Here is an 85,989-nt window from a genome sequence, read left to right on the forward strand (position 1 = left end):
GCATTTTTAATTCAAAAGAGCGCCGGCGGCGGTCTTTCCTATAAAGTAAAAAAATAGGTATACCAGAATATATCCGACATACCTATAAATTTACATAGCTACATTTCTATAACTTGTTTCACAAACTGCTCAAAGTAGTCCGCATCAAACACTTCACTTTCCAAACATTTACCTGGTGCATATTCTTTATTTCCTTACCAAAACTGCTCATATAAACTTGGTAAAATACCTTTCGTCACCGTTAACACGATCATCTCAAGAATTTCTTTCTCCGATGTCTGTGAACTTTCCAATTGCCACCATTTCACCGCTGTGAGAATATTAGATGCAATGATCTGGCTGAAATAGACTGCTTTCTTTTCACTGTTGGGATGAATATGATAGTTTTCACAAAGTTCCTCAAATAATGCATGGCTGTAAATCATATGCATTTCATCAAAAATATTAACAGGAAGCGTCTGCCGCGCCATCATTTTCAAAATCGCTTTCTTCTGTTCAAAAAAATGAAGGATTGGCGAAAAATACGAAATATAATTCTCTTTTTTTCCATTTAAAGCTATAAATCCCGGATTTATTGCCTTTTGGAACTGGACAAGCAATTCATCCGCTATCTTTTGAATGAGATCATATTTATCCTCATAATTTCTGTAAAACGTAGAGCGATTAATCTGACATTCCTGGATCAGCTGCTTGATAGTAATATCCTGAAAACGACACTGTTCCAACAGTCTGATAAATGTCATCTGGATATTTTGTCTGGTCTTTGTTACTCTTAAATCTTCGCTCATATCTCTCCTCTGCAACATTTTACCTTTAAAAGTTGCATATGCAATTTTTTCTCAACAACTGTTTCTTGTTTAATTTTTCACATTTTATTACAATTCATTATATCAAAAATTTACGTGAAAGGAAAAGATAATATGGAAAACAAGTATTATCCACATTTATTTCAAAAAGGAACTGTTGGCGGTGTTGTCCTGAAAAACCGAATTGTTCGCAACTCTATGGGAACTTATCTTGGAAATCCTGACGGAACCGTAACCGACCGTCAGATCAAAGCTTATGCCCAGGCGGCAGATGGCGGTGCCGGACTTATCTTTATGGATAACGCAGTCCCGGTTCCAATGGTATCCTGCGGCTTACGGGCAGACAAGGACGAATTCATCGCAGGTCTTACCCTTCTTGCTGAAACAGTAAAAGAACATGGGGCCGTTCCCGGCATTCAGCTGGCTCATCCGGGCCGAGATGCTGCTTTTGTCGGCAGCGCAGATGTCATTGGTGCATCTGAAATCACTTTTGAGCCATGGTATGAAATGGGCTATAAGATGCCAAGAGCCCTGACAATAGAAGAAATTCATGATCTGGTTGAACGTTTCGGTGACGCCGCAGTACGATGTAAAAAAGCTGGTTTTGAAATTATCGAAATCCACGGTGCTGCCGGATGTATTCCGACCAATTTCCTGTCTCCCCACGATAATAAACGTACTGATATGTATGGTGGCTCTCTGCACAACCGCATGCGTCTGCTCCTGGAAATCGTCAGAAACATCAAAAAGAAATGCGGTCCAAATTTCCCGGTAGGTGTCAAATTAAGTACCGAAGACTGGGAGCCAGAAGGAATACGTATTGAAGAAACCATTGAGGTAGCAAAGGCATTGGAAAAAGAAGGAGTATCTCATCTGAATATCATGGGTGGAACCCATGCAACAGCTTCCAGAGAATTCCTGCTGCCAAATGCATTTAACGCCAAACACACAAAAATGCTGAAAGATGCAGTAAACATTCCTGTTTTCATCGGTCATAATATTTTCTCTCCAGAAGATGCTGAAAAGATGCTCGCTGAAGGAAATGCCGATTTTGTCGCTTTAGGTCGTTCACAGCTGGCAGAGCCGGCATGGGCAAAAAAAGCAAAAGAAGGCAGAGCCAGCGATATTAAACCTTGTATCAACTGTCTGATCGGATGTATCGACAGGGGAATGTTGAGCCACACACCGATCCATTGTACCGTAAATCCATCCTTATACCGTTTTGAATGCAAACCTGTTGAAAAAGCAGAAACCAGGAAACAGGTTGCAGTAGTCGGAGCCGGTCCTGCAGGCTGTGAAGCCGCTCTTACTGCTTCAAAACGCGGACATCAGGTTACAATCTATGAAAAGCGATGCATCGGCGGAGCGATGATTGAAGCCAGCAAACCGGAAAACAAAGCCAATATCAAACGGTTGATCCACTATTATGAAGATCATATTATGCATGATCCGAACATTACACTGGTAAAAGAAGAAGTTGAATATGAGACTCTCGTTCATAGCGGTTATGATGCAGTTATCATTGCTGTCGGCGGAAAAACCAGAATATTAAATGTACCTGGAATTGAGAAAAACTCCGTCATTTATGCCAGTGATTATTTAAATGGCTCCACAGCAGTAACAGGAAATACTGTAGTTGTGATCGGAGGCGGCATCACCGGTGCGGAAACCGCGCTTGAATTAAATGCCGAAGGCAAAAAAGTTACTATCGTAGAAATGACGGATGCTTTTCTTGCGAATTTCAGTTCCGCTTGTCAGGCATATCTTGCAACGATCAATGAAACAGACATAAAGATCCTGACTGGCAAACGCCTGACCGCTGTCCATGAAAACAATGTCATTCTGACCGATCGATGGGGTAATGAAACAACGGTTCCGGCTGACAGTGTAGTCATCGCCGCCGGTTTTACCCGCCAGAATGAACTGAGCGATAAACTGGAAGAAAATACAGATATGCAGGTATTCAATGTTGGAGACAGCAAACGCGTTCGTCAGATCTATGACGCAATCCATGAAGGATTTATTGCTGCAAGACAGATTTAACACCATTGCACCCACTCTGTCTTCCTTGATCAAATCCAACTATAAACGACCGTCGGATGAATATTCCGGCGGTCGATAGCTTTTTCACGATTTATTCAGGTTTCCTTTTCTTTTTTAGGTTTATTATCTTTCTTTTCCGTATAGACAAAGCTGCCAGCTATACCCCCGTCAGGTACAGTCCTAACTCCCTTCCAAGAGTCTGGGCAATTCCAATGCTTTGTCCAGGCAGTGATGTTGTATACTGTACACCAAATCGCCTTCCACTGCAGTTACCTGTAGCATATAAACCGGGAATTGGTTCAAAATCACGGTTTAAGACCTGCTGATGTTCATCGATCTCCAGTCCGCTGACTGTTACCAGTATTTTTAAAGACTGGCCACCTGGTCTGTGGCTGTCTTTTATTATACCGCTTCACTTCTTTTAGGAAATCTTACTCTGTCTCCATCTGCTCTTTCCGCTTTCTTTCTTCAAATTCTTCTTTCATTTTCTGAAGAAATTCCGGGTGTTCCAGAATATCCATACAGGTTCCGGCTAAGATCTCAGAGCCGGAGCGCAGGGCTTCGTGGGCTTTTTGGTTTTTTCCGGCTTCCAAATATTCTTTGGAATGTGCTGCAGTTCCTTCTGGTACAAAGGCAGTGCGGATACAGCAGCCTGGTACTTCATACATGACATTTCCAAAATCGGTGGAACCTGTTTTTTCTCTTGGGCCTGTGATCTGGGGGGCCTGGAAGAAATGGGCATTTTCCATGATCAGGTCATTTAATGTTACACAGGGGATCTTTGCCTTAAACGGATAGCTGCGCTCAAGATCGCAGGTGGTTCCCGTCATCAGGCATGCACCTTTGATAATATCTTTAAACCGGGGAACGATCACATTTCCCAGATAATCGGTGCTGTAAGAACGCAGTGTATACTCTGCTTTTGCCCGTCCCGGAACAATATTGGATGGACCGCCTGCATCCAGAATTGTATAATGCATCCGTGAGTCTTCTAATACATGCTCACGCATAAATTCAATGGCCTGGAAAGAGAGAAGAGCTGCGTCGAAAGCACTCTTTCCCTTATGTGGGCTCATAGCTGCATGGCTTTCTACCCCGTGAAAAGTCACATAGAAGCACTCCAGTGCCATGCATCGCAGATCAACACAGGTTGAAGGCGCTGCATGCATCATCAGTGCAATATCTATATCCTTAAAACAGCCCTTTTCCTGCATAATGATCTTGCCGCCAATGGTCTCTTCTGCAGGTGTACCATATATAACGATCTTATAAGGCTGGTCTTTGCAGGTATCGCGTAGTGCCAGGGCAGCACCGATCACAGATGGCCCCTGCATATGGTGTCCGCATGCATGTCCAATATCTTTCAGGGCATCATATTCTGCCAGAAGGCCAAAAGATGGTCCTCCCTGTCCCTGCTCATAAACAGCCCGAAATGCGGTTGGAAGTCCTGCGATCCCTTTTTCTACCTGAAATCCCATTTTTTCCAGATAATCAGTCAAAAGGCCGGCTGATCTTACCTCTTCCATTCCCGGTTCTGCAAGATCATATATTTCATCTGCTATTTTGACCAGTTCCGGCAAATACTGGTCAACCGCCTGTTTTATGACTTCTTTTTTCATGTATATACTCCTGTTAAAATTCCTGTTCTATTTGTTTCTGTAATTTTCTCAGTTCCGTTACCATTCGATTTCTCTGGCGTATAAATGTGGTATGGTAAAACAGTTCCCAGTCTTTCGGACCTTTTTGAAAGTCTCCTTTTGCTGATGCGCCAAGTAAATGTAACGGACCGTATGCAAAGGAGGTATCCTGTTCATATGCAGATCCGGAAGAATGCATGAGACGGCTGATTACTCCGCCTGTTATCCTGCAGAGGCGGTTGTGATCTTCTAAGTGTATTGGTTCACCTTTCTCCTGTTCTTCTGTGTTCCATTTTTTCTCCAGATCCACGCATAACTGGATCACTGTTTTTAACTGCTTCTGTATTTCCTCAATTTCTTCCCCATACTTAGAAGAATTTTTTAACGGTTCCAGATACCCATTCCATGTATGAAAGTATTCAGAAAAATCTGCAGGAAGCATTTCTTCATTTAAAAGTCCGCATAAGAGAGAACGAACCACTGCCCCATCCCGCATCAAACCATCAAAATCGATCTTGTCAAAGGTATCTTCCGCTGTATGCCACCAGTACACACCAGGTCCAGGTGCATCTGACTGTTTTCTTTCTTTTCTTGCTTCATATCTTGGATTGATATGATAAGGGATCTCTGCTCCCCAGAAAGACTGATCCGCACCGCGGCCAATCCGTCCGATCTGAATCTCTGCCAGTGGATCTGCTTCCATTACATGTTCTTTCAGCCATTTTGTTCCTTCCAAACCGGCGGTCCGGATGGCAAGGGTATGGTCCGCGCCTTTTGAACCAAGAAGATCCAGATTTACATGGGCAATACAGTTTTCATATAATTCATCCCAGTGGTGATCACAGTACCAGGTTGAACCCATATACCGTCCATTGGAATGCCCCGGCCACCAGGCAATTTTTAAAGAATAGGCAAGCTGTTCCTTCCTATCCTGGAAATATCTGACAAGTTCCAGAGCCAGTGCATTGGCAGTACAGTTGTCAAAAGCACCTCTGTACCAGGTATCATAATGGCAGGAAAGCAGGACAAAATCCTTTTTTCTGCCTGGAATATCTGCTATGGGAAGCTGCACGCTGCGTACTCCCGTATCTACCTGGCTGTCCAGATCGGCATAGAGGATCTGTCCATTTTTCCAGGCATTTTCCAGTTTCTGGATCAGATACTCTCCTTTCGGACCAGATATTGCTACCACCGGCATCTTAAGCTGAAACAGGGACGAATCCATATCCGGAGTCCCCCAGACAGGACTGACTGTATCCTCATGGATCACATCTTCTCCGGAAGTCCAGATCTGGATCCATCCGGCAGCTCCATACTGTTCCAGCATTTTTGCATACCGCTCATCATAACCATATCCCAACACCAGCTTTCCGGAAACATTTTCTAAAAACTGCTTCTGTCTGTCCATAGAAACTGCTTCTCTGGTTCCAGGATCATACACCAGGGGAACATGAAGGGATTTTCCTGTACTTTCAGAAAAAGATCTGGGACGACTGGGAATTTCTTTTCCATCTACGGTCAAAACACTTTTTACCGGATTACTTAAATAAGCAGGAAATGTTTCTGTATGGCAGGAGACTCCGTATTTTTTTAATACGTCTGAAATATAGGCAACTGCCTGAAGTGCTTCCGGTTCTCCTGTCAGTTTATCAAAGGAACACAAATATTCCAGATGTTTTTTTAACCGTTCTTTCTCTTCCATTTTTATTTTCCCTCCTGTTACCGTTATCTGGTTCCGTTATTTCCCAACTGTTTATTAATAACCAATTCCAATGGCGCCCAGCATAAACAGGCAGCCTGCAAATGTCCAGATCAAAAACAGAGGCATCATAAATTTCAGCCACTTTGCATAAGGGATCTTGGAAACGATCAGATATCCCATTAATGCAGAGGAAGTTGGCAGAACAGAGTTGGAAAATCCATCACCTAACTGGAATGCAAGAACAGCTGTCTGTCTGGTAATTCCGATCAGATCTGCTACAGGTACCATTAACGGCATGGTAACAGCTGCCTGTCCCGTACCGGATGTGATGACGCAGTTTACCAGTGACTGTGCTAAAAACATTCCCACAGCCTTTAAGGACTGAGGCATTGTATTTACAAGACTTGCAATGGCATGAACAATGGTATCTAAGATCAGGGCATCTGAAAGTGCCATTTCCACGCCGCGGGCAATACCGACGATCAGGGCGCCTACTACAATTCCCTTCGCTCCGGCCCCAAAGGTAGAAGCGATCTTATTCGGACTGTAACGGTTGATAATGCCGCAGACAACTCCCATGGTAATAAAAATCGCTGACATTTCTTCAAAATACCAGTCCAGTTTACTTAAACCATAGATCAGGGCAGCAAAACCTACCACGATCACGCCCAGTGTAAGACCATGTGTCAGAGTCATTGCCTCATCCTTATCATCAAAAACAAATTCATTGTCATCTGGTTCCCCATAGATAATGCTCTTGGCAGGGTCTGCTTTTACACGTTTTGCATACCAGGTAATATAAACCGTATTAATGACCAGCAATACTACAAGGATAAATAATCTGTATCCCATACCGGAAAACATGGGGATTTCCGCAATATCCTGGGCAACACCAACATTAAATGGATTTAAGATACCAGCAGTAAAACCGGAAGCCGCACCCATAGCGATCATAGCTGTACCTGTTACTTTATCCAGTCCCAGTGAAGTGGCCAGAGCAATTCCGATCGGTACAAAGATCATAACTTCCGTTGACATTCCCATGGTTGCGCCAAAAATGGAAAACAGTACCAGAAAAGCCGGGATAACAAAAAATTCTCTTCCCTTAAATGCTTTTGACATTTTTTTGCATAAAACAGTCAGCACCCCTGTGGAGGTAATGATCTCAAAAGAACCTCCGATGATCAGGATAAAGGTTACTGTACTTGCTGCTTTAACGATCGCCCGGTAGATCAATGAAGGGATTGAAAAAAAGCTTACCGGGGCTGACTCTACATAGTGGAAACTGCCTGCTTCAACAAGGGTTCTTCCTGTTGCCTCATCTGCATACCGGGTATACTCTCCTGCCGGTACAACATAGGTTGCTGCTACTGCGATCAGGATCAGCACTACAAGGATAACAAATGTATGCGGAGCCTGAAACGACCTTTTTTCTTTTGTCTTTTCCATAATTCATGCCCTTTCTTGATAATTTTTATTTCTTAAACTATAATGAATAAATAAAATTAAATCAAGTTTAATATTTTTAATATTTCATTTAATATTATTTATTTTTATGCATAGTATACAAATATTTATACATTGGAGGGAAAAACTATGGATATGAAGGAACAGGTTTACATGCTTGCTATTGAAAAATATAAAGGAATAAAAGATGCAGCCCAGTCTCTGCATATTTCCCCGCCTGCACTGAGTATTTTTTTAAGTAATCTGGAAGAACGCAGCGGTGTGCATTTTTTTGACCGGATCGGGAAACAGTTTATACCTACCCAGGCAGGAAAAATTTATCTGGAACATGCAAGAAAAATGATAAACATACGAGATGATTATGAAGACGAATTAAAGAAATATATACACGGTTCCTCTGGAACGATCCGCTTCGGGATCCACCCAAGACGGACTCTTTATCTTCTATCCCAGGTCCTGCCCCGTTTCTCTGCCAGGTATCCGGATGTGGAGCTGATCCCTTATGAAGCTTCTTCGGAGCGTATGGTAGAACTTCTCTTAAATGGGGAACTGGACTTTGCCATTATCAATCTCACCTCGGATCATCCGCTTTTAGAATACCACTTATTATATGAGGACTATATGGTTGCGGTTGTAGCTGCCGATCACCCGGTCTGTAGAAAAATGGGATCCGCTTCCACCGATGATGATCCTGTATTGATCGATCTAAAAGAATTTAACGGTGAACGTTTTATTCTCCAGAAACCGGAGCAGTCTTCCAGACATTATACAGATCTGGCAATTGCCCATGATCACGCAGAACCCGGAAGCATTTTTCTTTTGGAAAATCTGGAGTCTTCTGCCCAGTTAGCAGCAGAGGGTTATGGAATTTCCTTTAATTTTTACCAGTATATGAGACGTTTCCATTATCCAAAACCAGTACGCTGTTTTCGGATCGGAGGTTCCGCTGAAAAAACCATATATTCTATTGTTACATTGAAAGGAAAACATACCATTGCCCCGATGCAGGAACTGATCGGACTCATCAAGCAGTTTGCTTAAAATCGTTAAGCAGATGGATCGGGTATAAACTACCAAAAAGGAGCCGCCAGGGGGCGACTCCTTTTGATATGCATGTGCAGCAACCATTCGGTTGTCAATAATCCGCAAAAACGGATCAACTACAGCATAATATACTTCAATATAAATAATACTGCCAGAATATAAAGCAGTGGACTGATCTTCTTCTCTTTTGCCTTACCGCATACCAGGTTGATCACTACATAGGAGATAATTCCCATAGAGATACCTTCGGAAATGCTGTACATGAAAGGCATTGCGATAATACCGATATATGCAGGAATGGACTCGGTATAATCATTAAAGTCAATCTTCAGGATAGAGGAGATCATTAAAAATCCTACTACGATCAGCGCCGGTGCAGTTGCAAAGGACGGGATCGCAAGGAAGATCGGTGATAAGAACAGAGACAGTCCAAACAGGATTGCTGCTACTGTAGCGGTCAGTCCGGTTCTTCCGCCTTCTGCTACACCAGAAGCACTTTCTACGAAAGTAGTTACTGTAGAAGTACCAAACATAGCACCTACGGTAGTACCAACAGCATCAGATAAAAGGGCACCGCGGATCCTTGGAAGCTTTCCGTCTTTGTCCAACATGTCTGCTTTGGAAGCAACACCGATCAGTGTTCCCAGTGTATCAAACAGGTCTACAAACAGGAATGCAAATACAACTGCAAAGAAATCCAGTGAGAACATGCTGCTGAAATCCATCTTCATCAGGGTTGGTGCCATACTTGGGATAGCAATACCATTGGAAAAATCTGGAAGCAGACTATAGGCTCCTGCTTCTGGATTTACCTGATAGATACCTGCTAACTGGCAGATGATACCTAAGATCCAGGTTGCAAGGATACCCCAGAGGATACCGCCTTTTACCTGTTTTACCAGTAAAACAGCTGTGATCAGGATACCGATCAGTGCTAACAGAACAGTGATGCCCTCTGTGGAGAATGTACCATTCTGAACAGATGCCTTAAAGGAATAAAGACCTACCAGCGTAGCACCGTCTACTACGATCTTTGCGTTCTGTAAACCGATAAAAGCGATGAAAAGACCGATACCAGCGGATACAGAGTGCTTTAATGTCATAGGAATGGCATTAAAGATCTTCTCACGTACATTGGTCAGTGACAGAAGGATGAAAATGATACCTTCTGCAAATACGGCTGTTAAAGCCATTTCCCATGAGTATCCCATCTGTAAAACTACGGTATAAGCAAAGTAAGCGTTTAAGCCCATACCTGGTGCAAGTACAAATGGGTAGTTTGCCATAAATGCCATACATAAAGTAGCAAACAAAGCTGACACTGCGGTGGCTGTAAAGACTGCACCGCTGTCCATACCGGTAGCGCCTAAGATACCCGGGTTAACAGCCAGGATATAGGCCATAGTCATAAAGGTGGTGATTCCTGCTAACACCTCTGTTTTGACGTCTGTGTGGTTCTCCTTCAGGTGAAACAATTTTTCCAGACTCATAAAAAATCCTCCTTCTCATGTATTGATCTCTGATAACTACCAGAGACCTGTTCTTCTTCCTGGCATTTTTTAGAAGTCCCCTGCCTCCTTTCCCCCGATTGCCAGAAATCCAAACATTTTTATACATACATTTTAGCACTTTTTTAATGTTTTGTATATACAAAATAAAATTTTAAATTGCCAAAGAGAAAATCTTATTGTATAAATCTGATTTTTTTGTCTATTAATCTACATTTTTTCCTACTGCAAAACTTTTTACAATCTCTGTAAGAATGTTGACCGTCTGTTCCATAGACTCCACACATACATATTCATATTTTCCGTGATAATTATGTCCACCTGTGCAAAGGTTTGGGCACGGAAGTCCCATGTAGGACAGTCTGGCGCCGTCTGTTCCACCGCGTACCGGGGAAATAACCGGAGTAACTCCATTTTTTCTCATAGCATTTTCTGCAATGTGGATCAGTTCCATATGTGGCTCTATCTTCTCTTTCATGTTGTAATAGGAGTCTTTTACAACAGCAGTTACTGTACCGGCCCCGTATTTTGCATTTAAAAACTCTGCTGCTTTTTCAAAAAATGCTTTCTTCTGTTCAAATTTCTCCCTGTCATGGTCACGGATGATATATGCCATCTGGGCGCCTTCCACATCACCTTCCATATGGTCTAAGTGATAAAAGCCTTCGTAACCTTCTGTATACATAGGATTTTCAAATGCTGGAAGCAATGCCTGGAATTCCATTGCGATCAACAGGGCATTTTTCATCTTTCCCTTGGCGCTTCCCGGATGGATGCCTTTTCCCTGGATGGTCACATGGCCGGAAGCTGCATTAAAGTTTTCATATTCCAGCTCCCCTAAAGCACCTCCATCTACTGTATAAGCGGCCTCTGCCCCAAAGCCTTCTACATCAAAGAAATCTGCTCCTCTTCCCACTTCCTCATCTGGTGTAAAGGCAATGCAGATCCTGCCATGTTTCTCTTCCGGATGGCTTAAAAACCAGGCTGCCATGGTCATGATCTCTGCCACACCTGCTTTATCATCTGCTCCTAACAATGTAGTGCCGTCTGTAGTGATCAGTGTTTTTCCTTTATAATTTTTCATTTCCGGGAAATCGGAAGTAAGAAGCCAGATATCTTTTTCTTTGTTTAAACAGATATCACCGCCATCATAATTTTCCACAAACTGAGGCTTTACGTCTTTACCAGAAAGAGCCGGTGATGTATCCATATGGGCAATGAAACCTAAAGAAGTAATCTTTTCCTCTGTATTTGCCGGGATCTCGCCATAAATATATCCATGCTCGTCCATGCGCACATTGGCAACACCCATTTCCTTTAACTCAGTAGTCAGAAGTTTTCCAAGTTCTAACTGCTTTGTTGTACTTGGAACCTGTTCGCCCTCTTCTTTTGACTGGGTATCGTAGGAAATATAGCGTAAAAAACGTTCTGTAACAGAATTTTCTATTATTTTCATTTCATCGTCCTCCAAAATCATATTTATTAAGATAATTTTACCACGGATCCGCTCATTATGCAAAAAGGACAGCCGGTCTTTCGATCCAGCTGTCCCAAATGAAAGCAATCTGCTTTCGTACATCTTTTGTATATCTTATCTGTTTGCCAGTTCCTCTGTGATCTCTTCCCAGGTAACACCTTTTTCTGCCATTAATACCATCATATGGTACAGGAAATCGGAGATCTCGTATTTTACTTCCTCCGGATCCGGGTTCTTGGCTGCAATAACGATCTCAGTAGCTTCTTCTCCCACTTTCTTTAAGATCTTATCAATTCCCTTATCAAAAAGATAGTTGGTATAAGAACCTTCCTTTGGATGTTTTTTGCGGTCTAAGATCACATTGAAAACGTCCTCAAATACTTTTAATGGATTGGTCTCTTTGTATTCCTTTTCTGCCAGTGTGGTGTAGAAGCAGGAACGGTTGCCTGTGTGGCAGGCTGCGCCGATCTGCTTTACAGTTGCAAGAAGTGTATCATTGTCACAGTCGATCTTTAAGGATTTTACATACTGGAAATGTCCGCTGGTTTCTCCCTTTACCCACTGCGCCTGACGGCTGCGGCTGAAATAGGTCATGCGGCCGGTAGCCAGCGTATTGTTAAATGCCTCTTCATTCATGTAAGCTAACATTAATACTTCATTGGTCTTATAATCCTGAACGATCACAGGGATCAGCCCGTCGCTGTTTAACTTAAAGTCCTTCCAGTCTACGGAAGATTCAAAGGTATCTACGGAAATTCCCGCTGCCTTTAAAGACTGTTTAATGGTCATGGAAGTATCCATGGCATCCTCTGTAAAGGTAAGAACCGCACCGCAGATATTTCCGCAGCCAAAGGCATTTTTCAGGCTTTCTGCTGTGTCCTTGGCATCATCCTTTGCCTGTAAGAAGAATAAAAATGGTGCTTCACTGTCGCTGATAGAAGCCATTTCCAGTAAAGAGGGAACGCTGCCTGCTGTATTAAGAAGCATGACGGATGCACCTGCTGCCTTATAGTCCTTTACATGATCCAGATAAGCATCTGTTGGCAGATAAGCGTAGATCTTCTCTTTTCCAAAGCGGTCAGATGCCTCTTTGATCATATCCACGTTTTCTTCTTTGCTCATGTCTAAAAATACAGCGCTGGCTCCTGCATAAAGATATTTCTTTACATCTTCCATGCGTTTTACTCTGCCGCCTGCAATGACCGGGGCATCCGCTTCCCTGCAGACCTCTTTGATCACTGCAATGGCAGCCTCATGGTCATCATCTGTTACAGACCAGTCATAGATCAGAATTTCATCCGCTCCGTTATCGCAGCAGTGTTTTGCCATCTGAGGTGCAGCCTGGGTATAGGTTCTCTTTCCGTCCCAGCTGCTGATACGGCCTTCCTGGTAGCCAAAACCTGCGATCAGTTTTTTATTATCCATGTCCATTTCCTCCTTGTCCGTTCATTTTTCAAAACGGCGGACTGCCTCTTCCAAGTCCACACGTTTTTCATAAAGAGCTTTTCCCATGATCGCTCCTGAGATCCCTGCATCATAAAGAGCCTGCAGGTCTTCCATACAGGATACGCCGCCGGATGCGATAATGTCAAGTCCTGTTTCTTCCGTCAGCTTCTTTGTTGCCGGGATATTGGGGCCTGAAAGCATGCCGTCTCTGGAAATATCTGTATAAATAATGTGCTTTACGCCATATTCTTTCATTTTCAGGCAGAGATCTGTGGCTGTAACAGTGCTTACCTGCTCCCAGCCCTGGATAGCTACCATGCCGTCCTTGGCGTCAACGCCTGCTGCAATGGCATCTGCACCGAATTTCTCCACCATATCTTTTAAGAACTCCGGCTCTTCTACTGCCTTTGTTCCTATGATCACACGCTTTACGCCTAAAGCAAGCATATTTTTAATGGCTTCCTCAGAACGGATGCCGCCGCCGATCTCTACAGGGATATTCACAGAAGAAACGATTTTTTTAATGGTCTCTTCATTTACAGAACGTCCTGCCAGTGCACCGTCTAAGTCTACCAGATGTAAAAAAGTGGCTCCTTTTTCCTGCCAGAGAGCCGCGATCTCCTCTGGATGCTCCGAATATACCGTAATATCTTTAAATGCACCCTGACGCAGGCGGACACATTTTCCATTTTTCATATCAATTGCCGGATACAGCTGCATGTTTTGTCTCCTTTTCTATTCCTGAATAAATGTTTTTACAGGCTTTTTCTACAGGCTTCCCTTGGTAGATAATACATCTGTAAGCCGTGGATCATAACCGGTTGCTCCGTCTAAAGCTTTCGCAAATGCCTTAAAAGCCGCCTCAATGATGTGGTGATTGTTGCTGCCGGACATCTGGCGCAGATGAAGGTTCATTTCCCCGCCATAAGATACTGCATAGAAAAACTCCCGCACCATTTCCGTCTCCAGATCACCTACTTTTTCCCGGTCAAGGTTTAAGTCATACACCAGATAAGGTCTTCCGCAAAGATCCAGGGCGCAGATGACTAAGGCCTCATCCATGGGAAGGATCTGGGAACCATATCGGCAGATGCCTTTTTTATCCCCTACTGCCTTGCGGATGGCCTGTCCCAGCACAATGCCTGTATCCTCAATGGTATGATGGGTATCCACTTCCAGATCCCCGTCTACTGTAAGATCCAGATCAAAAAAGCCATGGCGGGCAAAGCTGTTTAACATATGGTCAAAAAAGCCGATGCCTGTATGGATATTGGCCTTTCCGCTGCCATCCAGGTTTAAAGTCATGTTTATTTTCGTTTCATTGGTATTTCGTGTGATCTGCGCAATGCGTTCCATATTTCCTACACTCTCCTTTATGCGGACCTTTTTACTCATGTTTTTGGCGAGACCCAAGGTCAAAAATCCTCCTGCAAGCAAGCTTGCGTCGGATTTCCGACCTTTTGACCCTGGTATCATTCAAATCTGACTCTTACAGAATTTGCATGTGCAGTCAGGTGTTCTGCTTCTGCAAAGTCCTCAATGTCCTTATGAGCCTTTTCAAGGGCTTCTCTGGAATAATAGATAATGCTGGATTTCTTAATAAAATCATCTACACCTAAAGGTGAGAAGAATTTTGCTGTTCCGTTGGTAGGAAGGATGTGGTTTGGTCCTGCAAAATAGTCTCCCAAAGGTTCAGAGCTGTATTCACCAATAAAAATTGCGCCTGCATTGCGGATCTTTGTCATTACCTCAAACGGATTAGCTGTTACTAACTCCAGGTGTTCCGGTGCAATGTTGTTGGCTGTCTCCACTGCCTCATCCATAGTATCCACTACCAGGATATAGCCGTAGTTATCCAGGGATTTCTTGATGATCTCGCTTCTGGATAATACCTGAAGGAAACCATCAACTTCTTTGGAGACCTTCTCAGCCAGTTCCATACTGGTGGTAACTAAAATAGCACTGGCTAATTCATCATGCTCTGCCTGGCTTAACAGGTCAGCTGCCACATATCTTGGATTGGCTGTTTCATCTGCCACTACCAGGATCTCACTTGGTCCTGCAATGCTGTCAATGCTTACATGACCGTATACCGCTTTCTTTGCAAGGGCAACGAAGATATTTCCAGGTCCTACGATCTTGCTGACTCTTGGAATGGACTCAGTGCCGAAAGCAAGGGCTGCAATTGCCTGTGCGCCACCTACTTTATAAACTTCGGTTGCACCGGCCAGATGTGCTGCTGTTAAAGTAACAGGATTTACCTTGCCATCTTTTCCAGGAGGTGTGACCATAACGATACGTTTTACACCAGCTACCTCTGCCGGGATAATGTTCATAAGTACAGAAGAAGGATAAGCAGCTTTGCCGCCAGGTACATACACACCGGCACTCTCCAATGCTGTGATCTTCTGTCCTAAGATCGTGCCGTCCGGCTGGGAGTCAAACCAGCTGTTTCTTCTCTGTTTTTCATGGTAACGGCGGATATTTTCCATGGATTTCTTCATTACTTCCAGAAGATGTGGATCAACAGCTTCCATAGCCTCTTTGATCTCTGCCTCTGTTACACGGATGTTGTCTGCATTGATCTCTGCTTTATCAAATTTCTTTGTATAATCAAAAACAGCTGCGTCTCCTTCTGCTTTTACCCGGTCTACGATCTCCTGCACGGTTTCTGTGTATGCATCATAATTATTTGGGTCTCTTTTTAACATATCTGCCAGAATATTTTTCATAGATGCTTCATCTAATTTTACGATCCTCATTTGTCCGCCCTCTCTTTTTCCTTTAAAAGTCCCTGAAAATCTTTAATGATCTTTGTGATCCGTTCATTTTCCGTTTTCATGCTTACCTGATTGACTACCATACGTGCGGAAAGGTCACAGACCTCTTCTAAGACTACCAGTCCGTTTTCTCTTAAGGTAGAACCGGTCTCCACGATATCTACGATCACCTCAGAAAGCCCTACAATCGGTGCCAGCTCAATGGAGCCGTTTAATTTAATGATCTCTACAGTCTGGTATTTCTGGTTGTAGAAATAGTCTTTTGCAATGTGCGGATATTTGGTAGCGACACGGATCAGTTCGTGGTGTTTTAAACGCTCTCTTGCTGACTCCGGTCCGCAGACGCACATCCTGCATTTTCCCATTGCCAGGTCTAAGACCTCATACAGTCTTCTGCCTTCCTCTAAAATGGTGTCACGGCCTACAATACCGATGTCTGCCGCGCCATATTCTACATAAGTAGGAACGTCATTTGCCTTGGCTAAGAAGAAACGGATGCCCAAGTCTTCATTTACAAAGATCAGCTTTCTGGAGTTTTTGTCCTTCATCTCCTCACAGGAAATGCCGATCTGTTCAAACATATCCATTGCCTTGGATGCCAGACGGCCCTTGGCTAATGCTATGGTCAGATATCTCATGCTGCTTTATCTCCTTTTATATCCAATATGCTTTTATGCTTTCTGGATCTTTTATAAGATCTCCCTGACTCCGTATGCAGATACAGGGGTTTCGTCTACATTTCCTGTAAGCATGTCAAAGGCAGTTACTGTATTTCCTGTATCCTTCAGGCAGAGAATGGTGCGAAGACCTCTCTTCTTTGCCATTCCCTTATAATCTTCCAAGCTCTTTCCTTCTTCCATGACCATGGACTGCACCGGAGTACCCTCGGAACGGAAGAAACGGCTTAAACGTACCGCACTTTGTCTGGCTGAGGGCTCATACAGGATCACCGTATTTACTAACTGCACCGGAATGTGGATCTGCTGTCTGGATAAAGCTGCCATCAGCTGGTCTACTACAATGGCGAAACCAACTGCCGGAGTATCTTTTCCAAACTGGACTAACAGTTTATTGTAACGGCCGCCGGTAACAATGTAATCGCCGGTTCCATAGGTATATGCCTTGAAAATGATACCGGTATAATACTGGTAACGGCTTAACATTCCCAGGTCGTAAGATACATAATCAGCCATATGATATTCTTCCAGCAAAGTATGTACCCGCTCCAGCCGCTCAATGGCTGCTAATGCCTGTGGGTTATCTGTTAATGCTTTTGCCTTTTTAATCTGGTTGATACCGCCAAACAGCTCTGGAAGTTTTAAAAACGCTTCTTTTAAGCTTTCTTCCATGTCCTGGTTCTTTAAAAACTCTTCTACGCCAAAGCGGTTCTTGTTTTCAATCAGATCATTTAACTGGGCCTGTGCGTCCTCGTCCAGTCCGGACTGCTGTAACAGGCTTCTGTAAAATGCAACCTCACCTAATTCTACCTGGAACTCTTTTAAACCAGCTGCCTTTAAACAGTCAATGACCATAGCGATCATCTCAGCATCTGCATCTGGTGAGTCATCGCCGATCAGCTCTGCACCTGACTCAGCCCGCTCTTTTAAATAACCCTGATAGCTGGTATTATTTTTAAAAGTGCGCTCCAGGTAGCACAGACGCAGAGGCATATCATCATCCATAAAATATTTTGCCACACATCTTGCCACTGCTGGGGTCATATCCGGCCGGAGCACCAGCATGTTGTTGTCCCTGTCAAAGAACTTGAACATTTCCTGGGCGCCTACGCTTCCGCGGTCTTCATTAAAAATATCCGCATATTCAAAACTTGGGGTCTGGATATGCTCATAACCGTAAAGATACAATGTATGGAGGATCTTCTCCTGAACTGCCAGCTTTCTGCGGCATTCTCCGTTATAAATGTCCCTGACTCCTTCCGGAGTGTGGATCAGTTTGTTTTTCTTTGTCATAGCACATCTCCCTTATCTTTTGCCGATATAAATGGCTTTGCTTTTTGCCTTGCTATCACTTTACCATGGTAGAGTGATGATTTGCTAACGTGTTTTCATTATAAAGGCTTCATTCTTTCTTGTCAACGGCTTTCTGGATTTTTCTTAGCCAGGCTCATGGAACGGCTATTGATCGTTCTCCCTCTGACTTAGATCAATGGATAATGGTTCCAGGTAATGGACATACATATCCCTATGAGAACGTATTTTCCAGTTTTTGTTAATTTCATCGTAGGTAAAACTTTTTCTGCCACCTGCTTCCATGCGGTCCCAGAATTTTTTTACATCTGTAAAAGGCACATAATACATTTCATCTAATGCTGTATAATGAACAATGATAAATGATATCCCCCCCTGTTGTTCAAATTCTTCCATAAATTTGATCTGATGTGGGTGAATGTTCTGAAGAGGAAATGTTTTTACCGCACACTCTTTTGCGTCAAAACATACCGGTATTCCTTGAACTGCCCCAATATAGTCTACGGTACTCTTCTGGTCAAAATAAGCCAGTGTAATATGACGGCTGCTCTTATCTATTTCAATGGGAGTAATGGGTGTAGGGATCTTCTGGATCAGAGCCAGTTTTTTCTCCCTGTAACTTTCATTTGTATGATTGATCAGGTCTTCTAAGGTAGAACCCCGAAGCCCCCTTGTTTTCCATGTTCCCATTTTATGCTGTCCTTTCCGCAAAACAAATGTCTGCTGCGCAGCCGCTTGTTTTATCTTCGCTCAAATACTCACGAATCCCGCGCTATCGCGCTCCACTGTCTGCTTTCGCAGACGATTCGTTCGTTAATGGCTCGCCAAAAACAAATGTCTGCTGCGCAGCCGCTTGTTTTTGTCTTCACTCATTACATTATATCAAATACAATTCATATTTGCCATTCTTCATTTTTTGCACTATACTATAGAGAAAAAATATCACTTAAATATAATCACACAAAAGCGAGGTATTGTATGGAACCATCAAAAGTTTATTTTACTGATTTTCACACCGTTGCCTTTGGTGACGGACTTCCAACCAAGTTAAAGAAGCTGATCAAAAAAGCCGGTATCGAAAAACTGGATATGGACGGCAAATTTGTTGCTATTAAGATGCACTTCGGAGAACTGGGAAATATCAGTTATCTTCGTCCTAACTATGCAAAAGCGGTTGCAGACGTAGTAAAGGAGTTTGGCGGAAAGCCATTTCTTACTGACTGTAATACCATGTATCCAGGAAGCCGCAAAAACGCTTTAGAGCACCTGGAATGTGCCTGGGAAAATGGATTTACACCGCTGACTGTAGGATGTCCTATCCTTATTGGTGACGGTCTGAAAGGTACAGATGATGTAGATGTGCCGGTAGCAGGCGGGGAATATGTAAAAGAAGCAAAGATCGGCCGTGCGATCATGGATGCTGACGTATTTATCAGCCTGACTCATTTTAAAGGCCATGAAATGACTGGTTTTGGCGGAACTATCAAAAACATCGGTATGGGCTGCGGTTCCAGAGCCGGAAAGAAAGACCAGCACAGCAGCGGCAAACCACACATTGAGCAGGATGTCTGCAAAGGCTGCCGCAAATGCCAGAAGGAATGTGCCAACGGCGGTCTGATCTTTGATGAAACTGCCAGAAAAATGCATGTAGATCAGGAACACTGCGTAGGCTGCGGCCGCTGCCTGGGTGCCTGCAACTTCGATGCCATTGCATTTGACAACGATACTGCAAATGAACTGTTAAACTGCCGTATGGCTGAGTATACCAAAGCGGTTGTAGACGGCCGTCCAAACTTCCATATTTCCCTGGTAGTAGATGTATCCCCTAACTGCGACTGCCATGGTGAAAATGACGTTCCGATCCTTCCAAATATTGGAATGTTCGCCTCCTTCGACCCGCTGGCACTGGATCAGGCCTGCGTAGACGCCTGCCTCAAAGCCACCCCAATGCCAGGAAGCCAGCTTGCAAAGAACATGGCAAAAAAAGGTTTCGTAGACCACCACGATCACTTCTGCAACTCTACTCCAGAGTCTGAGTGGAGAAGCTGCCTGGAACATGCAGAAAAGATTGGGCTTGGTTCAAGAAAGTATGAATTGATCGTTATGTAAATACAGTTATGAAAAACCGCCCGGACTTGATCGGTCCGGGCGGTTTTTTCATATGACCTTATATAAAAACTTATACGATCTTTTATCGCTTTTTCAGATATACTTACGCATCTGCCTCACTGGAAAATCTAGCTGCCTGCTCTGCGATCAGCTCCTTATCTTCAAAGTAGTTGATCTTCATAGCGCGCTTCATCTCTGCAAGGGTCTGTGCTGCTTTCTTTTCTGCCTTGATGCTTCCCTCTTCCAGGATCTTGTATACAGCTGGAATGTCTTTTGCGATCTCTTTTCTGCGTTCTCTGATCGGGCGAAGTTCATCCTGGATCACGTTGTTTAAGAACTTCTTAACCTTAACGTCTCCAAGGCCGCCTCTCATATAATGAGCCTTTAATTCATCCAGGTTCTTGTAATCTGGCAGATATTTTTCAAAGTGCTCATCACGGCAGAATGCATCCAGATAGATAAATACTGGATTTCCTTCTACCTGTCCCGGATCCTGAACGCGCAGGTGGTTCGGGTCTGTGAACATGGACATGATCTTCTTCTTGATTTCTTCTTCGGAGTCGGACAGATAGATGCAGTTTCCTAAGGACTTGCTCATTTTTGCCTTTCCGTCGATACCTGGCAGACGCAGACATGCTTTATTGTCTGGAAGCAGGATCTCAGGCTCTACCAGATTGCCGCCGTATACGGTATTAAACTTGTGAACGATCTCACGAGTCTGCTCGATCATTGGAGCCTGGTCTTCACCAACCGGAACGGTGGTTGCCTTAAATGCAGTAATATCTGCTGCCTGGCTGATCGGGTAGGTAAAGAAACCAACTGGGATGCTGGTCTCGAAATTACGCATCTGGATCTCGGTTTTTACAGTAGGATTACGCTGTAATCTGGATACAGTTACCAGATCCATATAGTAGAAAGTCATCTCGCAAAGCTCCGGTACCTGGGACTGGATAAATAAAGTAGATTTTGCAGGATCCAGACCACAAGCCAGATAGTCTAATGCTACCTCAATGATGTTCTGACGTACTTTTTCAGGGTTATCTGCATTATCTGTAAGAGCCTGTGCATCTGCGATCATGATGTAGATCTCATCAAACTGACCGGAATTCTGAAGCTCTACTCTTCTCTTTAAAGAACCTACATAATGTCCTACATGAAGGCGTCCGGTTGGACGGTCGCCGGTTAATATGATCTTTCCCATTGTATTTTATCCTCTCGTTATATAATTGTTACAGTTATATGAATTAGCATACCCCAAAGCCACTTTTCTGTCAAGAATTTGACTCCGCTGTCTCCAATCCTTCTCCTTTTAATACCTTCTTAAAAGCAGCAGGCAAAGGAGCGATAAACTCTTTTCCTGACAGATAATCCAGAGGCTGTGCCAGCTTTTCCGGCATGACAAGTTTCCAGGAATGTAAAAGCTGGGAGCGCACTTTATATTTCTTCTGGATCTGCTCATTCAACTTTGGATCTCCATACTTAAAATCTCCTAAAATAGGATGGCCAATAGAAGCCAGATGGGCACGGATCTGATGGCTGCGCCCAGTGATCAGAGTGACCCGCAAAAGTGTTGCTGTATCACTGCTCTTTACAGGCACGTATTCCGTCATAATAGGAACACTGCCTTCCACTTCTAACGGATAGATCTGCACCGTATTTTGGGCTTCATCTTTCTTTAAGAAACCGGCGATCATCTGGGGCTTATCGATCTTGCCTTTGACGATACACTGATAATATTTATGGATGCTCCTGTCTTTTAAGACCCCGTTCATGATCTGAAGTCCGGCTAAAGAAGTTCCGGCAACTACCAGACCACTGGTATTGCGATCCAGACGGTTGCAGATCGAAGGCCGGAACGTGCGCAGCTGGCTTACCGGAAGATGCCCGGAGTCAATGAGATAATTTAAAATGTGCTCATTTAGGGAAACATCCCCTTCTTTTGCTTTCTGTGAAAGCATTCCGGAAGGTTTATTTACGATCAAAACATTTTTATCTTCGTATACGATAGATAACTCCTGTTTTTTCTTCCTGTTTCCATTTTCCCCGTTTTTCCCGGCTTTTCCCGAATTTCTGTCTTTTTCTTTTCCTAATGCTGCCAGTTCTGGAAGAGGCGCCGAAAACTTTTCAATGGTCTCATCTGCCAGAAACAGACTGATCTCATCCCCTTCTTCCACCCGTTCAGAACCATCACACTTCTTTCCATTTAAGGTAATGTTTTTCTTTCGCATCATCTTATAAAGAAAGCCTTTTCCTGCCTGGCTTAAATATTTGGACAGCAGCTTATCCAGCCTCTGTCCTGCCTCATTGGAGGCCACTTTCAGTTTCTGCATTTTACCAACGATCCTTTCCCGGTAAGTACTCTATCTTTTCCATCATATCTAAGATCAGGCTGTGTGGAAACACTTTTGCAAGGATCCAGAATGCATTCATAAAAAGCCCATAGACAGAAATTTCTCTTCCTGCAATGCTGTCCCGGATTGCTTTTGCCACAACCTTTCCCGGTGCTGCCATAACCAGTTTTTTGTATAATGGAATTTCACCTGTTGTCTGTGCAATATCAAAAAATTCTGTGCGCACCGGTCCCGGGCAAATGGCAGTTACAAATATCTTTCTGCCCTTTAATTCCCTGTTTAATGCCCGGCTGTAGCTTAACACATAGGCCTTTGAAGCTGCATATACTGCAAAGCCCGGCTGGGGCAGAAAGGCTGCACTGGAAGCAAACTGCAGGATGCGGCTGTTCTGAGACATAAAAGGAAGGACCATGGTGGTAACAGCTGTCAGAGCAGTACAGTTTACCTGCACCATTCCTGACTGGTCTTTTTCAGACAGATCACATACATTTCCGATCTTTCCAAAACCAGCTGCATTTACCAGAAATTTCACCTGGGGTTTCAAGCGTTCTAACTCAGCTTTTAAGATCTCCCGTTCTTTTTCCTGACTCAGATCCAGAACAAATTTACGCACCGGAATATTTACTTTTTCTTCCAGTTTTACCAGGCGCTCTTTTCGTCTTCCCACTGCCCAGATCTCATCCAGTCCTGGAAACTGCTCCCATAAGCGGATGGCGCATTCCCAGCCCATTCCAGAAGATGCTCCTGTTATAACAGCAATTTTCATTGTCAGTTTCCTTTCTTTTTATGAACGTTTCGGATGCCTTTTTTCTTACCTGCAGTTTTCGCTGCATTCATCTTGCTTCCTGACAGCTTTTCCATATTTCTGCCGCTTGCGCCTGTATTTCTTCCACCAGTATTTTTTCCTGCTGTATTCCTGTTATTTCCATTCCTGCTGTTTTCATTCCTGCCAACCGCATTCTTGCCGCCGGAAACTCCCCCATGTCCACGAAACTCTTTCTCATCATGAGCGCTCTTATCAAAATTCCTTGGCTTGATCAGACATTTCTTATCAAAGCCGATCAGATCCGTTCTTCCGGCAATCTTAAGAGCCTCTGCCACCAGGTCATAATTTTTCGGGTTCCGGTACTGGATCAGCGCTCTCTGCATAGCCTTCTCATGAGGATTAACAGGCACATACACCTTTTCCATGGTACGGCAGTCATATCCTGTATAATACATGCAGGTGGAAATGGTTGACGGTGTCGGATAAAAGTCCTGTACCTGCTCCGGCATGTAGCCCAGATCTCTTAAATACTCCGCCAGCTCCACCGCCTCTTTCATAGAAGAACCTGGATGGGAAGACATCAGATAAGGCACCAGATACTGGTCCTTTCCCAGCTTCTCATTCATCTGCTTGTATTCTTTTACAAACTCTCTGTATACACTGTTTTTCGGCTTGCCCATGCGCATGAGCACCTTATCTGCCACATGCTCCGGCGCAACTTTCAGCTGGCCGCTTACATGGTATTCGCAAAGTTCCCGTAAAAACTTCTTTCCCGGGTCCTTTAACAGATAGTCAAAACGGATACCGGAACGGATGAATACTTTCTTTACCTTTGGGATCGCACGCAGCTTTCTTAAGAGTGAAATATAATCACTGTGGTCCGCACGCAGGTTCTTACATGGTTCAGGGAACAGACACTGCTTATTAGGGCAGGCACCCTTAGTCAGCTGTTTTTCGCAGGCAGGGAAACGGAAATTGGCAGTAGGTCCGCCAACATCATGGATATATCCCTTAAAATCAGGCTCTTCTGTAAGAAGTTTTGCCTCATCCACCAATGACTCATGGCTTCTTGCCTGGATGATCCTTCCCTGATGGAAAGTCAGTGCGCAGAAGCTGCATGCACCAAAACAGCCTCTGTTGCTGATTAGGCTGAATTTGATCTCACGGATAGCCGGGACGCCACCGGCTGCCTCATAAGAAGGATGATAGCTTCTCATATATGGCAGAGCATACACATCATCCATCTCATCCTGTGTCAGTGGCTTTGCAGGCGGGTTCTGTACCACATAAACTTTGCCCTCATAAGGTTCCACCAGACGTTTTCCGGAAAACGGATCTGTATTGCTGTACTGTACAAAAAAGCTTTCTGCGTACCGTTTCTTATCTTCTAACAGCTCTGTATAGTCCGGAAGCAGCTTATAATCATAAACAGACTCCAGGCTCTTTGTCTTATAAACCGTACCGTCTATAAAAGTAATATCCTTAATATCCAGTCCGCTGTCCAATGCATCTGCCAGTTCCACAATGGAATGTTCTCCCATTCCATAGGAAATAATATCTGCCTGGGCATCCAGCAAAATGGACCGCTTCATCTTATTGGACCAGTAATCATAATGAGCCAGACGGCGAAGGCTTGCCTCAATACCTCCGGCAATGATAGGCACATCTTTATAAGCAGAACGGATCAGGTTGCAGTATACCACCACTGCATAGTCCGGTCTTTTTCCCATTACCCCACCAGGAGTATAGGAGTCCTCTTTTCTGCGCTTTTTGGATACGGAATAATGGTTTACCATGGAATCCATATTTCCCGCAGACACCAAAAATCCCAGTCTTGGCCGTCCTAAGATCTGGATGCTCTTATTGTCCTTCCAGTCCGGCTGGGCAATGATACCTACCTTATAACCATGTGCTTCCAACAGCCTTGAAATAATGGCCGTTCCAAAAGAAGGATGGTCTACATAGGCATCACCGGAAACATAGACGAAATCGCACTGTTCCCAGCCCCTTTTTTTCATATCTTCTCTGTTGATCGGTAAATAATCATGTACCATTTATAAAACCTCGTAAAAATCATGGATCAGCCGGTCAGCCAGCTGTTCCTTTTCTTCTTTCATTGTCTCTGAAAAATCATCTTCTACTGCAATGACATTCATTCCCGCATTTTTTCCTGCCATGATACCGGCCGGAACATCCTCAAATACCAGACAGTTTTCCGGTTTTGCGCCCAGCCTTCTTGCCACCTCCAGGTAAATATCCGGTGCCGGTTTTCCGGCTGCCACTTCACAGGCAGTGGCAACTACCTGGAAATATTGTTCCAGTCCTAAAGACTTTAATACAGCATCTACCATTTCCCTTCCGTTGCTGGTAGCAATACCTGCTTTAATGCCCCGGATGGAAATTTCTTCCAGAAATTCCCTTACCCCCGGTTTTACAGGTACTTCCTTCTGGTATTTTTCCAGAGACATTTCCACCCACGCCTGTTTAATCTCTTCAATAGAGTCTGGCAGATTAAAACGTTCCTTAAAATATACTGCTGTTTCTGAAAAACTCATTCCCTCAATGGCTTTTTGCAGATCAGACGGGCATTCCAGACCATAACGGCCCAGATATTCAACATCAATGGCTTCCCACATCCACATGGAGTCCACCAGAGTGCCATCTAAGTCAAATAAAACAGCAGAAATGCCGTCTAAAATATGCGTCCGTTCTTTCTCATTGATCTTTCGTTCAAGAGCCTTAAGCTCTTCTTCCTTTAATGCCCGGTACTCTCCCGGCTTTAAAGACGGATCCAATACCAGCGGCCCCATGGTCATACGTTTTAAGTATACCACTTTACAGCCTAAAACTTCAAACATCCTTTTTACCTGGTGGAATTTTCCTTCATGGATCCGCAGTGAAACTGCAGTCAGTCCCTCTTTCATTCCCGCCGGCGGGTCTAATATGACCAGCTCTGCAGGAAGCGTTTTTACACCTTCTTCTATTATAAGGCCTTCCTGCATCTGCTTTTTGGCATCCTTTGGAAGTGTTCCCTCTATGTAAGCCAGGTATATTTTATCTACATGTTTCTTCGGAGACAGCAGCTCATGAGCCATTGCCCCGTCGTTGGTGATCAGCAGCAGTCCCTCTGTATCCAGATCCAGACGTCCCACCGGAAACAGGTCCTTGCGCAAAGCAGCGTCGATCAGACTTATTACAGTAGGATATTTCCCATCCTCTGTAGCTGATACAGTACCTGCCGGTTTATTTAACATAAAATATTCTGTGTGTGCATAAGAAACCGGCTGTCCGTCCAGTAAGACCACATCTTTTTCCGGATCTATTTTTCCATCCGTTGCCTTTATCACAGTTCCATTTACCTGGATCCGTCCTTTTTTCGCCATTTCCTTGATCTGGCTGCGGCTTCCTTTTCCCATTTCCACCAGAAATTTGTCCAGGCGCATACTGGAATTAGAAGCTTTTTTCTTCTTTTCTGCCATATTTCATTTATCCTCTCTTACTGCCAGCGCCAGCCTGCATAGTATTTATTTTTAAGGGTCATTCCATTGCCTTTGGCCCAGCCTAAAGGAAAGCCTTCTACTGTAACCAGACACCAGCCCTTTACCGGTTCTTCCTCATTTACAAGAATGATCGTTTCTCCTTTTAAATAGCGGATCACACGTTCATCCTCTGTTTTCAGATCAAGGCGTACCGGATATTCGTCTTTTTTTAATGCCATTGCAAACGCCTGGGATGGTTCAAAACGACCTTTCTTTAACTCACCCAGATGCAGCCCTGTTCGCAAAAACCGCAGCGGAAGTCCTGTTTTTAAGCCCTCCGGCAGATAATATACCTGCTCATCCCGGATATAGATACGGCCTAAATCCCATTCCTTCCTGCAGTTTTTCAGAAATTTCATCAGATCTTCCTGTTTGCCTGCTTCCTTGGCCCGCTTTGAAGCCTCTTTTTCATCTCCTGATAGCCTCAAAACAGCTGCACCACTGCCAGAACCATTTTCATCCTCTTTCTTGTGGAATAATGCCAGGAAATGTCCTTCCCCCTGGATCCGGTGTGGGAACAGGCGGGCAGTCTGTGGATATCCAAAACCATCCGAAAGTCCCTTAAACTGCTCTTTATCAATAGGAACCAGTTCCATGGATGGATATTTTTCTAAAATATACGCCACATTTTCCTCATCTTCTTTTTTTGAGAAGGTACAGGTAGAATAAAGCATCATTCCTCCTGGTTTTAACATGGCCACAGCCTGCTCTAAGATCTCCCTCTGGATTGAGCTGTAATAAGAGGGGCCTCTGCTTACCCAGTCCTTTACCATATCCTCTTCCCTGCGAAACATTCCTTCCCCGGAACATGGTGCATCTACTAAAATCTTATCAAAAAACTCCGGCCATACAGCTGCCAGTTTTCCCGGTTCTTCACTTAAAACAGAAATATTTTCTGCTCCTGCCAGTTCCAGGTTTTTAAGTAATGCTCTTGCCCTGGAATAACTGATGTCATTGGATACAAGCATTCCTTTTCCCTGAAGTTTTGCTGCCAGTTCCGTACTTTTTCCTCCCGGTGCCGCACATACGTCTAAGACCTTATCTCCCGGTTCTACCGGAAGCACAGCCGCTGGTGCCATGGCACTGGGCTCCTGAAGATAATAAAGACCGGCATAATAAAAAGGATGTCTGGCAGGACGTTCTGTGTCTTCATAATAAAATCCCTTTTCCGTCCAGTCTACAGGTGTCAGTTCCAGGTGGGAAAGATTTTTAAATTCCTCCGGCATAATTTTCAATGTATTTACACGCAGACCTGGTTTCCACGCTTCCTCATAGCTTTTTATATATGCCTCATATTCATCTCCTAAAAGCTGTTCCATTTCCTTTAAGAACGCTTCCGGCAGCTGTTTCACATCTGTCATATCCTGCTCCTTATACATGCTACTACTTAAACATCATTTTTCAAAAGATCCGGCCATATATTAAAACAAACCCTGCATTTAACCGGAGGCCCTATGAAACGGATCCTCTTAAGCCTTCTGGCCCTGTTCTTTCTTATCCTGCTTTTGCTCTCTCCGGGTACCGCTTTGGAAGGTGCCAGAAAGGGACTCCTTCTCTGGGCTTACACAGTTTTGCCTACTTTGCTGCCTTTTATGATCGGAACCGGCGTCATTGCTGCCATGGGCGCTGTAGGTCTTGTTGTAAAGCCCTTTTCTCCTTTATTATCCGGAGTATTCCACTTTTCTCAGCCTGCAGGCTTCGTTTTTCTCACCGGACTGTTATGCGGCTATCCCATGGGGGCTAAAATGGACCGGGACTTATTAGAAAGGGGACAGATTTCCTGGGAAGAAGCCTGCTATCTTCTCTCCATCTGCAATCATCCAAGCCCTATGTTCCTCACCGGTTATACAGTGATGGAAGGACAGAAGCTCCTTCCACCTTCCATAAAATTTCCTCTTTTTCCCTTCCTTGCAGCCCTTTATCTTCCAGTTTTTCCCATTTCTTATCTGGCAAGGCATTATTATGATAAAAAATCCAAAAAGAACAGGAAGATACGTCCTTCTGTCTGGTCCGGTGTCTCTCACACAGCACCCATTTCTTCCTTCTCCCTGGATGAGCACCTGATGAGCTGCCTTGAAACTATGGAAAAAATCGGGCTTTATATCATGCTGTTTTCCATCTTATCCCTGTATCTTTTTAAGCTGCCCCTTCCCGGCCCTGTTATTTTAAAACCTGCTCTTATGGGGCTTTTAGAGATCACTACCGGGATCCAAACCATCTGCGAACATACATCCGGTCTCACTGGTCTGCTCTTAGTCACTGCAAGTGTTGCTTTTGGCGGTATCAGCGGTATTTTCCAGACCCGCAGTGTTCTTACAATGCACAGCGGCAGAAAAAATGCCGGACTCTCCATCCGGCATTATATCTTCTGGAAAGCCCTTCACAGTTTACTTTCCTGCGTATTCTTTTGGATTCTCTTAAAAATCTGATCCCTTTCAGAAATTTAAGCTTCTTCCTTCTTTTCTTCCTGAGGTGCTGCCTGTGCTTCCGGTTCCTGCTGTACAAGACCACCAGACAGTTCCTTACGGTTGTTGGTTACAATGTCATAGCTGGACTGCATGGAACTCATAAAGGAGTCAAAACGTCCCTTTGCAGTTTCCATGGTATGATCCATAATATTCTGAAGGCTGCGCAGCATATCGTCTGTATACTGGATCGCACCCTGGCGGATATTGTTTGCATCATTAACAGCTGCATCTACGATTGCCTGAGCCTGGACATTTGCCTGCTCAACTACTTCGTTTGCATGTTCATAAGCACGCTGCATGATCTCATGGTCATTGACCATCTCGTTGGTCTGTGCATCCGCCTGTGCTACCATAGAATTAGCCTGTTCGGTTGCCTGCTCTACCATGGTGTTTGCCTGCTCTGTAGCCTGTGCGATCATGGAGTCAGACTGTTTCTTTGCGTCTGCCAGCATAGACTCAGACTGAGCCTGGGCATCACTTAAAATGGTCTCCTGCTGGCTGATGATCTTCTGGTATTTCTTGATCTCATCCGGGATACGCATCCGAAGCTCTACTAACAGCTCTTCCATTTCTTCCTTATTAACAATGATCTTGCTGTTGGACAGAGCCTGGAATTTACAACTGTCTATGTATTCTTCAATTTCACTGATCAACTGTTCAATTCTGCTCATTTTATCGTTCTCCTTTGGTTTATTACGTGTATCTATTACATACTCTATACGTTTTTCATCTCTTCCAGCTTTTCTTTCACCCGTTCTACAACAATAGGATGTAAAAATTCTTTAATATCGCCGTTAAATTCTGCGATTTCTTTTACAATACTGGAACTGAGATAGGAATATTTCAAATTCGTGGTTAAAAATATAGTATCGATCTCCGGCGCGATCACTCGATTGGTCTGCGCCATCTGAAGTTCATACTCAAAATCTGTGATCGCTCTTAATCCTCTTACGATCACATTTGCCTGATTTTGACGGACAAAATCGATCAGAAGGCCCTGAAAAGACTGCACCTCTACATTTGGAATATCCGCAGTCACTTCCTTTAACAGCTCCACTCTTTCCTCTGCAGTAAACAATGGTGATTTGGAACGGTTTTTCAAAACACCGATGATCACTTTGTCAAACATCTTAGAAGTACGCTGGATAATATCAATATGTCCTAATGTAACCGGATCAAAACTTCCCGGATATACTGCGACTCTCATTTATGCCCCCTTGCCAGCAAATATATGCTTGTTGGTCTTGTATACTTTTTCTTTTATCATATGAAAGCCTGCGTCAGAAAGCCAGTCAAAATCCGTTTCCTTGGAAGCTTCTATAATGATCAGAGTATCTTCTGTCACCATAGGTGAACTGGAAAGATATTCTAAAACACGGTTTTCAAATTCATGGTTATATGGCGGATCCATAAAAATAATATCAAACCGTGGATTTCTTCCCTCTAATTTTTTCAGTCCTGCGATCACATCACAGTTTAACACCAGCGCTCCCTCTTCTAAATGGGTGCGGCTTAAATTTTCCCGGATACAGGAAACTGCCTCCGGATTACTTTCCACAAAAAATGCCTGTTTTGCGCCCCGGCTCAAAGCTTCGATACCGATCGCTCCGCTTCCGGAAAACAGGTCCAGAAAAGTACAGCCCGGGATCTGGGTATTTAACATATTAAATAAAGTTTCCTTGATCCGGTCTGTGGTAGGTCTTGTATCCATACCTTCTATTGTCTTTAAAAGCAGCCTTCTTGCGCTGCCAGCAATTACTCTCATGTAATATAAACTCCTGTATGAGCAGCCTGTATCGTACTTCTGCTCTGTTTTCATTCCCAACAAGTATAATATGAAAATTTACTTAATACAAGGTTTTTTTAAGGATTTTGCATTTTTTAACAATTTACGCAGAACCTTCTAGTGTATTATCTTAAGATGGTCACATACTAAGAACGTAACAAACAACAAGCTCTTAAAACAAAAGAGCACTTTCTCAATTAAGGAGGCGTTTTATTATGTCTAACAACACAAACAAAACAAACGTACCTGAAGCAAAGGAAGCCATGGATCGATTTAAAATGGAGGTAGCCAACGAGCTTGGAGTACCTTTAAGCAACGGTTACAACGGCAACCTTACCTCTGCACAGAATGGTTCTGTAGGCGGCTATATGGTCAAGAAAATGATCGAGAACCAGGAACGCCAGATGGCAGGTAAGTAAAACTCCTTAGTGCTAAGAAAAGATCACCCCAGGCAGGATTTTCTGTCCGGGGTGGTTTTTTTGACGCCATTTTTTCTGGAATATTATCTTACAAGTTCAATTTCTCATACCGGTCCCCTAAATAAGAGTCTACCTGGCGCTTTAATTCCAGATGTTCTTCTTTTTCCAGTTCCGGGTCATCATCCAGTATTTCATTGACCTCTTCTGAAACCTGCTTTAACAGGTTTGCATCTGTGAACACATCGCCAATACGGAATTCCAGATCACCGCTCTGGCGTACACCAAAAATATCTCCCGGGCCACGCAATTTCAGATCTTCTGACGCAATATAGAAACCATCGTTAGAACGGTTTAAGATATCCAGGCGTTCCATAGTATCTTTTCCGCCGGAGCCATTGACCATGATACAATAAGACTGGTGACTGCCTCGACCTACACGGCCTCTTAACTGGTGCAGCTGAGCCAAACCGAAGCGTTCTGCATTTTCGATCATCATCACGGTAGCATTTGGCACGTTTACTCCAACCTCGATAACCGTAGTAGACACAAGGACCTGAATCTCTCCTGCCGCAAACCGTTCCATGATCTTATTCTTCTCTTTTGCCTTCATTTTTCCATGAAGATATTCTACATTAACGGACTCAGGAAGCGCATCCCGCAGTGTTTTAGAATAATCCAGAACATTTTCCCCTTCGATCATCTCGCTGGCTTCTACCATAGGACAGATCACATAGGCCTGACGGCCTGCTTCTACCTGTTTTTCAATAAAAGCATAGGCTTTTGGCCGGTAGCTGGTATCTACCACGCAGTTTTTGATCACCTGGCGACCTGCAGGAAGCTCATCAATTACAGAGATATCCAGATCCCCATACAATATGATAGCCAGTGTACGGGGGATCGGTGTTGCACTCATGACCAGAACATGAGGTGTATGTCCCTTTTCACTTAAAAGTTCCCTCTGACCAACGCCAAACCGGTGCTGCTCATCGGTGATCACCAGAGCCAGTTTATCATAGATCACCTTTTCCTGGATCAGCGCATGGGTGCCGATAATAATATCTGCCTCATGGGAGGCAGTTTTTTCATAGGCGATCCGTTTTTCTTTGGCTGTCATGGAACCGGTGATAAGGACAACTTTTTTATCAATACCGCTGGTTTCAAACATTTTCGTGATGGACTCGAAATGCTGTCTTGCCAGCACCTCCGTAGGCACCATCAAAGCGCCCTGGTAGCCATTTTCCGCTGCTGCAAGAAGTGTCAGGATGGCAATAACCGTCTTACCGGAACCTACATCACCCTGGACTAAGCGGTTCATCACACAGCCTTTTTGCAGGTCTGAAAATACTTCCTGCAAGGTACGTTCCTGGGCAGAGGTCAGTGCATAGGGCAGCGACTCCTTTAAGCGTCCTGTCTCTTCACCGGGCCGGATCACAAACTCTGTTTTCTTTCCTTCCCTGCTCTCTTTTAACCGGCGCACTCCTACTAAAAACATGAAAAACTCGTCAAATACAAGACGTTTTCTGGCAAATAAAAGTTCCTTCTGGTCTCTTGGAAAATGGATATGCTCTAAGGCATAATTAATCTCTGCCAACTCATATTTTCTGCGTAAAAAAGCAGGCATATATTCCCGCTTCATCTGTCTGTTTTCCAGAGCCTGTTTTTCTGCTTTTACAATGGTTTTATTGCTTAAGCCTCTTGTCTGTCCATACACCGGCTGCATGGAATTTACTACTGTTTCATAGGCTTCTTCCGTAAAGACTTCCGGCTGCTCCATCATCAGACGGCCCCGTTTTTTTACTACTTTTCCCCGGAATACATACATCTGCCCGCTTTTGATATTGGCGCGCATATAAGGCATATTATACCACGCAAGCTGCAGCGCACCTGTTATATCACGAACATAGGCAGAGACCATCTGGATCTTTCCTGTACGCAGAAGGTCCGGCGGCTTTGGAAGGGCGGCTGCCACGCTCATGACCATCTGCTCTTTTAACTGGCCTACAGGCACAGGCGGCTCATAGGTATCATAAGCTCTTGGATAATAGGAAAGAAGGTCATCAATAGTGATGACCCCCAGCTTTTCAAATAATTTTCCGGTTTTCTCTCCAATCCCTTTAAGGGAACTTACAGGCTCACTGTTACTCATTTCTTTGCCTGCTCCAGTGCATTTAAACCTAATTTGATAGCACCCATGATACCCTGATCATCATGAAGACTTGCAGGAACGATATAATGATCTATATCCTGTAATTCTTTCGTATTGATATATCCTGCTACCATTGTCTTTACTTTCTCACGGATCAGTGTAAATAACTGTTCCTGATGCATAACGCCGCCGCCTAAAATGATCTTCTGTGGTGAAAGGATCATAATATAATCTGTAATTGCCTGTGCAATATAGTAGCTTTCGATCTCCCACACCTTTGGATCATCTTTTAATTCAATGGCTTTCTTGCCCCATCGTGCTTCAATTGATGGGCCGCTTGCAAAGCCCTCAAGGCAGTTTTTATGGTTCGGGCAGATGCCGCCTTTTTCATCTTCCGGATGACGGTTTAACAGGATATGTCCACCTTCCGGATGGAGCATACCGTGAAGAAGTCCTCCGTTTACCCATACACCAACACCAACGCCGGTTCCAATGGTGATATAAACAACACTGTCCAGTCCCTTAGCGCAGCCATATGTTACTTCGCCCAGGCAGGAACCATTTACATCTGTATCAATCCCCATAGGAACATTCAGTTCTTTTTTCAGACCGCCAAGGAGATCCTTATTTCTCCATGCCAGCTTTGGTGTTTCAAGGATATAACCGTAATTATCTGCTTTCGGATCTACTCCCACAGGTCCGAAAGCTCCAATTCCCAGCGCTTCAATTCCCTTATCTTTGAAGTATGCTGTGATCTTTGGGATAGTCTCCTCCGGCGTAGTAGTCGGAATGGAAACCTGTTCAATGATCGTTCCGTCTTCTCTTCCCAGTGCGCAGACCATTTTAGTGCCGCCTGCTTCTAATGCTCCTATTAACATATTTTTCTCCCCTTGATCTCATATATTTACAACAGCCCATCCTTACCGGACGGGCTCTTGCATTCAAATATCCCACAAATGTGGTTTACTGTCTGCTAACGCAGACGGTTCATTCGCCAATGACTATCATCTACGTCTTCTTCCTACAAAACGAAGTAGATAAACAAACAGGTTGATAAAATCAAGATACAGCTGTAATGCTGCAAAAATAGAAGATTTTGTAGCCATTTCCGGAACATTTCCATAGTAGCTGTAAAATGCCTGGATCTTCTTTGCATCATAAGCAGTAACAATCAGGAAAATGAAAATACCGATAGCGCATACAACTGTCTCATAAGCAGACAGATTGATAAACATGGACAACAGCCAGAAACCTGCTAAAAAGATCAGTCCTGCCATCATAAATGGACGCAGCGCAGAGAAATTGATATTTCCAAAATATCCGATCAGCGCCATAACGCCGAAAAATGCAGCAGTAATAGCAAATGCCATCCATAAAGATACTACATCAAATACAAGGAAATAGACGCTGAATACAATACCGTTTACAGCTGCATACAGGAAAAACATGGTTCTTGCCATACCTACTGTCATCTGGTTGATCCGTGCTGACAGGTATACAACGATGCCAATCTCTGCGATAAACAAGATGTAGTACCAGCCTGGTACCCGGCTTACATAATACAGACCATCTGTCATATACATTCCAATTGCTACACCAAATGTAATAAGGAGACCGATAAACATCCAACCAAATGTCTTTGCTGTATATCTGCCAAGGCTGTCTCCATAAGCCGCTTCCTTGTAGCCCTGTTCCATTCTGAAATCTTCGTTCATAAACGATACCTCCTTATAGTCATATGAACCGGCAGTTTATTCTGCTGAAATCATATAATAGTAGATAGGCTGTCCGCCATACTGAAGTTCCAGTTCCTTATCCGGGAATAAACTTTCTGCCTCTTCCTTCAGTTTCTCGGCATCTTCTTCTTTAACATCGCAGCCATAGTAAATCGTTACCAGTTCGCTTTCATCATCTAACATTGCCTTTAAAGCTGCCTTAGCCGCTTCTTCCGGAGAATGTTCTACTGCCAGCATACCCTTGTCACCGATCGCCATAATATCGCCCTTTTCAATATCCATGCCGTCGATATTGGTAGTACGCACTGCATAAGTGATCTGGGCAGTCTTTACACGTTCCATCTCAGCTGTCATATTTTCCAGGTTTTCCTGAGAAGTAAGATCAGGCATAAAGTTTACTAATGCTGTAATTCCCTGAGGAACGGTCTTTGACGGGATAACGATGATCTCCTTATCCTCAGTCAGATCTCTTGCCTGGTTTGCAGCCATGATAATGTTCTTATTATTAGGAAGGATAAAAATGTGATCTGCATTTACATGAGCAATGGCATTTAACATATCCTCTGTACTTGGATTCATGGTCTGGCCGCCTTCGATCAGATAATCAGTGCCAATTCCCTTAAAGATCTCACTTAATCCATCACCGCAGGATACTGCGATAAAACCGTATTCTTTGCGCTCTGTCTGCTCTTCCGGCTGTGTCTCTTCTGTTTTTGCCGCATCAGCCTGTGCCTGCTCTTTTGCAAGACGTTCAGAGTCCTGGATCACACGTTCTTCATGCTCTTCACGCATATTGTCAACTTTCATACGGGATAAAGAACCGTAGGTAAGACCTTTCTCAAAAGCAAGTCCCGGATGATTGGTGTGTACATGGATCTTTACGATCTCATCATCAGAAACGACTACTAAAGAGTCACCAATAGAACCTAAGTATTTCTTCAGTTCCGCTTCGTCCTCATCGGTGTATTCTTTTTCTAATTTAATAATAAACTCGGTGCAGTAACCAAATTTAATATCAGCTGTATCAATATCGGTTCTGGAAGCGCCGTTTCCTGTCTGTACAGCCGGCTTTGCCTCTGATGCATGAGCAGAAGCTGTTCCTTCTTCCAGTGTAAAATCGGTAACTTTGCCGGTCAGACCATCAAAAGCACCCTTGATCACCTGCATCAGTCCCTGACCGCCGGAGTCTACTACACCTGCCTGTTTTAATACAGGAAGCATTTCCGGAGTCAGATTTAAAACTCTGTCACCTTCCTCGATCACTGCCTTGGCAAACTCTTCAATGTCATCTGTTTCTACTGCCATTTCCAGAGCCTTGTCTGCCATTCCCTTGGCAACGGTTAAGATGGTTCCTTCTTTTGGCTTCATAACTGCCTTATAAGCAGTCTCGGTTCCGCGCATCATGGCATTTGCCAGTGTGGTAACGTCGATCTCATCAACGGTTTTGATTTCTTTTGTAAATCCTCTTAAAAGCTGGGAAAGGATAACGCCGGAATTTCCTCTTGCTCCTCTTAAGGAACCGGAAGAGATGGCCTTTGCCAGCTGATCCATAGAAGGATTTTCAAGTCCTGCTACTTCTTTTGCTGCAGCCATGATCGTAAGGGTCATGTTCGTTCCTGTATCTCCATCCGGAACTGGAAATACATTCAGCTCATTAATCCATTCTTTCTTGGCCGCAAGGCCTTTTGCTCCTGCCAGAAACGCATTTTTTACCATTCCGGCATTAATTGTACTTATACCCACAGGTTACTTCCTCCTAGTCAATCACTCTGACACCTTCCACGAAGATATTGATCTTTTCTACCTCCATGCCGGTGAATTCTTCTACTCTGTATTTCACGCTTTCAATTAAGTTGTCAGATACTGCTGATATGCTGACCCCATAGGATACGATCACATGAAAATCAATTGATATTTTATTTTCCTTAATGTCCACATTAATACCATGGGTCAGACTTTCCCTTTTTAAAAGTTTTACAAGTCCGTCTTTCATGCTTACAGCTGCCATTCCGACAATACCGAAACACTCCACAGCGATGGTTCCTGCATATAAAGCGATCACATCCGGGTTGATCTGGATCTCGCCCATTTTATTGCTGATTCTTCCCTTCATATACGAGCCTCCTATCTTTTTCTAGTGACAGTATACACTATTTCACTAAAAAAAGAAATAAATTTTTATTTTTTCGCTTGCAAATTTTGATAGTTTCTGGTATTATACCATTGTTGTGGATTTTTCTACTATAAAATCCAAGTAACGTTTAAGGAGGTGCAATAGTATGGCTAAGTGTGCAATCTGTGAAAAGGCAGCTCATTTCGGTATCAAAGTGAGCCATTCCCATAGAAGGTCCAACAAGATGTGGAAAGCAAACGTAAAATCTGTTAAGGTTAAAGTAAACGGCGGAACCCAGAGAATGTACGTATGTACTTCCTGCTTACGTTCAGGCCTTGTAGAAAGAGCTTAATTTTTGAACAGAGCGTGAAAAATCCCGGTAGCTTCGGTTACCGGGATTTTTTTGCGTTATACATTTGATTACATCTGCTCCTGCCACAGGCAGGAATGAATGACAGGTCTAACAGCAAAATAAATTATAGCCTAAAATCAGGCATCCGATCACAAAGAAAAAGGTAAATATGGTTTCCGGGACAAAGAAAAGCACTGCCATTCCAAGCCCGAAGCAAAAAAGCATCAGTCCCCAGACTCTTTTCATAGAAAAACAGCTCCCTTCCATTTTATTTTATGCGGTAAGGGAGCTGTTTGATGCTTTTTATATCAGGCTTTTTTACCTTCGTAAGAAGCTGCTGTTTCTTTTGCAATGCCTACTGTTTCTTCTGATACAGCCGGTTTTCCTCCTAAAAAGCGGTTGATCAGATCCGGAGCCATATCAATCACCTTGGTCACTGCATCCTGGTTCTTTACATTGACCAGCTTGGTCACACCATTCTGGATCACCAGGACAGCACTTGGACTCATCTTGGCGCTCATTCCGCCACAGCCTTTGTCTTTCTGCTTTGAACCTTCTGCAAAAGCGCCTGCAGCCATACCACAGGTCACATCGATCAGCGGTATAATAATGGTCTCTCCTACCTGGACCGGTTCTCCTACGACTGTTTTCGTAGTTACAAACTGATCCATTCCTTTAAATAATGATTCAATTGTAGATGTAAAATGATTTTCTGCCATAATATACCTCTATTCTCCTGAAATATTCTCCCGTAGATCTTAAATCCCCAACTTACTCACGATCTAAAAAACCCCGTATCATCTTCCAGGTATGTTTGTGACGATAGACTCCCCAAAACAGCCATAAAAGATAGGAAACCCGGACACGTCCTTTAAAATTTCCTTCTGCTTCCAGGCACTTTTCATCAAATACCGGCTCTAAGTCCAGGCTTTTATAGATAAATGGATACACCAGACTGGCTCCCTCCAGGATCTGCCCTGTATAATAAGGATCATCCAGTCCAAAACGGATCCTTCCTTTTCCCCAGCCCGGCCATACATGTGCCAGAAGCTTTTTGGCCTGGGTAAAAAGCAGTTTTAAGGACTCCTGATTCTTCTCATCCTCCAGCCATTCTCTCTTTTCCCGGACAAAAGTTTTAATATCTTTTAGCTTATCACAAAAATGCTTAAAAGAAAACTTAAGTTTTTCTAAGAAGGCTTTGATTTTTCGGATCCACTGGTGTGATTTTTTCTCAGCAGGTTCTATCTTGTCTTCTTCTTGGTCTGCTTCTGCTACTTTTATAGCCTTTTCCTGCTTTTGCACAGGTTTTGTTTCTGGTTTTGCTTCTGGTTTTGTACTGGACTTTTTCTCAGCGGTTTTCTCTGGTCCTGCTTTTGACTGTGTCTGTGTTTTTGGCTCTGCCGTATGTTCAGTCTCTGTTTGCACCTTTGACTCCGCCTTTGGCTGTTCTGTCTTTTGCTGTTCTGTCTTTGACTTTTCTGCCTTTGTTTCCTTCGCTGTTTCCGCTTTATCCCTGCTTTTGGCTGCCGCTTCTGTCTTACTTTCTTTTGGAGGCTCTGTCTGTTCTTCTTCCCCCATGCTCCAAAGTTTCAGCCACAGCACCCGCAGCGATGCCTGAAGCCCTTTCTCTTTTTCATAAGAACCGTTTACGCAGATCGCCGAAAGCAGCCAGGATACTCTCACCCGGCCCCATTTTTCTTCTTTCCACGATCCGCTGATCTGATACCTTACAGGAACAAAAAGGACGGTACACAATACCAGAAGCAGGAGCCCAAAAAGAACCAGCAGTATGATCCCCAGAATTTTTAATATAAGCAATACAATATGCAATCGCCTGCCCCCTTACTGCTCCTGCCAGTCTCCATATTCAGCACCTGACTTTTCCGGAAGACTTTCCATATAAGCCTTCCAGTTAAAAGCACCTGTTTTCTGATACATGTCATCCACCATAGAACGGACTACCTGCGCTGCCTCCTCATAGCCCCTTGCGATCCCCAAAACCAGAAAGTCTTTTCCATCTCTCTGCTGTCTGGTAAGAAGACTTACAGGAAGTATATCAAGTATATGATTGCCACTTTCCGGCAAAGTAATCACATAGGTATCCACAAGCATTTTTCCTTTTCTCATTCCCTCCAGGATACTCACCCTGTTCCGGGAAGCATTTTCGCCCATGTATAAATGAGTCCACCAGCGCATAAAATCCCCTCTTAGATCTTGTTCCATTTTACTTATTTTATTTATTCCATGATTGAGCGCAGCATACGCACACAGGCCTCTTTTTCAATCTCATCTGTGCAGCATTCCAGACTGTTCCGGATATAAGCCTGGGCTTCATCTGAGGTTTTAAAGGTGATAGGAAGCCGTGACAGGCATTTTGCCATAGCCGCTCTTGTAAGAACCTTTGGAAGCTCTTTCCATGACTGCCTGATCTCTTTAAACAGCTCATCTAATTTTTCACTGATCATGCTTTCATCTGCCATCGCTTCAGAAGCTTTATATTCCAGTGAAGCAAAGGCACTGCCTGATAAGAGAAGTTCTGTTTTCCAGAGGACCTTACATTCCGGAAGGTTTGATTTTGCCAGTTCATCCATAGGGATCTCTTCCCCAGCGATCCACTGTTCAAAATAAGTTTCCTGCTTTCCTTCTAACCGAGGGAGAAGATCTGCGGTTTCAACCGGTATCTCTTTCCACTGTTTATCCAGAAATAGCTTTAATACTTCTGACATGATCTCTACCATGACCTGTGTATCTTTCAGATCTGAGACTGCATGATCCCCGCAAAGGAGAAGCACATACAGATCATTGACCAGATCCATTAACATCAAAATATCCCCGGTGGCATCTGTGATCTTTTCACTGACCTCCTCTAATTTAGAAGAAAGGTGATAATACTCTGCTGCTTCCAGGGTTTTAAAATCCGTCTGGTTAAATTCTTCTAAAAATGGATACAGTTCTTTCCAGGACTCTGTTCCCTCTTTCGGGCGGTTTAAAAGTGCTTCACAGCGCAGGACATAGATCATATCATCCAGACCTGCCTCCGGTGCTCCTTTATAAATACTTAAACCTTCCTGAATCAGAGCAAAGAACTTGTTTTTTGTAAAGCGTACCGGCAGCTGGCTGACTACCAGCTGGAAACGCTCATGAAAACCGGAAGGATCTGAGTCCTGTGTCAGATAATTTAAGATCTCTTCCATGAAAGCATCTGTATTTTCCGGCTTCTTTCCTACTAACTGAGGCATAAATCTGCCTTCTACCCGGTTCATTACATATTCATATGCCTGGAAAATGTCTGTATAAGCAGTCAGTTTTTCCATTTCCTTGATGGTATCCTGACGCAGCTCCTCCAGTTCTTCTAACAGAGTTTCTTTCTCAAAAGTTTCCTTCTTTTCCAGAAATCCTTCCAGAAAAGAACCTAAAGATCCTAAATACCTGTCATAAAGAGCCAGTGTCTCCTCTGCCGGTTCGCCGGTCTTTTCTGCCATCATTTCATAGCAGGTGTAAAAATTTAATGTCATACGGATAAAAGAATAATTATAGGCAGCCGTAAGACGTTTTTTGATCTTTCTTAATTCCATTTTAATTTCTATTCCTTATCCTTTCAATTGTCTCTTTTTATCATCTGAAAATACATTATGCTTTTAATACACAGCGGCGTACCAGGTCCAAAGCCTTCATCATAGACTGTTCCCGGATCTTTCCTCTGTTTCCCTTAAAATGATACTCCAGCACTTCTGCCTTTCCCTTTACAGCGCAGGCCATGTATACAAGACCTACCGGTTTTTCCTTGCTACCGCCTCCAGGACCTGCAAGACCGGTAACAGCCACACAAACATCGGTCTGGGCCCGCTCTGCTCCGCCCAGTGCCATTTCCAGGGCAGTTTCACGGCTTACAGCGCCATGTGCCTTTAAAGTTTCCTCTTTTACACCTAAAAGACGTACTTTCGCTTCGTTAGAATAAGTAACCATTCCCTGCATAAATACATCCGAAACGCCGGAAACATTTACAAGACGGGCTGCGATCATACCGCCGGTACAGGACTCAGCCGTAGCCATAGTCAGATGCTTTTTCTGTAAAAGGTCCACTACAGCCATTTCCAGAGTCACATCTTCCTCTGTGGTAAAGATGCAGTCACCAAAACGGTTAAACAGTTCTGCCATTACAGGCGCGATCAGCGCTTCCCCTTCTTCTTTGGTAACTGCCTTGGCAGTCAGACGTACCTGTACCTCCGCAGTCTTGGCATAGGTTGCAATGGTCGGGTTGGTCTGTTTGTCGATCAGATCCAGGATCTTATCTTCTACCTGGCTTTCCCCGTATCCGCAGATCTTTACCATATGGGAAACAAGCTGGGAATTCTGTCTTTTTTCCAGATAAGGGAACACCTGTCCCTCAAAAAGAGGATACAGTTCATTTGGCGGTCCTGGGAGCAGAATGGCTGTTTTTCCATTTTTTTCCATGATCAGTCCCGGTGCCATACCATTGGGGTTATCCAGAACAATGGATCCGTGAGGAACTGTTACCATTTTCCAGTTATTCTCCGGGATTTCCCTGTAGATATTATTCTTAAAATACGCTTCCAGGCAGGCTCTGGTATGAGGGTCCTCTTCCAGCTCCATTCCCATAGCTTCTGCACATACTTCTTTTGTCAGATCATCTTCTGTAGGCCCAAGTCCTCCTGTGACGATCACAATATCTGAACGGTCAAGGGCAGTTTTTACCACCGCCATCATTCGGTCATAATTATCGCCCACTGTTACCTGATAATACATATCCAGTCCCAATGAGGCACATTTTTCTGCCAGATATCTGGCATTGCTGTTTAAAATGTTTCCCATTAAGATCTCAGTTCCCACACTGATCAGTTCTGCTGTCATGTTTTACATGCCTCCCTTTGTAAGCACCTCTACGTTTTTCGCCACATAATCTACCAGTGAAACAATGGTCAGTACCACAGCTGCCGCTAACATGATAAAAGTAACGGTCTTTAAAGCCGGGATATTGAATATCATAAGGATCACTGCGATCATCTGGAATGTAGTCTTAAACTTGCCCCAGTAGCTGGCTGCGATCACAATGCCATTGTCTGCTGCTACCAGACGGAAACCGCTGATAATAAATTCACGGCTGATAATGATGATGACTACCCATGCAGGCAGCTGTCCTAACTGGATCAGGCAGATCAGTGCAGAGCATACTAACAGCTTATCTGCTAAAGGATCCATAAATTTTCCAAAATTTGTAACAAGATTGTACTTGCGGGCGATCTTTCCGTCAAAAAGATCTGTAAGGCTGGCAACAATAAAGATCACATTTGCAACAACACGCATGGTCTGGCTGCTTCCGTTATCATATAAAAGAGCTGCTACGAAAAACGGGATCAGGATCACACGCATAACAGTCAGTTTATTCGGCAGATTCATGATATACCTCCCCGATCAGATCATATTCATTGGCACCGGTTACTTTTACTCTTACAAAGTCACCGGACATCAGCATTTCATCTGCATTTACAAAAATAAGTCCGTCTACGTTTGGCGCATCCATGTAAGTACGTCCTACATAAGCAGGCTCATCTGCCACTTTTCCTTCGATCATAACATCCAGGACTTTTCCTACCATATTTTCACAGTGTTCAAAAGCGATCTCCTGCTGCAGTTCCATTACATCTGCACGGCGCTCTTCTTTCACTTCTTCCGGGATCTGGTCCGGATAGGAATAAGCCGGTGTATCCTCTTCTGCGGAATAGGTAAATACGCCTACACGCTCAAATTCCATCTCATCTACAAATTCCATCAGTTCTTCATGGTCTTCTTCGGTCTCCCCCGGAAAACCGCAGATAAAAGTTGTACGAAGGGCAATGTCCGGGATCTCACGGCGAAGGGCGCCAATACGCTCTTTTAACTCTGCCTTGTGGGTTCTTCTTCCCATACGCTTTAAAATACGGTCGCTGGCATGCTGGATCGGGATATCCAGATAGTGACATACTTTTTCTTCTGTTTTAATAGCCTGGATCAGCTCATCTGTGATCTCCTCCGGATAACAGTACTGGATACGGATCCAGTAAATTCCAGGGATCTGTGCCAGTTCATGAAGAAGCTTCGGCAGTGTTTTCTCACCATACAGATCTTTTCCGTAAAGAGTGGTCTCCTGGGCAACTAAGATAAGCTCTCTTACCCCGTTTTCAGCCAGTTCTCTTGCTTCTGCAAGGAGCTGCTCCATAGGAACACTGCGGTAAGGTCCTCTTAAATATGGAATGATACAGTAACTGCAGCGTTTGTCACAGCCTTCCGCGATCTTTAAGAATGCATAATGTCCGCCGGTAGTCATTACACGCTTTTTCGCTGTTTCCGGCAGTTCTTTTAAGTCATGGAAGCAGGAAATATGTTCTTCTTTTTTCTCTTTTTCTTCCCCAAACAGACGGGTCAGCACATTTCCGATCTCTTCATAAGAAGTAGTTCCAAGGATGGCATCCACCTCCGGAATCTCATCAATGATCTCCTGTTTGTAGCGCTGTGCAAGACATCCTGCTACGATCAGGGCACGGCATTTTCCTTCTTCTTTGTAACGTGCCATCTCTAAGATCGTATTAACACTTTCCTCTTTTGCATCACCAATAAAGCAGCAGGTGTTGATCAGGATGGCATCTGCCTCCGTCTCATCATCGGTAAAGGACACGCCCAGTCCTCCTGCTACGCCTAACATCTTCTCTGTATCTACCAGGTTTTTATCACAGCCTAAAGATACGCAAAATAACTTGATTTTTTCCATGTATTGTATTTACTCCTGATCTGTATAAATTTTAAAAAAGCCATCCTTTGCACCTTTACGGTACAGCAGACGGCTTTTATGAAGTCTTATGCCTGTTCTTCGGTTGTATCCAGTTCTTCCTCAGCGGATGGCTCCTCTTCCGGAAGGATCTTTACCTTCTGCTGATACAGCTCATCAATGGCAATAGACAGAGGCTTCTTTCCAGCTGCTCCTGCTACCATTGCGTCATCACCTGCGATCAGCTGTCTTGCACGCTTGGAAGCTGCAATGACGATGGAATAACGGCTCTGTACTACCGGCTGCTCGCCTGGTTCAATATCTTTGTTTACAACGTTGATCAGATCTGTGTATGATGGATGTAACATATTACATTCCCCTTTCAATGTATTTATTTTATAGTGTGATCCTATTTTTTATTTCTTGATCATTTTTTTGCAAAACCCTTATCATCTAAGTGATACAGGTCTTCTCTCATCTTGCTTAAAAAATCCAGATGATAGGAAGTTTTTCTGTGCTGCAGCTGGATCAGCTGATGCATCTCCTCTACGCAGCGGTCCAGATCATCGTTGATCAGCAGGTAATCATAGGCTTCCATACCGGAGGCCTCTTCTGCTGCTCTGGCCAGTCTGGCATTGATCACCTCCAAAGTTTCTGTACCTCTACCTACCAGGCGCCTGCGAAGTTCTTCTGCACTTGGAGGAGTTACAAATAACAGCAGCGCATCCGGGAAACGTTTCTTTACTTTTAAAGCTCCCTGGATCTCGATCTCAAGGATCACATCCTTGCCTTCTGCCATTTTCTGTTCTACATATTCCTTTGGTGTGCCGTAGTAGTTATTCACATACTGGGCATACTCGATCAGCTTCCGCTCATCACGCATTTTTTCAAACTGCTCTTTTGTAACGAAAAAGTATTCTTTTCCGTCTGTTTCTCCCTCTCTTGGAGCTCTGGTGGTTGCAGATATGGATAATGCGTAATTATCATACCGCTTTAACAGTTCTTTCATCAAAGTTCCTTTGCCTGCACCGGAGAAACCGGACACAACGACTAAAATTCCCTGATGGTTCATAAAAGGCCTCCTGGTATTATTCAATATTCTGGATCTGTTCTCTTACTTTTTCAATTTCTGTCTTTAAGGCAATGGCTTTGTCTGAAATTGCAAGGTCACTGGACTTGGAAAGAATGGTATTTGCTTCCCGGTTCATCTCCTGGGCAATGAAATCCAGTTTGCGACCTACACTTTCACCAGATAAAAGTTCCTGTCTTGTATTTTCAATATGGCTTCTTAAACGAACCGTTTCTTCATCTACACAGATCTTATCTGCATAGATCACAACCTCTGCAGCGATCCTGCCCTCATCAATGGCGGTACCGTTTAACAGTTCTTTGACCTTATCTTCTAATTTCTGTCTGTATTCCTTTAAGATAACAGGAGAACGTTCCTCAATAAAGTCTACAAGTCCTGTCATATAATCCAGCTTGCCAAGAAGATCTTCTTTTAAATGAGCACCTTCCACCTCTCTGGATGCAACAAATTTCTTTGCTGCCTCTTCCAAAGCTGCAGAAAGGATCTCCCACAAATGCTCTTCATCATCCGGAACCTGTTCCATGGTAAGGACTTCCGGACATCTGGAAAGGGTGGAAACCTGGATATCGTTGCGGATCCCGAATTCCTCTTCCATTTTTTTGAAATAATCCATATATTCCCCAGCCAGGGCTTTATTATACTTCAGGCAGAGATTTCCTTCTGTATAATCCTCGTAATTGATAAAAAGATCTACCTTTCCTCTCTGGATATATTTCTTTAAAAGAGTACGGATCGCAGCCTCAAAATAGTTAAATTTCTTTGGCATCTTGATACTCAGATCTAAGTATCTGTGGTTTACTGCTTTCATTTCTACAGAAATCTTGTATTCATCCGTAGCATTCTCGCATCTTCCGAAACCGGTCATGCTTTTTAACATATGGAATGCCTCACTTTCATTTTCCTATGTTTTCTATATAATTCCTATATAATCTTTCATATTATAATTCATCCGTAAATGCAAGTCAACTGAAAATGCAGTAGCGGAAACGGAGCCTGTCAAAAATTCCCATTTTTTTCCTGCTGTCACGAAGCTTTAACAGGAACTGGTGTACAAGTCTGATCTCATATTCTTCCAACGGCTCTCCGCCATAGAAATATTTTTCCATCAGATCATTTACCCTCAGATACAGCCCATCCGGTATTTCCGGCAAAGTTTCCCTGATCTTTTCCTGGATCTGTTCACTTTTAAATCCCGGCTGCATGTCGATCCCCAGGATCAGCAGATGCTTATAGATCATAAGAAGGAGAAATTCCACACTGGGAAGGCTGCCATTGTCACTGATTTTCCGGATCCTGTATTCATAATACATTCTCCGCAGTTCTAATACCGCAAAAATAAATTCCAAAACAAACAGGATCAGCAGGATCATACCCCAGCCTATATCTGCTGTCTTTAATTCTGTCTGCTTTTGATTTTCCAGGAACGGTTCACTTCCAGGAAAATGCTTTTTCAGATTTTCTGCTTCTTCTCCCTCGGAGTCCAAAGCAGCTACTTTGCGCACCTGCCCCGGAGACTGTGCCATATTAAGGAGGGCATATGTATCGTAATAAAATCCCGGTGTCACATCTACCGATACCCATCCCATACCATCCATATATACTTCCGCCCAGGCATGACCGTCAGAAGAAGAAAGGCCGATCCAGTCTCCGTGAGAATTTTCCGCCTGTTTGCTGGTAAGAAGATATCCTTCTGCATATCTGGCCGGAATGTGAAAACTTCTCAGTGCAAGTACGGCAGCAGAAGTATAATATGCGGAATTTCCTTCCCGCTCCCCCTGTAAAAATTCTTTTAAAAGATCGTCTCCCGCAGTATCTTCCTCAGAAAGATATTTATTATAATACGTATTTTCCTCAAGAACAGTACGGATCTGCTGTACAGCCGCATACACACTTAAAGATGCTTCTTCCTCTTCTTTATGAAACAGCTCTTTGATCAGACCAGACAACTGTGGATCTGCTGTAAGATAATTCACATACACAAAATCACGGTATACTGCCTCCGACTCCAGATACTGCTTCTGTTCATCTGTAACAGGAGCCTCTGTCCAGGTATCTAACCGCTGCAGTTCCCCCGGCATATCCGAAGACAGCTCGCTGATCTCATAACGTTTTGCGCCAAAGAAAGCAAGGGAACGGCTTCCCTCATCTCTTTCATTGGTAGAATTGGCAACTGCCTGGGAAGAATAAGGCTCATAGATATATTTTCTCATGGCACCTGTATTTACTACCTGGATATGGTTGACCCACGGTGCATCCTCCGGCAAGGGATCCGTGCCGCTTCTTCCAGCTTCTTCATAGGCAATATACTGATGTTCCGGCTGAAAACCTCTTCCGTTCAGCCATTTTAAAAATCCCCATCTATTTCCGCCATAAGCTGCTTTTGCCAGAGGTTTCCAGCTGTCATTCTCATAAACAGAACCAGTAAAACCCTTTAAATATAAAGGTTTGATCTGTTCTGTCTTTACTCTGAGCCTTGGCTCGTCCCCCTGTTCTAAAGAAGCTGCCTGCGCCAGACTGCCGGAAGGCATATTATCCTCTCCATATCGCAGCTGTTCTGTCATCTGTGCTACGTCCTTTTTCACTTTCAGTACTGTCTGTGAGGTTTTTCCTCCTGATATCCAGAGCATGCAAAAAAGGATCAGTCCTGTTACGATCGTCCAGCCGGTACGGCGTCCGAAAGAGCCAGCATGAAAGGCAAACAGCCATACACCTGTAATGGAAGTGAGCATAAGAACGGCTCCAAAAAGGGAAGAACGTCCTAAGACGATCTCCGGAACAAACAGAACGAGGGCGATCAGGCTGATCCGAGTACATGCCTTTACACTGACCAGATACCATAAAAGAGCCGCCAGCATTAAAAGAAAGACCAGACTGTATAAAAACAGATTCTGCTCTGTTGCCTGTACATTTCCAAACAGACGCACTCCATCTTCATATTTTTCATTCCAGCTGTAAATACAGATATTTAAAAAGCTTAAAAATCCGTTTAATATCTGTACCGGTCTTATAAAGGTCAGTACTGCCGCACCGGCGGCAGGAATAAAAAATGCCCATTTCTTATCTTTGGAAGACAAGAGTCCGTATACAGCAGTCAGACATAAAACAATTTCTGCTATCCCAAAAGCCGCAGCCTCAAAAACAAGGTCGATCGCCGCAATCTTAAACCAGGATAAAATGCTTCCTGCCACCAGTATCATGCACAATGGCAGCGCGTTTAAAATATCCCTGTTCTTATTATTTTTCCCTGATGATATTTCCTGTATCACACCCGCCATAGTTTATGTTTTGTCTTCCTTTCTACACAATGATATTCTGCGTGTCTGTGGTTAATTTTTCTAATGGGATCTCTGTTAATACGCACATACCTCTTTCTGTAGTACGTATCTCTCCCTCTTCATCTAAAATACACACAGCTGTTACACTTACATCTTTTGCCAGTTCATAAACCTCATCCGGACAGGTTCCTGCAGTAAAATACAGGATCCTGCGGTAATTACTGTGAGATTTTTCCGCAATAAGGCTCTTTAAGCCCATCCCCCGCTCTTTCTGAAGGGAAAGGTTCATCCAGGTATCCATGGTATTATCATATTCCTGCTGTCCTGTGATCTGGTTCAGATATATTTTATTTCCGGCCCACATGCCCAGATAATGAGGGACCTTATGTTCCATCAGCTTTTCACTGACTGCGGCTGCAGCGCTGACTGCTCCTGATAAAACATCCGGTTCATATGTGACCTCTCCAGAAGTAAGACCTGCGTCAAACATCACCAGAATATCATAACTGGACGTATCACTTGGTTCTCTTACCAGAACGGTGTCAAACTTTTCTGAAAGTTTCCAGTGGATCGTTCGGATACTGTCTCCCGGCTGATATTCACGCAGCTCAAAAACTTCCGTTGCATCATAACCTTTTTTACTCAGCGTCTGCTGTCCTTCATTCTGGCGTCCTTTCTGATTTCCGGATGCCACAGGACGCATGGATATTTTCTCCGGATAAACCGTCAGATGCTGTACCTGATGAAATTCTGTCTTTATACAGTTTAAGCCAAAAATATCATAGCAGCGCACATTACTAAGGCTGAGGATCGCGCCTCCGCACATCTTCGGTTCCCAAGGGATCGATATACCAAAAGAACGTTTATTGATGTCAAGGGCTAACGGGATATTCCTGTTGACCTGGAACATTTTATTATCATAGGAAAGATCTGCCTGGATCCTGGCTGCTGCCAGACACCGCCATCTGCTTTTCACAGAGATATCGATCTCTATTGTCTGTCCGAGACGGCAGGCAGAGCGGGTATGCATTTCCAGCTCCATTCCATTCGTCTCAAGACGTAAAAAGAAACGTAAGACCACAGGCAATAAAATTTCTATTATAAATACACCGGCTGTAAAATAAGAACCGCTTAAGAAAAACAGAACAGCTGTTGCCACTACTGCTGTGCCGAAGCCGATCCTGATCCTTGTCATGCATTCCACCTCTTAGGGTCTTTCAAAGGTTTTGTTTCTTTTAATATATCCTGAAGGATCTCTTTTTCTGAGATTCCCTCTAAACGGGCCTGGGGCTTAAGGATCAGTCTGTGGGCGCATACATCCGTAAATACTTCCTGTACATCCTCCGGGATCACATAGCTGCGGTCTTTTAAGATTGCCCATGCCTTTGCCATCTTAGTCAGTGCCCAGACACCACGTGGGCTGATTCCCAGTTCTACTAAAGGATGTTCTCTGGTTGCCTCACAAAGGCGGATCAGATAATAAAGGATATCATCACTGATCTTAAGAGCAGAAAGATAGTTCTGGATCTCCAGAATGTTTTCTGCCTGTGCAGCTACCTGGATCTCTTCCAGAGGGTTGGAATATCTTCTGGCCTTTAAGATCTTGATCTGATCCTCTGCTGAAGGATATCCAATGGAAAGACGAACCATAAAACGGTCTAACTGGGAACTTGGAAGTGCCTGGGTTCCTGTTGTACCTAAAGGGTTCTGGGTAGCAATACAGATAAACGGAGTAGGTAAAGGTCTTGTTACACCATCTACTGTTACCCTCCGCTCTTCCATGGCTTCCAGAAGAGCAGACTGTGTTTTAGGAGAAGTACGGTTGATCTCATCTGCCAGCAGCAGATTGCACATAGCAGCGCCCTCATGATACTCAAACTGTTCATTCTGGCGGTTGTACATGGTAAAACCTGTAATATCTGACGGCAGGGTATCTGTTGTAAACTGTATTCTCTTGTAATCCAGTCCCAGTACTCTTGAAAAGGCAAGGGCAAGGGTGGTCTTTCCTACTCCGGGGCTGTCCTCAAGGAGAATATGTCCTCCTGCGTAAATCGTGGCAAGAACACGCCGTATAATGTCGTCTTTTCCCATAAAGGCTTTTTTCACTTCCTGAATGACGTGTTCAGACTGTTCCAGTATCATAACAAATGCTTCTCCTCTCTCTTTTGCGCTTTTTCCGTTCTATAGTGGTTTTTATAAACTTTCTTCTGTATCTGAGTTTTCTTCTGTATCTAAAGTTTCTTCTGAAGACGCATCTTTTTCTTCTGTGTCTTCTTTATCCTCTTCCATCGATCCACCTGATTCATTTTCTGTCTGATCCGTATCCTCCGATGGATCCGGGTTTTCCGGTTCCTGTGGCTGATCCGGCTCTTCTGGTGCATCCGGATTGGTTGGTGTCTCCGGTATTTCTGGTGTTTCCGGCGCATCTGGATCGGTTGGTGTCTCCGGTTTTTCCGGTGTTTCCGGATCCTGTGGATCTTCTGATGGCTCATCCGGATCCTGTGTGGTTCCATTTCCCTGATCCGGGTCCTGAGGAACTTCCGGATCTACCGGAACATCGGCAGGAACTTCCGGTATTTTATCCAGAACAACTGCCTGTTCCTCTTTTTCATTCTTTTCTTCCTCGATCCGGTCTCTCCAGGCATCTACATACTCATTGATATCCGGTTTTTCCAGACGGTCCGGATGATCCGGTACCTCTTTACCAAGGAGAGTATAAATTCTTTCCTCACCAGTGAATTTTATATTCTCAATCGTATACGGAGTACAATCATTTACGTACTCCAGGAATTCCGGCAGGTAGTTCCAGTCTTCATCTACAGGGAAGTCACCTGCTGCATCCATCCACTCACTTACAGCCGCATTTAAAACAGTATAGTAAATATTGCTTTCGATCTCATCATCGCTTTCATATCCCTGAATACTGTATTTCCATACATCTACATAGGCATCTTCATTTTCAGCCGCAGCACCTTCTAACTGAACCAGTCCCTCTGTTTCCACGCCAAAGCTGTAGAAAGTTCCACGTCCCGGATAAGTAAGCAGCGGTACATTCTCACCTGTAAAGGTAATAGACTGCATATCTGTATCTTCAAAAGCGCTGTAACCTACAGAACGAAGATCTTCCGGGAATTCAATTTCTGTAAGGCCTGTCCTTGCAAAGGCATACGGGTCAACACTAAGTCCCGGATCTGCATCTCCCAGATCGCTGGCAGGATTGGAAAATTTAACCTCTGTCAGATCCACACAGCCAATAAAAGCATCTGAACCGATCTGGAACAGATCATCAGAAAATTCAACCGTACCTGTAAGACCGGAATTTTTAAAGGCTGCACTCTGTATAGCACGGATATGTTCCGCTACTTCTGCAGGCAGTGTAAACTCTCCCTGGCAATCCTGTAAAGCGCCTCTGATCACATAGGTAATAACTCGTCCCTCCGGCGCCTGGATCTCTCCTGAGAAATCAGTGGTACCGTTAAGCAGATAGGTATCATCTCCATCCAGACCAAATACCAATGGTCTCGTTTCCTCTGTATCTCCTAATACAATGGCATCGCCACATCCTATTGCATATCTGGCAGCCGTTTCATCTAAAAGGCAGGCTGAGGTAACATAGGTCAGTGTATCCCTTGCCATCAACGGATCTTCCAGATCCAGATAGCCTGTATTAAAGGCCATATAGCGAAGTCCCACAAAGGCATCCTGTCCAATATAAATATAATCAGGTGCGTAACTTATTACACCTTCCAGTTTCTCACACTGGGAGAACGCATTTCTTCCTACTTTTGTAACAGTTTCCGGAAGTTCTGCCAGGATCAGGTCAATGCAGCCCTTAAAGGCACTGTTTCCGATCTCTGTCAGTTCTACGCCATCCGGCAGATCCAGTTCATCTAAAGAAGTAATATCTTCCGGAGCCTGGATCAGGACTGCAGAACCGGCAACATCCAGATAGATCATGCCAGCTTCCGTTTCTACCAGTTCACATTTTCCAACCTGAATCAGATTTTCAGCAGTCTCCTCACCTAAGATCTCTCCCCAGGCCTCTACATAGGCATCACGGTTGTCTTCTGATACATAGATGACCAGATTTTTTGTATCCAGATCACCAAAGGTATCTGCTGAGATCTCAGGAGGCACATCGCTCTGGAAATAGATCTCTGTCAATCCTTCTCCGTTCAAACTTTCTGACTCCAGAACCTCTACACCTTCTGAAATGACCAGGCGTTCCACATTCGGACATTTATCAGCAGCATAGGACTTAATACGTCTTACTGTATCCGGAACGATCCATAATCCGCTGTTATCACTGGAAATACGGTTTAAAACCGTACCACCGGAAGAAAGCACTGCTCCATTTACATAGGTATAATCTGTCTCCTCCGAAGAAGGGATCAGGCTGTTTCCACCCAGACTGTTTCTCCATGTAAGAAGATAATCTGCATAATACTCTGCAGGTACCACCAGCTGTGTACCGGATATCCTTCCCAGATTGATATCCGGAGGTGTTGGTGATGCGAAATTTATCTTTGTCAGGGAATTCCATTCTGGAATGACCACTCTCGTAACATCTTCCGGAATATCGATCTCTTCTAATCCTACCGGAATACCTAACAGTTCTGTTTTTGCCTTGTTATAAAGGAAACCGTCCACGGAACAGAAGTACGGGTTTCCCTCTGCCACCTCATAATCTTGTGTAACCATTATAAAATCATCCAGCAAAGTTGTAACAGACTCCGGGATATAGATCTTTCCTGTAACATATCCATTGAAGTTGACCTGCTGGATCCCCTGGGGGATCTCTACTTCATCCAGAAATTCACTGCACATATGCAGAAACTGCCTGTAAACATAATTACCACGCTCATCAAAATCCCAGGTCAGATAACCACCGAAATATTCCGGAATATCCACCCGGTCCATTGGATAGATCTCATATCTTCCCGGAGCCTCCGGTTTGTAATAATCTGTAAATACTTCCTGCTCTCCATTGACATACCATCCCGGAACCACCTGAAGAAGAGAGTCATACAGACCCATTCCCCAGATATTTTGCTGGGCTGTATACAACTCTTTCAGCTCCTTTAACAGGCAAATCTCTTCATCTTCTCCCAGATATACGCTGTCTAAGGTACGTCTGTTTCCAGCCTCATCTTCCGGTCCCATTACAACCATCTTGCAATATTTTACAGAAAATTCATGTTCGATCTCTGTCCACGGGCTGTTGGCATTGGGTCTAAAATAAAAGGTAACAGTAAAATCCACCTCTGCTATCTTGGGATGATCTCCAATCTTAAAATTATCGTTATACTCTCTCAGACGATAAGTTCCCGTAGGTGTGTCTACATATGCATAAACAGAACACAGCAGTTTCCAGTCTGTAAGTACAGCGCCCCGGTAAAGTTCACCTACAGAATCTGAGGAACTTATAATAGAAAGTACTGCATTTTCAGCCTCATCCCCTTCAGGCAGTCCTTCACTTGGAAAATCCGGAAGCGTAATTTCTTCTCCACCAGGTAAAGAAGGGTCGCTTGGCAGGGTAGGCTGCTTGGAGTCATCCGGGTAATCCGGGTCTACAGTCGGCGTATCATCTCCATTATCCGGCTGATCCGGTGTTGGGGTTGGTGTAGGAGTCGGATCCGGCGTTGGAGTTGGCGCAGGTACGTCATTTCCACCGGGTGTTATGGTATTATCCTGATTTCCATTGGAACCGGAGCCACCACCGCCGCCAGTTGAACCGCCGCCGCTGATCGTAGTATCACCGCTGTCGCTGCCTGAACCATTGGAAGAAGCAGGGGTATCCTTATTTCCTGTATCTTCTGTAGTCAGACCAGAATGTCCTGCCGGAAGGTTGACCTTTTCCTGGGCATCCGGCGCCAGGACTACACTCTGTCCTTCGGGAGCCCAGTTTGTACCGCCTGTGCCTCCTGCATAATCAAAGGAAGGATCTGAGAAAATGTTTCTGGCACTTTCCGGATCTGCTTCCATCTGGTTATTGGCCAGTTCATAGGCAGCTTCGTTTTTCTTTTCCTGACCATAGGGATCCTTTGCCTCCGGGTCATGCTCCAGTTTTTTATTGTCATTTTCTCCCGGGTCATTTCCATTTTGCTGTATATTTTCTTTCTCCGGGAACATGATCTGGTTACCCTGCAATTCCCTGTTTTTTACAAACAGTTCCGGCTTAAACAGGTTACCCCTCTGATAATCTTCCCATAAAACATGAAAGCCGCCTGCAACAAGGACCAGGGATACAGCACCTGCTGCCATCCCTTTTACACCTGCTTTTTTTATAAGACTGCCCATATTTTTCTTTTGCTTTTTCAATATTTTCTCCGTCCTTTTAATATCTTGCCGATCTGCACACGCATCTCTTCAAAATCAATCGGTTTCGTAAAGTGACCATTCATACCGCTCATAGCAGAAAGTCTCTGATCTTCTACAAAGGCATCTGCAGAAAGAGCAAAGATAGGTATCTCTCCAGCATCTTTTCGATCCATACTCCGGATCTGTTTTGCCGCATCACGGCCGTTCATCACCGGCATCTGGATATCCATAAGGATAAAGTTATAAGTTCCCGGTGCAGAAGCTGCATATTTTTCCACAGCATCTTTACCGTTTACGGCTACATCGACTTTAGCACCCTCATTTTCCAGAATGCTGACTGCGATCTCCGCGTTGATCTCATTATCTTCTGCCATAAGGATGTGGCATCCGTTAAAGGTGAAGTCTGTTCCTGTCTCGTCTTCCTGTTCTGTTTCTATCTCAGAAACTTCTGCGATCGGAAGTGTCAGATATACGCTGAAATCAGAGCCTTTGCCAAGCATACTGTCAATGACGATCTCACCGCCCATCAGATGGACCAGACGGTCTGTAATAGACATACCAAGACCGGATCCACCGTACTGTTTGGTGATATCCTGGCTTTCCTGTTCAAAAGGCTTGAAAATACGGCTGATAAATTTAGCATCCATACCTTTTCCTGTATCATGAACACGGAACATCAGGCTTACTTTGCCATTTTCTTTCTGAAGCTGGCGGAATGTAACACGGATCTCTCCTTTTTCTGTAAACTTCTGGGCATTGGATAAAAAGTTTACCAGGATCTGGGAAATACGCAATTCATCGCCAACTATGTATTTTACATCTACATCTTTCATTTCCACATAGAATGCCACGCCTTTGGCTTCTACGTTTTTCTGGAACATGTTACGCAGCTTTTCTGCCAGCGCCGCAAGTTCAAATGGCTTGCTCTCCAGCTCGATCTTTCCTGCCTCAATACGGGACATATCCAGAATATCATTGATAACAGAAAGCAGATACTTGGAAAGCTGCTCTGCCTTTATAATATAATTTTCAGCACTATGGCCTCTTAACTGACCATGTGCCAGTGTCAGCATACCAATAATACCATTCATAGGCGTAGCCATAGACTTATTTTACGCATAATTTATTAACCATTTAATATGGGGAGTATAAAAATACCCAGGCACTAAGGCACCTGGGAACTGCGAGCATATCATAGCTGCGCGGATAGTATATTTTCACGTCTGCAATCTTGATTATATCATTTTAACGATCTTTTAACAAGCATTTAATCTACATAGTAATTTAGCAATCATTAGCAGCTGCATCAGTAATGTATACATCAAAAAAATTACCAATGAAGGAAAATATACACAAGTATTTGCAACATCCACTATAGATAATAGTCATTTTTGCGGTTTGGCCATAGCTGATGGAGGACTATATTCTTTTCATAATATTGGAAATGCCACTGTTCTTGCAAATCGGTCTACATATAAAGTGGTTTGCAATAGTGTGGGAAAGGTAGCGCGTTTATCAATTACTGGAATGGGTATTTGGGATGAATGCATCGTTATATCCAATAGAGATTTTATATTGACGCATGAGTAAAATTGATCATATAAGTAACACATACCAATATGGCGCAGTGCTTATTACAGTTATTTCTCTATTTTTAACTGTTACAGAAAAATCATTTCCATTTCCTAAAATTGAAACAAAACTGCCATTAGTTACAAGACCCATTAAGTAACTACTGCCTCCATCATGCTTACAGATAATTAACTTATGCTTTTTTTTAGAAATAATTACTCCATCGGTTGAGCTGCCTTGATAATAGTATTGTTCTGGTAAGACCATTTCTAAATTACTATTGCATAGAAAAAACCAGGTACTTTTTTTGATACCTGGTCCTCCCTATTCCTACTGCTTCTTTTGCTTCTTTTTTGCTGCCTTATTCCAATTCGTCCAATCCTCTCCGGTATACAATGCCTTTCCATTTACCTTAAGCTGTTTAAGGACATTCTGGATCTCTTCTCTGCCTTTTCTGTCGGCTGCAATCCATAAAGGCTTATAATGACTCGTAATGGATGTTTTAATCGAACCTGCAGCCTCTTTCTGTGTCTTTCCTTCATCCACTTTACTTTTTACAATGGCATCTGCCATCTTTTTAAAAGGATCCAGAGATTTAGCATTTTTATTATCATACTGGCCTATTGCTGCCAGAAGATCCGAATTGCTATAGAATTTTACACTGCTACTATCCTCTGATGCACCCTGATCCGTCAGGATATCTCCATACAGGCTATCCGGTTCTGTCTGTACCTCTGCCTCCCAGTCAATCTCTTCTTTTCCTTCTAACTGTTTGATCCTGGCATCAATGGCGGATTTTACGATCTTTGTGGCATATCCCTGGGATGTGAGCTGACTTACCGCATCCTCGTAAGCTTCCAGGTCATATGATTGCTTTGCCTGGGCCGCCGCCTCTACCAGCGGATTTACAGAATCTTTGCCGATTAACTCTGATTTGATCACCGTTTTAATCTTGTTTGTTATCGTATCGTTATCAATTCCCGCTTTGTTAAGATCATCCTTGATTTTCTTCTGGAAATCCTGATCTCCGTTTCTGTGAGCCTGGATCATCATTTTTGTATACATCTCAAGATTTTCTTTGCTTCCCATGTCGTACTTTTGTTTCAGCCATGTATAATCCGCTTTGCCTCCTGCTGAATCAAAAATAGAATCAATGACAGCTCCCATGTCTCTTGTAAGACTCTTAATCGGGATTCCGGTGAGCTTGCTCGCCATCTGAGCCGTGTATACAGCTACGTACTGTGGTGTATACTTACTTGTGCCGTCTTTTAACTTCTTAATCTGATTCCAAGCGTATATCATATCCTCAAAGCCAGACAGATCCGCTCTGGTTGGCGTGTATCCGGCAATAATGGAGGGAATTTCTTTCACCCATGGGATGTTATTCAAAAGGTTCAGGTTATCGAAAATGTTTGATTTAAGGCTGTCTATGTACTTTTCCTTGCTGTTCTTATCTCGGTCATCATCTCTGAGCATATCAACCGCTGATGCAGCTATTGACGTGGCTACACCGGTAAGGACAAATACAGTTGCGGCGCGTACTGCTCTGCTCTTCGAGCCTTCTTTCTTCGTTTTTACATCTGTTGCAGCGCGGTAGAGCATATCATAAGTTTTTAGCGGTTCAGCCATGAAGCTGGTAGCCAGCTGATTGATTTCGCTCTGGCTTCTCATAATCTGAGTACGATGTAAGATTGAATCAACTACCTGTGTCTTGTCTACAACTTCGCTAAATCTCTTGCCTACCCGCTCGTAAAATTCTTCCGTGCCTTCTTTCAGATCCGGATGCTGATCCATACACTCGTATTCGCAAGCTCTCCATAGGCGATTCCAGGCCAGTTGATCGCCTTTTTCTGCCAAGATCATAGTTGCATTAACAAACCGCTGCTTTGTACTGTCGGTGTTAAACATGATATCTTTCATTTGTCGGCTGGTATCCATGCGGTAAAATCCCCAATCTTTCCATTGCGCAATAGGGGCGTATTTACATATAAGGTCCCACTGGCCTTTTCTGGTGATGGTCGTCGCGCCTCTGGCAAGATATTTAGGATTGATCTCCATACTAGCTCTTATGTAAGCTGTTGGCTGCTGGGCAGCTACACGCAGATTTCCAGCTACAGAAGCCGCTTTCATGTTTGAGACCAGTTGGCTGGCTATGCTTTTATCTTTATTTACTGTCCCGTTGATATCTGAAACCAGCTTGACGATATAATCATTTCCCTGCTTTCCAAAGGTCCTTTCTATCTCTTCTTTAATAGATGATCCAAACTCAGTCATTCCTCTGGTGTCCTTATAATTGTACACCTTATTAAGATCTGACAGTGGGATTACATAGGCATTATATGTACTCATGTTATCAACCTGGCGGCTAAACACATCAAAGATGTCCTCAATAATCAATGGATTATTCGCATATGGGGTTGTGCTCTTGGTGATTCCCATGTTCTTAATGGTTGACGCTTTATTTCCCGCATCTCCCTGCCTGGTTGCCACATAGTTTTTATCTGTGCTAATTGGGAAATAATTCTTTGCTGTGAATTTCTCATAACCATACATGTCCATGGTTACTTCATTTCCCCAGGCTGCACACTGATCTCCCATAAACTGCTGCAATCCATCCGCAAGAGCACGCTGCGCCGGTGTTAAAGTCTTTGTGATCGTTTCTACATCTGCGGCCGTAACCTTTACAGGGCGATAATTCTTCTTGATCTGTGCCGGTGTATAAGTCGTTCCTTCCAATTTGGCTTTTCCAACTACCGGCGCCTGCTTAATACCGCCGTTTCGATCATACATATGGCCTCTGGCCTGGCTTCTTTTGTTTAACTCATACAGCGACATCACCTGGGCTACTGTAAGATCAATCTCACCTCTCGATGTCTTAAAATGCTGAGTCTTGGCATTTGATCCCGTCCATTCACGCAATTCTTTAGGCTTGATTCCATACTTATCCACAATATCATCCACATATTCCTGAGCAGATCTCAATTTTTCTGTCTTTTTATCCAGTCCGTTACGCAATGCATCATAGGTGGACTTCATGTTGTCTCCCATTTTTCCAAACATGGTCTGCGGATCCAACATGTCATAATTCAACAGTTTATCTCCCATTCCCGCAGGTCCTACATACTCCACCTTATTCCGCCTCTGCTCCAGATCCCTAAACACTCCATCTGCCAGAATACTCAGTTCTCCAGATTTTTTGTTGCTCTTAAGATCATTTACTTCTGTTATAGCCTTTTTCATAGCCATAACTGTCTTTTTAAGCTCACCCATGCTATATGCATCCAAGTTATCTAATTTATCAATTCCCTTTGTTTTTTCAATTAGTTCCTGAATGCGCTGTGCAATATCTGGGTCAATATCCATGGTCATGGTATCACCAGTCTTCTGGTCCACATAAACACCGCCATTATCCAGGATCTCCTTAAATGCATCCTGGGCTGCTTTCCAGTCTTCTTTTCGCTGGGTTTTGATCTCACTATCCTCATCATTTGGAGAAAAATCAATGTTGTTCAGGAAAGCCGCTACAGATTGTCTCAGTCCCTCTGGAATATGCTTTGAATCAGTCGGTTTCAGCAACCAATTCTGTAATTTTTTTCTTTCTTTGATGATCTGTCTCTTATCTTCTCTTTTCTGCTGATTCTCCCGCAATGACTTGATCCGCTCTTTGCTCCTCTGCTGCATGGCAGCCAATTCCTGGTTCTTGCTGTTTCGCAGATCATCCATCCTTTTTTTATAATACTCCCTCTGCTCTTTTCGCTCTGCTTCCGTGAGGTTTTTATACTGTTCTGCCAGGCGTGCGCTTTCTTCAAGGTTCTGCTTTTTAATCTGTTTAAGGCTTTCATCATACTTTGATTTCAAATCATTTTTATAGTCTCTTATCTTCTGCTGATACTGCCAGCGCAATTTTTGCATCTGAGCCTCTTTTTTATCAGCAAACGTCGCACTTGGTTTTCTCACATCAAAATATGATGATAAGATGTCCTGTCCTACCATATATGCCATTTCATCCATATTGGCGGCATATGGGTTCTTAATTTGTGGAGCTGTCTGATCCAGAGCGGATGCTATCGCAACCAGCTCATCCGCCGGATGTGTCACGTCTGCCGGGAAAAGTTCCGGATACTGTCCTTGCAACTCCTGGTACAGAGAATCTATTGAGATACCATCTGCCCCCATTTTCATCTTTCCAAAGTAGCGTTTTCTAAATTCATTATATCCGCCCACAGAAGCCAAATCTGCCTTGTCCTGGTCTGTGATTGCAATCTTTGTGTCTTTAATCTGCTTTCTCAGATCCTTATAGTGTTCCGTTAGTTCTGTATCTTTCTGCACTGACTTTTCCAGAATACTTTTGCCCATGCTGGTTGCAGCTTCTGTAATAGCCTGTCCATCCACTTGGCCAGCACCACGGATATACTGATAGAGTTTAGACAGGTTTCTTTCCAATATTTCACTTGAATATTTACTGCCATATTCTTTCAGGATATTTCTTGCAACTTTTTTGATATCCTCGGTCCGCACTGCATCCTTGTCTGTCAACTTAAACTGCTGCTCCAGAAGATCATTCGCCTGTTTTAAAGCCTCATTTTGGTCTTGCAATGCCTGAATTCTACGTTCACTCATAGTATCGTCTACATCATCCAGCTGGAAACGAGTCTTGCTTTTTTCTGTACCTGGTTGTATATTGTCCTTAGTAGCAGGAGTAATGACGCTATACGTTTCGGACGTTCTGTACGGGTCAGTTTTTTCTGGCATTGTAAGCGTAGTGGATACACTCCTGCTATTTTTATTTTCCCACGCATACATTGTGTGCAGCTCAAGCATTCCTTTCTTGCTTCTAACGTATTCTACGGCAACATTTTTTCCATTAATATCCTTCTCGAATTTCAGAACTGGTTTTCTATCTTTGGAACTGGTTGTATTTTCTACCTTATCGTAGCTTGATATAATTTCCGGAAGTCTTGATAGTATCTCCGGCGTTACCGGTGTCTGCCCTCTCGATCTTTCTTTTTCTGGATTGCTATGGCTATCTTCAAACTCGCTTGTAATGGCAACATTTAAATTTTCTGTATTGACTCCTGTGTCTTTGTAAATCCGTTGCGCGAGCTCTGGACCTATTTTTCCAATATATAATCTTGCATATGGTTTTTTGTGGACATGATCGCGGTAAAAATCTGCAATATCTTGTTTTGTGTTGCATATTATGATACTGTCGTTATTTTTCCACCAGCCTTTCTCTTTCTCTCCGTATTCCTCAAATCCAAACTGATTTAATTCATACTTGCTGCTTTGCATGATGTTATCCGCTCTTTCTTTACCTGCTTTATAGTCCTTGCTGCCTTGCTCCAGACCAAGCAGCCAAGCATAGCGGGCATCTTCATACATCTGTACATCCTGTTCCAGATTCTTTGCTGCTGCACGGGTGCTGCCGGTTTTGATCAGGTTCTTGATCGAATCGATCACATCTGACAGGAAATCAATGATCTTCTGGGCTAAATTGCGATCTTTTTTTACTACCTGGTCGATAAAATCCGGATCGTTCAAGAATTTCTGTGTCGCATCTGCGGCAATCTCTTCCATTACCTGCTGACGGGTGAGGTCTTGCCCGGCATCCTTGTAGCGGTTGGTGTATGATTCTACTAAATCTTCCCAGGCTTTTCCGGTTGCCTTCATCTGTGCTTCTGTCACGATCTCCTGATACAGGCGGTAAGATTCTGGGGCCGTATCTTTAATGAAATGCGTCAGTTCGTGAGAAAGAGATCCGTTAAAATCCTCGGAGTTGATGTTTATGGTAATCTCTCCCGGTTTATATGAGGCTGTTGCATTCTCCTGTGAAAGATTGTCTACCAGATTAATCTTAAGGCCTGTTTTCTTTCCTATATGCTCCGCTACATTGCGCTGATCCTGTGTTGCATAGTCGGATACAGTGCCTAAACCGCCCTCTTTGATCTGTCCCTGCGTGTACTTAGGTTTGACCTGGTTGTCCAGGTTATAATCCTGGATACCGGCACGGTAGGCAGCTTCTATCTGCTGATCGGATAAAAGAGACATTAAGGCCGAGTGAGTAGCTGTGTCCAGATCGATCTGGTTGTAACCCGCATCATAAGCACGGCCAAATGCTTTGTTGAATGTGGATACGTCTACGGATCCATCATATGTGTTTAGCAGGGCGTCACCGCCATATTTGCCATAGTGCGACTTATACTCCGTTGATTCCTGGTCCGAGAGCTTAACATTATCCTCTGCTTCAAAGTTGCTCTGAGGGTTTCTGTGTTCGTTTTCCTGGGCGTTTATTGTATCCTGTTCAGAATTGTGTGCTGCTGTGGCCTGTGGCTGCTCCTGAGTGGCTTTGGGTGCTGCGTAAGGCTTCTCTGGTGAATCGGTCTGGTGTTCTTCTTGGATCTGGTTATCCTGGCGCTCTAGTGGGGTGGATTCATATTCCGGCTGTACGCTCTGCTCTGTCGGTCGTTTGACGTCTGAGTTCTGGATTGTCTCTTGTGCCGTAGGCTCTGCCTGGTTTTCTTGCTGGCTTCGATTGGTGTATTCCTGATTTTGAGAGGCCTGTTTCTGTGATTGAATTGCCTGTTCCTGTGGTTGAGTCGGTTGTCCCTGGGCCTGAAGTGTCTGTTCGTCCTGGCCTTTTTGTTCTTCTGCCATTCGGTTTTGCCATTCCCATAAACGCATGTCATACTCTGCTTTATCGCGATTGTTAACAAATTTGCCCTGCCTCTGCATAGCGGCATACTCTTCTGCCATACGCTGTAAACCCTGGGCCTCTTTCGCATCCGCCGGATTGGTGTAGTGGGTTTGGTCTGTATCTATCCCTTCAGAATAATCCCTATAGTCAACATCCAGATTTTTCCCATAGTTGTTGATTGCAACATTGTTCGCTATGGTAGCTGGTGCGTTCATGATTCCAGCTGTTGCCGCACCTAAGAGAAAATCTTCCCACGTCTGCGGATCTGTGAGATCTCCTGTAAGATCCAGCTCATCCCCGTAGATGAAATGTTTACGGATAGATTCTGTGAGGTCCTGTACAGCTTCCTGGGTGCCTTCTGAAAGCATATCTGAACCGTAGTTTATCACGCCTAATACAGCACGTCTTACTGCCGGGTTCTTTGCTAAGGCCGATGTGATCCCTTGCTTTGCTGCTTGTGCTACCTTGGTGTTTCCAAGTGTTTTTTTGATAAATCCGCCGCCGTACTGTGAGATTCCGCCGAGCAAAAGATTTGTAACTGTTTCATCTGCTGCGGTAAGAACTGCGTTGACCTGGGCGCCCTCTACCGGTCTGCCGTCCATGATGTCCTGCCGGTAACTTTGTCCGCCTGTTTGCGCCGCAAATATTGCACTGGATACCGCTGGACCACCCGCCCCGCCTACAATGATACTGGGGATCATGTTTCCGATTGCATTGGCCATCTTATATGTAAACCCGTCAATTGTCCCGGCATTTTCAAGCATTTTGGTCTGGGATAACTCTGATTCTGTAGGCATTGCGTTTTTGCGTGTCCCCATAGCAAAATCGGGAATTGATTTAATGCCTTCTACTGCATTCTGCATACCTGCACCAATCGACTGGGTTGTATTTACTATGGTTTTAATCGGTCCCTTGTACTGATTGTTGTGTTCGTAGTTTGCCTCTGCACCCCTCTGGTTTAATTCTCCCTGTATGGAATCCAGGTATTTTTCTGCCGTGTCTTTACCTTGGCGTTCAAAAAGATAGTCGTAAATATCGCGTTCTGAATCATTTAATAGAGCATATCTTCTTAATGGACTCTTAGCGTTATCCTGGCCGCTTGTTATATCCAGAACAGAGCTTTTACCAAATACATTCTTTCCATCTCCGAATGTATTGACATAACTTTCAACCGGGTTGCTTTCTTTTCCTCCTAATGTCAGTTTTTTGCCACCAATCGTTAGACCCTTATCCCCGAATGGCAGCTTTTTGTTATTGTACATAAAAGCATACTGATCATTCGCTTTTGCGGCATTCTCTTTTGCCTTTTTAACAGTATCCGCAAAATCTTTCTGTTGAGGAATGTCAGTATACTGAATGAATGTATCTCCGTCTTGAAATCCGACCTTATCCTTAGCTTCCTGCTGCTCTTTTTCTATCCTTTTTCTTTTGCGGTATTCCTGTAAAAGGTCGTTTTCGTACTGTGCTTCATTTAACATCCACTTTTGCTGCTTTATTTGGTTGTACTGTTTTACCGCATCAGCCATGGGGATAGAACTCTCAGCGACTTTTTCCCTGTCGCTCCGGATAAAATCTGTCATGGCTGTTGTATGCTGACTGGTTGAACTCTTGCGCAACCAGTCCTGTCTTTCTTGTCTTTTCTGCTCGTTTTGTAATTCAACAAGTTTCTCTTTATCTTTTTTAGCCTGCAGCAAGCTTCTCAAATCGCTTTTTCTTGTTTTTTGAGATTCTTCAAATGATGGTATGCCGCTTACCGTGCTATTCGATTCACTTTCATAAGTATCATCGTTGTTCTCTAAAACTTTTTTCTTTTTTAATATGCTAGATAATGAAGTCCCCAAAGTTGCCTCCTTGTTTACTTATCCGTGTCAGTTACCTGTTTCAGTATTCTTAAACCTTTATCGTAATCACCACCGGCCTGTGTGATTACTTTTTTAATCTGGCTATCAGTCAAGCTCGGGTACTGATCTGCAACATATTCAATTACCTGTGCTATGCTATAATTGGTGCGTCCATGTCCATCCTTACTTTCAATCAATCTTTTCGCATCCTCAACATACTTTGCAAGATCCGAGCTAGTGCTACTAGACTTCTTGGAGGATCCCTTTGAAGATCTACCAGACGAACCTCCGGATGCTTTTTTAGCCAGTGATGCCGCCAACTGCTGTCTCTGCAATTCCAGCTGTAATGCATCCTGCTGTTTCTGATAATCAAACTGGGTCTGCCAGTTCTGCTGTGCAAGTGCATCCTGGGTCTTCTGGTATGCGTACTGTTCCGCCCACTGCTGCGCAGAAAGGTCTGTCTGATATGCTCCAAAATCCTGGTTATATGAGCTATCATATCGTCCAGCGTAATAATTTAGATCATTGTAGTAATCATTTACACTATCTCTATACCTGCTATAATCAATGTTATCCTGGTTATTTACTGCATTCAGACGGTTATACAGCTCCTGTCCTTCATTCAGATACTGCTGATATACACGGTCATATATGTCAAATGACTTATCGTTCAGCTGGCTCAGGTAATTGTCATACGCCTGCTGTCCTGCTGCCTGTGCATAAGTGGATCCGTAACCACCTGTAGCCGCTGTTGCTGCTCCCATGGTATCCCTCATGGCTTTCTGTCCCTGCTGGATATACTGTTCCCGGTAGTTTTTATACAGATCTGAATCATATACACTATTCGTGTCAAATGACTTCCTGTTTAATATATTATCAATGATCCCATCAATTGTTCCTTGATACTTGCTATAGTATTCATCCGGCTTATTATTTTCAATTTCATCCAATCGATCAGCATAATCCGTTGTCCGTGCAGATGGCGAAAACTTTTCATAGTTATAATCCGTCAAGTATGTAGCCGCCGGATGTCCCGGTCCGGTCTTGCCATCATCGCTCACCGGTGTAATTGTTACGTTCTGATTCTGGTTGTTGGCATTACTCTGCTGCCCCGCTGCCTGTGATTTCTGAGACTGCTGCTGCAATGACTTCAACAGTGACATATTCTGCTGTGCAGTTCCGCTGTATCCAGTAATTCCATACTGAGATGCAAGGTTTTTTCTGGCTCCGTAAGAGCTGTCCATGTTACGGCTTTTCAAATAATCAACAATAGATGCAACTGCCATACTTATTCCCCTTTCTTATCTTCCGGCTGGTCCTTAGTCTCAGATTCCATTCTTTCTCCATTTTGGAGCATTCGATTGATTGTAAGCAGAATCCCTGCCTGTGTTACTCCCTCAACTTTTAACTGATTTAATGCGATCAGTGCTGTATTAATATCACTTTCTTCAAAAACAATCTTCACTAAGCTGCCTCCTTAATCTCTTTTAAAGCTTTTTCCAATTCTTTGATTTCCTTTTGCTGCGCCTTTATTGCTCCAGCAAATAATACGCTGTTGTTTCCATATGGAATTGATAAGTATTCTTCGGAATGATCTACCAAAGGAAGATTTGTTCCAAGCTTTTTCTGAAGTGCATCCAGCTCCTGGGCAATTAATCCCATTGACCTTTGATCGGAATCTTTAAACTTAAAAGTAACCGGTCTCATTCCCAAGACTAAATTTAAGGCTATTTCATCCGGAATCTCTTTGATATTTTCCTTCAATCTCCTATCTGATCTTTCATACAGTGTTTCGCATGACACATCACCAGATACCGTTACTGTATTTGCAGTCAGCGTTCCACTGACATCCGCGTTCCCTGATATTCGCATATAATTTGTATACAGAAGTCCCTGTGTAGTGATCGTGTCTGCATAGGTTATGGCATCTACACTCACTGCGCCTGAAGATGATACTTTAAACTTATCATTTATATTGATAGATCCACCATTGATCGTTCCACTAAATGAAGCCGTTCCATCTTTGTATAGCTTGAAGTTATTCGTATCAATAACTAGATATCCTGTCTTAAATGTAATAGCATCTGATGTTGCTGATATTTCTGAACACAGTTTATCTTTGCTCACTTTCAATGCAATCTGACCATTCAACACCCTGATGCTAGTTTCCGTGCTTTCTTTCAGATTGGTAAACTGGCTGATAAATCCATTCATAGTTACTTCCAATTGACTAATGGATTCATCTGTTTCCTGGTACTTAAGAAAAGAATCTTTTGCAAAATTGTCTTCCGGAGTTATATTGCTCAAGCTATATCTAAGCTGTTCATTCAACATTTGGATATAGCTATAAACTTTTTTCATATTTTGATCTTGCCCACCTAACGCAGGCATATTAAAGCTTGACATCTCTCACCTTCTTGATCTGCTCTTTTAATTTGTTTATTCTTTTCTGATTCTCCTGTATTCCTTTTGCGTACAACGCACTATAAGCCACATACGGCAGTTCTAAATATTTACCCGACCGATTTACCCCTAAAGCATTTTTTCCGTTCTCCTGTGTCAGGTAGACGTCCTGTGCAATATATCCTATCGCCCTATTGCCTGAATCTCGAAAAGAATACGATACCGGTATCAGTCCAGCAAAATCCGCTTTCTCAATATCTTTAATACATTGTTTTTTCCTTTTGTCTGACGTGTACCGCACCTTCCGGCAGTTCAGATTTTCAGACACATAAAGTTCGCTGCATGTAGCTGCTTTCCCAATAACGTTGATGTAATCATCATCATTGTAAATTTCCATATTAGCAGCCACGATAGCTTTCGCAGGATTTAAGGTAGTTGTAGTCAGAGCATCATCTATGTACACATCGCCGGAAGGAGATACTGCAAAACGATTGTTGATGTTGATAGATCCACCCGTTATATTTCCAGAAAAATATGCATTTCCAGGCTTATCTAACTTCATATTTTGGGCATCGATAATCAGGTGTCCGCTAGTTAGTCGGATATATTCTCCATACATCTCCATTCTGGTAAGCATTTCATGGACAACGTTCCCTGTTGCTACCAACAACTGAATACTTTCCGAAGACTGGGATAACTTAGTCTGTACAGATGAAGCATAATCATCATATTCAATGTTCAGCGCATCCGTTGAAAACTGGATTTTTCTTACTTTGTTGTTTCTATCCGTAATAGAATTTAAAACATCATTTGAAATGTTATCTTCCAGGCTCAAATTTGAAATCGTATATTTGAGATCCTCACTAAACCGGTATAACTGCCGTACAACTTTTCCTATGTCTGTTTCATTTTTCTGAATAATCATGGGTTTAAATACTGCCATGAATATCACTCCCATATCCTATATATTTACTCATAGCAATCAAAACTGCCGGTCCTTTTCCTTCCAGACGGAACCGGTATCTCTGGCATCTGGCTGGGGTTATATTAAGCACCTGCGTTCTATATCCCTGAGAAGTAAAAGAAATTTTCTTTTCAAACTCTGGTTCACTGTCGCATTTTATAAATACGTCCACTTCACTTCCCGGATCCAGTTTCAAGTTAAAAAGCAGTCTTTTTAAGAACTTATACTCCACACTTTCATCCAACTGGTCTCCGCTCTCTAGCATCCACTCTATCTGCTCATCCCTTGAACCGCTGATTGTAAAAAGTTTTCCTGTGGAATCAACACAGTATAGCTGTCCTTCTCCGTATGCCATAAACAAAGCCTGCATATCATCTTCTTTGTGCCACATACCCTTTTTTAAATCATACACATAGATATTCCACTGCCCTGATACATCCTGTAACGATGCATAGTATTTTCCGTTATGCTGACCAGCCACACCGCCCTGAAACCGTACCTCTGCCAGTGCATCCGATACAGATTCCGGATACGCTCCGTCAAAACTGCATACATTGCTCCTGGACACATACAATAATGTTTCATTTACAACACATGCTGTCTTCTCACACCCTTTTGCAACACCTCTGACCGGGAATGATGTATTGATCTGAAAATTACTTGGTTTATCTCCATAAACCTTATGGATCGTATCTTCCTTGAAAAACAGCACATATCCCATATGAGACAGGCAGCCTGTAAAATCTCCATCTGATCCAACTGTAGCCGCATACGAATCTGTACTGATCCCTTCAAACGCATTCCAGTTTGTTGGATCTCCCAGCTTGCTTGCATATACCTCATGATTTGCGCTGGAGCAGCCCCACAAGCGGTTGCCATTCTCACAAATATAATCCATATCCGGTACTTTTCTGGTAAGCTTTAGCCCAGATTCCTGAGTAAAGCTGGATGATAGATCACCTATGATCACAATGTAGTCATCTGCTTTTTCCTGAATCACCGTAGTCTTGTTAAAGCTACTGTTTGTACAACCGGATATTTCCACACCGTCAAACTGATTAAATTGCTTTCCGATTCCGGTACAACTAATCTTTACCATGGTACTTCCGGTTGTCGTCTGTGCAAATGTTGCTGTTGCAGCCTGGCTCCAGGAAGCCTCTAATGCTGTCTTTTCTCCAGTGGATGTGTTATACATAATTTTATCCGGGAATACCACAATATAGGCTCCCAAACTCACCAGCTGCTTATCTGTATCCTGGACTGTTGCAATTTCTTTATCTTTGTAATACAGCTTTGTCCCATCCACATAGGCCAAACCATTTTTATAAATGATCCCATGAGGTTTTGATAAACTTTTCAGGATTTCTCCTCTTGGCTTTCTGACCGCTATCGCCGGGAAAACATCTGAAGACATGTTTTTCATGTCCGAAAACTCATTTTCTCCAATTACAAGACCTTTGTTCAGTCCCCCAAATGATCCTATCTGTTTGCTGTCCCCTCTCGGTGTCATTGTCAGCATTGGTAATCGTCCCATTAAAGCTCCTCCTTAAAATTTGGAAAATAACGGTGCTTTTTTTGCCCGATTGCAGCGCCTGAACCATGCAGCATATGCATCATAAGCGGAGTTGTACATTACAACGTCATTGTTATAGCGTTCAGTTTCTTCATTGTGATAATCAATCTTTGAAAGCATATAATTAACATAGACATCCTTGAACCGATCCGGAATACTTAATTTTTTATCCTGGTCTTTTTCATATTCCATTGGAATAAATTCCAGATTATATCCTTCCGCCCGGTTGATTACTTCTTCAATGACCTGTCCCTCAATTTCATTGATCCATCCCATGATCATGTCTGTACCATACTGCTGCCCTCTTAAAGATGTGATATCACTAATCAAATCGTTTACTGTCATATAAGCACCTACTCTTTCAGTCCCGGCCAGGTAAGCGCTCCATCCTGGTCAGGGGTTAAAGTTACCGGGTCTGTAACCATAGCTCCATCTTCATTCAGCACGTACCATTTCCCATCAATAGTTTGCTGACCGGTCAGCATAGCTCCATCCGCGCCAAGGTAATACCATTTATCTTTGTATTTATACCAGGTATTCTTGACCATTCTTCCTGCACCATCAAACCAGTACCATTTATCATCGTACCAATACCAGTCATTTCTTACAGGCTCCCCGTTTCCGAGGTAATACTTCCAATCTCCATCCTCTTGCTGCCATCCTTTTTTCTTTTGTTCGCTTATTGGAGTTAAAAATAGCTTCTGTTCTGCCTGTCTTCTTCTGGTCAGGCCAGCCAAAATCTTACCACCACCGCGGTTATATGCCAGGATCTTTTCTGATATCTCAGCCCGCGATCTGGTTCCTTTTGCTGTCAACTGATCTATAGATCCTACATTGTATGCAAATGATACCAGGGCATCAAATTCATTTTGATTCCACATGTATTTCGTTCCATATTTGTCTACATTGCGCTCATATGGTCCCATATCATCCGTCAACATCTTATCTGCCTCTGCCTGTGTAATCCTCTGACCTGCTTTTACATTTCCTGTGTGTCCCCAACCAATGGTCCATACTCCTGCCGGGCACTTATAAGCTTCTAATCTGCATCCTTCAAAGCTTCTTATCAGTTTCAAACCATTCTCTGAAATTTTCATGTGTACCTCCTATTAAAAAAGGCTTAGGATATCCTAAGCCTAAAGATGTGTCACTCCAATTTTGTTTTGTCTTCGACCTGACCTTTAATTGCTTTTGCAAGCGGCATCAGGAACGGAGGCATAGCAACACCAATATCAAGTAAATTCTCTAGGATGGATATGATCTCATTGCAAATAAGCCAAACAGCTACTACGGTAGCAATCACAAACGGTATTTTTATGTCCAACCCTATATATTGTCCTGCATATATGATCATCCTATCCATGAGCCATCCTACACCGATCAGGATCCACATTCCGATTTTTTTACAAATGCCTCGAATCCCCTTGTAGCTTGTCACATGTTCCTGACGATACTTCGATGCAACTATTCCGGTTATATAATCAGTAAAATTCAGTGCTACGAGAGCAAACACCGGTACTGCCAATACTCCAAGATAGGCAAATGCTGCACTCATTATAGTGATAAATATTGCTTTAAATCTTTCCAACTTCATTTACCTCACTCACTTTTCTCTGGATTTTCCTTTAACCACTTTTCTGTTACTTTTTTCCAGAGTTTTGGCACCTGCTCCAGTGTCATTTCTCCAGATCTGATTTTTAATCCATAATACCTGCCCATTATGATGTCACTCCTTCCTGGTCTGCCATAGCACTCATTACTGCTCCCATATCTCCAATAGCTCCGTCATGGACTGCTAATGTTTCGGTATTAGCGGAAACCTGTGCTTTCAGTTTTTCGATATCTGTCAGCTCACGAATACCAAATGTTGCCATGATCTTTCCATCTTCGGTTTTGTCCAAAGTAAACGCCGGTGACATCAGACACATATCTTTGTATGCACCTACGGTCAAGCCTTCACCATTCAGGATCCGCACCTCAGACATGTTCTCATCTGTGCATCTCTTCCAAAACTGATCTACTGCTGTCATATCTTCGAATACAGCTTTCATGTTTTCAAGACTGGCAGCTGCTTCCAGTTCAACAGCTGTTTCATTTTTTAAAACAATTTTGTCTTTGTTCATTTTTTCTCCTTTAACTTACGCTTCGTAAATCACATCTAACCCATAAGCTACTGCTGCATCATGCTCAATCCGGCACCCTCTGGCATTTTCCCAACCCTTGCAGAAATAAGCTGCATGACAAAGTGACATATTTTCCAGACTTTTAGCAAGAAAGCAAAGAGGAATCTGTACCACTCCACGTTCTTTCATCTTTTCATTGCTGTACCATTCATCAGTAAACAAGGTGTTTACAATTTCATAGCCTTTGGCTTCCAGGACCTTGATTGCCTGTTCCCTAGTTGCAATAATCTCTTCATCTGTTTTTCCAGCCATTGGCTGACTAAGCATTGCTTTCTTCATAATTTTTCTCTCTCCTTACATTTTGTAACAAATATTTTCCCATTTTTTATAAGCATCCATATAAAGTTCATCTTTGTCCCCATTATATGTAAACTCATAATACATTCCATCCGGAGCGGTAGTGCTTAATAATGCTTTGTGGTTCTGTAATGTCTTGCAGCACCAAACCACATACACATCATCTACTGTGATTTTTTTCTTATCTGTCTTATCCATGTGCTCATTGGTATAAGCACATACCTTTTCTTTACAAATGCGAATAAATTCAGCATTGCTCATATTTATTCACCTTTCCTTTCTTTTTCTGGTTTGCTTACATAGTAATTTAGAAACTCTTGGAACAAACAAACTCAACACAGATAATCATATTTCCAAAGTAGTCTTGAATGCTAATAATAATGGAGTAACGTTTACGATTGATGGCGTTCCTTATACTTCACCGATAATGGTTGCGGGAAAGAGCATTACTAGAATGGAAATTGATACAACATTATCTAAATTAACCCTTGTTTTCTTTTATGATGGACAAATCATAAAACGGTATGTATCCTTGTCAGCATCTTAATTTATCAGTTGCAAAGACTTGTATTCCAATAGCAAACAATCTTTTTGTAGATTAAGCCGTACCAAAAATTATCATAGTTACCCATTTTTTTCCGGAAAATGTAGAACCAGCTGTTACAATTTTTAAATTATTTCCGTCTTTTACTGCTGTAAAATTGTAAACACTGCTATCTTCAACTTTTGTTTGACATATACCGCTAGCATATGTAGGAATGTTTCCAAAAATAGATTGAAGTGTCTTAGTTGCTACTCCATTTGTAAAGGTAAACTCTTCGATAATTAAAACAATCGTTGTAGTCTTAACTTTTATTTTAAAATATCCCGAATCTAAATTACTATTTTGAGCGGTGATCTGATCCTGCAAGGACTTTCCCATACGTGCATCCAGTGCATAGCCTTCTTCCGTTGTTAATGCATTGTTTACCACATTGCTTCTTAATAACAGCTGATTTAGCACCTTATCCGCTATCACATCGATCAACGCCTGGACCGTACTTGTCGCATTTTCCTTACCTAATAATCCTAAAAGATCCACAGCTGATACAGACGATGCTTTTCCGTCAAATCCGCCTAGCCCCTGTATCAGCCCTTTTACCACATTTGCATCAGATGCTGCTGCGGATGCACTACTACTAGCCTCTGATGCTTTTTGGGTAGCTGTCTGAGCTGCACTACTGGCTGCCTCTGCGCTTCCAGCTGCCTCCTCTGCACTGGTGCTGGCTGCACTTTGGGCTGCGGTCGCTGTCTGTGCCGCACTACTGGCTGTTTCTGCGCTTCCGGATGCCGCCTCTGCACTGTCACTGGCTGCATTCTGTGCTGTGGTCGCTGTCTGTGCCGCACTACTGGCTGTTCCAGCACTTCCGGATGCTGCCTTTGCACTGGCACTGGCTGCACTGGCAGCTTCTGTTGCTGTCTGTGCTGCGCTACCAGCTGTTCCAGCACTTCCGGCCGCTGCCTTTGCACTGGCACTGGCTGCACTCTGCGCTGCGGTCGCTGTCTTAGCCGCTTCTACCGCAGCTTCACCCTGCTTCTGCCACTCTGCTTCATTTTTCAGCCTGGCTGATTCATTTTCCTGGCGGATCTTTTCTGCTTCCACCCTGCTGCTTTCCGCAGCATCCATTGATTCAGTCTTCTGGTCAATCCGTTTTTCCAGTTTTTCCAGTTCAGAAAGCGCCGTTTGTGCACCATCTGGCGTGTTTATAGTCTTTCCAACATACAAAAACCCCTGATTCGTTGCCCACTTTATGGTTCCAAAATCATCAGATCCACGAAGAGCGATCCATACCGTGCCTATCTGCTGTACACTTGCAGCACTCACGGTCCATGTCAATATCACATGCTCATCTGTTATTTCTTTTTCAAGTACATCAGTATCCTTAGTTTCCTTTCCGTATCTCAGATCAATACGAAAATCCAGGTTAGATATGTCAATACCGCCTACAGTGAGGCGGTTGATCTTAAACTGTCTGGTTTCTGAATTGTTATCGAACTGTGTCCCTATCTGTCTTTCTGCTACCGGGATCACCAATTCTCTTCCCCGTACAGTTATCATATCTTCCGCCCCCTTTCAGTTACTCCTTGTATCTTGCGCTTTCTTCAATCTCAATCGCATATTCACGCTGAGCTTCTGCATTTTCCAGAACCTCTACAACAGATTCCGGAAGTTCTGTTGGTACTCCACGCTTAATCAGATAAGACTTTCCGTTTACTGCAACAAAAACATCTGCACGATCCTTATCTGCACTTCCCAACGGGATCTTGAATCTGATCAGCTTCTCTCCCTTTTTCTGTGGCTCTGCATCCTGCTTTACTACTGCATCCTCTACCGCAGCCTGTTCTACTACTGCATCCTCTACCTTTGCAGTTCTTCCCATGTTTTTAAACCTCCTTAGTTCGCTTCTCCATCGCTAAATGTAGATGCTGTCTCAATACGGATCATATAAGCCTCTGTTAAGATTTCAGTTACTTTGAGCGCCTTCCAGCCCACAGTAGCTCTCTGATCCAGCGGATCACCTGTTCCGGCACTTCCCAGCTGTTTAATAATGGTCTTTAAACCACCACCTTCAATCTTGGTAGTCGCATATGCATTTGCACCAAAGATTAAAGTTCCATACACATCAATCTTTGTAGTGTCAGATGTGCTTTTTGCAGCTCCAGCCTTAGCCCAAATTTTAGCTTCAGTGGTTTCAACAAATCTAGCGCCCTCAATCTCTCCAATCTCCCCGTTATAAATTCTTTCTGGATTTTTGTACTTAACCGCATCGATCCAGCGCGCATCTTCTGTAAGATCGTAGGAGCAGTCTGGATGTACGATTCCGTAGTAATATCCGTTAATTTTCTTTGCGTTCTGCTTTTTGAGGAATCGAACTGCCTTTTTAACAGCCTTAACTGTCAGTTTCATTTCAGGAGTTAAAGCCGCTCTGGAGGTAACCTGCCCCTCTGCATACTGCACATTAGTTCCAGCTGCCAGTACTTCTCTCGAAATTGTATCCAGGGTTCTGCCTGCCTGAGATCCAATTAAGGTGGTTGCTTCAACAATGTTATTATCGATCGCTGTTAAGATCAGTAAATCTGACAGCTCAATGAAATCACCATACTGCTTTACCGTTGCCTCGATCTTGGTAACGTTCATCTCTTTACCGGTCGGTGTTACGCCTTCGGTCAATGGTGTCATTGCTTTCGGCAGCTGATCATACTTACGGAACTCAATGGTCTTACCACCATTTTTTGGAATGTTTCTTGTCTGTGCCCACTGATCATGCACAAGTTCCGGTTCTGCATTCTCGATCAGATTGCGATCATAAAATGTCTTCATTTCTACAGACATACCCGATGCTGTAGTTGTATTCGCCGGTGCGTCAAATAATCTAAGATTCATGTAAATAATAGTCTTTTTCATGCTTTTTCCTTTCTACATCGTAATGGTCTCCCCTCTGGCTGCGCGCTCCATGACTTTGCGGAACTCTTCATGTGATAAATCCCATGCACTCACTTTCGTTCCATTTGCGCTACCGGCACCCACACCATTTTCGGACGGTCTGCCATTGCCAGATCGGATTGAATCCGCAACTTTTTTCTTCGTATCTCTCTCTGTCTGGGCCATTAACCCTTGTGTAATCTCGTTAAAATGAACTGCTTTATAGGCGTTTTCGACTTCCACTCCGGCACCCAACAGCCTGGTAAAAGTCTCATTCTCACATTCTTTTGCCATATCAAATTCTGGGAAATGCTGCTTACAAAGCTCAGCCTCTCGGTCCCATCTGGCATAGATATCATCCCTCTGCCTAATCTGCTGCGCTCTCTGGGCGCTTTCAACCAGCTGTCTATTCTGAGCCTCTGTCTTTCTCATTCTTTTCAGCTGTTCAACAGTCATGTTTTCTTTAAGAGCCTGCTCTTCCCAGAAAGATTCATCATTGTCGATGGCTTCCATGATCTTTGCTACATTTCCGTCTTCGATTCCGTATCTTTCAGACAGCAATGACATCAAAGGCGTATATGAATCAAGCTGTTCATGCAGCCGTTGCTCATCCTTAAATCTTCGGTCGATATGGCTTTTTACGTCTTTACCATACAGATCACGATACTTTTCCTTGAATTTTTCATAACCTGCCTGCCGCTCTTCCGGTGTTTCTTCCAGTTCCTGGCCTTCCTCTGCCCCAGCGCTTCCAGTGGTGTTCTGGACATTTTCTCCCGTTTGGTCTGCTGCTGGTGCTGCCGCACCGGCTCCACCGCCTTCACCTTCAAAAAGTCTTAAGTTCATTTCGATGATTCTCTTCATTTTGCTCCTCTCAGCAGTCTTTCCTGCGTGTCCAAAATTCAGCGGTCTTTCCCGCGCGTTCTGTTTTCATGGTATCACATTCATTTTTTCTTCTCTACCACCCCAGATTTTGCGTTCATATGGACAAATTCCGGGTAAGATTTGCTTAATGTTTCATACCCTCTCTGTATGGTATAAACCATCGCGTTCAAACGCTTCTGTGCTTTCTTCTTGACCAATACACGAATGTCTATCAATCCCTCTTTGATCTGCAAGTCCTGTATCACTACTGCTTTCTCTTCTCCCAGGTCGATCATACACTGCGCTGCCGTCTGTCCAATGGCAGATACTGCAGCACAAACAATATCATGTCCTTCCGGAAGTCCCATAGCGCATCCGTATCCGGCATGACCTTCCACCTTCAAACGGAAGTATCCTGGCACGTTTTCAAATGTAATCTCTGTCACTGGTTTACCTCCGTTGCTGTAGCTGCCTTTTCCCTGGCCTTTCCTGCCTGGCTGGTATCTGTATTCACTGCCTGTCCTAAAGAATTTGTCTTTATGCTATTTCCCTGGTTTACATTCACATCTGTCATAGCCATCTGGTTGTTTCCAATCAATCCATTAACAGCCTGGATCAGATCCGGTCTATTTGTCATTTCAGCAACCATCGGTGCAAGCTGCGCTAATATCTGCTGCAACTGCTGGATCTCCTGATACATGGTGCCATTCTCTGATATCTTTTTAATCACTTCTTCTCTACGATCAAAATCCATCATAGATACTACCGCAAGGGCCTGATCCGCAAGCTGAGGATTAAACAGTCCCATACCAAAGAGTTCTTTTGCCAGTTCGTTGTTTGCGATCCTGCTATACGGGCTTGCCTTCTGTGCTGATATTTTGACATCAAACACTGGTCTTCTGGTCAATATTTCCCCGTCCATCATTGTTGCTGTCTGTTCCTGTAATTCGCTCTTATCCATCATCACATACTGTGCATCACCATTCGACTGAGTGATCCGATAGCAACGAGGCAGATCATAAAACTGCCTGATAAGCTCAATAATCAGTGTCACAACCTCTGCATGTGCGGTGTAGCTAGTTTTGATCATATCCCGGCTCAGTTTACTTCCTGCTTCCTGCAATGCTGCGATAGCTGAAGCCGCAGTTACTCCCGATGCTGTGGATCCCTGAGAAAAATCCCGGTTTCCGCTTGTTTCTTTCAGCTCATCCACTTTGAGTGTTCGCATGTTGATAACATATTCCGGTAGCTGTGGCGGCTGGATCTGCTTAATTTTGGTTTCGTCCATTGTTCCAGATACTTCCACCAAATCTTTGCTTAAATCAGCAAAATCCTCTGCATTTACATTTGATCCTGACGATACAAAATATCTCGGTTTGCTCAAATTTGCAGACTTGAGTATCACCGAATCCAGCTTGTCTATATATTCCTGGGGATTTACCATTACATCCAGGTATCCAAACCCTGCTGGAGAACCTTTTTCCGGGAACATTACATCAAATACAAACGGATATTTCCCATGCTCATACCATCCATTAGTGCATGTTTCATCATCCTCAGATGCATACAACACAATTCCCGGAATAAATTTGCAGTAGTGCAGCACCGTCTTAACTCCGCCAGTTGCAAGCAGTATTCTTTTTTTGTAGTACCAGTCAATGACCTGCACCTTGTTGCTTGTATCGATGTTCTCATCATAGATATACTCTGACTTTATCAGTTCGCCTGTGCCTACTGTTTTATCTTCGAGTTCTGGATATGCTTCTTTTAGCTCATCCAGGTCCATAAGTTCTGTTGTAAACACATCCTTTGATCGCTGTATGTCCTTTATACCAGGCTCCCAGTAGATATTCATGATATCCTGGCATTTTACATCAACGTCTCCTAAGCCGTTTTCTTTTTCTTTGTTCCAAAAGACCCCGTAAATGGCTGTCCCAGTTTTGGGCTTATCCCAAGAGCAGTCATTGTATACTTGCTCAAAATTATTCTGATCCAGTATAACCGGCACCACCTGAGAAAGGATTTTTGCTGTATCCTCATCTGACTGTTCTCTGGGAAGAATAGCCGGGCATGGATAATTGTCCATAAAATCCGCATGTTTATTAATCAGGCTGTTAAAAAGCCATGCGCTCACTGGCTGGGGATCATTTGCGTTGCGAAATTCACTGTTAAAGCGCTGCCAGTGGTTATTCTTCCACCATTCCTCTGCACCTACAATTCTTGTTTCTAATGCTGCTTTTCCCTCTTTATACTTCTGCAACCTGGCATAAGCATCATCTACTTCTTTTTTACCAATTTTCTTTTTTACAAGTTCTTCGTCCATTTTCGCTCCTAAATCCTAATGATTTTATATGCTTTTTCACGTTCTGCCTTATACAGATCCAAAGGATCATCCAGCGGCGGTTTTTTCTTTACATTCGCACGCTTTGCGATCTGGTACTGCATCAGGAAATATCTGCACTCATCATAAATATGATCTTCCTGTGTAGTGTCAATATCTTCTACGTTCTTTGCATCATATACCAGCTGTGGGATTGTCCTTATAAATCCCTTACATGTGTTAAAAACGTAAAATAACGGATGTCCATCTGCATTAAATGCCAGTCTGTAATGATATTGCATTTTCCCGGCAATTCGATGATTATCGCCTGGGCTCCAGTACACTCCATTTCGGGCCATGATGTCCGCTATAGAATCGCCTCTGCTCACATCAAAGATTGATGGATCTGCTATGCCTGCTATTTTTCTTCCCTTAAGGTTTGGATCAGTCTCTTCTACTTCCCGGATCATCCGCGCCTGCTCTGCGGGATCCACTTCCAGTCCTACATTTGCCTGTCCCTCTTTGCAACCATACAGCTCACGGATCCGATACACACATCCGCTATAATCGACAGCATACCAGCCAACTGAGAACGGTTTAGCATATCCAAAGTCGTAGCTTCTTCCGATCAGCCATCCTTCCGGTATCTTAAACGGCTCAATAACATGGGTCCATTCTCGGCTTTCATAATTTGACGGGTCATTTTTCCATTCTGAGAATACCTGTCCACTGAACGAATCCCAATCACCATACAAAAGCGCATTTCTTTCTGCTTCTGGCAGCATAGCCAGTGATGCGATATACTCCGGGTTGTTGTCCAGCAAAGCCTTATTATCAAACACAGAGCTAGGGATAAATATCCTGTCTCTGGTACGCTTTATCACCTCACCGGATGGTTTGGTGATATTCACTTCCTGCACAATCTTAGTCTCCGGCTTTGCTATGCTCACAAATCGTGCTTTTACCCACGGATGTCCTGGGCCGCCTGGGTTCGCCGTACTCCTGATGTATGTTCTCAATCCAGGTGCTGATGATCTAACGCGGGAAAAGAGATACATATACTCTTCTTCCGCAAAATGCGTTAACTCATCGAATCCTACAAAATCAAAATGTCTGCCCTGGTATTTAAGCTTGTCCTTTGTGTGCTGCATTTGCCCGAAGTAGATCATTGCACCAGATGGAAACCTCCAGGCATGCTTACTTTCGTTGTATTTCGCTCTCGGGAACGCTGAACCGTAAAGCTCATGGCTGCGGCTTATGATATCTTCCAGCTCAGGGTAAGTCTTTCGGAAAATGATTGCGCGATACTGGGGTATTTGGACTTGTCTCAATGCCTCTGCCACTAAATAATCACTCTTTCCACCGCCAGCAGCTCCACCATATAAAGCCTCAAATTCTGGACGTGACATCATAATTTCCTGTCGTGGCTGCGGTGCCCATACAATTCTTGGGTTACTCATCCTTTTTTACTTCCTTGCTGATCTGCTCCACCTGGGTTGGCGTCAAAACAATAACACCAGTTCCCTCATCATCTGCCATAGCCTCTGCAACTTTTTCTTTCCAGATATCCGGTTTACGGTTCTTCAGCCAGAATATGATTGCTTTTATATCCGGTTCAAAATAGTGGACCTCTTCCGCCGTCTTTAATTCTTCAAACTCTTTTATCTTTCTTCCTGTTGCTTCGTCATATTCTACAGTCTTAACTTTAAAAGCCTTTTGCTCCCTTGCATAAAAGCCAATGGCCTTTTTGTACAAACTGTTCTCGATCAGACGATCCGCAAAGTCTTTCCCGGTTGCCAGCGCCGCATTAATTGGTGCATATTTCTTTTTCCATTCCGCCAGCGTGGATCTGCTTATCCCTATCTGCTTTGCTATTTCTTCATCTGTCATTCCGGCTCTTGCCCAAGCTGACAGAACCGCCTGATGCTCTTCACTTTCTGCCCATTCCCGCCATTTCTGGCGGCCTGCTGCTTTTCGCTTCTTTTCCGCCATATCACCACCTCATAGCATCAATTTTATATTTTTTCCTGTCCCTTCTCTACCACCCCACCTTTGTCCGGTTTTTCCCACGCAAAAAAGCCCTATATCAGGGCTTCTCTACTAACTTACCGCGCGCGCATGTATGCGCACATCAGCATGTCCGATTGTGTTTACTCATAAAATTTCTCAAAATATCCTTCTTCCACCATATCAACAGATCCATCTGCTACCATACGGCATTTATATTTTCCCGCTCTTGCTTTTTCAATCTCTTCAGCGCTCACATGGATCACTGGGCCTTCTCTTCTTGCCAGAGCTGACACCCAAACCATGGCTCCTTTTGCAATCAGATCTGCCTCCATAAATCTTTTTCTGTCCCTCTCTGCCTGGCGTTTTGCCTCTGCCTCTCTCCGTTCTGCAATCTTCACTCTCTCCATTAAGCTCATTTTCTTTTTCATTTCTTCTCATCCTCCATTTGTGTTTTATAGATTCCCTTAAAGTAAGGGCATGTCTCATACATATCTTCGCAAAATATCCCGGCAAAGTTGCTTTTTTCTTCATGGCACGTAAAAACGATCTGGTTTTTGATCTCAAACCCCAGATTGCAGCATATGTTCTGGCAGGTTATTGTTGCCTGCTTTTTTGTGTCACTTGCCATAGTCTCATAGTAAGGGCATCTTACCCGTACACTATAATTCAACTTGCAACGCCCCCTTTCTTCTCTTTCCCCCTTTCTGCATATCTTCACAGGATCCATGCTTGATCATCCGGGCATAGATGTAAAACATCGCCAGATCCGGATTGTATTTAACCTCTGCATCGAGGAACTTATATCCTGGATAGGCTTTTTCCATTTCCTGTCGCATGGTATCATCATTTTTTACCATCCGGTTCACTTTCCCTCTGCGGAACTTTCCGTAACTTCTGGTCGGTTCCGGTGGCTTTTTCAGGTTCTTGGAGGCACACCATCTTTTTGTACCTCGGGGATTATTCGTAATGTATGTTGCCAATCCTGTAATCAAAAAATCCTCATCTGGCTTAATTCTCCGAGTATTTTTTCGGTCACACTTTTTCCACATATCTTCCAGCTCATCACGATCCACACCCTCTCCTGTCATAAGGATGTGGAAATGTGGACGGACTTTTCCATCGAATGCCAGGATGTATATGTATTTAATATTTTTCTGGCCATTCTTTTTTCTGCGGTAGTTTATCCTCGTAATAAAATTTCTTATGTCCTTGATAGCAGCTTTGGCATCCCCCGGCATGTACTCATCATTCCAACCAAATGTTGCCCAGATATCATCTACTCCAAAATTGATGCAGGCCAGTCTGATGCAATACCGTCTGGAATTCCTATCATTCAGATTTTTCTGTGACGGTTTGGTCTCTCTTTTTTTCAGAGTTGCCGGCATATCTCCCCTTCTCAGGAAAGATGGATACACCTGTGACTCTAGCAACTCATCACCACTCACCAGATTTTTAGATCTATTCGTCGTTGTCCTATAAAGGCAGCTCACCCGCTGCTCAGAAATCAGCTTTTCAATCTCCCATTCTTTTAACTTATCTGCCTGTTGATTAAATGCTGATTCGTAATCATAGTTATCGTAGTGCTTCATGCTGCTCCTCTTTAGTTCCTAAATATTTACGAGATTTCTTCCGTTTGTTAATACCCATTACAAGGACGGCAAAGAGGATTTCCCCCTGACCTTTTTTATGGGGCCCGTTACAGGCCCCAATCCTTTTTCTATTAAACTGCCCTTTTTCTAATCATCCTCAACGTGTCCGGTGTTGATTGAGCATAGTACATACTCGTTACTTTAGAATCCGCGTGACCCAGGACTTCCTGGATCGTTCCTATATCTACGCCTCTGTTTTTCAACTCCATTCCCAGTGTCTTCCTCATCTTGTGAGGATAACACCGGTTTGTCACACCTGCGTGTTCCGCAATTTCTTTCATGATTGTCCGTACCGAAGATGTCCCTATTGGCTTATAAGGCTTGCTCTTTGATACGAACATATGTTCATTGTTGTCTGTCCTAGAGTTCCAATATTTTTTGTAATGGTATAAAGCATCTGGATCCAGATATATGGTCCGATACCGGTTACTTTTTTCACCTAGAATCAAAATATCCCCTGTTTCCCAGTTGATCTGGTCAACAGTTATCTCAACAATTTCTCCTACGCGTGCCCCGGTACTGCGCAGTACTTCAATTAAGGCTCGTTCCCGTAAGGTCCAGCAACTGTCTCTTAAACGTGCCATTTCTTCCGGTGTAAAAAAATCTATAGGCTTTCTCTGCACCTTTAATGGCTCGATTGCTTCAACTGGATTTACAGTTATAAGCTTTTCTTTCCGCATCCAGGAAAAGAAAGCGGACAAATACCTTCTTTCGCTATTCAAAGTTGAGTTCTGATTTTTTCGTCCGGTTACTGGTACATTCCGGTTCTCATACCAATTGAGATAGTAAAATATATCATGCTCATCCATCTGCACCAATGGCTTGTCCAACACCGTGATCAGGCGTTTGATTGATGCCATATAACCATATTTAGTCCCTTCACGAAGCTTTTTCTTCTTATATAAAAAGAGTTTTATTATGTACTCATTCTGTTGATCCACACTATCCTTAATCTCTGCCGGTAGCGTATTGATTCTTTCCATAACCACATCTATCGTCTTGTCAACTATCACGCGCTCCAGAATTTGGATTAAATCAGCAGCAATATATGCTGACATGGCAACGATTACATCATTAATAACCTGTGTTTTAACATTCTCATTTGTCATAGATATCCTCCTTTTCCTTGCTTAAGAAGGGTATATATGATATACTTATCTTAAGCAGAACGGCGGATCATGGTACCTTGGGCGGTTAATGATCTGCCTGTTTTTTTGTTACTGTGTTCTGTTTCCATCGGCTTTTCTCCTTTCTTCTCTAAACCATTTGCCATCACCTTTAAGCATCCTGGTCCTTGTTTCATCCCAATCTGCACAAAGCTGTGCACTGTATTTATTTAGAGCTACTTCACATTCAATTTCAAAGTGTTTCAATCTATATCTTCTTTTTATCAGACTATTTAAACGAGCTGCTACCGAGATGTTTTGGCTGCTCACTTGCAGCATTTCTCGCAACTGTTTGCTCGTATACATTCCGCAGTACGTATTTCTGTCGTACAATTCATATAAATTAACTTTATTCATTTTTTCTTCCTATCTTGGTATCTTTCCAGTTTTTTCACATAATGCCAGGTAATTATCCACCGCTAAACGAAATTTTTCCCGCAAATCGCGTATATTGGAGGAATGAAAACTTACCAAATCAGAGCAGTTAGAAAGAGTTCCCACATATATCATTTCTTTGGAATCATATTCGATTTTTGCTTCATAACCTTTGTATGTCATAAAATCTCTCCACTAAATTTCAGTTTTACTGCATAACGTTATTAATTTTATGCAACTTTATCCTCTGCCTCCAGGAAGGCTGCAACAGCCTTTTTTATCAGCCACGCTATGGTTCTTTCATTCTTCTGGCAGTAAGCCACTACTTGCCGGAGCTGCACAGGATCCATGCTCACGCTCTGTCTGACGGCTTTATCTTCTGCTTTCTTCTTCGGTCTTGCCATATCACTACCTCCCTTTCCGTATGCTTATTAAATTTTGGGTTATTTCAGTTGTGATCCAGAAAATAGGGGCCGGAAAGAATTGACTTAGGGGGTAAAATTATGTTAGTTGCAACCTTTGACATTGGAACTACCGCAGTAAAGGCGGTAGCTGTACGTGACGATGGAGAACCGTTTTTTACAGGAAGCCAGGTGATCCATACTATAGAAAAAAATGGTTTTAAGGAACAGAACCCGGAAGAATGGTACAGTGCTTTCTGCGCCTTATCCCATGCTCTTACAGATAAAATATCGGCCAAAGACATTTCCGCTCTTATTTTTTCCGGTCAGATGCAGGATGTGATACCAGTTGGAAGTGACTTAAGATCTTTGGGAAATGCCATTCTCTACTCTGACGGACGGGCTGGCGCACAGGCAGAAGCCATTGAAAATGCAGTTGGCAGCGATACTATTACCGCTATTACAGGAAACCATTTTGACGGTTCCATGCCTCTGGCAAAGATCTTGTGGTTAAAGGAAAATCAGCCGGAGATCTATGAAAAAGCAGCTGCTTTTCTCATCAGTTCCAAAGACTATGTAGTGGCAAGACTGACCGGGAATTTCATTGGTGATATGACGGCCTGCGCTACTGCGGGAGCTATGGATCTGGAACATAAAACATGGTCTGAGCACCTTATAAACGATGCCGGACTGGATATAAACAAATTTCCAAAACTGCTCCATTCCCATGAACTTGCAGGCGTAATAGCAGAAAAGGGAGCTGCTGATACCGGCTATCTGCCCGGAACAAAAGTCTACGCAGGCACCGGAGATGCCGGGGCTACCACTCTTGCCAGTGGTATCTTAGCCCCTGGCGAATACAATGTAAACCTGGGTACTTCCAGCTGGGTGGCAGCTGTATCAAAAGGCCGTATGGACAGTGAAGGCGGCGGTTTTAACCTGGCTGCCATGCAAAAAGACTTATATATTAATGTAGTACCATTTTTAAATGGTGGAAATGTACACCGCTTTATTGCCCGGATCTTATCCCGCGAGCTGGACCATAAACCGGATTTCGCCTATATCTCCCACCTTTTAAAAAACCA

Annotated in this window: 78 protein-coding genes; 7 read left to right on the forward strand and 71 right to left on the reverse strand. The window is 43.4% G+C overall.

Translation table 11 applies throughout. The features are described 5' to 3' along the window. Positions 1-194: 194 nt before the first annotated feature. Positions 195-788, reverse strand: a complete 594-nt coding sequence (locus tag DW251_RS11570; RefSeq protein WP_021870134.1) for a TetR/AcrR family transcriptional regulator — start codon at positions 786-788, stop codon at positions 195-197. Between the two features lie 132 nt (positions 789-920). Between DW251_RS11570 and DW251_RS11575 the strand changes: the two genes are divergently transcribed. Continuing rightward, positions 921-2,849, forward strand: coding sequence for an NAD(P)/FAD-dependent oxidoreductase (locus DW251_RS11575; RefSeq protein WP_118301227.1), 1,929 nt, complete (start codon positions 921-923; stop codon positions 2,847-2,849). A 157-nt stretch (positions 2,850-3,006) separates the two neighbouring features. Here DW251_RS11575 and DW251_RS11580 read toward each other — a convergent pair whose 3' ends face one another. From DW251_RS11580 to DW251_RS11595, 4 genes are read right to left on the reverse strand one after another with little or no spacing between them, the layout of a single operon-like run. After that, positions 3,007-3,255 carry an FAD-binding protein gene (locus DW251_RS11580; RefSeq protein WP_118301268.1) on the reverse strand — a complete coding sequence of 83 codons (249 nt, stop codon included), beginning with the start codon at positions 3,253-3,255 and terminating at the stop codon, positions 3,007-3,009. 25 nt (positions 3,256-3,280) lie between these two features. Beyond that, on the reverse strand, positions 3,281-4,468 hold the full coding sequence (locus DW251_RS11585; RefSeq protein WP_118301228.1) for a M20 family metallopeptidase: 1,188 nt from the start codon (positions 4,466-4,468) through the stop codon (positions 3,281-3,283). 13 nt (positions 4,469-4,481) lie between these two features. Then, positions 4,482-6,188 carry a M28 family peptidase gene (locus DW251_RS11590; RefSeq protein WP_118301229.1) on the reverse strand — a complete coding sequence of 569 codons (1,707 nt, stop codon included), beginning with the start codon at positions 6,186-6,188 and terminating at the stop codon, positions 4,482-4,484. Between the two features lie 54 nt (positions 6,189-6,242). Continuing rightward, positions 6,243-7,637: a TIGR00366 family protein gene (locus tag DW251_RS11595; protein WP_118301230.1), complete on the reverse strand. Its 1,395-nt coding sequence runs from the start codon at positions 7,635-7,637 to the stop codon at positions 6,243-6,245. A gap of 147 nt (positions 7,638-7,784) precedes the next feature. Here DW251_RS11595 and DW251_RS11600 point away from each other — a divergent pair, with 147 nt between their 5' ends. Continuing rightward, on the forward strand, positions 7,785-8,696 hold the full coding sequence (locus tag DW251_RS11600) for a LysR family transcriptional regulator (RefSeq protein ID WP_118301231.1): 912 nt from the start codon (positions 7,785-7,787) through the stop codon (positions 8,694-8,696). A gap of 119 nt (positions 8,697-8,815) precedes the next feature. Here DW251_RS11600 and DW251_RS11605 read toward each other — a convergent pair whose 3' ends face one another. The 9 genes from DW251_RS11605 to DW251_RS11645 all read right to left on the reverse strand — a co-directional run bounded on the left by DW251_RS11605 (position 8,816) and on the right by DW251_RS11645 (position 18,588). Next, positions 8,816-10,189, reverse strand: a complete 1,374-nt coding sequence (locus DW251_RS11605; protein WP_118301232.1) for an NCS2 family permease — start codon at positions 10,187-10,189, stop codon at positions 8,816-8,818. 223 nt (positions 10,190-10,412) lie between these two features. Next, the gene (pepT, locus tag DW251_RS11610) at positions 10,413-11,663 is read right to left on the reverse strand and encodes a peptidase T (RefSeq protein ID WP_021870127.1); all 1,251 of its coding nucleotides are present in this window, start codon (positions 11,661-11,663) and stop codon (positions 10,413-10,415) included. Positions 11,664-11,798: 135 nt separating this feature from the next. Then, complete coding sequence (gene hisIE / locus DW251_RS11615; protein ID WP_021870126.1) at positions 11,799-13,109, reverse strand: bifunctional phosphoribosyl-AMP cyclohydrolase/phosphoribosyl-ATP diphosphatase HisIE; 1,311 nt, start codon at positions 13,107-13,109, stop codon at positions 11,799-11,801. Positions 13,110-13,130: 21 nt separating this feature from the next. After that, positions 13,131-13,850, reverse strand: a complete 720-nt coding sequence (hisA, locus tag DW251_RS11620; RefSeq protein WP_021870125.1) for a 1-(5-phosphoribosyl)-5-[(5-phosphoribosylamino)methylideneamino]imidazole-4-carboxamide isomerase — start codon at positions 13,848-13,850, stop codon at positions 13,131-13,133. 48 nt (positions 13,851-13,898) lie between these two features. Beyond that, positions 13,899-14,486, reverse strand: coding sequence for an imidazoleglycerol-phosphate dehydratase HisB (gene hisB, locus DW251_RS11625; protein WP_021870124.1), 588 nt, complete (start codon positions 14,484-14,486; stop codon positions 13,899-13,901). Between the two features lie 116 nt (positions 14,487-14,602). Further along, a complete protein-coding gene (gene hisD / locus DW251_RS11630) occupies positions 14,603-15,892 on the reverse strand; it encodes a histidinol dehydrogenase (RefSeq protein WP_021870123.1) in 1,290 nt (429 codons plus the stop codon). After that, positions 15,889-16,548 carry an ATP phosphoribosyltransferase gene (gene hisG, locus DW251_RS11635; protein WP_021870122.1) on the reverse strand — a complete coding sequence of 220 codons (660 nt, stop codon included), beginning with the start codon at positions 16,546-16,548 and terminating at the stop codon, positions 15,889-15,891. The genes hisD and hisG overlap by 4 nt, the downstream gene beginning before the upstream one ends. Positions 16,549-16,599: 51 nt before the next feature. Further along, the gene (gene hisZ / locus DW251_RS11640; RefSeq protein WP_021870121.1) at positions 16,600-17,880 is read right to left on the reverse strand and encodes an ATP phosphoribosyltransferase regulatory subunit; all 1,281 of its coding nucleotides are present in this window, start codon (positions 17,878-17,880) and stop codon (positions 16,600-16,602) included. Positions 17,881-18,045: 165 nt separating this feature from the next. After that, the gene (locus DW251_RS11645) at positions 18,046-18,588 is read right to left on the reverse strand and encodes a Holliday junction resolvase RecU (RefSeq protein WP_021870120.1); all 543 of its coding nucleotides are present in this window, start codon (positions 18,586-18,588) and stop codon (positions 18,046-18,048) included. Between the two features lie 288 nt (positions 18,589-18,876). Between DW251_RS11645 and DW251_RS11650 the strand changes: the two genes are divergently transcribed. Further along, complete coding sequence (locus DW251_RS11650) at positions 18,877-20,007, forward strand: DUF362 domain-containing protein (protein ID WP_021870119.1); 1,131 nt, start codon at positions 18,877-18,879, stop codon at positions 20,005-20,007. A gap of 103 nt (positions 20,008-20,110) precedes the next feature. Here the strand turns inward: DW251_RS11650 and trpS are convergent, their stop codons facing one another. The 6 genes from trpS to DW251_RS11680 all read right to left on the reverse strand — a co-directional run bounded on the left by trpS (position 20,111) and on the right by DW251_RS11680 (position 28,024). Continuing rightward, entirely contained in the window at positions 20,111-21,208 is a 1,098-nt protein-coding gene (gene trpS, locus DW251_RS11655) for a tryptophan--tRNA ligase (RefSeq protein WP_021870118.1), read from the reverse strand. A gap of 70 nt (positions 21,209-21,278) precedes the next feature. Next, positions 21,279-22,337 carry a pseudouridine synthase gene (locus DW251_RS11660; protein ID WP_021870117.1) on the reverse strand — a complete coding sequence of 353 codons (1,059 nt, stop codon included), beginning with the start codon at positions 22,335-22,337 and terminating at the stop codon, positions 21,279-21,281. Between the two features lies 1 nt (position 22,338). After that, positions 22,339-23,124: an SDR family NAD(P)-dependent oxidoreductase gene (locus DW251_RS11665; RefSeq protein ID WP_021870116.1), complete on the reverse strand. Its 786-nt coding sequence runs from the start codon at positions 23,122-23,124 to the stop codon at positions 22,339-22,341. 2 nt (positions 23,125-23,126) lie between these two features. After that, positions 23,127-25,178 (reverse strand): YgiQ family radical SAM protein, encoded by a 2,052-nt coding sequence (locus tag DW251_RS11670; protein WP_118301233.1) that lies wholly within the window; start codon positions 25,176-25,178, stop codon positions 23,127-23,129. Then, positions 25,179-26,603 carry a pseudouridine synthase gene (locus DW251_RS18610; protein WP_021870115.1) on the reverse strand — a complete coding sequence of 475 codons (1,425 nt, stop codon included), beginning with the start codon at positions 26,601-26,603 and terminating at the stop codon, positions 25,179-25,181. Positions 26,604-26,620: 17 nt separating this feature from the next. Next, positions 26,621-28,024 carry an RsmB/NOP family class I SAM-dependent RNA methyltransferase gene (locus DW251_RS11680; RefSeq protein WP_021870114.1) on the reverse strand — a complete coding sequence of 468 codons (1,404 nt, stop codon included), beginning with the start codon at positions 28,022-28,024 and terminating at the stop codon, positions 26,621-26,623. 93 nt (positions 28,025-28,117) lie between these two features. Here DW251_RS11680 and DW251_RS11685 point away from each other — a divergent pair, with 93 nt between their 5' ends. Beyond that, on the forward strand, positions 28,118-29,092 hold the full coding sequence (locus DW251_RS11685) for a hypothetical protein (protein ID WP_021870113.1): 975 nt from the start codon (positions 28,118-28,120) through the stop codon (positions 29,090-29,092). Between the two features lie 14 nt (positions 29,093-29,106). Here the strand turns inward: DW251_RS11685 and DW251_RS11690 are convergent, their stop codons facing one another. Genes DW251_RS11690 through rsmD form a run of 3 tightly spaced genes read right to left on the reverse strand, consistent with a single transcriptional unit; the run spans position 29,107 to position 30,896 of the window. Next, positions 29,107-29,802: a vacuolar family H+-ATPase subunit H gene (locus DW251_RS11690; RefSeq protein ID WP_118301234.1), complete on the reverse strand. Its 696-nt coding sequence runs from the start codon at positions 29,800-29,802 to the stop codon at positions 29,107-29,109. A 44-nt stretch (positions 29,803-29,846) separates the two neighbouring features. Beyond that, positions 29,847-30,338, reverse strand: a complete 492-nt coding sequence (gene coaD / locus DW251_RS11695) for a pantetheine-phosphate adenylyltransferase (RefSeq protein WP_021870111.1) — start codon at positions 30,336-30,338, stop codon at positions 29,847-29,849. After that, positions 30,339-30,896 (reverse strand): 16S rRNA (guanine(966)-N(2))-methyltransferase RsmD, encoded by a 558-nt coding sequence (rsmD, locus tag DW251_RS11700; protein WP_021870110.1) that lies wholly within the window; start codon positions 30,894-30,896, stop codon positions 30,339-30,341. It abuts the gene before it with no gap. A gap of 236 nt (positions 30,897-31,132) precedes the next feature. Between rsmD and DW251_RS11705 the strand changes: the two genes are divergently transcribed. Further along, positions 31,133-31,336 (forward strand): alpha/beta-type small acid-soluble spore protein, encoded by a 204-nt coding sequence (locus DW251_RS11705; protein WP_021870109.1) that lies wholly within the window; start codon positions 31,133-31,135, stop codon positions 31,334-31,336. An 88-nt stretch (positions 31,337-31,424) separates the two neighbouring features. Here DW251_RS11705 and recG read toward each other — a convergent pair whose 3' ends face one another. From recG to DW251_RS11730, 5 genes are all read right to left on the reverse strand, one after another. Next, entirely contained in the window at positions 31,425-33,482 is a 2,058-nt protein-coding gene (gene recG, locus DW251_RS11710) for an ATP-dependent DNA helicase RecG (protein ID WP_118301235.1), read from the reverse strand. Next, complete coding sequence (locus DW251_RS11715; RefSeq protein WP_021870107.1) at positions 33,479-34,360, reverse strand: ROK family protein; 882 nt, start codon at positions 34,358-34,360, stop codon at positions 33,479-33,481. The genes recG and DW251_RS11715 overlap by 4 nt, the downstream gene beginning before the upstream one ends. 126 nt (positions 34,361-34,486) lie before the next feature. Beyond that, complete coding sequence (locus tag DW251_RS11720) at positions 34,487-35,197, reverse strand: Bax inhibitor-1/YccA family protein (RefSeq protein ID WP_021870106.1); 711 nt, start codon at positions 35,195-35,197, stop codon at positions 34,487-34,489. A gap of 36 nt (positions 35,198-35,233) precedes the next feature. Beyond that, positions 35,234-36,961, reverse strand: coding sequence for a DAK2 domain-containing protein (locus tag DW251_RS11725; protein WP_118301236.1), 1,728 nt, complete (start codon positions 36,959-36,961; stop codon positions 35,234-35,236). A gap of 13 nt (positions 36,962-36,974) precedes the next feature. Then, positions 36,975-37,331: an Asp23/Gls24 family envelope stress response protein gene (locus DW251_RS11730; RefSeq protein WP_021870104.1), complete on the reverse strand. Its 357-nt coding sequence runs from the start codon at positions 37,329-37,331 to the stop codon at positions 36,975-36,977. A 166-nt stretch (positions 37,332-37,497) separates the two neighbouring features. Between DW251_RS11730 and rpmB the strand changes: the two genes are divergently transcribed. Beyond that, a complete protein-coding gene (gene rpmB / locus DW251_RS11735) occupies positions 37,498-37,683 on the forward strand; it encodes a 50S ribosomal protein L28 (protein ID WP_021870103.1) in 186 nt (61 codons plus the stop codon). 108 nt (positions 37,684-37,791) lie between these two features. Here rpmB and DW251_RS17970 read toward each other — a convergent pair whose 3' ends face one another. From DW251_RS17970 to DW251_RS17980, 43 genes are all read right to left on the reverse strand, one after another. After that, positions 37,792-37,929 carry a hypothetical protein gene (locus DW251_RS17970; RefSeq protein WP_021870102.1) on the reverse strand — a complete coding sequence of 46 codons (138 nt, stop codon included), beginning with the start codon at positions 37,927-37,929 and terminating at the stop codon, positions 37,792-37,794. 62 nt (positions 37,930-37,991) lie between these two features. Then, complete coding sequence (locus DW251_RS11740; protein WP_021870101.1) at positions 37,992-38,402, reverse strand: GerW family sporulation protein; 411 nt, start codon at positions 38,400-38,402, stop codon at positions 37,992-37,994. A gap of 52 nt (positions 38,403-38,454) precedes the next feature. After that, positions 38,455-39,513 (reverse strand): DUF2953 domain-containing protein, encoded by a 1,059-nt coding sequence (locus tag DW251_RS11745; RefSeq protein ID WP_118301237.1) that lies wholly within the window; start codon positions 39,511-39,513, stop codon positions 38,455-38,457. Between the two features lie 12 nt (positions 39,514-39,525). Continuing rightward, positions 39,526-39,879 carry a hypothetical protein gene (locus tag DW251_RS11750; RefSeq protein WP_347474660.1) on the reverse strand — a complete coding sequence of 118 codons (354 nt, stop codon included), beginning with the start codon at positions 39,877-39,879 and terminating at the stop codon, positions 39,526-39,528. A 41-nt stretch (positions 39,880-39,920) separates the two neighbouring features. Then, a complete protein-coding gene (locus DW251_RS11755; RefSeq protein ID WP_118301238.1) occupies positions 39,921-41,258 on the reverse strand; it encodes a hypothetical protein in 1,338 nt (445 codons plus the stop codon). A gap of 55 nt (positions 41,259-41,313) precedes the next feature. Further along, a complete protein-coding gene (locus DW251_RS11760) occupies positions 41,314-42,555 on the reverse strand; it encodes a competence/damage-inducible protein A (RefSeq protein ID WP_021870097.1) in 1,242 nt (413 codons plus the stop codon). A 3-nt stretch (positions 42,556-42,558) separates the two neighbouring features. Further along, a complete protein-coding gene (gene pgsA, locus DW251_RS11765; RefSeq protein WP_021870096.1) occupies positions 42,559-43,101 on the reverse strand; it encodes a CDP-diacylglycerol--glycerol-3-phosphate 3-phosphatidyltransferase in 543 nt (180 codons plus the stop codon). Further along, positions 43,085-44,440 (reverse strand): 30S ribosomal protein S12 methylthiotransferase RimO, encoded by a 1,356-nt coding sequence (gene rimO / locus DW251_RS11770; protein ID WP_347474662.1) that lies wholly within the window; start codon positions 44,438-44,440, stop codon positions 43,085-43,087. Before rimO ends, pgsA begins: the two co-directional genes overlap by 17 nt. A 95-nt stretch (positions 44,441-44,535) precedes the next feature. Next, positions 44,536-44,814 carry a DNA-directed RNA polymerase subunit omega gene (rpoZ, locus tag DW251_RS11775; RefSeq protein ID WP_021870094.1) on the reverse strand — a complete coding sequence of 93 codons (279 nt, stop codon included), beginning with the start codon at positions 44,812-44,814 and terminating at the stop codon, positions 44,536-44,538. Positions 44,815-44,873: 59 nt separating this feature from the next. After that, positions 44,874-45,518 (reverse strand): guanylate kinase, encoded by a 645-nt coding sequence (gene gmk / locus DW251_RS11780; protein ID WP_118301240.1) that lies wholly within the window; start codon positions 45,516-45,518, stop codon positions 44,874-44,876. Between the two features lie 16 nt (positions 45,519-45,534). Further along, a complete protein-coding gene (locus DW251_RS11785; protein WP_118301241.1) occupies positions 45,535-46,413 on the reverse strand; it encodes a YicC/YloC family endoribonuclease in 879 nt (292 codons plus the stop codon). 85 nt (positions 46,414-46,498) lie between these two features. After that, positions 46,499-48,811 carry a transglutaminase domain-containing protein gene (locus tag DW251_RS11790; RefSeq protein ID WP_118301242.1) on the reverse strand — a complete coding sequence of 771 codons (2,313 nt, stop codon included), beginning with the start codon at positions 48,809-48,811 and terminating at the stop codon, positions 46,499-46,501. 22 nt (positions 48,812-48,833) lie between these two features. Then, positions 48,834-50,006, reverse strand: coding sequence for a DUF58 domain-containing protein (locus DW251_RS11795; protein ID WP_118301243.1), 1,173 nt, complete (start codon positions 50,004-50,006; stop codon positions 48,834-48,836). Further along, the gene (locus tag DW251_RS11800) at positions 50,003-50,953 is read right to left on the reverse strand and encodes a MoxR family ATPase (protein ID WP_021870089.1); all 951 of its coding nucleotides are present in this window, start codon (positions 50,951-50,953) and stop codon (positions 50,003-50,005) included. The genes DW251_RS11795 and DW251_RS11800 overlap by 4 nt, the downstream gene beginning before the upstream one ends. Positions 50,954-51,004: 51 nt before the next feature. Next, complete coding sequence (locus DW251_RS18500) at positions 51,005-55,132, reverse strand: leucine-rich repeat domain-containing protein (protein ID WP_118301244.1); 4,128 nt, start codon at positions 55,130-55,132, stop codon at positions 51,005-51,007. Next, complete coding sequence (locus DW251_RS11810; RefSeq protein ID WP_118301245.1) at positions 55,129-56,235, reverse strand: ATP-binding protein; 1,107 nt, start codon at positions 56,233-56,235, stop codon at positions 55,129-55,131. Before DW251_RS11810 ends, DW251_RS18500 begins: the two co-directional genes overlap by 4 nt. 799 nt (positions 56,236-57,034) lie before the next feature. Continuing rightward, the gene (locus DW251_RS11815) at positions 57,035-64,978 is read right to left on the reverse strand and encodes a hypothetical protein (protein WP_147352230.1); all 7,944 of its coding nucleotides are present in this window, start codon (positions 64,976-64,978) and stop codon (positions 57,035-57,037) included. Positions 64,979-65,253: 275 nt separating this feature from the next. Continuing rightward, positions 65,254-66,525 (reverse strand): DUF3597 family protein, encoded by a 1,272-nt coding sequence (locus DW251_RS11820; RefSeq protein WP_118301247.1) that lies wholly within the window; start codon positions 66,523-66,525, stop codon positions 65,254-65,256. A gap of 2 nt (positions 66,526-66,527) precedes the next feature. Continuing rightward, the gene (locus DW251_RS17975) at positions 66,528-66,704 is read right to left on the reverse strand and encodes a hypothetical protein (RefSeq protein ID WP_178440093.1); all 177 of its coding nucleotides are present in this window, start codon (positions 66,702-66,704) and stop codon (positions 66,528-66,530) included. After that, positions 66,704-67,645: a tail fiber domain-containing protein gene (locus DW251_RS11825; RefSeq protein ID WP_118301248.1), complete on the reverse strand. Its 942-nt coding sequence runs from the start codon at positions 67,643-67,645 to the stop codon at positions 66,704-66,706. Before DW251_RS11825 ends, DW251_RS17975 begins: the two co-directional genes overlap by 1 nt. Further along, positions 67,632-68,585, reverse strand: a complete 954-nt coding sequence (locus tag DW251_RS11830) for a tail fiber domain-containing protein (RefSeq protein WP_118301249.1) — start codon at positions 68,583-68,585, stop codon at positions 67,632-67,634. The genes DW251_RS11825 and DW251_RS11830 overlap by 14 nt, the downstream gene beginning before the upstream one ends. Continuing rightward, positions 68,572-70,140 carry a hypothetical protein gene (locus DW251_RS11835; RefSeq protein WP_118301250.1) on the reverse strand — a complete coding sequence of 523 codons (1,569 nt, stop codon included), beginning with the start codon at positions 70,138-70,140 and terminating at the stop codon, positions 68,572-68,574. Before DW251_RS11835 ends, DW251_RS11830 begins: the two co-directional genes overlap by 14 nt. A gap of 12 nt (positions 70,141-70,152) precedes the next feature. Beyond that, complete coding sequence (locus tag DW251_RS11840; protein ID WP_118301251.1) at positions 70,153-70,524, reverse strand: hypothetical protein; 372 nt, start codon at positions 70,522-70,524, stop codon at positions 70,153-70,155. Positions 70,525-70,532: 8 nt separating this feature from the next. Continuing rightward, positions 70,533-71,276 (reverse strand): glycoside hydrolase family protein, encoded by a 744-nt coding sequence (locus DW251_RS18340; protein WP_243034941.1) that lies wholly within the window; start codon positions 71,274-71,276, stop codon positions 70,533-70,535. 50 nt (positions 71,277-71,326) lie between these two features. Beyond that, positions 71,327-71,773: a phage holin family protein gene (locus DW251_RS11850; RefSeq protein WP_334304588.1), complete on the reverse strand. Its 447-nt coding sequence runs from the start codon at positions 71,771-71,773 to the stop codon at positions 71,327-71,329. A gap of 124 nt (positions 71,774-71,897) precedes the next feature. After that, complete coding sequence (locus DW251_RS11855) at positions 71,898-72,302, reverse strand: hypothetical protein (protein WP_118301252.1); 405 nt, start codon at positions 72,300-72,302, stop codon at positions 71,898-71,900. A gap of 15 nt (positions 72,303-72,317) precedes the next feature. Next, positions 72,318-72,641, reverse strand: a complete 324-nt coding sequence (locus DW251_RS11860; RefSeq protein WP_118301253.1) for a DUF4406 domain-containing protein — start codon at positions 72,639-72,641, stop codon at positions 72,318-72,320. 15 nt (positions 72,642-72,656) lie between these two features. Then, on the reverse strand, positions 72,657-72,920 hold the full coding sequence (locus DW251_RS11865) for a DUF6275 family protein (RefSeq protein ID WP_118301254.1): 264 nt from the start codon (positions 72,918-72,920) through the stop codon (positions 72,657-72,659). A 337-nt stretch (positions 72,921-73,257) separates the two neighbouring features. After that, entirely contained in the window at positions 73,258-74,757 is a 1,500-nt protein-coding gene (locus tag DW251_RS11870) for a hypothetical protein (RefSeq protein ID WP_118301255.1), read from the reverse strand. 19 nt (positions 74,758-74,776) lie between these two features. Continuing rightward, positions 74,777-75,079, reverse strand: a complete 303-nt coding sequence (locus DW251_RS11875) for a hypothetical protein (protein ID WP_243034942.1) — start codon at positions 75,077-75,079, stop codon at positions 74,777-74,779. A gap of 14 nt (positions 75,080-75,093) precedes the next feature. Then, a complete protein-coding gene (locus tag DW251_RS11880; protein WP_118301256.1) occupies positions 75,094-76,104 on the reverse strand; it encodes a N4-gp56 family major capsid protein in 1,011 nt (336 codons plus the stop codon). A gap of 12 nt (positions 76,105-76,116) precedes the next feature. Further along, positions 76,117-76,983, reverse strand: a complete 867-nt coding sequence (locus DW251_RS11885; RefSeq protein ID WP_147352231.1) for a hypothetical protein — start codon at positions 76,981-76,983, stop codon at positions 76,117-76,119. Between the two features lie 80 nt (positions 76,984-77,063). Next, positions 77,064-77,429 (reverse strand): ribosomal-processing cysteine protease Prp, encoded by a 366-nt coding sequence (locus DW251_RS11890; protein ID WP_118301258.1) that lies wholly within the window; start codon positions 77,427-77,429, stop codon positions 77,064-77,066. Next, complete coding sequence (locus DW251_RS11895; RefSeq protein ID WP_118301259.1) at positions 77,426-79,306, reverse strand: hypothetical protein; 1,881 nt, start codon at positions 79,304-79,306, stop codon at positions 77,426-77,428. Before DW251_RS11895 ends, DW251_RS11890 begins: the two co-directional genes overlap by 4 nt. A gap of 8 nt (positions 79,307-79,314) precedes the next feature. After that, a complete protein-coding gene (locus DW251_RS11900) occupies positions 79,315-80,763 on the reverse strand; it encodes a phage terminase large subunit (RefSeq protein WP_118301260.1) in 1,449 nt (482 codons plus the stop codon). Beyond that, a complete protein-coding gene (locus DW251_RS11905; RefSeq protein ID WP_118301261.1) occupies positions 80,756-81,295 on the reverse strand; it encodes a helix-turn-helix domain-containing protein in 540 nt (179 codons plus the stop codon). Before DW251_RS11905 ends, DW251_RS11900 begins: the two co-directional genes overlap by 8 nt. 158 nt (positions 81,296-81,453) lie before the next feature. Beyond that, positions 81,454-81,741, reverse strand: a complete 288-nt coding sequence (locus DW251_RS11910) for a hypothetical protein (protein WP_118301262.1) — start codon at positions 81,739-81,741, stop codon at positions 81,454-81,456. Further along, positions 81,738-81,983 (reverse strand): hypothetical protein, encoded by a 246-nt coding sequence (locus tag DW251_RS11915; RefSeq protein ID WP_118301263.1) that lies wholly within the window; start codon positions 81,981-81,983, stop codon positions 81,738-81,740. The genes DW251_RS11910 and DW251_RS11915 overlap by 4 nt, the downstream gene beginning before the upstream one ends. Beyond that, the gene (locus tag DW251_RS11920; RefSeq protein WP_118301264.1) at positions 81,973-82,902 is read right to left on the reverse strand and encodes a hypothetical protein; all 930 of its coding nucleotides are present in this window, start codon (positions 82,900-82,902) and stop codon (positions 81,973-81,975) included. The genes DW251_RS11915 and DW251_RS11920 overlap by 11 nt, the downstream gene beginning before the upstream one ends. 131 nt (positions 82,903-83,033) lie before the next feature. Further along, entirely contained in the window at positions 83,034-84,071 is a 1,038-nt protein-coding gene (locus DW251_RS11925; protein ID WP_182433611.1) for a tyrosine-type recombinase/integrase, read from the reverse strand. 108 nt (positions 84,072-84,179) lie between these two features. After that, positions 84,180-84,485 carry a hypothetical protein gene (locus DW251_RS17810; protein WP_147352232.1) on the reverse strand — a complete coding sequence of 102 codons (306 nt, stop codon included), beginning with the start codon at positions 84,483-84,485 and terminating at the stop codon, positions 84,180-84,182. A 9-nt stretch (positions 84,486-84,494) separates the two neighbouring features. After that, complete coding sequence (locus tag DW251_RS11930; protein WP_118301266.1) at positions 84,495-84,686, reverse strand: hypothetical protein; 192 nt, start codon at positions 84,684-84,686, stop codon at positions 84,495-84,497. A 47-nt stretch (positions 84,687-84,733) separates the two neighbouring features. Continuing rightward, positions 84,734-84,907, reverse strand: a complete 174-nt coding sequence (locus tag DW251_RS17980) for a hypothetical protein (protein WP_182433614.1) — start codon at positions 84,905-84,907, stop codon at positions 84,734-84,736. 99 nt (positions 84,908-85,006) lie between these two features. Between DW251_RS17980 and DW251_RS11935 the strand changes: the two genes are divergently transcribed. Then, positions 85,007-85,989, forward strand: a 983-nt coding sequence (locus DW251_RS11935; protein WP_118301267.1) for an FGGY family carbohydrate kinase, incomplete at its 3' end; no start/stop codon positions are given.

Source organism: Clostridium sp. AM22-11AC (assembly GCF_003473545.1).
Taxonomy (GTDB): Bacteria; Bacillota; Clostridia; order Lachnospirales; family Lachnospiraceae; genus Enterocloster.

Bases quoted from the DNA above. Each gene is read 5' to 3' on its own strand.
- DW251_RS11785 (WP_118301241.1), bottom strand. From the start codon at position 46,413: ATGTTAAAAAGCATGACCGGTTTCGGAAGATGCGAGAATGCTACGGAT.
- DW251_RS11705 (WP_021870109.1), top strand. From the start codon at position 31,133: ATGTCTAACAACACAAACAAAACAAACGTACCTGAAGCAAAGGAAGCC.
- DW251_RS11855 (WP_118301252.1), bottom strand. From the start codon at position 72,302: ATGAACAAAGACAAAATTGTTTTAAAAAATGAAACAGCTGTTGAACTG.
- DW251_RS11750 (WP_347474660.1), bottom strand. From the start codon at position 39,879: ATGCGCTGGTGGACTCATTTATACATGGGCGAAAATGCTTCCCGGAAC.
- DW251_RS11795 (WP_118301243.1), bottom strand. From the start codon at position 50,006: ATGACAAGGATCAGGATCGGCTTCGGCACAGCAGTAGTGGCAACAGCT.
- DW251_RS11790 (WP_118301242.1), bottom strand. From the start codon at position 48,811: ATGGCGGGTGTGATACAGGAAATATCATCAGGGAAAAATAATAAGAAC.
- DW251_RS11910 (WP_118301262.1), bottom strand. From the start codon at position 81,741: ATGAAAAAGAAAATGAGCTTAATGGAGAGAGTGAAGATTGCAGAACGG.
- DW251_RS11570 (WP_021870134.1), bottom strand. From the start codon at position 788: ATGAGCGAAGATTTAAGAGTAACAAAGACCAGACAAAATATCCAGATG.
- DW251_RS11895 (WP_118301259.1), bottom strand. From the start codon at position 79,306: ATGGACGAAGAACTTGTAAAAAAGAAAATTGGTAAAAAAGAAGTAGAT.
- DW251_RS11905 (WP_118301261.1), bottom strand. From the start codon at position 81,295: ATGGCGGAAAAGAAGCGAAAAGCAGCAGGCCGCCAGAAATGGCGGGAA.
- DW251_RS11930 (WP_118301266.1), bottom strand. From the start codon at position 84,686: ATGACATACAAAGGTTATGAAGCAAAAATCGAATATGATTCCAAAGAA.
- DW251_RS11680 (WP_021870114.1), bottom strand. From the start codon at position 28,024: ATGACAGATGTGAAACAGCTGCCGGAAGCGTTCTTAAAGGAAATGGAA.
- DW251_RS11665 (WP_021870116.1), bottom strand. From the start codon at position 23,124: ATGAAAATTGCTGTTATAACAGGAGCATCTTCTGGAATGGGCTGGGAA.
- DW251_RS11720 (WP_021870106.1), bottom strand. From the start codon at position 35,197: ATGAACGAAGATTTCAGAATGGAACAGGGCTACAAGGAAGCGGCTTAT.
- DW251_RS11650 (WP_021870119.1), top strand. From the start codon at position 18,877: ATGGAACCATCAAAAGTTTATTTTACTGATTTTCACACCGTTGCCTTT.
- rsmD (WP_021870110.1), bottom strand. From the start codon at position 30,896: ATGAGAGTAATTGCTGGCAGCGCAAGAAGGCTGCTTTTAAAGACAATA.
- DW251_RS17970 (WP_021870102.1), bottom strand. From the start codon at position 37,929: ATGAAAAGAGTCTGGGGACTGATGCTTTTTTGCTTCGGGCTTGGAATG.
- hisIE (WP_021870126.1), bottom strand. From the start codon at position 13,109: ATGGATAATAAAAAACTGATCGCAGGTTTTGGCTACCAGGAAGGCCGT.
- hisA (WP_021870125.1), bottom strand. From the start codon at position 13,850: ATGCAGCTGTATCCGGCAATTGATATGAAAAATGGAAAATGTGTCCGC.
- DW251_RS11885 (WP_147352231.1), bottom strand. From the start codon at position 76,983: ATGAAGAGAATCATCGAAATGAACTTAAGACTTTTTGAAGGTGAAGGC.
- DW251_RS18610 (WP_021870115.1), bottom strand. From the start codon at position 26,603: ATGGCAGAAAAGAAGAAAAAAGCTTCTAATTCCAGTATGCGCCTGGAC.
- DW251_RS11815 (WP_147352230.1), bottom strand. From the start codon at position 64,978: ATGACAGATTTTATCCGGAGCGACAGGGAAAAAGTCGCTGAGAGTTCT.
- recG (WP_118301235.1), bottom strand. From the start codon at position 33,482: ATGAGTAACAGTGAGCCTGTAAGTTCCCTTAAAGGGATTGGAGAGAAA.
- hisB (WP_021870124.1), bottom strand. From the start codon at position 14,486: ATGGAACGCATTGCGCAGATCACACGAAATACCAATGAAACGAAAATA.
- DW251_RS11820 (WP_118301247.1), bottom strand. From the start codon at position 66,525: ATGGCAGTTGCATCTATTGTTGATTATTTGAAAAGCCGTAACATGGAC.
- DW251_RS11925 (WP_182433611.1), bottom strand. From the start codon at position 84,071: ATGACAAATGAGAATGTTAAAACACAGGTTATTAATGATGTAATCGTT.
- DW251_RS11860 (WP_118301253.1), bottom strand. From the start codon at position 72,641: ATGAAGAAAGCAATGCTTAGTCAGCCAATGGCTGGAAAAACAGATGAA.
- DW251_RS11875 (WP_243034942.1), bottom strand. From the start codon at position 75,079: ATGGGAAGAACTGCAAAGGTAGAGGATGCAGTAGTAGAACAGGCTGCG.
- DW251_RS18340 (WP_243034941.1), bottom strand. From the start codon at position 71,276: ATGAAAATTTCAGAGAATGGTTTGAAACTGATAAGAAGCTTTGAAGGA.
- DW251_RS11825 (WP_118301248.1), bottom strand. From the start codon at position 67,645: ATGTCAAGCTTTAATATGCCTGCGTTAGGTGGGCAAGATCAAAATATG.
- DW251_RS11920 (WP_118301264.1), bottom strand. From the start codon at position 82,902: ATGAAGCACTACGATAACTATGATTACGAATCAGCATTTAATCAACAG.
- DW251_RS11760 (WP_021870097.1), bottom strand. From the start codon at position 42,555: ATGACAGCAGAACTGATCAGTGTGGGAACTGAGATCTTAATGGGAAAC.
- hisG (WP_021870122.1), bottom strand. From the start codon at position 16,548: ATGAGATATCTGACCATAGCATTAGCCAAGGGCCGTCTGGCATCCAAG.
- DW251_RS11595 (WP_118301230.1), bottom strand. From the start codon at position 7,637: ATGGAAAAGACAAAAGAAAAAAGGTCGTTTCAGGCTCCGCATACATTT.
- hisZ (WP_021870121.1), bottom strand. From the start codon at position 17,880: ATGACAAAGAAAAACAAACTGATCCACACTCCGGAAGGAGTCAGGGAC.
- trpS (WP_021870118.1), bottom strand. From the start codon at position 21,208: ATGGGAAAGATCATATTAACCGGCGACCGTCCAACCGGACGCCTTCAT.
- DW251_RS11835 (WP_118301250.1), bottom strand. From the start codon at position 70,140: ATGGGACGATTACCAATGCTGACAATGACACCGAGAGGGGACAGCAAA.
- DW251_RS11755 (WP_118301238.1), bottom strand. From the start codon at position 41,258: ATGGAATTAAGAAAGATCAAAAAACGTCTTACGGCTGCCTATAATTAT.
- DW251_RS11585 (WP_118301228.1), bottom strand. From the start codon at position 4,468: ATGAAAAAAGAAGTCATAAAACAGGCGGTTGACCAGTATTTGCCGGAA.
- coaD (WP_021870111.1), bottom strand. From the start codon at position 30,338: ATGAGAGTCGCAGTATATCCGGGAAGTTTTGATCCGGTTACATTAGGA.
- DW251_RS11830 (WP_118301249.1), bottom strand. From the start codon at position 68,585: ATGGCAGTATTTAAACCCATGATTATTCAGAAAAATGAAACAGACATA.
- DW251_RS11660 (WP_021870117.1), bottom strand. From the start codon at position 22,337: ATGCAGAAACTGAAAGTGGCCTCCAATGAGGCAGGACAGAGGCTGGAT.
- rpmB (WP_021870103.1), top strand. From the start codon at position 37,498: ATGGCTAAGTGTGCAATCTGTGAAAAGGCAGCTCATTTCGGTATCAAA.
- DW251_RS17980 (WP_182433614.1), bottom strand. From the start codon at position 84,907: ATGGCAAGACCGAAGAAGAAAGCAGAAGATAAAGCCGTCAGACAGAGC.
- DW251_RS17810 (WP_147352232.1), bottom strand. From the start codon at position 84,485: ATGAATAAAGTTAATTTATATGAATTGTACGACAGAAATACGTACTGC.
- DW251_RS11575 (WP_118301227.1), top strand. From the start codon at position 921: ATGGAAAACAAGTATTATCCACATTTATTTCAAAAAGGAACTGTTGGC.
- DW251_RS11590 (WP_118301229.1), bottom strand. From the start codon at position 6,188: ATGGAAGAGAAAGAACGGTTAAAAAAACATCTGGAATATTTGTGTTCC.
- DW251_RS11600 (WP_118301231.1), top strand. From the start codon at position 7,785: ATGGATATGAAGGAACAGGTTTACATGCTTGCTATTGAAAAATATAAA.
- DW251_RS11690 (WP_118301234.1), bottom strand. From the start codon at position 29,802: ATGAGCAGAATTGAACAGTTGATCAGTGAAATTGAAGAATACATAGAC.
- DW251_RS11850 (WP_334304588.1), bottom strand. From the start codon at position 71,773: ATGAAGTTGGAAAGATTTAAAGCAATATTTATCACTATAATGAGTGCA.
- gmk (WP_118301240.1), bottom strand. From the start codon at position 45,518: ATGAACCATCAGGGAATTTTAGTCGTTGTGTCCGGTTTCTCCGGTGCA.
- hisD (WP_021870123.1), bottom strand. From the start codon at position 15,892: ATGAGGATCGTAAAATTAGATGAAGCATCTATGAAAAATATTCTGGCA.
- DW251_RS11605 (WP_118301232.1), bottom strand. From the start codon at position 10,189: ATGAGTCTGGAAAAATTGTTTCACCTGAAGGAGAACCACACAGACGTC.
- rpoZ (WP_021870094.1), bottom strand. From the start codon at position 44,814: ATGTTACATCCATCATACACAGATCTGATCAACGTTGTAAACAAAGAT.
- DW251_RS11840 (WP_118301251.1), bottom strand. From the start codon at position 70,524: ATGACAGTAAACGATTTGATTAGTGATATCACATCTTTAAGAGGGCAG.
- pgsA (WP_021870096.1), bottom strand. From the start codon at position 43,101: ATGAATCTGCCGAATAAACTGACTGTTATGCGTGTGATCCTGATCCCG.
- DW251_RS11810 (WP_118301245.1), bottom strand. From the start codon at position 56,235: ATGGCTACGCCTATGAATGGTATTATTGGTATGCTGACACTGGCACAT.
- pepT (WP_021870127.1), bottom strand. From the start codon at position 11,663: ATGAAAATAATAGAAAATTCTGTTACAGAACGTTTTTTACGCTATATT.
- DW251_RS11685 (WP_021870113.1), top strand. From the start codon at position 28,118: ATGAAACGGATCCTCTTAAGCCTTCTGGCCCTGTTCTTTCTTATCCTG.
- DW251_RS11800 (WP_021870089.1), bottom strand. From the start codon at position 50,953: ATGATACTGGAACAGTCTGAACACGTCATTCAGGAAGTGAAAAAAGCC.
- DW251_RS11900 (WP_118301260.1), bottom strand. From the start codon at position 80,763: ATGAGTAACCCAAGAATTGTATGGGCACCGCAGCCACGACAGGAAATT.
- DW251_RS11670 (WP_118301233.1), bottom strand. From the start codon at position 25,178: ATGGTACATGATTATTTACCGATCAACAGAGAAGATATGAAAAAAAGG.
- DW251_RS11865 (WP_118301254.1), bottom strand. From the start codon at position 72,920: ATGAGCAATGCTGAATTTATTCGCATTTGTAAAGAAAAGGTATGTGCT.
- DW251_RS11645 (WP_021870120.1), bottom strand. From the start codon at position 18,588: ATGGGAACATGGAAAACAAGGGGGCTTCGGGGTTCTACCTTAGAAGAC.
- DW251_RS11870 (WP_118301255.1), bottom strand. From the start codon at position 74,757: ATGATAACTGTACGGGGAAGAGAATTGGTGATCCCGGTAGCAGAAAGA.
- DW251_RS11730 (WP_021870104.1), bottom strand. From the start codon at position 37,331: ATGAAGGGAAGAATCAGCAATAAAATGGGCGAGATCCAGATCAACCCG.
- DW251_RS11880 (WP_118301256.1), bottom strand. From the start codon at position 76,104: ATGAAAAAGACTATTATTTACATGAATCTTAGATTATTTGACGCACCG.
- DW251_RS11715 (WP_021870107.1), bottom strand. From the start codon at position 34,360: ATGTTAATAGGAGCATTAGAAGCAGGCGGCACTAAAATGGTCTGCGCA.
- DW251_RS11740 (WP_021870101.1), bottom strand. From the start codon at position 38,402: ATGGCAGAAAATCATTTTACATCTACAATTGAATCATTATTTAAAGGA.